The organism is Pantoea sp. B9002 (genome assembly GCF_013385945.1).
Taxonomy (GTDB): domain Bacteria; phylum Pseudomonadota; class Gammaproteobacteria; order Enterobacterales; family Enterobacteriaceae; genus Pantoea.
In genome coordinates, this window is the sequence record NZ_JACAPA010000052.1 from 1 (window position 1) to 88,212 (window position 88,212).

Annotated in this window: 85 protein-coding genes; 50 read left to right on the forward strand and 35 right to left on the reverse strand. The window is 55.5% G+C overall.

The genetic code is table 11. From position 1 onward, the window contains the following. Nucleotides 1-56 precede the first annotated feature (56 nt). Nucleotides 57-269 (reverse strand): hypothetical protein, encoded by a 213-nt coding sequence (locus HX773_RS21860; RefSeq protein ID WP_176973307.1) that lies wholly within the window; start codon nt 267-269, stop codon nt 57-59. Here HX773_RS21860 and mdtD point away from each other — a divergent pair. Beyond that, the gene (gene mdtD / locus HX773_RS21865; RefSeq protein WP_176973308.1) at nt 208-1,611 is read left to right on the forward strand and encodes a multidrug transporter subunit MdtD; all 1,404 of its coding nucleotides are present in this window, start codon (nt 208-210) and stop codon (nt 1,609-1,611) included. The genes HX773_RS21860 and mdtD overlap by 62 nt on opposite strands. Here the strand turns inward: mdtD and rbsR are convergent. From rbsR to HX773_RS21900, 7 genes are all read right to left on the reverse strand, one after another. Continuing rightward, nucleotides 1,608-2,591 (reverse strand): ribose operon transcriptional repressor RbsR, encoded by a 984-nt coding sequence (rbsR, locus tag HX773_RS21870; protein ID WP_176973361.1) that lies wholly within the window; start codon nt 2,589-2,591, stop codon nt 1,608-1,610. The genes mdtD and rbsR overlap by 4 nt on opposite strands. A 13-nt stretch (nt 2,592-2,604) precedes the next feature. After that, nucleotides 2,605-3,534, reverse strand: a complete 930-nt coding sequence (gene rbsK, locus HX773_RS21875; protein WP_176973309.1) for a ribokinase — start codon at nt 3,532-3,534, stop codon at nt 2,605-2,607. Nucleotides 3,535-3,598: 64 nt separating this feature from the next. Continuing rightward, nucleotides 3,599-4,474: a ribose ABC transporter substrate-binding protein RbsB gene (rbsB, locus tag HX773_RS21880; protein WP_008106759.1), complete on the reverse strand. Its 876-nt coding sequence runs from the start codon at nt 4,472-4,474 to the stop codon at nt 3,599-3,601. Nucleotides 4,475-4,500: 26 nt separating this feature from the next. Further along, nucleotides 4,501-5,472 carry a ribose ABC transporter permease gene (gene rbsC, locus HX773_RS21885; protein ID WP_176973310.1) on the reverse strand — a complete coding sequence of 324 codons (972 nt, stop codon included), beginning with the start codon at nt 5,470-5,472 and terminating at the stop codon, nt 4,501-4,503. Beyond that, the gene (gene rbsA, locus HX773_RS21890; protein WP_176973311.1) at nt 5,469-6,977 is read right to left on the reverse strand and encodes a ribose ABC transporter ATP-binding protein RbsA; all 1,509 of its coding nucleotides are present in this window, start codon (nt 6,975-6,977) and stop codon (nt 5,469-5,471) included. Before rbsA ends, rbsC begins: the two co-directional genes overlap by 4 nt. Before the next feature lie 7 nt (nt 6,978-6,984). Further along, nucleotides 6,985-7,404, reverse strand: coding sequence for a D-ribose pyranase (gene rbsD / locus HX773_RS21895; protein ID WP_176973312.1), 420 nt, complete (start codon nt 7,402-7,404; stop codon nt 6,985-6,987). Nucleotides 7,405-7,576: 172 nt separating this feature from the next. After that, nucleotides 7,577-7,972 carry a YgiW/YdeI family stress tolerance OB fold protein gene (locus tag HX773_RS21900; protein WP_176973313.1) on the reverse strand — a complete coding sequence of 132 codons (396 nt, stop codon included), beginning with the start codon at nt 7,970-7,972 and terminating at the stop codon, nt 7,577-7,579. Between the two features lie 180 nt (nt 7,973-8,152). Between HX773_RS21900 and qseB the strand changes: the two genes are divergently transcribed. Beyond that, a complete protein-coding gene (qseB, locus tag HX773_RS21905) occupies nt 8,153-8,815 on the forward strand; it encodes a quorum sensing response regulator transcription factor QseB (RefSeq protein ID WP_176973314.1) in 663 nt (220 codons plus the stop codon). Next, the gene (qseC, locus tag HX773_RS21910) at nt 8,812-10,143 is read left to right on the forward strand and encodes a quorum sensing histidine kinase QseC (protein ID WP_176973315.1); all 1,332 of its coding nucleotides are present in this window, start codon (nt 8,812-8,814) and stop codon (nt 10,141-10,143) included. Before qseB ends, qseC begins: the two co-directional genes overlap by 4 nt. 56 nt (nt 10,144-10,199) lie before the next feature. On the opposite strand, the gene kup is transcribed toward qseC, so the two are convergent. Then, entirely contained in the window at nt 10,200-12,068 is a 1,869-nt protein-coding gene (gene kup / locus HX773_RS21915) for a low affinity potassium transporter Kup (protein WP_176973316.1), read from the reverse strand. 297 nt (nt 12,069-12,365) lie between these two features. Here kup and ravA point away from each other — a divergent pair, with 297 nt between their 5' ends. From ravA to HX773_RS22035, 24 genes are all read left to right on the forward strand, one after another. Beyond that, nucleotides 12,366-13,862 carry an ATPase RavA gene (gene ravA, locus HX773_RS21920; protein WP_176973317.1) on the forward strand — a complete coding sequence of 499 codons (1,497 nt, stop codon included), beginning with the start codon at nt 12,366-12,368 and terminating at the stop codon, nt 13,860-13,862. Continuing rightward, entirely contained in the window at nt 13,859-15,319 is a 1,461-nt protein-coding gene (gene viaA / locus HX773_RS21925) for an ATPase RavA stimulator ViaA (protein ID WP_176973318.1), read from the forward strand. The genes ravA and viaA overlap by 4 nt, the downstream gene beginning before the upstream one ends. 66 nt (nt 15,320-15,385) lie before the next feature. Then, nucleotides 15,386-17,512: a 5-histidylcysteine sulfoxide synthase gene (ovoA, locus tag HX773_RS21930; RefSeq protein ID WP_176973319.1), complete on the forward strand. Its 2,127-nt coding sequence runs from the start codon at nt 15,386-15,388 to the stop codon at nt 17,510-17,512. Nucleotides 17,513-17,618: 106 nt separating this feature from the next. Next, nucleotides 17,619-18,080, forward strand: coding sequence for a transcriptional regulator AsnC (gene asnC, locus HX773_RS21935; protein WP_008106733.1), 462 nt, complete (start codon nt 17,619-17,621; stop codon nt 18,078-18,080). Nucleotides 18,081-18,234: 154 nt separating this feature from the next. Beyond that, nucleotides 18,235-18,675, forward strand: coding sequence for an FMN-binding protein MioC (gene mioC, locus HX773_RS21940; protein ID WP_064738315.1), 441 nt, complete (start codon nt 18,235-18,237; stop codon nt 18,673-18,675). Between the two features lie 442 nt (nt 18,676-19,117). Continuing rightward, nucleotides 19,118-21,007 (forward strand): tRNA uridine-5-carboxymethylaminomethyl(34) synthesis enzyme MnmG, encoded by a 1,890-nt coding sequence (mnmG, locus tag HX773_RS21945; protein WP_176973320.1) that lies wholly within the window; start codon nt 19,118-19,120, stop codon nt 21,005-21,007. Between the two features lie 47 nt (nt 21,008-21,054). Next, a complete protein-coding gene (gene rsmG / locus HX773_RS21950; protein WP_176973321.1) occupies nt 21,055-21,672 on the forward strand; it encodes a 16S rRNA (guanine(527)-N(7))-methyltransferase RsmG in 618 nt (205 codons plus the stop codon). A gap of 713 nt (nt 21,673-22,385) precedes the next feature. After that, nucleotides 22,386-22,766 (forward strand): F0F1 ATP synthase subunit I, encoded by a 381-nt coding sequence (gene atpI / locus HX773_RS21955; RefSeq protein ID WP_064738312.1) that lies wholly within the window; start codon nt 22,386-22,388, stop codon nt 22,764-22,766. A gap of 8 nt (nt 22,767-22,774) precedes the next feature. Further along, on the forward strand, nt 22,775-23,593 hold the full coding sequence (gene atpB / locus HX773_RS21960; protein WP_007893608.1) for a F0F1 ATP synthase subunit A: 819 nt from the start codon (nt 22,775-22,777) through the stop codon (nt 23,591-23,593). 49 nt (nt 23,594-23,642) lie between these two features. Further along, entirely contained in the window at nt 23,643-23,882 is a 240-nt protein-coding gene (gene atpE, locus HX773_RS21965; RefSeq protein ID WP_003849523.1) for a F0F1 ATP synthase subunit C, read from the forward strand. 107 nt (nt 23,883-23,989) lie between these two features. Then, the gene (atpF, locus tag HX773_RS21970; RefSeq protein ID WP_007893603.1) at nt 23,990-24,460 is read left to right on the forward strand and encodes a F0F1 ATP synthase subunit B; all 471 of its coding nucleotides are present in this window, start codon (nt 23,990-23,992) and stop codon (nt 24,458-24,460) included. Nucleotides 24,461-24,474: 14 nt separating this feature from the next. Then, nucleotides 24,475-25,008, forward strand: a complete 534-nt coding sequence (atpH, locus tag HX773_RS21975; protein ID WP_008106723.1) for a F0F1 ATP synthase subunit delta — start codon at nt 24,475-24,477, stop codon at nt 25,006-25,008. Nucleotides 25,009-25,022: 14 nt separating this feature from the next. After that, on the forward strand, nt 25,023-26,564 hold the full coding sequence (atpA, locus tag HX773_RS21980) for a F0F1 ATP synthase subunit alpha (RefSeq protein WP_008106721.1): 1,542 nt from the start codon (nt 25,023-25,025) through the stop codon (nt 26,562-26,564). Between the two features lie 52 nt (nt 26,565-26,616). Next, nucleotides 26,617-27,483, forward strand: coding sequence for a F0F1 ATP synthase subunit gamma (atpG, locus tag HX773_RS21985; protein WP_007893596.1), 867 nt, complete (start codon nt 26,617-26,619; stop codon nt 27,481-27,483). Between the two features lie 63 nt (nt 27,484-27,546). Continuing rightward, nucleotides 27,547-28,944 carry a F0F1 ATP synthase subunit beta gene (gene atpD / locus HX773_RS21990; RefSeq protein WP_008106718.1) on the forward strand — a complete coding sequence of 466 codons (1,398 nt, stop codon included), beginning with the start codon at nt 27,547-27,549 and terminating at the stop codon, nt 28,942-28,944. Nucleotides 28,945-28,968: 24 nt separating this feature from the next. Beyond that, nucleotides 28,969-29,388 (forward strand): F0F1 ATP synthase subunit epsilon, encoded by a 420-nt coding sequence (locus HX773_RS21995; protein WP_008106717.1) that lies wholly within the window; start codon nt 28,969-28,971, stop codon nt 29,386-29,388. A 209-nt stretch (nt 29,389-29,597) separates the two neighbouring features. After that, nucleotides 29,598-30,968, forward strand: coding sequence for a bifunctional UDP-N-acetylglucosamine diphosphorylase/glucosamine-1-phosphate N-acetyltransferase GlmU (gene glmU / locus HX773_RS22000; RefSeq protein WP_176973322.1), 1,371 nt, complete (start codon nt 29,598-29,600; stop codon nt 30,966-30,968). A gap of 130 nt (nt 30,969-31,098) precedes the next feature. Beyond that, nucleotides 31,099-32,928, forward strand: a complete 1,830-nt coding sequence (gene glmS / locus HX773_RS22005; protein WP_176973323.1) for a glutamine--fructose-6-phosphate transaminase (isomerizing) — start codon at nt 31,099-31,101, stop codon at nt 32,926-32,928. A gap of 177 nt (nt 32,929-33,105) precedes the next feature. Further along, nucleotides 33,106-34,149: a phosphate ABC transporter substrate-binding protein PstS gene (pstS, locus tag HX773_RS22010; protein WP_176973324.1), complete on the forward strand. Its 1,044-nt coding sequence runs from the start codon at nt 33,106-33,108 to the stop codon at nt 34,147-34,149. 89 nt (nt 34,150-34,238) lie between these two features. Continuing rightward, the gene (gene pstC, locus HX773_RS22015; protein ID WP_061719978.1) at nt 34,239-35,201 is read left to right on the forward strand and encodes a phosphate ABC transporter permease PstC; all 963 of its coding nucleotides are present in this window, start codon (nt 34,239-34,241) and stop codon (nt 35,199-35,201) included. Beyond that, nucleotides 35,198-36,085, forward strand: coding sequence for a phosphate ABC transporter permease PstA (gene pstA, locus HX773_RS22020; RefSeq protein ID WP_176973325.1), 888 nt, complete (start codon nt 35,198-35,200; stop codon nt 36,083-36,085). The genes pstC and pstA overlap by 4 nt, the downstream gene beginning before the upstream one ends. A 43-nt stretch (nt 36,086-36,128) precedes the next feature. Beyond that, nucleotides 36,129-36,902: a phosphate ABC transporter ATP-binding protein PstB gene (gene pstB, locus HX773_RS22025; protein WP_007893584.1), complete on the forward strand. Its 774-nt coding sequence runs from the start codon at nt 36,129-36,131 to the stop codon at nt 36,900-36,902. Between the two features lie 14 nt (nt 36,903-36,916). Further along, the gene (gene phoU, locus HX773_RS22030) at nt 36,917-37,651 is read left to right on the forward strand and encodes a phosphate signaling complex protein PhoU (protein WP_007893583.1); all 735 of its coding nucleotides are present in this window, start codon (nt 36,917-36,919) and stop codon (nt 37,649-37,651) included. A 119-nt stretch (nt 37,652-37,770) separates the two neighbouring features. Further along, nucleotides 37,771-39,009, forward strand: coding sequence for an MFS transporter (locus HX773_RS22035; RefSeq protein ID WP_176973326.1), 1,239 nt, complete (start codon nt 37,771-37,773; stop codon nt 39,007-39,009). A gap of 197 nt (nt 39,010-39,206) precedes the next feature. On the opposite strand, the gene yieH is transcribed toward HX773_RS22035, so the two are convergent. After that, entirely contained in the window at nt 39,207-39,869 is a 663-nt protein-coding gene (yieH, locus tag HX773_RS22040; RefSeq protein WP_176973327.1) for a 6-phosphogluconate phosphatase, read from the reverse strand. A gap of 151 nt (nt 39,870-40,020) precedes the next feature. Between yieH and HX773_RS22045 the strand changes: the two genes are divergently transcribed. Then, on the forward strand, nt 40,021-41,334 hold the full coding sequence (locus HX773_RS22045) for an NCS2 family permease (protein ID WP_101763902.1): 1,314 nt from the start codon (nt 40,021-40,023) through the stop codon (nt 41,332-41,334). Between the two features lie 28 nt (nt 41,335-41,362). On the opposite strand, the gene HX773_RS22050 is transcribed toward HX773_RS22045, so the two are convergent. Continuing rightward, entirely contained in the window at nt 41,363-42,109 is a 747-nt protein-coding gene (locus HX773_RS22050; RefSeq protein ID WP_176973328.1) for a 4'-phosphopantetheinyl transferase superfamily protein, read from the reverse strand. Between the two features lie 294 nt (nt 42,110-42,403). Here HX773_RS22050 and HX773_RS22055 point away from each other — a divergent pair, with 294 nt between their 5' ends. Beyond that, nucleotides 42,404-42,913, forward strand: coding sequence for a flavin reductase family protein (locus tag HX773_RS22055; RefSeq protein WP_176973329.1), 510 nt, complete (start codon nt 42,404-42,406; stop codon nt 42,911-42,913). 48 nt (nt 42,914-42,961) lie between these two features. Here HX773_RS22055 and HX773_RS22060 read toward each other — a convergent pair whose 3' ends face one another. From HX773_RS22060 to rpmH, 6 genes are all read right to left on the reverse strand, one after another. After that, nucleotides 42,962-43,552, reverse strand: a complete 591-nt coding sequence (locus HX773_RS22060) for a malonic semialdehyde reductase (protein ID WP_176973330.1) — start codon at nt 43,550-43,552, stop codon at nt 42,962-42,964. Between the two features lie 206 nt (nt 43,553-43,758). Further along, entirely contained in the window at nt 43,759-45,123 is a 1,365-nt protein-coding gene (gene mnmE / locus HX773_RS22065; RefSeq protein ID WP_008105304.1) for a tRNA uridine-5-carboxymethylaminomethyl(34) synthesis GTPase MnmE, read from the reverse strand. An 84-nt stretch (nt 45,124-45,207) separates the two neighbouring features. Continuing rightward, entirely contained in the window at nt 45,208-46,854 is a 1,647-nt protein-coding gene (gene yidC / locus HX773_RS22070; protein WP_176973331.1) for a membrane protein insertase YidC, read from the reverse strand. A 2-nt stretch (nt 46,855-46,856) separates the two neighbouring features. Then, complete coding sequence (gene yidD, locus HX773_RS22075) at nt 46,857-47,114, reverse strand: membrane protein insertion efficiency factor YidD (protein ID WP_007893564.1); 258 nt, start codon at nt 47,112-47,114, stop codon at nt 46,857-46,859. Next, nucleotides 47,078-47,437: a ribonuclease P protein component gene (gene rnpA, locus HX773_RS22080; protein WP_036648555.1), complete on the reverse strand. Its 360-nt coding sequence runs from the start codon at nt 47,435-47,437 to the stop codon at nt 47,078-47,080. Before rnpA ends, yidD begins: the two co-directional genes overlap by 37 nt. Before the next feature lie 14 nt (nt 47,438-47,451). Then, on the reverse strand, nt 47,452-47,592 hold the full coding sequence (gene rpmH / locus HX773_RS22085) for a 50S ribosomal protein L34 (protein WP_003849659.1): 141 nt from the start codon (nt 47,590-47,592) through the stop codon (nt 47,452-47,454). Between the two features lie 602 nt (nt 47,593-48,194). Between rpmH and dnaA the strand changes: the two genes are divergently transcribed. From dnaA to gyrB, 4 genes are all read left to right on the forward strand, one after another. Continuing rightward, on the forward strand, nt 48,195-49,601 hold the full coding sequence (gene dnaA / locus HX773_RS22090; protein WP_008105301.1) for a chromosomal replication initiator protein DnaA: 1,407 nt from the start codon (nt 48,195-48,197) through the stop codon (nt 49,599-49,601). A 5-nt stretch (nt 49,602-49,606) separates the two neighbouring features. Beyond that, nucleotides 49,607-50,707 carry a DNA polymerase III subunit beta gene (gene dnaN / locus HX773_RS22095; protein WP_176973332.1) on the forward strand — a complete coding sequence of 367 codons (1,101 nt, stop codon included), beginning with the start codon at nt 49,607-49,609 and terminating at the stop codon, nt 50,705-50,707. A gap of 138 nt (nt 50,708-50,845) precedes the next feature. After that, nucleotides 50,846-51,931 (forward strand): DNA replication/repair protein RecF, encoded by a 1,086-nt coding sequence (gene recF, locus HX773_RS22100; protein WP_176973333.1) that lies wholly within the window; start codon nt 50,846-50,848, stop codon nt 51,929-51,931. A gap of 17 nt (nt 51,932-51,948) precedes the next feature. Then, nucleotides 51,949-54,357 (forward strand): DNA topoisomerase (ATP-hydrolyzing) subunit B, encoded by a 2,409-nt coding sequence (gene gyrB / locus HX773_RS22105; protein WP_008105298.1) that lies wholly within the window; start codon nt 51,949-51,951, stop codon nt 54,355-54,357. Nucleotides 54,358-54,408: 51 nt separating this feature from the next. Here gyrB and HX773_RS22110 read toward each other — a convergent pair whose 3' ends face one another. Both HX773_RS22110 and HX773_RS22115 read right to left on the reverse strand, forming a co-directional pair. Continuing rightward, the gene (locus HX773_RS22110) at nt 54,409-55,881 is read right to left on the reverse strand and encodes a HAMP domain-containing sensor histidine kinase (RefSeq protein WP_176973334.1); all 1,473 of its coding nucleotides are present in this window, start codon (nt 55,879-55,881) and stop codon (nt 54,409-54,411) included. A 10-nt stretch (nt 55,882-55,891) separates the two neighbouring features. Beyond that, complete coding sequence (locus HX773_RS22115; protein ID WP_176973335.1) at nt 55,892-56,602, reverse strand: response regulator transcription factor; 711 nt, start codon at nt 56,600-56,602, stop codon at nt 55,892-55,894. A 326-nt stretch (nt 56,603-56,928) separates the two neighbouring features. Here HX773_RS22115 and HX773_RS22120 point away from each other — a divergent pair, with 326 nt between their 5' ends. From HX773_RS22120 to HX773_RS22165, 10 genes are all read left to right on the forward strand, one after another. Beyond that, nucleotides 56,929-57,540, forward strand: a complete 612-nt coding sequence (locus HX773_RS22120) for a cytochrome b/b6 domain-containing protein (protein ID WP_176973362.1) — start codon at nt 56,929-56,931, stop codon at nt 57,538-57,540. Between the two features lie 10 nt (nt 57,541-57,550). Beyond that, nucleotides 57,551-58,339 (forward strand): molybdopterin-dependent oxidoreductase, encoded by a 789-nt coding sequence (locus HX773_RS22125; RefSeq protein WP_176973336.1) that lies wholly within the window; start codon nt 57,551-57,553, stop codon nt 58,337-58,339. A 68-nt stretch (nt 58,340-58,407) separates the two neighbouring features. Further along, nucleotides 58,408-58,758 carry a hypothetical protein gene (locus HX773_RS22130; protein WP_176973337.1) on the forward strand — a complete coding sequence of 117 codons (351 nt, stop codon included), beginning with the start codon at nt 58,408-58,410 and terminating at the stop codon, nt 58,756-58,758. A 151-nt stretch (nt 58,759-58,909) separates the two neighbouring features. Further along, complete coding sequence (gene yidA / locus HX773_RS22135) at nt 58,910-59,719, forward strand: sugar-phosphatase (protein ID WP_176973338.1); 810 nt, start codon at nt 58,910-58,912, stop codon at nt 59,717-59,719. A 260-nt stretch (nt 59,720-59,979) separates the two neighbouring features. Then, a complete protein-coding gene (locus tag HX773_RS22140; protein WP_101763893.1) occupies nt 59,980-60,678 on the forward strand; it encodes a FadR/GntR family transcriptional regulator in 699 nt (232 codons plus the stop codon). Continuing rightward, a complete protein-coding gene (locus HX773_RS22145) occupies nt 60,675-61,553 on the forward strand; it encodes a 2-dehydro-3-deoxygalactonokinase (protein WP_176973339.1) in 879 nt (292 codons plus the stop codon). Before HX773_RS22140 ends, HX773_RS22145 begins: the two co-directional genes overlap by 4 nt. Continuing rightward, nucleotides 61,537-62,154 (forward strand): 2-dehydro-3-deoxy-6-phosphogalactonate aldolase, encoded by a 618-nt coding sequence (locus tag HX773_RS22150; RefSeq protein WP_061719996.1) that lies wholly within the window; start codon nt 61,537-61,539, stop codon nt 62,152-62,154. The genes HX773_RS22145 and HX773_RS22150 overlap by 17 nt, the downstream gene beginning before the upstream one ends. Further along, nucleotides 62,151-63,299, forward strand: a complete 1,149-nt coding sequence (gene dgoD, locus HX773_RS22155; protein ID WP_007893527.1) for a galactonate dehydratase — start codon at nt 62,151-62,153, stop codon at nt 63,297-63,299. The genes HX773_RS22150 and dgoD overlap by 4 nt, the downstream gene beginning before the upstream one ends. Nucleotides 63,300-63,606: 307 nt before the next feature. Next, the gene (locus HX773_RS22160; RefSeq protein ID WP_176973340.1) at nt 63,607-64,902 is read left to right on the forward strand and encodes an MFS transporter; all 1,296 of its coding nucleotides are present in this window, start codon (nt 63,607-63,609) and stop codon (nt 64,900-64,902) included. Between the two features lie 145 nt (nt 64,903-65,047). Continuing rightward, on the forward strand, nt 65,048-66,310 hold the full coding sequence (locus tag HX773_RS22165) for a DUF3748 domain-containing protein (RefSeq protein WP_176973341.1): 1,263 nt from the start codon (nt 65,048-65,050) through the stop codon (nt 66,308-66,310). On the opposite strand, the gene HX773_RS22170 is transcribed toward HX773_RS22165, so the two are convergent. After that, nucleotides 66,288-66,647 carry a YceK/YidQ family lipoprotein gene (locus HX773_RS22170; RefSeq protein ID WP_304623165.1) on the reverse strand — a complete coding sequence of 120 codons (360 nt, stop codon included), beginning with the start codon at nt 66,645-66,647 and terminating at the stop codon, nt 66,288-66,290. The genes HX773_RS22165 and HX773_RS22170 overlap by 23 nt on opposite strands. 286 nt (nt 66,648-66,933) lie before the next feature. On the opposite strand from HX773_RS22170, the gene ibpA reads away from it, so the two are divergent. Then, a complete protein-coding gene (ibpA, locus tag HX773_RS22175; RefSeq protein WP_176973343.1) occupies nt 66,934-67,347 on the forward strand; it encodes a small heat shock chaperone IbpA in 414 nt (137 codons plus the stop codon). A 47-nt stretch (nt 67,348-67,394) separates the two neighbouring features. On the opposite strand, the gene HX773_RS22180 is transcribed toward ibpA, so the two are convergent. Genes HX773_RS22180 through HX773_RS22205 form a run of 6 tightly spaced genes read right to left on the reverse strand, consistent with a single transcriptional unit; the run spans nt 67,395 to nt 73,112 of the window. Further along, nucleotides 67,395-68,300: an EamA family transporter gene (locus HX773_RS22180; RefSeq protein ID WP_176973344.1), complete on the reverse strand. Its 906-nt coding sequence runs from the start codon at nt 68,298-68,300 to the stop codon at nt 67,395-67,397. 21 nt (nt 68,301-68,321) lie between these two features. Then, on the reverse strand, nt 68,322-68,822 hold the full coding sequence (locus HX773_RS22185; protein ID WP_176973345.1) for a YbaK/EbsC family protein: 501 nt from the start codon (nt 68,820-68,822) through the stop codon (nt 68,322-68,324). 27 nt (nt 68,823-68,849) lie between these two features. Then, nucleotides 68,850-69,650: a hypothetical protein gene (locus HX773_RS22190; RefSeq protein ID WP_176973346.1), complete on the reverse strand. Its 801-nt coding sequence runs from the start codon at nt 69,648-69,650 to the stop codon at nt 68,850-68,852. 5 nt (nt 69,651-69,655) lie between these two features. Further along, on the reverse strand, nt 69,656-70,363 hold the full coding sequence (locus HX773_RS22195) for a class II glutamine amidotransferase (RefSeq protein ID WP_176973347.1): 708 nt from the start codon (nt 70,361-70,363) through the stop codon (nt 69,656-69,658). Next, entirely contained in the window at nt 70,351-71,628 is a 1,278-nt protein-coding gene (locus HX773_RS22200) for an acetyl-CoA carboxylase biotin carboxylase subunit family protein (RefSeq protein WP_176973348.1), read from the reverse strand. Before HX773_RS22200 ends, HX773_RS22195 begins: the two co-directional genes overlap by 13 nt. A 17-nt stretch (nt 71,629-71,645) precedes the next feature. Next, entirely contained in the window at nt 71,646-73,112 is a 1,467-nt protein-coding gene (locus tag HX773_RS22205; protein ID WP_176973349.1) for a hypothetical protein, read from the reverse strand. A 196-nt stretch (nt 73,113-73,308) separates the two neighbouring features. Between HX773_RS22205 and HX773_RS22210 the strand changes: the two genes are divergently transcribed. Then, entirely contained in the window at nt 73,309-74,742 is a 1,434-nt protein-coding gene (locus HX773_RS22210) for a PLP-dependent aminotransferase family protein (RefSeq protein ID WP_176973350.1), read from the forward strand. Nucleotides 74,743-74,776: 34 nt separating this feature from the next. Here HX773_RS22210 and HX773_RS22215 read toward each other — a convergent pair whose 3' ends face one another. The 9 genes from HX773_RS22215 to HX773_RS22255 form a co-directional block, all read right to left on the reverse strand. Further along, complete coding sequence (locus HX773_RS22215) at nt 74,777-76,024, reverse strand: valine--pyruvate transaminase (RefSeq protein WP_176973351.1); 1,248 nt, start codon at nt 76,022-76,024, stop codon at nt 74,777-74,779. Nucleotides 76,025-76,105: 81 nt separating this feature from the next. After that, nucleotides 76,106-77,080, reverse strand: a complete 975-nt coding sequence (ghrB, locus tag HX773_RS22220; protein WP_176973352.1) for a glyoxylate/hydroxypyruvate reductase GhrB — start codon at nt 77,078-77,080, stop codon at nt 76,106-76,108. 51 nt (nt 77,081-77,131) lie between these two features. Continuing rightward, complete coding sequence (locus tag HX773_RS22225; protein ID WP_176973353.1) at nt 77,132-78,415, reverse strand: MFS transporter; 1,284 nt, start codon at nt 78,413-78,415, stop codon at nt 77,132-77,134. A gap of 179 nt (nt 78,416-78,594) precedes the next feature. Then, nucleotides 78,595-79,539 (reverse strand): sugar kinase, encoded by a 945-nt coding sequence (locus HX773_RS22230; RefSeq protein ID WP_008105274.1) that lies wholly within the window; start codon nt 79,537-79,539, stop codon nt 78,595-78,597. A gap of 10 nt (nt 79,540-79,549) precedes the next feature. Next, nucleotides 79,550-80,296: a sugar phosphate isomerase/epimerase gene (locus HX773_RS22235; RefSeq protein ID WP_176973354.1), complete on the reverse strand. Its 747-nt coding sequence runs from the start codon at nt 80,294-80,296 to the stop codon at nt 79,550-79,552. A 125-nt stretch (nt 80,297-80,421) separates the two neighbouring features. Next, the gene (locus tag HX773_RS22240; RefSeq protein WP_176973355.1) at nt 80,422-81,447 is read right to left on the reverse strand and encodes a LacI family DNA-binding transcriptional regulator; all 1,026 of its coding nucleotides are present in this window, start codon (nt 81,445-81,447) and stop codon (nt 80,422-80,424) included. Between the two features lie 58 nt (nt 81,448-81,505). Continuing rightward, nucleotides 81,506-82,510 (reverse strand): LacI family DNA-binding transcriptional regulator, encoded by a 1,005-nt coding sequence (locus HX773_RS22245; protein WP_176973356.1) that lies wholly within the window; start codon nt 82,508-82,510, stop codon nt 81,506-81,508. Between the two features lie 159 nt (nt 82,511-82,669). Beyond that, the gene (locus HX773_RS22250; protein WP_101763875.1) at nt 82,670-83,332 is read right to left on the reverse strand and encodes an OmpA family lipoprotein; all 663 of its coding nucleotides are present in this window, start codon (nt 83,330-83,332) and stop codon (nt 82,670-82,672) included. Between the two features lie 109 nt (nt 83,333-83,441). Then, nucleotides 83,442-84,002 carry a DNA-3-methyladenine glycosylase I gene (locus HX773_RS22255; protein WP_176973357.1) on the reverse strand — a complete coding sequence of 187 codons (561 nt, stop codon included), beginning with the start codon at nt 84,000-84,002 and terminating at the stop codon, nt 83,442-83,444. A gap of 140 nt (nt 84,003-84,142) precedes the next feature. On the opposite strand from HX773_RS22255, the gene HX773_RS22260 reads away from it, so the two are divergent. The 5 genes from HX773_RS22260 to HX773_RS22280 all read left to right on the forward strand — a co-directional run bounded on the left by HX773_RS22260 (nt 84,143) and on the right by HX773_RS22280 (nt 88,116). Continuing rightward, a complete protein-coding gene (locus HX773_RS22260) occupies nt 84,143-84,838 on the forward strand; it encodes an autotransporter (RefSeq protein ID WP_176973358.1) in 696 nt (231 codons plus the stop codon). A 73-nt stretch (nt 84,839-84,911) separates the two neighbouring features. Next, nucleotides 84,912-85,589, forward strand: a complete 678-nt coding sequence (locus HX773_RS22265) for a hypothetical protein (RefSeq protein WP_176973359.1) — start codon at nt 84,912-84,914, stop codon at nt 85,587-85,589. Between the two features lie 111 nt (nt 85,590-85,700). Continuing rightward, nucleotides 85,701-86,237, forward strand: a complete 537-nt coding sequence (gene dnaT, locus HX773_RS22270; protein ID WP_101763871.1) for a primosomal protein DnaT — start codon at nt 85,701-85,703, stop codon at nt 86,235-86,237. Next, a complete protein-coding gene (gene dnaC / locus HX773_RS22275; protein ID WP_007893471.1) occupies nt 86,237-86,977 on the forward strand; it encodes a DNA replication protein DnaC in 741 nt (246 codons plus the stop codon). Before dnaT ends, dnaC begins: the two co-directional genes overlap by 1 nt. Nucleotides 86,978-86,985: 8 nt before the next feature. Continuing rightward, nucleotides 86,986-88,116 carry an ROK family protein gene (locus HX773_RS22280; protein WP_176973360.1) on the forward strand — a complete coding sequence of 377 codons (1,131 nt, stop codon included), beginning with the start codon at nt 86,986-86,988 and terminating at the stop codon, nt 88,114-88,116. The last annotated feature ends 96 nt before the right edge of the window (nt 88,117-88,212 follow it).

Consider the following 88,212-nt stretch of genomic DNA (forward strand, 5'->3'; position numbering starts at 1 on the left):
CTGACAAGGGTTAATTGCAAAAAAATGACTGAGCGCCTCTTTTTTAAACGAACGCGTTAAAAACGGACATTTTCCGGCGAAGAATCAGTCAAAATCGCCGCTTCATCGGCATAAATCAGCGCCATCACCTTAAACACCAATGCTATTCTCTTTAACCAAACGTAATTTCTTTGTCGCAGGCTGACAATTATTCGAGAAGGACTTTCAATGATTCGCTCCGCGCGCAGTATGGCCGGCTTGCCCTGGATTGCCGCCATGGCGTTTTTCATGCAAGCACTTGATGCCACCATCCTGAATACTGCGCTTCCTGCTATCGCCACCAGCCTTGAACGTTCTCCTTTAGCCATGCAATCCGCCATCATCAGTTACACGCTAACGGTAGCGATGCTGATTCCGGTGAGTGGCTGGTTGGCCGATCGCTACGGCACACGCAAAATCTTCATTCTTGCGGTATCGCTATTTACGCTGGGTTCGCTGGCCTGTGCCTTATCCGGCTCGCTGAGCATGTTGGTGGTCTCGCGCGTGGTGCAGGGGATTGGCGGGGCGATGATGATGCCCGTCGCGCGCCTGGCGCTGTTACGCGCTTATCCACGCAGTGAACTGCTGCCCGTGCTGAACTTCGTTACCATGCCGGGTTTAGTGGGTCCGATTCTGGGCCCGATGCTTGGCGGGTTGTTAGTGACCTACGCCAGCTGGCACTGGATATTCCTCATCAACATTCCCATCGGTATCGCAGGCATCTTCTACGCGCGCAAATATATGCCGGACTTCACTACCCCAAAACGCCGCTTCGACTTTTTAGGCTTCCTGCTGTTTGGTTTGGGTCTGGTGCTGATCTCGGTCGGTATCGAGTTGTTTGGCGAGCGCGTGGTGCTGCCGTGGCAAGCGTTGTTGGTGCTGTTTAGCGGCATTGCATTACTTCTTCTCTATATAGTGCATGCGCGACGTCATCCGGCACCGCTGATTAATCTGCCGATGTTTAAAACCCGCACCTTTTCGGTTGGCATCATTGGCAACATTGCTTCGCGTCTGGGAACCGGCTGCATTCCGTTCCTGATGCCGCTGATGTTGCAGGTGGGCTTTGGTTATCCCGCGCTGATTGCCGGTTGCATGATGGGACCAACGGCGATTGGCGCGCTGCTGGCGAAATCCACGGTGACGCAAGTGCTACGCCGCTTTGGTTATCGCCATACGCTGGTTGGTATCACCATTATTATTGGCATATTGATCGCCACCTTCTCACTGCAATCGCCAGGTGGCAGCGTGGTGATGTTGCTGGCGGCACTGTTGATTCTGGGGATGGCGATGTCAACGCAGTTCACCGCGATGAACACCATCACGCTGGCGGATTTAAATGATGAGAATGCCAGCGGCGGGAACAGTGTGCTGGCAGTAACTCAGCAGCTGTCGATCAGCTTTGGTGTGGCGGTGAGCGCCGCAGTGCTGCGTTTCTATCAGGATGTCGAGGCCACAACCGTCGCGCAATTCCACGCCACCTTCCTGACGATGGGCGTCGTTACGGTGTTGTCTGCCTTTACCTTTATGATGTTACGTCCGGGCGACGGCCGTAATCTGATCGCCAACCGCGAGAAAAAGAAGAAAGCGGCTTAGACCGAACCGCGCTCCACCAGCTCCGGCGTCAGCACCAGCGTTTGCTGACTGGCGTCGGGATCGCTCATACGATGAATCAAGGTATCAATCGCCAGTTCGCCTAACTCATCTTTCGGCTGATGGATGGTGCTGAGCGGCGGCGTCAGGTAACGCGCCAGCTCAATGTTGTCATAGCCCATCACCGCAATATCCTGCGGCACGCGCAATCCGGCCTGGAACAAGGCGTGATAGACGCCAACCGCCATCGCATCGTTGCTGGTAAAGATCGCTTCGGGCAGCGTATCCAGCGTCAGCAGCTGATTCATGGCGTTGAAGCCGCCCTGAAACTCGAAATCGCCATCAACCACATAACCCGGCGGCACCGATAATCCGCTGTTGGCCATCGCCTTATGGAACCCCTCAAGACGCAAACGCGCGGGCGTTTTATCCTGCGGCCCGGCAATACAGGCAATGCGCCTGTAGCCGCGATCGATCAGATGCTGGGTTGCCAGCTCGCCGCCGAGCAGCGCGTTATCCTGAATAATGTCGCCGCGCCCTTCAAATGGCGCCCAGTCCATCATTACCATCGGTACCGACGGATAACGATTGAGGATCTCCGCCGACGGCAGATGGGTTTCGGTGCACATCATCAGTAAACCATCGACGCGCTTTTGCATCAGCGTTTCAAGGCTGCGATTCATGCGCTCTTCATCGCCTTCGGTATTACACAGAATCAGGCTGTAGCCGCGTTCGTAGCAGCTGTTTTCTACGCCACGCACCACTTCGGAATAGAACGGGTTACTGCTGGCGGTCAGCAGCATGCCGATGGTGCGGGTCTGTTTGATCTTCAGGCTGCGCGCCAGCGCGGACGGCGCATAGTTCAGCTCACGAATCGCCTGATCCACCTTTTCACGCACCAGCTCGCTGACAAAGCGATTGTTATTGATGACGTGTGAAACGGTGGAGGTAGAGACGCCCGCCAGGCGGGCGACATCTTTCATGGTAGCCAAGCGCTTAGTCCTGTTGTTGCAGGAAGGCGTCAATCTCAGTGCGCCACGGCACTGAGGGCTGTGCGCCCGGACGCGTCACCGCAATCGCGGCGGCGGCATGGGCGAAACGTACGGCGTCGTGCATCGCCACACCTTCCAGACGTGCGGTAATAAATGCCCCGTTGAAGGTATCGCCCGCCGCGATAGTATCAATGGCCTGCACGCTGAAGCCCGGAATGCGCACGCCGTTGCCTTGCTCACTCAGCCACACACCGCGACGGCCTAGCGTGATCAACACGGTAGCAATACCTTTCGCATGCAATGCCGCAGCAGCACGCGCGGCATCTTCATCGCTCTTCACCGCAATGCCGGTGAGAATTTCAGCTTCGGTTTCATTTGGCGTGATGATGTCGATAAGCGCGAGCAGCTCATCAGAGAGCGCAGTGGCCGGTGCGGGATTGAGGATCACTTGCGTCTGCTGCGCACGCGCAATCTTCGCGGCGGCCAGAACGCTTTCCAGCGGAGATTCCAACTGCATCAGCAACGCATCGGCATCGGCAATCACCTGCTGATGCTGCGCAACGCGAGCTGGCGTCAGCGCGGCATTGGCACCGGAATAGATGCCGATATTATTTTCGCCTTCGCCATTCACGAAGATCATTGCCACGCCGGTCGCTTCATCAGCGACGGTTTCAACGGGTGCGGTATTAATGCGGTCTTGCTGCAACTGCTGACGAATGCGCTCGCCAATATCATCAGCGCCTACGCAGGCAATAAAAGCAATGTCTGCACCGGCACGGCCCGCAGCCACCGCCTGATTGGCCCCTTTGCCGCCAAAGGCAATTTGATACTGTTTCCCGATCACCGTTTCGCCCGGACGCGGAAAATGGGCGAGGTTGAGAATGTGATCGGCATTAATGCTGCCGAGAACGGCCAGTTTTGCGCTTGTGGTCATTGGGATTCATCCAGAAAGTTGCGCCACCGGGAAGGTGGCGCGTTGCCCTGCTTTTCTTTACTTATTATTTGGTCACTAACTTCAGGTCAACAGGATTAACCGCCTGCACCTTCTCGCCTTTCAATACTTTATCGGCAGTCTGCACGCCAATCACACCAATCTTGTCTGGCATCTGCGCCACAGTGGCGGTCAGTTTACCCGATTCTACCGCTTTCACACCGTCAGCGGTGCCGTCAAAGCCCACCACCAGCACGTCGGTTTTACCGGCGGTTTGCAGCGCACGCAGCGCGCCCAGCGCCATTTCGTCGTTCTGAGCAAATACCGCCTGCACATCCGGATGTCCCTGCAGCAGGTTCTGCATCACGTTCAGACCTTTAGTACGGTCAAAGTCAGCAGGCTGGCTCGCCAGGATGTTGAATTTGTGCGCATCAGCCGCTTGTTTGAAACCTTCGCCACGCTCGCGCGCCGCAGACGTACCGGCAATGCCTTGCAGTTCAATGATCTTCGCGCCATCGCCGAGTTTTTTGGCAATGAAGTCACCGGCCATTTTGCCACCGAAGCGGTTGTCAGAAGCGACGTGGCTCACCACGGTGCCTTGTGCTGCCACGCGGTCCAGCGTAATCACCGGAATATTGGCCTGGTTCGCCATCTTCACGGCATTGCCCACCGCATCAGAATCGGTTGGGTTGATCAGCAGCAGCTTGGTGCCGCGTACTGTCAGATCCTGCACGTTGGCCAACTCTTTCGCTGGGTTGTTCTGCGAATCCAGCACCACGAGGTTATAACCCAGTTGGTCAGCTTCTTTCTGTGCGCCATCTTTCAGAGAGACAAAGAACGGATTATTCAGGGTTGAAACCACCAGAGCAATGGTGTCCTTTGCCATCGCGCCAGCACTGAGGGTGGCGCCAAGAATGACGGCCAATGCAGTTAACTTTTTCATTTTTAAATCCTGTGTGAAGGTCAGAGTTATTTACTGCTTTTGTTATCCACCAGCACCGCCAGCAGAATGACAACGGCTTTAACAATCATCTGGTAATAGGAAGAGACACCCATCAGATTCAAACCGTTGTTGAGGAAACCGAGAATCAGCGCACCAATCAGCGTGCCCATGATGCGACCTTTACCGCCCGCCAGGCTGGTACCGCCCAGCACCACCGCAGCAATCGCATCCAGTTCATAACCGGTTCCCGCCGTAGGTTGTGCGGAAGAGAGGCGCGCCACTTCAATGGTGCCTGCTAACGCTGCCAACAAACCGCACAGCGAATAGACGATGATTTTGACGCGACTAACGTTGATGCCAGATAAACGCGTGGCCGCTTCGTTGCCGCCCAGTGCATAGATGTAACGACCAAGGCGGGTGTGATGCAGCATGTACCACGCCAGCGCGAACACGATCACCATCAACCAGACCGGCGTTGGGATACCCAGCGGACGACCGATGCCGAACCAGCCAAACAGATCGGCGTTGTCATTAAAGCCGGTGTTGATTGGGCTGCCGTTGGTGTAAACCATGGTGACGCCGCGCAGCAGCAACATCATTACCAGCGTGGCGATAAATGCCTGTACCTTGCCGCGCGCCACAATCACGCCGGTGATACCGCCAATTGCGGCACCCAGCGCCAGCGAAGCCGCAACGGCCACCAGTGCATTCACTTCTAATCCGACGATAGACGCCGCGACTGCGCCGGTTAGCGCCAACAGCGATCCCACCGATAAATCAATGCCCGAGGTCAGAATCACCAGCGTCATACCCACCGCCATGATGGCGTTGACTGATGTCTGCTGCAGAATGTTGAACATGTTAGGCAGCGTGAAGAAGTTCGGGCTCTGGCTGGCGACCACGGCGATCAGCACGATCAGCGCGATCAGGGATTTCTGCTCAAGCAGCCAGGTTTTGCTGAACCAACGACGGCTGGCGGGTAAGGTTTGGGTGCTCATACAACTAACTCCTCGCTGTGTTGCTTACCGACTGCCGCCGCCATCAGGGATTCCTGGGTAGCTTGCTCACGGGAAAATTCGCCACTCAGATGGCCTTCATGCATCACCACGATGCGGTCGCTCATGCCCAACACTTCCGGCATTTCTGACGACACCAAAATGATGCTCAGCCCTTCGGCTTTAAACTGGTTAATTAACTGATAAATCTCTTTTTTCGCCCCAACATCGACGCCGCGCGTCGGTTCATCGAGGATCAGCACATCCGGACGCGTCATCAAACCGCGCGCGATCGCCACTTTTTGCTGATTACCGCCAGACAGCAGACCAATCGGCTGCTCCATTGACGGGGTTTTAACGTTGAACAGGCGGATAAAATCGCCCACCGCCAGCTGCTCATCACTGTGTCGCAGGTTGCCCGCGCCGGTGCTGAAATAGCGCAGCGCGGTCAGCGACATGTTCTCTTTCACCGACATGCCGAGCACCAGGCCATCGCGCTTGCGGTCTTCCGAGATATACACGATGCCGTTGGCGAGACCATCCTGCGGAGAGCGCGTCACGATCTCGCGGCCGTTCAGCGTCACTCTGCCTTTGCTGCGCGGCATTGCGCCGTACAGCACTTTCATCAGTTCAGTACGTCCCGCGCCCATCAGGCCCGACACGCCAAGGATTTCCCCTTTGCGCAGCGTAAAGCTGACGTTATCAACGCCCGGACCGCTGAGGTTTTCGACTTTTAAGCGGATCTCACCCGGCTGTTGATCGATACGCGGATATTGATCTTCCAATTTGCGGCCGACCATCATCTCGATCAGGCTCTCTTCGCTGAGATCGCACACCGCGCGTTCGGCAATAAACTGCCCATCGCGGAACACGGTGACGTCATCGCAAATCTCGAAGATCTCTTTCATGCGGTGCGAGATATAGACGATGCCGCAGCCCTGCGCTTTCAGTTCATTGATGACGCGGAACAGCGACAGCGTTTCGGTATCGGTCAGCGCATCGGTCGGTTCATCCATAATGATGACTTTCGACTCGAAGCTGAGCACTTTGGCGATCTCGACCATCTGCTGATCGCCAATCGATAAATCGCCCACCAGCTTGTGGCTGTTGAAACGCAGATTGAGGCGCTTTAATAGCGCATCCGCCTCGGCATACATCTTTTTCCATTCGATGCGGCCAAAGCGGTTAACAAATTCGCGGCCAAGGAAGATATTCTCGGCGACGGTCAGTTGCGGAATCAGGTTCAGTTCCTGATGGATAATGCCAATGCCGGCTTCCTGCGACGCTTTCGGGCCAGAGAACGCCACATCCTTACCGAGCCACTGCAGGGAACCGGCATCCATGCTGTAAATGCCGGTCAGCACTTTCATCATGGTGGATTTGCCCGCGCCGTTTTCACCCACCAGCGCCATAACTCGTCCCGGATAAACGGCGAGCGATGCGCCATTCAGCGCCTTGACGCCAGGAAACGACTTTTCAATCCCTTTGAGTTGCAATAACGGTTGCATAGCGGCCTCAGAAGGTCACGCCGGCGCTCAGAATGACATTCGCATACGGAGAACACTCTCCGCTGCGAATGACCGCCTGACTACGCTGCGTTTGTTGTTTGAATTGTTCATGGCTGGTGTAACGTATGGTGATGACATTCCCCTGGTGCTGTTGCAAGGCTTCGAGCACGGCGAGCAGTGCGCTGTGGAGTTGCGGATTGTGCTGCTTAATCTCGTCCGCCATCAGGGCGCTTTCGACCTGCATCTCCTGCGTGACAACCTCAACCACCTGTAGAAATTCGGGCGTACCCGGCGTTAACGCCAGATCGATGCGCTGTGGACTAGCCGGAATCGGCAAGCCTGCATCTGCAATCGTCAGCGTATCGGTGTGCCCCAGGCGAGCAATCACATGAGAGACTTCAGCGTTTAACAAGCGACCTTTTTTCATTTATTCCACTCCACAGCGAAACGTTTCGCTGATCGGGAGTGTATAAAATGCGCACGGCAACTCAATGGCGGCATCACGGAAATGTGATCGCCATCGAAACGTTTCGCTTGTGCCAGAGAGAATTTGAGTTTGGTGGGATTTTGGAGCCGCTGCTGCGGCCCCGAAGATGGGATTATGGCAGTTTACGTACCTGTTTCACGTCCAGTTCGATGGAGTTGAAATCCTTATCCAGTTCGCCGGTCAGTTCTACCTGATCCTTCGGCGTGATGGTCAAACCGTTCCAGCGTTTGTGATCGATTTCGACCTTCATGGTGCCGGTTGCATCACGGAATTGATAATCCTCATCACCGATTTGCTTCTCAAGCGTACCGCGCACGGTAATCCAGCTGTCGTCTTTCATCTCTTCGGCCTGTTTCACCGTGACAACGCTGGTGTTATCGGCTTTGAACCCACCGGACTTCACCTGCGCGGATGGCGCATTCGGATCAACAAAACCACCTTGCTGAGCGGCAAGAACCGGCGTGGCGGCCAGGGCGACAATCGCTAACAGAGCTGCAGACTTTTTCATAATTCACCTCTTTTCCATGAATGTGTCGGTTTACGGAAGCTATTTCACCATAAGGTTCTTAACAGGATCTTAAGAGAATCCGTTTGGCTAACATTCATGAAAAATAGCCTATTTGCCGGGATTTTCGCTGTACAAGAGCGATTGTGCTTCGTATAACTCCGCTTAACAGAAGGAGAGTTGATGCGCATTTTACTGATTGAAGATGACACGCTGATTGGCGACGGTTTGAAAGTCGGGTTGACCAAACTTGGTTTCAGCGTGGATTGGTTTGTCTCCGGCGAAGCCGGATTTCAGGCGTTGACGGCCGCGCCCTGGGACGCGGTGGTGCTGGATCTGTCGCTGCCAGAACGCGATGGTCTGGATATCCTGCGTCAGTGGCGCCAGCAAGGACACGATGTGCCGGTGCTGATTCTCACCGCGCGCGATGCGCTCGATCAGCGCGTACAGGGATTGCAACTCGGCGCCGACGATTACCTGTGCAAGCCGTTTGCATTAACAGAAGTGGCGGCACGCTTGCAGGCGTTGATCCGTCGCCGTCATGGGCAACTGCAGCCGGAACTTAAACACGGCAAAGTGGTAATGGCACCCGGCAGCCACAGCGTGCTGTGCGATGGCGAAGCCGTCAGCCTGAAGAGCCGCGAACTGGCGCTGCTGGAACTGTTTCTGCGTAATCCTGGCCGCGTGCTGACGCGCAGTCAGCTGGAAGAAAAGCTCTACAGCTGGGATGAAGATGTCTCCAGCAATGCGGTGGAAGTGCACATTCATCATCTGCGCAAGAAACTCGGCAGCCAGTTTATTCGTACCGTACACGGCGTCGGTTATACGCTGGGAGCGGCGGAATGAGTCTGTTTCTACGTCTCGCCATCGGCTTTGTGCTGCTGATTATACTGTGCGGCGGCCTGGCCGGCCTCAGCGCCTGGCATCAAACCCGCGATACGGTGAACGAACTGTTTGATACTCAGCAAATGCTGTTCGCCAAACGGCTGATAGCGCTCGATCCCACCTCGCTGCAGGACGTGACGCTGCCGAAAACCAAAGCGATCCTGCGCCATCATCGTGGCGATCAGGATGATGATGCGCTGGCGTTTGCCATTTTCAGCGCGGAAGGAAAACCGCTGTTGAACGACGGCGAAAACGGCCGCGATCTGCAGTTCGACCATCAGCGCGATGGCTTTGTTGATGGCCGGCTGCGCGGCGATAAAGACAGCTGGCGCTTAGTGTGGCTCACCTCCGAGGATAAGCGTTATCGCGTGGTGGTCGGGCAAGAGTGGGAATACCGCGAAGATATGACGCGCGATCTGGCGCTCAGCAGCCTGTTGCCGTGGCTGATCGCCATGCCCTTTATGTTGCTGTTGCTGCTGGCGCTGGTGTGGTTCGAGCTGCGCCCGTTGAAACGCCTCACGCTTTCCCTGCATCAGCGTGCGCCGGATGATGCCACGCCATTGCCGGACACGCGCTTGCCTAAAGAGGTGAAGCCGCTGGTGGTGGCGCTTAACGGCTTGTTCAGTCGTATGGCGCATCTGGTACAGCGCGAACGTCGCTTTACCTCTGATGCCGCCCATGAACTGCGCAGCCCGCTGGCGGCGCTGCGCGTGCAGAGTGAAGTGATTCAGCTGGCCGATGATGATGAGGCGATGCGCAAACGGGCGATTCAACAACTGGATAGCGGCATCGTGCGTGCCACGCGTCTGGTGGATCAGCTCTTAACGCTGTCACGCGTGGAAGCAGACGACCTGCGCAGCGAGTTTCAACCGGTGGCGCTGGCGCCGCTGCTGCAAAACCTGCTGGCGGAGCACTTCCCGCAGGCGGAACAACAGAACACCGCTTTGCAGTTCACCAGCCACGCCGAACCGGTGATGAACGGTCATCCGCTGCTGCTGGGTTTGATGGTGCGGAATTTGCTGGATAACGCGCTGCGCTATTCGCCGTCGGGCAGCACAATTGATGTGCAGCTCAATGCTCGCGCCATTACCGTTGATGACAACGGGCCTGGCGTCAGCGATGAGCAGCTGGCAAGGTTGGGTGAACGCTTCTGGCGACCGCCGGGACAGGCGCAAACCGGCAGCGGATTAGGGCTTTCCATCGTGAAGAATATTGCTCAGCTGCACGGCGTTCGATTGCAGTTCAGCCAGCGCGCCAGCGGAGGATTGCGCGTCACCTTAAGTTGGTGATGCAATGGCAATGTCCAGGTTTCGTAGGGTCGCCATTTATGGCGACCGCAAACAACTTATATCTCGACCTGGGTTCCCAGCTCGATCACGCGGTTCGGTGGGATTTCAAACTGATCCGGCGCGCGTAGCGCATTGCGTTGCAGCGCGAGGAACAGCTTGCCGCGCAGGCGCAGATACCACGGACGATCGCCGATAATCAGCGATTCATGCGACATAAAGAAGGAGGTTTCCATCATGCGGCAGTTCAGGCCTTCAAGACCGCAACGGTGGAAAATCTCTTCGACGTTTGGCGTTTCGCGCCAGCCGTAACTCGCCACCACACGCCAGAAGGTCGGCGACAGCTGTTCGATGGTCACACGACGGACGTTGTGCACGTAAGGCGCATCTTCCGTACGCAGCGTCAGCAGCACCACGCGCTCGTGCAACACTTTGTTGTGCTTGAGGTTATGCAGCATGGCAAATGGAATCACATTCAGCGCACGCGACATATACACCGCAGTGCCCGGCACGCGTACCGGCGGCGATTTCTCCAGCGACGCAATCATCGCTTCCAGTGAATTGCCGTGCTCATGCATACGACGCAGCAGACGGAAACGCTCGCTTTTCCAGGTGGTCATGATGATGAACATCATCAGCGCCAGCGTCAGCGGCAGCCAACCGCCGGAGAACACCTTGATCAGGTTGGCGGAGAACAGCGACACGTCGATGATCAGCATGGCAATCAGAATCAGCACCACCAGATAGCGGTTCCAGTGCCAGTTTTGAATCGCCACGGTAGAACAGAGAATGGCGGTCAGCACCATGGTGCCGGTGACCGCGATGCCGTAAGCCGCCGCCAGATTGCTGGAGTGCTCAAAGCCGACAATCACAATCACCACCGAGAAGTAGAGCAGCCAGTTAATCACTGGAATGTAGATCTGCCCGGACTCCTCTTCTGAGGTGTGCACAATGCGCATCGGCGGCAAATAGCCGAGACGCACCGCCTGACGCGTTAATGAGAACACGCCGGAAATTACCGCCTGCGAGGCAATCACCGTGGCTAAGGTTGCCAGAATCAACATCGGGATCAGCATCCAATCCGGCGCAAGCAGGAAGAACGGGTTTTTGATCGCTTCAGGATGTTTGAGCAGCAGCGCGCCCTGACCAAAGTAGTTGAGCACCAGCGAAGGCAGCACCACGATAAACCAGGCGAGACGAATCGGGAATTTACCGAAGTGGCCCATATCGGCATACAGCGCTTCCACGCCGGTAATGGCCAGCACCACCGCGCCCAGCGCGAAGAAGGAGACACTTTTGTACTGGATAAAGAAGTGCAGCGCCCAGTAAGGGTTCATGGCGTGCAGCACGTCAGGATTATTGATAATGCTACGCGCACCCAATACGGCGAGGATGATAAACCACAGCAGCATCACTGGCGCGAACAGCTTACCGACAATGCCGGTGCCGTGCTTCTGGATGACAAACAGCAAGGTCAGCACCGCAATCGCCAACGGCACGATGTAGGTATCGAGGCTCGGCGCGGCAATTTCCAGACCTTCTATCGCCGATAGCACCGACACCGCCGGCGTGATCACCACTTCCCCATAGAAGAAGCTGCCGCCGATCAGGCCCATGATCACCAGAATCGCGGTGGCTCTGGCGCCGGTATGGCGTCCGGCCAGCGACATCAGCGTTAGAATCCCGCCTTCACCGGCGTTATCTGCACGCATCACGTAGCTGATGTATTTCAGCGACACCACCAGAATCAGCAGCCAGAAGATCAGCGACAGGAAGCCAAAAACCGCTTCGCGCTCTACGCCAAATCCAAACTGACCAGAGAGACATTCACGCAATGTATAGAGTGGGCTGGTACCGATATCGCCATACACCACGCCAATTGCCGCCAGCGTGACTGCCCCAAGGGACTGTTTCTTATCCGAGCTCATAAGTTGTCTTTTGTTGGAGCCGGAGGCGCTTGCCTTCCGCTCAAGCCATCAAAAAGCGCACAGTATGCACATATTCCCAAAAAAACCTACTCTTACAAAGTGTCACCATCGCGTCGGTGACGCGGTTTTTCGCCGAAAATAGCGCCAAAAAACCGTTGGAAGCGGCGAGTTCTCTCGCATCAACCTTCTGAAACAAAAAAGCTGACGGCTATCAACGCAATCGCGCATGATAATCAGTAGAGTATTGCGCTTGCCAGAATATGACGGCACCAGGATCAAAAGGATAATGATGTGATTATGGCTCAACCCCATCTTTTGGCAGAAAGAATTTCTCGCCTGAGCAACGCTCTGGAAAAAGGGCTGTATGAACGCCATCACGCGATCCGCCTCTGTTTGCTGGCTGCCTTAAGTGGCGAAAGCGTGTTTCTGCTCGGGCCGCCGGGCATCGCCAAGAGTCTGATTGCCCGCCGATTAAAATACGCCTTCCAGCACGCCCGCGCTTTTGAATACCTGATGACCCGTTTTTCCACCCCTGAAGAGGTGTTTGGTCCGCTGTCGATTCAGGCACTGAAAGATGAAGGGCGTTATCAGCGTCTGACCAAAGGCTATCTGCCGGATGCCGAAATTGTCTTCCTCGACGAAATCTGGAAAGCCGGCCCGGCGATTCTGAATACCTTGCTGACCGCCATCAACGAACGCCGCTTCCGTAATGGCGACAGCGAAGAAAAAATCCCGATGCGCCTGCTGGTTACCGCTTCCAACGAACTGCCGGAAGCCGATAGCGGCCTGGAAGCGCTGTATGACCGCATGTTGATTCGCCTGTGGCTGGATAACGTGCATGAGAAGCAGAACTTCCGCAGCATGCTCACCCACCAGCAGGATGAAAACGACAATCCGGTGGCGGAATCGTTGCGCATCAGCGACGAAGAGTATGAGCAGTGGCAGAAAGGCATCAGCCAGGTCAGTTTGCCGGATCACGTGTTTGAACTGATCTATCAGCTTCGTCAGCAGTTAGAAACGCTGCCGGACGCGCCTTACATTTCCGATCGTCGCTGGAAAAAAGCCATTCACCTGTTGCAGGCCAGCGCCTTTTACAGTGGTCGCGTGACCATCGCGCCCATCGACTTAGTGCTGCTGAAAGATTGTCTGTGGCATGACGTGGCGTCGATGAAAATGCTGGATCGCGAAATCGATACGCTGATGTCGCAACATGCGTGGCAGCAACAGGCGCTGCTACACAAGCTGCAGCAGATCAAAGGCCGCCGTCTGGCGCTGCAACAGCAGCAAAGCGTGGCGCAAGCGCTGACGCTGGAGAAACACAGCGGCATGTTCAGCCGCAAACCGCATTACGAATTACCCGCCGCCATCACCGATGATCAGCTGACGCTGATGCTGCAACAGCCGTTGATGCTGCACGACATGCAGGTGACGCACATCCTGATTGGCCGCGAAGCACTGGATCAGTGGCTGCTAAAAGGCGGTGAAATCCGCGGCAAGCTGAACGGCATTGGCTTTGGTCAGACGCTGGATATGCTGGTGGATACGCATCACTGTTTGACGCTGCGCGATGTTAGCCTGCAATCCACGCGTCTGACGCTGCCGGGCGCCAGCAGCAGCAGCGAGATGCCGCAGGAGATCGCCGATGAGTATGACGCGCTGGAAACCCAGCTGCGCGCGCAGCGCACGCTGTTCAGCCAGCATCAGCGCTGCCTGTTCATTAGCGATGACTGGCTGGCACGCATTGAAACCAGCCTGCAGGATGTCGCGGAACAGCTGAAACAGGCGAGAAAATGATCTCACTGGAGACGCTGAGTGCGCTGCTGTCGATTGGCGAAACCGAGTTAATCGAAGAGCTGATTATCGCGCTGCTCGCCTCGCCGCAACTGGCGCTGTTTTTTGAGAAGTTTCCCCGCCTGAAGCAAGCCATGATGCGCGATCTGCCGCGCTGGCGATCGGAGATCGCCGAGCAGATCAAAGTCACGCCGGTGCCACAAGCGCTGGCGCAGGAGTTTCAGCTGTTTCAGCAGATGCAGCTGCTCAGCACGCAACATTTCACCCAGCAGTTACCCAACATAATGACGCAGTTGAAAAGCTTGCCGTCGCCGTTCATCGAAGAAGCCAGCAAACTGCTGCTCAATGCCGAAAGCGACCAGCTCAGCAATGCGCAACACACCTTGTTCCTGCAACGCTGGCGTCTCAGCCTGACGCTGCAAACGCTGACGCTGAATGAAACCATTCTGGAAGAGCAGCGAGAACGCCTGATGGCCGAGCTGCAGCAGCGCATGGCGATCAGCGGTCAGCTGGCGCCGATTCTTACCGATGATGATGAAGCCGCCGCCGGACGCCTGTGGGATTTGAGCAAAGCGCCGCTGCAGCACGGCGATTATGAACTGATCGTGCAGTACGGCGATTTCCTCGCCCAGCAGCCGGAGCTGATGAAGCTGGCGCAGCAGCTAGGTCGCAGCCGCGAGGCCAAATCGGTGCCGTCGCAGGATGCGCCGCTGGAGGCGTTTCACCAGCTGGTGCGCGAACCGGATAACGTGCCGGAAGAAGTCAGCGGCATTCATCAAAGCGATGATGTGCTGCGTCTGTTGCCACCTGAGCTGGCGGCATTGAGCATTAGCGAGTTAGAGCTGGAGTTTTATCGGCGTTTAGTCGAAAAACGCTTGCTGACCTATCGTCTGCAGGGCGATGCGTGGCACGAAAAAGTCACCTTGAGCCCGGTCAGCCACCAGCAGCATGAAGAGCAACCGCGCGGCCCGTTCATCGTCTGCGTTGATACGTCCGGTTCGATGGGCGGTTTCAATGAACGCTGCGCCAAAGCCTTTTGCCTGGCGCTGCTGAAAGTGGCGCTGGCGGATAAGCGCCGCTGCTACATCATGCTGTTTGCTCATGAAGTGATCGGTTATGAACTCACCGCCGATAACGGCATTGAGCAGGCGATCCGTTTCCTCAGCCAGCGTTTTCGCGGCGGCACCGATCTCGCTGCCTGCCTTGCGGCGGTGGTGAAACGCATGGAAGGCAGCGCGTGGCAGGAAGCGGATGCGGTGATCGTCTCTGATTTTATTGCCCAGCGTTTGCCGGACGACATCGTCAGCACCATTAAGCAGCGTCAGCGCCAACATCAACAACGCTTCCACGCGGTGGCGATGTCGCTGCATGGCAAACCCGGCATTCTGCGCATCTTCGATCACATCTGGCGCTTCGATACCGGCCTGAAAAGCCGTCTGCTGCGCCGCTGGCAGCGCTAATTCATCTGGCGGAAATGCTAATTTGCTATATTGATAAGTTCGAGCACTTAGCAACTGGAGCACCTTGTGACAACCGCCCAACTTCCCGCACCGACCCGCACGCTGAAACTTTCCGGCCAAAACTCCGAACAAAAACGGGCCGAGCTGCTGGCGTACTTCACCCAAACCTGGGAACTGTATGAAAGCCTGTTTGATTGTCTGGCGGACGAGCGCGCCTGGTTTAACAAAGCCATTTCGCTGCGCCATCCGCTGATCTTCTATTTTGGCCACACCGCGACCTTCTACATTAATAAGCTGATGGCGGGCCGCTATCTCGATCAACGCGTTGACGATCATATCGAAGCGATGATGGCGATTGGCGTGGATGAGATGAGCTGGGACGATCTCAACGACAGCCATTACGACTGGCCGACCATCGCAGAAGTACGCGACTATCGCGGCAAAGTGAAAAGCCTGGTGAGTGAGTTTATTCGCACCATGCCGCTGGAACTGCCGATCTACTGGGACAGTCCGGCGTGGGTGGTTTTGATGGGCATCGAGCACGAACGTATTCATCTGGAAACCTCCAGCGTGCTGATGCGCCAGCTGCCGATTGAATGGGTTAAGCCGCAGCCGCACTGGCCGGTTTGCCCGCAGGCGCGTCACGATCGTCAATCGGTACCGGAAAATTCTCTGATCGCGATGCCCGGCGGCCGCGTGCAGCAGGGCAAAACCGACGACACTTATGGCTGGGATAACGAATATGGCAGCCAGCAGACCGAACTTAAGCCGTTTAAGGCCAGCAAAATGCTGGTCAGCAATGCCGAGTTTTATCGCTTCATGGCGGCGGACGGTTATAACGATCGCCGCTGGTGGGATGACGAAGGTTGGAGCTGGCGTGAATTCTCCGGTGCGCAGATGCCGACATTCTGGGTCGGTGACGAAAAGCGGCCCGATCAGCTAAAACTGCGCGTGCTGGCCGAGGAAGTGCCGATGCCGTGGGATTGGCCAGCCGAAGTGAATCAACTGGAAGCCGCCGCGTTCTGTCGCTGGCTGGCCGAAGAGACCGGTAAATCTGTTCAGCTTCCCTGCGAGGCCGAATGGGCGCAGCTGCGCGAGCAGGTTGGCGGCGATCAGCCGGATTGGACTGAAGCGCCGGGCAATATCAATCTGGCATATTGGGCTTCCTCCAGCCCGGTCGATCGCTTCGCGCAGGGTGAATTTTACGACATCGTCGGCAACGTCTGGCAGTGGACCACGACGCCAACCAACGGTTTCGAAGGCTTTAAGGTGCATCCGCTGTACGACGATTTTTCTACACCGACCTTTGATGGCAAACATGCGCTGATCAAAGGTGGCAGCTGGATTTCCACCGGCAACGAAGCGCTGAAATCTGCACGCTACGCTTTCCGTCGTCACTTCTTCCAGCACGCCGGTTTCCGCTATGTGGTTTCTTCCCATGAAGAGAGCATGGCGCTCAATCCTTATGAAACTGACAGCATGGTGTCGCAGTATCTCGATTTCCAGTACGGCCCGAGCTACTACAACGTGCCTAACTACGCGGCTGCGCTGGTGGAAAAACTGCTGCCGCACTGTACTGCGCGAGGTCAGGCGCTGGACATCGGCTGTGCTACCGGGCGAGCCAGCTTTGAACTGGCGCGACACTTCGAGGCGGTAACCGGCATGGATTACTCGGCGCGCTTTATTGATGTCGCGCTGCAGCTGACCTCCGGTGAGGATTTCCGCTACGTGGTGCCTGAAGAGGGCGAGCTGGTGGAGTATCGTCAGGTGCGGCTGAAAGAGTTTGGTCTGGAAGCTGAGCAGGCGCAGCGCATTCAGTTTGTTCAGGGCGATGCCTGTAACCTGAAGCCGCAGCCGGATCGTTACGATCTGGTGCTGGCGTCTAACCTGATTGATCGTCTGCGTCAGCCGAAGCGCTTCCTGCAGGACATTACTCCGATGATCCGCGCCGGTGGTTTGCTGGTGCTGTCATCGCCGTACACCTGGCTGGAAGATTTCACGCCGAAAGAGAACTGGCTGGGCGGTGTCCGCGAAAATGGCGAAGCGCTGACGACCTATCAGGCACTGCAGCGTCTGTTGCGGGATGCCTTTGACGAAGTGGCACCGCCGCAGGATGTGCCCTTTGTGATCCGCGAAACGGCGCGTAAATTCCAGCACACGCAGGCGCAAGTGACCTTCTGGCGTAAGCGCTAAAAAGCAGGCAGACAACGGCAAGGCTGTTGTCTGCACCTTGCCTGTACCGCTAATTTGCTGCACATTCTCCTCTATTCATAGAAGAAGAACTCAACGAGGATGGACAATGGCGGAACACCTTCAGCTGGATAACCTGGATCGCGGCATTCTGAATGCGCTGCTACAGAATGCGCGCACCGCCTATGCCGAGCTCGCCAAGCAGTTCAACGTTAGCCCCGGTACCATTCATGTGCGGGTGGAGAAGATGCGTCAGGCGGGCATTATTTTGGGCACGCGCGTAGAGATCGATCCGCGTCAGCTCGGCTTCGATGTGTGCTGCTTTATCGGCATTATCCTCAAAAGCGCGCGCGATTATCCGGCGGCTCTGAGCAAACTCGACGCGCTGGATGAAGTGGTGGAAGCCTGGTACACCACCGGCCACTACAGCATCTTTATCAAAGTGATGTGCCGATCGATCGATGCCTTGCAACAGGTATTGATCAACAAGATCCAGACCATCGACGAAATTCAATCCACCGAAACCCTGATATCACTGCAAAACCCGATCATGCGCACCATTAAGCCGTGATCCCTCTCTTAGCTGTGCACAAACTTATCCCCGGCAGATCGCGCGTATGGCGCGACTTGCCGCCTGATGCTTTCTACTATTAACCCTGTTTTCCACAGGTGGATCACGGCTTGATCACAGCGTACAATGCTCGCCTTTAGTGCGGGAGAGCATCATGGCCGATATTACGTTAATCAGTGGAAGTACCCTTGGCAGCGCCGAATATGTTGCTGAACATCTGGAAGAAAAACTGCAGGAAGCGGGCTTCTCAACCGAGGTGCTGCATGGCCCAGAGCTGGATGAGCTGCAACCGGAAGGGATTTGGCTGATCGTTACCTCCACGCACGGTGCCGGTGAACTGCCTGATAATTTGCTTCCTTTATATGAAGCACTGCAAGAGACAAAACCGGACCTCTCTGGCTTACGTTATGGCGCAGTCGGCATCGGTAACCATGAATACGATCTTTTCTGCGGCGCGATCAAGCTGCTGGAAGAGCAGTTGAACCAGTTGGGCGCCAAACGCATTGGCGATCGCCTGGAGATCGACGTGCTGGAGCATGAGATCCCGGAAGACGCGGCCGAAGTGTGGGTCGCCACATGGAAAACGCAGATTTAAAACGATCTTTAGTGGCTGGGGATCGGGAAAATAGAATGATCCCCAGTTGATTGAGCTGTTTTTTTGCGTTAAACCCGCGATCGACTGTGGATAACATGGCCTGTTTCATGCGTATAACCAGTAGTTATCCAAAGAACAACTGCTGTTTCTTTTTTAGGCTGTGTATAAGTAGCCATTTTGATCCCAGCTTATACGGATCAGGATCACCGATCATTCACAGCTAATGATCCTCGCTAATCTGCTGTTAAGCCTGCGTTTTTCGGGGTTATCAACAGCTAGGAGCGATCCTAATAGTAGATCTAACAGAGAGATCATATAAAAGACTTAAGATCCTTTCTTTTAAACCTCAGGATCCCGCGACTTTCGCCGCCGACATTATTTCAGTAGAATCCACCGCCCAGGGCAACGATCCCTGTCCGAAACACTAACGAGGACCCACTTCATGTTTTATCCAGATCCTTTTGACGTCATCGTAATCGGTGGTGGTCATGCGGGCACAGAGGCCGCGATGGCCGCAGCCCGAATGGGTCAGCAAACCCTGTTACTCACCCATAACATTGATACGCTTGGACAAATGTCCTGTAACCCGGCGATCGGTGGCATCGGGAAAGGACATCTGGTGAAGGAAGTGGATGCCTTAGGCGGTTTGATGGCCACGGCGATTGACCAGGCAGGTATCCAGTTTAGGATACTAAACGCGAGTAAAGGCCCCGCTGTTCGCGCCACTCGTGCTCAGGCTGACCGTGTACTGTATCGCCAGGCGGTACGCACCGCATTGGAGAACCAGCCGAACCTGATGATCTTCCAGCAGGCGGTTGACGATCTGATTGTGGAAAACGATCGTGTCGTCGGTGCTGTGACGCAAATGGGCTTGAAGTTCCGCGCCAAAACCGTGGTGCTGACCGTCGGGACCTTCCTTGATGGCAAAATCCACATTGGCCTGGATAACTACAGCGGTGGCCGTGCAGGCGATCCGCCATCAATCCCATTGGCAAAACGCCTGCGTGCACTGCCGCTGCGCGTAAACCGTCTGAAAACCGGTACGCCGCCACGTATCGACGCACGCTCGATTGATTTTTCGGTGCTGACACCGCAGCACGGTGATAATCCGATGCCGGTGTTCTCGTTCATGGGCAAGGTTTCACAGCATCCACAACAAGTGCCATGCTGGATCACCTACACCAACGAACAGACACATGACGTGATCCGCAATAACCTCGATCGCAGCCCGATGTATGCCGGGATCATCGAAGGTATTGGTCCACGTTACTGCCCGTCGATCGAAGACAAAGTGATGCGCTTTGCCGATCGTAATGCGCACCAGATCTTCCTGGAGCCGGAAGGCCTGACCAGCAACGAGATCTACCCGAATGGTATCTCCACCAGCCTGCCATTTGACGTACAGATGCAGATCGTACGTTCGATGAAAGGGCTGGAAAACGCGAAGATCATCCGTCCGGGTTACGCCATCGAGTATGATTTCTTCGATCCACGCGATCTTAAACCGACGCTGGAAAGCAAATTTATCCATGGCCTGTTCTTTGCCGGCCAGATCAACGGCACTACCGGTTACGAAGAAGCGGCCGCGCAAGGTTTGCTGGCAGGACTGAACGCAGCACGCGCTTCCGCCGACAAAGAGGGCTGGGCGCCACGTCGCGATCAGGCTTACCTTGGTGTGCTGGTTGACGATCTCTGCACGTTGGGCACGAAAGAGCCGTACCGCATGTTTACATCGCGCGCGGAGTACCGCTTGATGCTGCGCGAAGATAACGCCGATCTGCGTTTGACCGAAGCCGGTCGCGAACTCGGTCTGGTTGATGATGCTCGCTGGGCGCGCTACAACCAGAAACTGGAGGCGATTGAGCAGGAGCGTCAACGTCTGCGCGATCTGTGGGTGCATCCGAAATCGGATAACGTGGCAGAAGTGAACGCTGTGATCAGCGCGCCGCTTACCAAAGAAGCCAGCGGTGAAGATCTGCTGCGTCGTCCAGAGATGACCTATCCACTGCTGACGTCACTCGCCAGCTACGGTCCGGCGCTGCCAGATGAGCAAGCCGCTGAGCAGGTGGAGATTCAGGTGAAATACGAAGGGTACATTGCGCGTCAGCAGGAAGAGATTGATCGCCAGCTGCGCAATGAAAACACCTTGTTGCCTGTCGAGCTCGACTATCGTCAGGTGAATGGCTTGTCGAATGAAGTGATCGCCAAACTCAACGATCACAAACCGACCTCCATCGGCCAGGCGTCACGTATTTCGGGTATCACGCCTGCGGCAATCTCAATTCTGCTGATTTACCTGAAAAAACAGGGCCTGCTGCGTAAAAGCGCCTGATAGACTTTGGGGCGAGGCAACTCGCCCCCGTTAATGGAATTCTCGTTGTGATCAACAAACTCTCCTCGCTGCTGAAAGCGGCAAACATTTCCCTTACCGATCAACAAAAACAGCAGTTGGTTGGCTATGTTGAGTTGCTGCATAAGTGGAATAAGGCCTATAACCTGACATCAGTGCGCGACCCGCAGCAGATGCTGGTACGCCATATTCTCGACAGCGTGGTGGTTGAGCCACATTTGCAGGGCGAACGCTTTATTGATGTGGGCACTGGTCCGGGCTTACCAGGCATTCCGCTGGCCATTGTGCGCCCGCAATCGCATTTCACCTTGCTGGACAGCCTCGGCAAACGCGTGCGTTTCCTGCGTCAGGTGCAGCATGAGTTAGGACTTACTAACATCACGCCGGTGCAGAGCCGCGTTGAAGCGTTCCCGTCTGAGCCACCATTTGATGGTGTTATCAGCCGTGCGTTTGCTTCACTCGAAGACATGCTGACCTGGTGTCATCATCTGCCGGGTCCTGAAGGTCGCTTTTATGCCTTGAAAGGTGTGCGTCCGAATGATGAGATTGCTGCATTACCCGCTGGCTTTATGGTGGAAAAAATTCAACCGCTGCAGGTACCCGAACTGGATGGTGAACGTCATCTGGTAGTGATTACTCGCCAATAGCCTTTTAAACGGTATGGATTTGAGCCAGTTCATGCCGTTTGCCTTAGTTATTTCCCTGAACGAAAAAGCAGCGATTGAACACTTTTAGGTAAAGGCTTTTATTTAGCAGGGCAGGGCGCGCGAGTTAACATCCCCGGCGGAAATTATCCGAAAAGCTCTGTTACATTTAACGAATAATTCACATTTTATTATCACTTAGATCACTTTATAGCGTGTATTTACCCAACCAAATAATCACTGGGGAAAATATAACTTTGCAATAAATTGGCGTGCGTATTATCAGTTTTGCGTTTTTATTGCAGCGCATGATGTCAATAGAGTGTTTTTCTCGAAAATCGTAGCGCAACAGTTAATAAATAAATTTAACACGCTGATTTATAGGTTCTTTAGGCGATTTTGAAATCGTATAAATCTTGTCTGAAACAAATTCAGTCAGGCATTCCTTGTTTATTATGTGATCTAAAGCACGCTTTAAAAGCAAGTCGGTCGGGCATTTTCAGACTTAAAGTCAGCCATTGCCTGAAGACGATGTTTTGAAAAATAGCCCTTCAGAAAGAAATTTAAATAATTGTTCACCTTTTCGCTACTTACCGATTGAAATCGCAGGTGGCGCCCGTATAATTTGCACGGCTTTTGCTGCTTGACTCAAATGAGTAAAGGCAGTCTTATACGACACGCGACATACCCCGTTCGGGGCAGGAGAGTTCAGCGTCATGTCAGTGTCTCTTTACAGTGTGAAATTAGCCCGGGCCGTGCTGATCATTCAGCTGGTGACCTTTGTCATCATCGGTGCGCTCTTTACCCTGAAAGAGGTTACCTGGGGCGCCTCCGCCATCGCGGGTGGCGTGGCAGCCTGGCTGCCGAACGTGTTGTTTATGTTTTTGGCCTGGCGCCTGCAGGATCAAACGCCTGCGAAAGGACGTGTTGCCTGGAGCTTCGCCCTCGGTGAAGTGTTGAAGGTGTTCACAACCGTCATTTTCCTTGCGGTGGCGTTGGGTGTGTTTGGAGCGGTCTTCTGGCCACTCGCAATCACGTGGTTATCGGTGCTGGTGGTGCAGATCGTCGCTCCGGCTGTAATTAACAACAAAGGGTAAGAGGCATCATGGCTGCTGGAGAAATCTCTACTCCGCAAGAATACATAGGTCACCACCTGAATAACCTTCAGTTGGACCTGCGTACTTTCGAGTTGGTGAATCCGCACGACGCTCCCGCGACGTTCTGGGTATTAAATATCGATTCCATGTTTTTCTCTGTGGTGCTGGGACTTATTTTCCTGGTGTTGTTCCGCAAAGTGGCGAAAAGCGCTACCAGCGGTGTTCCAGGGAAATTACAAGCGGCTATCGAACTGGTTGTCGGCTTCGTTGATAACAACGTGCGCGACATGTACCACGGTAAAAGCAAACTTATCGCCCCGCTGGCTCTGACGATTTTCGTCTGGGTCTTCCTGATGAACTTCATGGATCTGCTGCCTATCGATTTGCTGCCGTTTATCGGCGAGCACTATTTAGGCCTGCCGGCGCTGCGCGTCGTGCCGTCTGCAGACGTGAACATCACGCTGTCTATGGCGCTGGGCGTATTTATTTTGATTCTGTTCTACAGCATCAAAATGAAAGGCATTGGCGGCTTCACCAAAGAGTTGACGCTGCAGCCTTTTAATCACCCGATCTTCATCCCCATTAACCTGATTCTTGAAGGTGTTAGCCTGCTGTCCAAGCCTGTTTCACTGGGTCTGCGACTGTTCGGCAACATGTATGCGGGTGAGTTGATCTTTATCCTGATTGCCGGCTTGCTGCCGTGGTGGTCGCAGTGGTTGTTGAATGTGCCTTGGGCCATTTTCCACATCCTGATCATTTCGCTGCAGGCTTTCATTTTCATGGTCCTCACGATCGTCTATCTGTCGATGGCATCTGAAGAACATTGATTTTTATCTCAACACTTAAGCTTTTAACTGAAACAAACTGGAGACTGTCATGGAAAACCTGAATATGGATCTGCTGTACATGGCTGCCGCTGTGATGATGGGCCTGGCGGCAATCGGTGCTGCGATCGGTATCGGCATCCTCGGAGGTAAATTCCTGGAAGGCGCCGCGCGTCAACCGGATCTGATCCCTCTGCTGCGTACGCAGTTCTTTGTTGTAATGGGTCTGGTGGATGCAATCCCGATGATCGCTGTAGGTCTGGGTCTCTACGTGATGTTTGCTGTCGCTTAAACCTGGTAGCCTTGTTCACTCATGGCACCTGGTGTGATGAGGGACGGATTCTGCCGTTTATCTCTGATAGCGGCAGAGCAAGTTAACTTAATAAGAGGCATTGTGCTGTGAACATTAATGCAACAATCCTCGGCCAGGCCATCGCGTTCATTCTGTTTGTCGCGTTCTGCATGAAGTACGTATGGCCGCCGATTATGGCTGCCATCGAAAAGCGCCAGAAAGAAATTGCTGAAGGCCTTGCTTCTGCTGAGCGCGCGAAGAAAGATTTAGATCTCGCGCAGGCCAATGCGACCGACCAGCTGAAAAAAGCGAAAGAAGACGCTCAGGTCATTATCGAGCAGGCGAACAAACGCCGTGCCCAGATTCTGGACGAAGCGAAAACCGAAGCTGAGACTGAACGTAACCGCATCGTGGCGCAGGCGCAGGCAGAAATTGATGCCGAGCGTTCGCGTGCCCGTGAAGAGCTGCGTAAGCAAGTCGCGTTGCTGGCATTAGCTGGCGCCGAGAAAATCATCGAACGTTCCGTGGATGAAGCTGCTAACAGCGACATCGTTGATAAACTGGTCGCTGAACTGTAAGGAGGGAGGGGCTGATGTCTGATCTGATTACTGTAGCTCGCCCCTACGCCAAAGCAGCTTTTGACTTTGCTGTTGAGCATCAAAGCATCGATCGCTGGCAATCAATGCTGGCGTTTGCCGCAGAAGTGGCTCGCAACGAACAGATCGCAGATCTTCTTTCCGGTGCGCTCGCACCGGAAGCTTTGTCTGCTTCTTTCATTGCAGTTTGTGGCGATCAACTTGATGAAAACGCCCAGAACCTGATTAAGGTAATGGCCGAAAACGGACGTTTGACAGCGCTTCCAGCCGTACTGGCTCAGTACATTCAACTGCGTGACGCTTATGAAGCGACAGCCGAAGTTGATGTGATTTCTGCCAGCACGCTGAGTGACAGTCAGCTGACTAAAATCAGCGCCGCGATGGAAAAACGTCTGTCACGTAAAGTTAAGCTGAATTGCAAAATTGATAAGTCTGTAATGGCAGGTGTGGTTATCCGTGCGGGTGACCTGGTCATTGATGGCAGCGTACGCGGCCGTCTTGATCGTCTGGCAGACGTCTTGCAGTCTTAAGGGGACTGGAGCATATGCAACTGAATTCCACCGAAATCAGCGAACTGATCAAGCAGCGCATTGCTCAGTTCAATGTCGTGAGTGAAGCTCACAACGAAGGTACTATTGTTTCTGTAAGTGACGGTATCATCCGCGTACACGGCCTGGCCGATGTCATGCAGGGTGAGATGATTGCCCTGCCGGGCAACCGTTACGCTATCGCACTGAACCTCGAGCGTGACTCGGTTGGTGCAGTTGTGATGGGCCCGTATGCTGACCTCGCGGAAGGCATGAAAGTAAAATGTACGGGTCGTATTTTAGAAGTTCCAGTTGGCCGTGGCCTGCTGGGCCGTGTGGTGAACACCCTGGGTGCACCGATCGACGGTAAAGGCGCAATCGAAAACGACGGCTTCTCGCCTGTTGAAGTGATTGCACCGGGCGTTATCGACCGTCAGTCAGTAGACCAGCCTGTTCAGACCGGTTACAAATCTGTCGATGCGATGATTCCAATCGGCCGTGGCCAGCGTGAGCTGATCATCGGTGACCGTCAGACCGGTAAAACTGCAATGGCAATCGACGCCATCATCAACCAGCGCGATTCAGGCATCAAGTGTGTCTACGTTGCGATTGGTCAGAAAGCGTCAACCATTTCTAACGTAGTTCGCAAACTGGAAGAGCACGGCGCGCTGGCTAACACCATCGTGGTTGTCGCTTCTGCTTCTGAATCTGCAGCACTGCAGTACCTGTCACCGTACGCCGGTTGTGCGATGGGTGAGTACTTCCGTGACCGCGGTGAAGATGCGCTGATCGTGTACGATGACCTGTCTAAGCAGGCTGTTGCTTACCGTCAGATTTCTCTGCTGCTGCGCCGTCCACCAGGTCGTGAAGCATTCCCTGGCGACGTGTTCTATCTCCACTCTCGTCTGCTGGAGCGTGCATCACGCGTTAGCGCTGACTACGTTGAGCGCTTCACCAACGGTGAAGTGAAAGGCCAGACCGGTTCTCTGACCGCACTGCCAATCATCGAAACTCAGGCGGGTGACGTTTCTGCGTTCGTTCCGACCAACGTAATCTCGATTACTGATGGTCAGATCTTCCTGGAATCTAACCTGTTCAACTCCGGTATTCGTCCAGCCGTTAACCCGGGTATTTCGGTATCCCGTGTTGGTGGTGCTGCACAGACCAAGATCATCAAGAAACTGTCCGGTGGTATTCGTACCGCGCTGGCACAGTATCGTGAACTGGCTGCGTTCTCTCAATTCGCTTCCGATCTGGACGATGCAACGCGTAAACAGCTGAGCCATGGTCAGAAAGTGACCGAGCTGCTGAAACAGAAACAGTATGCGCCGATGTCAGTCGCGCAACAGGGTCTGGTGCTGTTTGCTGCTGAGCGCGGCTATCTGAACGATGTTGAACTGGCGAAAGTCGGCAGCTTCGAAGCCGCTCTGCTTGCGTTCGCGGATCGCGATCACGCTGAGCTGATGGCTGAAATCAACCAAGCGGGTAACTTCAATAACGAAATCGAAGAGAAGCTGAAAGGCCTCCTCGAAACGTTTAAAGCAACCCAGTCCTGGTAATGTCTGGCGGCTTGTCTGAAAAGGCAGGCCGCAAGGCTTTGAGGAGAAGCTAATGGCCGGCGCAAAAGAAATACGTAGTAAGATCGGAAGCGTAAAAAATACGCAGAAGATCACCAAAGCGATGGAAATGGTCGCCGCCTCCAAAATGCGTAAAACGCAGGAACGCATGGCGGCCAGCCGTCCGTATGCAGATACTATGCGCAAAGTGATTGGTCACCTTGCCTTGGGTAATCTGGAATACAAGCACCCTTACCTGGATGAGCGTGACGTTAAGCGCGTCGGCTACCTGGTCGTTTCGACTGACCGCGGGCTTTGTGGTGGTTTGAACATTAACCTGTTCAAAAAATTGCTGGCAGATATGAAAGGCTGGGCGGATAAAGGCGTACAGAGCGATCTGGCCGTTATCGGTTCGAAAGGCAATTCATTCTTCGGCTCTGTAGGTGGCAACATCGTGGCACAGGTCACCGGTATGGGCGATAAGCCTGCACTGTCTGATTTGATTGGCCCGGTAAAAGTGATGTTGCAGGCCTATGATGAAGGTCGCATCGACAAGCTGTATATCGTTGCCAACAAGTTTAATAACACCATGTCTCAGACTCCGACCATTACCCAACTGCTGCCGTTACCGCCAGCGGAAGGTGAAGAAGAGATGAAGGCGAAGACCTGGGATTACCTGTACGAACCCGATCCGAAAGCGCTGCTGGATACCCTGCTGCGCCGTTACGTCGAATCGCAGGTTTATCAGGGTGTGGTGGAAAACCTGGCCAGTGAGCAGGCCGCACGTATGGTTGCGATGAAAGCTGCAACCGATAACGGCGGAAACCTGATCAAAGAGCTGCAGTTGGTTTACAACAAAGCTCGTCAGGCCAGCATCACCCAGGAACTTACCGAGATCGTCTCGGGAGCCTCCGCGGTTTAACCAGGCATATATCCTGTCGCGCGAGCGCGGCTGGGTATTTTCGTATTAGGTAGAGGATTCAAGATGGCAGCTGGAAAGATTGTCCAGATTATCGGCGCCGTAGTTGACGTCGAATTCCCTCAGGACGCGGTACCGCAGGTATACAGCGCTCTCGAGGTGAAAAATGGTGATGCTCGTCTGGTGCTGGAAGTTCAGCAGCAGCTGGGTGGTGGCGTGGTTCGTACCATCGCCATGGGTACTTCTGACGGCCTGAAGCGCGGTCTGGAAGTTACCGACCTGAAAAAACCTATCCAGGTTCCGGTTGGTAAAGCAACCCTCGGCCGTATCATGAACGTATTGGGTGAGCCAATCGACATGAAAGGCGACCTGCAGAATGACGACGGCACTGTAGTAGAGGTTTCCTCTATTCACCGTGCAGCACCTTCGTATGAAGATCAGTCTAACTCGCAGGAACTGCTGGAAACCGGCATCAAGGTTATCGACCTGATGTGTCCGTTCGCTAAGGGCGGTAAAGTCGGTCTGTTCGGTGGTGCGGGTGTAGGTAAAACCGTAAACATGATGGAGCTGATCCGTAACATCGCGGCTGAGCACTCAGGTTATTCGGTATTTGCTGGCGTGGGTGAGCGTACTCGTGAGGGTAACGACTTCTACCACGAAATGACTGACTCCAACGTTATCGATAAAGTAGCGCTGGTGTATGGCCAGATGAACGAGCCGCCGGGTAACCGTCTGCGCGTAGCACTGACCGGCTTGACCATGGCGGAAAAATTCCGTGATGAAGGCCGTGACGTTCTGCTGTTCATCGACAACATCTATCGTTATACCCTGGCCGGTACTGAAGTATCAGCACTGCTGGGTCGTATGCCATCTGCGGTAGGCTATCAGCCAACGCTGGCAGAAGAGATGGGTGTGTTGCAGGAGCGTATTACCTCCACTAAGACCGGTTCAATCACCTCTGTACAGGCCGTTTACGTTCCTGCGGATGACTTGACTGACCCGTCACCAGCAACCACCTTTGCTCACTTAGACTCAACCGTTACGCTGAGCCGTCAGATCGCCTCTCTGGGTATCTACCCAGCCGTTGACCCGCTGGATTCTACCAGCCGTCAGCTGGATCCACTGATCGTGGGTCAGGAGCACTATGACGTTGCGCGTGGCGTGCAGTCTCTGCTGCAGCGTTACCAGGAACTGAAAGACATCATCGCCATCCTTGGTATGGACGAGCTGTCTGAAGAAGACAAACTGTTGGTGGCACGTGCGCGTAAGATTCAGCGCTTCCTGTCTCAGCCGTTCTTCGTTGCTGAAGTCTTCACCGGTTCTCCAGGTAAGTACGTGACCCTGAAAGACACCATCCGTGGCTTCAAAGGCATCATGGAAGGCGAATTCGACCACCTGCCAGAGCAGGCGTTCTACATGGTCGGCGCTATCGAAGAAGCCGTAGAAAAAGCGAAGAAACTGTAATTTAGGTTTCCCAGGAGGAATGGTATGGCTATGACTTATCATCTGGACGTGGTCAGCGCGGAGCAACAAATGTTCTCCGGTCTGGTCGAGCGTATCCAGGTGTCAGGTAGCGAAGGTGAGCTAGGGATTCGTCCTGGCCACGCCCCGCTGCTGACAGCCATCAAGCCTGGTATGATTCACATCGTGAAACAGCACGGCGAAGAGGAGTTTATTTACCTCTCTGGCGGCGTGCTGGAAGTTCAGCCTGGCAGCACCACCGTTCTGGCCGACACCGCGATTCGCGGTGAAGACCTCGACGAAGCGCGCGCGCTGGAAGCGAAACGTAAAGCAGAAGAGCACATGAACAGCAGCCACGGCGACGTGGACTATGCTCAGGCTTCTGCGGAACTGGCGAAAGCCATCGCGAAACTGCGTGTCATCGAGCTGACCAAAAAAGCGATGTAATCAGGCTTTATGCGTCACGAAATGCCAGCCCTTTGGGTTGGCATTTTTTTTGCCCAAAACCCATCATCTTGTAGGGTCGCCATTCATGGCGACCACCAACTGACCTCAATCCGCTTTCACAGACATACGCTAATTTTGACCCGAGAAAAATGTAGTAATCTCAGGGCTAAACCTTACACTTTCGAAAGTTGAAGAGAATCAGGATAGTTATGTCTACGAACGCGATGAGTGTGGTGATCTTAGCCGCTGGCAAAGGCACCCGAATGTATTCCGACCTGCCCAAAGTTCTGCATACTCTTGCAGGTAAACCAATGGTTCAGCACGTTATTGATGCCGCAACCGGTTTGGGCGCCCAGCAGATCCATCTGGTTTACGGCCACGGCGGAGATTTACTGCAGTCAACGTTAGCGCATAACGCACTCAACTGGGTGCTGCAGGCCGAACAACTCGGTACCGGCCACGCGATGCAGCAGGCCGCGCCCTTCTTTGCCGATGACGAAGATATTCTGATGCTGTACGGCGACGTGCCGCTGATCTCACAGGCCAGCTTGCAACGTCTGCGCGACGCGAAACCCGTTGGCGGCATTGGCTTACTCACCGTAGTTCTGGATAACCCAACCGGCTACGGTCGTATCGTGCGTGAAAACGGCACGGTGACCGGCATCATCGAGCAGAAAGATGCCTCGCCAGAACAGCTAAAGATTCAGGAAATTAACACCGGCATATTGGTGGCCAACGGTGGCGACCTCAAGCGCTGGCTGGCACAGCTTAACAACAACAATGCGCAGGGCGAATTCTACATCACCGATATCATCGCCATGGCGCACCACGAAGGCCGCGTGATCAATGCGGTGCATCCGGCGCGCATCAGCGAAACCGACGGCGTCAACAACCGCCTGCAGCTGGCAACGCTGGAGCGTGTCTACCAAAGCGAGCAGGCAGAAAAGTTGCTGCTGGCGGGAGTGATGCTGCGCGATCCGGCGCGTTTCGATCTGCGCGGTTCGTTGCAACACGGCCGTGATGTGGAGATCGACACTAACGTGATCATTGAAGGCAAAGTCACGCTCGGCAACCGCGTCAAAATCGGTGCCGGCTGCATCATTAAAAACAGCGTGATTGCTGACGACTGTGAAATCAGTCCTTATTCGGTGATCGAAGATGCCACGTTAGCCGCTGCCTGTACGGTTGGGCCGTTTGCGCGTCTGCGTCCAGGCAGCGAATTGGCGGAAGAAGCGCACGTTGGCAACTTCGTAGAGATGAAGAAAGCCACGCTCGGCAAAGGCTCCAAAGCCGGTCATCTCTCTTATCTTGGCGATGCGGAAATTGGTGCGGGCGTGAATATCGGCGCGGGCACCATTACCTGTAACTATGATGGCGCCAACAAATCCAAAACCATCATTGGCGACAACGTGTTTATCGGTTCGGATACCCAGCTGGTGGCGCCGGTCAGCGTGGCGAGCGGTGCGACCATCGCCGCAGGCACTACGATAATGAAAGATGTGTTAGCTGCGGATCTGGTCTACAACCGTAAAGAGCAGAATCAAAAATCGGGCTGGCAGCGTCCGGCGAAGAAGAAATAAATTTTAAAGGCCGACAACGATCGGCCTGTTAGCAGTGCCATAAAAAAATATCCCCACTCTCTACAAGGCTCGGGGAAATCAGGTCAGATGACAACGCAATGGCCGAAAGCCATGAAGTCAGGAAATTACTATGTGTGGAATTGTTGGTGCAGTAGCGCAGCGTGACATCGCAGAAATTCTGCTGGAAGGTTTGCGTCGTCTTGAGTATCGCGGTTATGACTCTGCAGGACTGGCGGTGGTCGATCGTCAGGGCCATATGACGCGCCTGCGTCGTCTGGGTAAAGTGCAGAACCTGGCGGAAGCCGCAGAGCAGCAGCCGCTGATTGGCGGCACCGGTATCGCACACACGCGCTGGGCGACACACGGTGAACCGTCGGAGGCCAATGCGCATCCGCACGTTTCCGAGCACATCATCATCGTGCACAACGGCATCATTGAGAACCATGAGCCGCTGCGCGCGCAGTTGCTTGAGCGCGGCTATCACTTTGCCTCAGAAACCGACACCGAAGTGGTGGCGCATCTGGTGCATTGGGAGCAGAAGCAGGGCGGCACGCTGCGTGAAGTGGTGCTGCGCGTCATTCCGCAGCTGCGCGGTGCATATGGCATGGTGATCATGGACAGCCGCGACCCTTCGCTGCTGGTGGCGGCGCGTTCCGGTAGTCCGCTGGTGATTGGCCGTGGCGTGGGTGAAAACTTTATTGCTTCCGATCAGCTGGCTCTGCTGCCAGTGACGCGTCGCTTCATCTATCTGGAAGAGGGCGATATTGCTGAGATCACCCGCCGCGAAGTCACCATTATCGATCGTGACGGTAAAACGGCTAAGCGCGCCGAAATCGAATCGACCGCGCAATACGATGCCGGCGACAAAGGCATCTATCGTCACTACATGCAGAAAGAGATTTACGAGCAGCCGAATGCGATCAAAAACACCTTAACCGGGCGTTTTAATCACGGCGAAGTCGATCTCAGCGAGCTGGGCCCGGATGCTGAGAAGCTGCTGAGCCAGGTTGAACATATTCAGATCATCGCCTGCGGTACCTCATACAACTCCGGCATGGTTTCGCGTTACTGGTTTGAGTCGCTGGCCAACCTGCCTTGTGATGTGGAGATTGCTTCAGAATTCCGGTATCGCAAATCTGCAGTACGTAAAAATAGCCTGCTGATCACGCTGTCACAATCGGGTGAAACCGCCGATACGCTGGCGGCGCTGCGCCTGTCGAAAGAGCTGGGTTATCTCGGTTCGCTGGCGATCTGTAACGTAGCCGGTTCATCGCTGGTACGTGAGTCAGATTTGGCGCTGATGACCAAAGCCGGTACCGAAATTGGCGTGGCTTCGACCAAAGCCTTCACCACGCAGTTGGCGGTATTGCTGATGCTGGTGGCGAAACTGGGTCGTCTGCACGGCATGAAAGCCGAAACCGAGCATGAGATTGTGCACGCGCTGCAGGCCTTGCCGAGCCGCATTGAACAGATGCTGGCGCAGGATAAAGTGATCGAAAACCTGGCGGAAGGTTTCTCGGATAAACATCATGCGCTGTTCCTTGGCCGTGGCGATCAGTATCCAATCGCTATGGAAGGCGCGCTGAAGCTGAAAGAGATCTCCTACATCCACGCCGAAGCCTATGCGGCGGGCGAGCTGAAGCACGGCCCGCTGGCGCTGATTGATGCCGATATGCCGGTGATCGTGGTTGCGCCTAACAACGAACTGCTGGAGAAGCTGAAATCCAACATTGAAGAGGTACGCGCGCGCGGCGGTTTGCTGTATGTGTTTGCCGATCAGGATGCCGGTTTTAGCGACAGCGATGGCATGAAAATCATCTCTCTGCCGCACGTAGAAGAGGTGATTGCACCGATCTTCTACACCGTGCCGTTACAGCTGCTCTCGTACCACGTGGCGCTGATTAAAGGCACCGACGTTGACCAGCCGCGTAACCTGGCGAAATCGGTTACCGTTGAATAATCAGTAACAAGAGTGGGCCCGCAACGGGCCCGCTTCATTTCTGCACGCTGTCATATAACTGTCATATTTCGTACATTTCACTGTCATCAAACTGTCCTATTTTCCCTCCAGCAGCAATCACTGACTTCTACTAAAAAAGGCATTGAGCCTGATTTTTTTGAATCCCCTGGAGGGAACATGACACTGATGCGTAGCACCGTAGCCCGAATCATTGCCGCCACCGTCGCAGTAAGCGCGGTATCTGCTTTTGCAGCAACCGATCTGACGGGCGCAGGCGGGACATTCCCGGCGCCGGTTTATGCCAAGTGGGCAGCAGAGTACCAGCAAGCCACCGGAAGCAAAGTTAACTATCAGGGTATTGGTTCTTCAGGCGGCGTGAAGCAAATCATCGCGAAAACCGTCGATTTCGGTGCGTCTGATGCGCCAATGAAAGAAGAAGATCTGCAGAAAAACGGCCTGTTCCAGTTCCCTACCGTCATCGGTGGCGTGGTGCTGGCGGTTAACATCCCAGGTGTGAAATCAGGTGAACTGACTCTCGACGGTAAAACCGTGGGCGACATCTACCTCGGTACCATCAAAAAGTGGAACGACCCGGCGATCACTAAACTGAACCCAGGCGTGAAACTGCCAGATTCCAACATCAACGTGGTTCGCCGCGCTGACGGTTCCGGTACTTCATTCGTCTTCACCAGCTACCTGGCGAAAGTGAACGAAGAGTGGAACAGCAAAATCGGTAAAGGTAACACCGTTAACTGGCCGACCGGTCTGGGCGGTAAAGGTAACGACGGCGTGGCCGCATTCGTACAGCGTCTGCCGGGTTCAATTGGCTATGTGGAATACGCTTACGCCAAGCAGAACAACCTGACCTACACCAAACTGGTTGATGCCGACGGTAAAGCGGTCGCACCAAGCGAAGAGAGCTTTGCCAACGCCGCGAAAGGCGCTGACTGGAGCAAAACCTTTGCTCAGGATCTGACCTTCCAGAAAGGCAACGCAGCATGGCCGATCACCTCAACCACCTTCATCCTGATTTACAAAGATCAGGCGAATGCGGAGAAAGGTAGCGAAGTGCTGAAGTTCTTCGACTGGGCTTACAAAGGTGGCAGCAAAACCGCAACCGATTTGGATTACGCCGCGCTGCCAGAAAGCGTAGCTAACCAGATTCGTGCAGCCTGGAAAGCCAACATCAAAGATAGCTCCGGTAAAGCGCTGTACCAGTAACAGATTTACCCGGCCAGCCGAGACGGTTGGCCAACCCCAATGGGCGGCCTGCGTGCCGCCCTGACATCCCCCTGAGAACAGAGAATTCTATGGCTGCCACTAAGCCGACGTTCAAAGCCCCCGGTAAACAAGGCGACATGATTTTCGGCGCGCTGGTGAAGCTATCCGCGCTTATCGTGTTGCTGTTGATGGGCGGCATTATCGTCTCCCTGATTTTCTCCTCCTGGCCAAGCATCCAAAAATTTGGTTTCTCTTTCCTGTGGAACAAAACCTGGGATGCGCCAAACGAACAATTTGGTGCGCTGGTACCGATTTACGGCACCCTCGTCACCTCGATTATTGCCTTGATCATTGCCGTGCCGGTGAGCTTCGGCATCGCGCTGTTCCTGACCGAACTGGCGCCAGGCTGGCTGCGTCGCCCGCTGGGCACCGCCATTGAACTGCTGGCGGCGATCCCCAGCATCGTCTACGGCATGTGGGGCCTGTTTGTTTTCGCGCCGCTGTTCGCCGAATATTTCCAGACGCCGGTTGGCAACGTGATGTCGAATATCCCGATTGTCGGCACGCTGTTCTCTGGCCCGGCATTCGGTATCGGTATTCTGGCGGCGGGCGTGATTCTCGCCATCATGATCATTCCGTACATCGCCTCGGTGATGCGCGACGTGTTTGAACAAACGCCGGTGATGATGAAAGAGTCTGCTTACGGCATCGGCTGCACCACATGGGAAGTGATCTGGCGCATCGTGCTGCCGTTCACCAAAAACGGTGTGATCGGCGGCGTGATGCTCGGCCTGGGCCGCGCGTTGGGTGAAACCATGGCGGTGACCTTTATCATCGGTAACACCTACCAGCTCGACAGCGCCTCGCTGTTTATGCCGGGCAACAGCATCACCTCCGCGCTGGCCAACGAATTCGCCGAAGCGGAATCCGGTGTCCACGTTGCTGCTCTGATGGAGCTGGGTCTGATTCTGTTCGTGATTACCTTTATCGTACTGGCGATCTCCAAACTGATGATCCTGCGTCTGGCGAAGAGTGAAGGAGCCCGTTCATGACCGCTATTGAAGTTCAGGCTCGCGCTGAGCTGGAAGCCTCGCGCCGCAAAATGCAGGCGTGGCGCAGTACCAAAAACAAAATTGCCCTGACGCTGTCGCTGATGACCATGGCATTCGGTCTGTTCTGGCTGGTGTGGATTCTGTTCACCACCATTACGCGCGGCGTTGATGGGTTGAGCTGGGAGCTGTTTACCGAATCGACGCCGCCGCCCAACACCGCAGGCGGTGGTTTGGCCAACGCCTTACTCGGCAGCGGATTACTGATTTTCTGGTCGACGATCATCGGAACGCCGCTCGGCATCATGGCTGGGATTTATCTGGCGGAATATGGCCGTAAACACTGGCTGGCGGAAGTGATTCGCTTCATCAACGACATTCTGCTGTCAGCACCGTCGATTGTGGTGGGCCTGTTCGTTTACACCATCGTGGTGGCGCAGATGCAGCACTTCTCCGGTTGGGCTGGCGTGGTAGCGCTGGCGCTGCTGCAAATCCCGATTGTGATCCGCACCTCCGAAAACATGCTGCGTCTGGTACCCGACAGCATGCGTGAAGCGGCTTATGCGCTGGGTACGCCGAAGTGGAAGATGATTTCGGCGATTACGCTGAAAGCCTCGGTTTCCGGCATCATCACCGGTGTATTGTTGGCCGTGGCGCGTATTGCCGGTGAAACCGCACCGCTGCTGTTTACTGCGCTGTCGAACCAGTTCTGGAGCACCGACATGATGCAGCCGATCGCTAACCTGCCGGTCACCATCTTTAAATTCGCCATGAGCCCGTTTGCCGAGTGGCAAAGCCTGGCGTGGGCGGGTGTACTGATTATTACCGTGTGCGTGCTGCTGCTGAACATTGTGGCGCGTGTGGTTTTCGCCAAGGGCAAACACTAATTTCCCGGCGCGGCTTCGGCGGCGCTGCTTATGAGAGACGAGAATGAGTAACGTGACTTCATCAGCCGGTAAAATTCAGGTCCGTAATCTGAACTTCTATTACGGTAAGTTTCACGCGCTGAAAAACATCAATCTGGATATCACCAAAAATCAGGTGACCGCGTTTATCGGCCCATCAGGCTGCGGTAAATCCACTTTGCTGCGCACCTTCAACAAAATGTACTCGCTCTATCCGGAGCAGCGTGCCGAAGGTGACATCCTGCTGGATGGCGATAACATTCTGGCTTCCAATCAGGATATCGCCCTGCTGCGCGCACGCGTCGGCATGGTGTTCCAGAAGCCAACGCCGTTCCCGATGTCGATTTATGACAACATCGCCTTCGGCGTACGTCTGTTTGAGAAGCTGTCGCGTGCCGATATGGATGAGCGCGTGCAGTGGGCGCTGACCAAAGCCGCGCTGTGGAATGAAACCAAAGACAAGCTGCATCAGAGCGGTTACAGTCTTTCCGGCGGCCAGCAGCAGCGTCTGTGCATCGCCCGCGGCATCGCGATTCGCCCGGAAGTGCTGTTGCTGGATGAGCCTTGCTCCGCACTGGATCCGATCTCCACCGGTCGTATTGAAGAGCTGATCACCGAACTGAAGCAGGATTACACTGTGGTGATCGTGACGCACAACATGCAGCAGGCTGCGCGTTGTTCTGACCACACCGCTTTTATGTATCTGGGCGAGCTGATTGAGTTCAGCGATACCGATACCTTGTTCACTAAGCCCGCACAGAAGCAGACCGAAGATTACATCACCGGTCGTTACGGCTGATTCAGGAGACGCACATGGATAATTTAAATCTGAACAAACACATCTCCGGTCAGTTCAACGCGGAGCTGGAGCACATTCGCACGCAAGTGATGATCATGGGCGGCATGGTTGAGAAGCAGCTGATGGACGCCATCACCGCGATGCACAACCAGGATGGCGAGCTGGCGCGTCACGTCATCGACGGCGACCAGAAGGTCAACATGATGGAAGTGGAGATTGATGAAGCCTGCGTGCGCATCATCGCCAAACGCCAGCCTACCGCCAGCGATTTGCGTTTGGTAATGGCGATCATCAAGACCATTTCTGAGCTGGAACGCATTGGCGACGTGGCGGAAAAAATCAGCCGCACCGCGCTGGAGAAATTCAGCCAGCAGCACCTGCCGCTGCTGGTCAGCCTCGAAGCGCTGGGTCATCACACCGTGCAGATGCTGCATGACGTGCTGGATGCGTTCGCGCGCATGGATCTCAACGAAGCCATCAAAATCTACCGCGAAGATAAGAAGGTGGATAAAGAGTACGAAGGCATCGTGCGTCAGCTGATGACCTACATGATGGAAGATCCGCGCACCATCCCAAGCGTGCTGACCGCGCTGTTCTGCGCGCGCGCCATCGAGCGTATCGGCGATCGCTGCCAGAACATCTGCGAAATTATCTTCTATTTCGTCAAAGGTCAGGATTTCCGTCATGTGGGCGGCGACAAGCTGGATGAACTGCTGTCGGGCGACGACGGCAGCAATAAACCCTCTTGATTGATGCTTCGGCGGCCCGTTGCCACTGTGGCTAACGGGTCGCCTGCTTAAATTCTGTCTGTTCTCGGCGATTCCCTCTCTTTATACTTGGCGCACTTTTTTCTGCCAGGTGCTGTTACATGTCTTCCCCAACTCCTAAAAAACAAGCCATAACACCGGCGAAAGCCATGGTGGCTGCCATCAGCGGCTACGCGATGGACGGATTTGATCTGCTGATTCTTGGCTTTATGCTGCCGGCGATCAGTGTCTCGCTGGCGCTCGATCCTTCTCAGGCCGGTTCGCTGGTCACCTGGACGCTGATCGGCGCGGTGATCGGCGGCATTGTGTTTGGTCATCTGAGCGATCGCTATGGTCGCATCCGTATTCTCACCGTCACTATTCTGGTGTTCTCAGTATTCACCGGCTTGTGCGCCGTGGCGCAGGGTTATTGGGATCTGCTGGTGTACCGCACGCTGGCGGGCGTGGGATTGGGCGGCGAGTTCGGTATCGGCATGGCGCTGATTGCCGAAGCCTGGCCGAAAGAGAAGCGCAACCGCGCCTCGGCGTGGGTGGGAATTGGCTGGCAGCTTGGTGTGCTGCTGGCGGCCTTTATCACGCCGCCGCTGCTGAGCGTGATTGGCTGGCGCGGCATGTTCCTCGTCGGTTTGCTGCCGGCGCTGGTGTCGTTTGTGATTCGCCGCAGCATGGGCGAGCCGGAGAGCTTTACCCGCCACGTGGAGAAAACGCCGCAGCTCTCGTTTGGCGCACGTCTTAAATTGCTGTTCGCCGATCGTACCACCAGCAAAGCCAGCCTGGGGATTTTGATTCTTTGTTCAGTGCAGAACTTTGGTTACTACGGATTGATGATCTGGATGCCGAGCTATCTGTCGTCCAACTTCGGTTTCAGCCTGACCAAATCTGGCCTGTGGACCGCCGTGACGGTGGTGGGCATGACGTTCGGCATCTGGCTGTTTGGTGTGCTGGCCGATCGCTTCGCGCGCTGGAAAATCTTCCTGCTGTATCAGTTCGGCGCGGTGGTGATGGTGGTGGTGTATGCGCAGCTGCGCGATCCTACGGTGATGCTGTTTACCGGCGCGCTGATGGGGATGTTTGTGAACGGCATGATTGGCGGCTACGGCGCACTGATTTCCGACACTTTCCCGCCGCAGGCACGCGCGACAGCGCAGAACGTGTTGTTTAATTTGGGGCGTGGCGTGGGCGGCTTTGGTCCATTGGTGATTGGCCTGCTGGCGACCAATATCTCCTTCACCGCAGCGATTACGCTGCTGGCCCTGATTTATCTGCTGGATATCGCCGCCACGCTGTTCCTGCTGCCGAAGAAGCAGAGTAATGAGGATTCGTTAGGGGCGATTGGCTGATTTGGATTGTGCTGGCTGTCCCCCATCCCGGCCTTCCCCCATAAATGGGGGAAGGAGATGCTGCCACATGCAACTCCCAACTCATATATTGCAGCATCTTCCTCCCCCATTCATGGGGGAGGACCGAGGAGGGGGATAGCCAGCACGGACCGAGGAGGGGGACAGCCAGCACGAACCGAAGAGGGGGAAAGCGAGCACTACCCCACCAAATCCCAGCCACGCGCGCGCCACAGATCTGGCAACTGCGCCATATCATCAAAGCGCGTCACCAGCGGATGATCTAACTCGGGATTGTGCGCATCGGCGCAGTAGTAAAACACCGGAATCCCGGCTGCGATCCCTGCACGCGCGCCCGCCTCGGAATCATCCACCAGAATGCACTTCTCAATCGGCACCTGCATCTGCTCGGCGGCGTGATACATCAATTCCGGATCCGGCTTCCAGTGGTTAATGTCATATCCGCTATACAGCTTGCCCTCGAGATGCGGCAGCATGCCGGTCAATCCCAGCGAATGCTGCATCTTCTTCACCGTGCCATTTGAAACCACGCACATCGGCACTTTGACACTTTCCACCAGCGCTTTGGCACCGGCAATCGGCTTTAAATCGAGATCAAACAATCTAGCCACTTCGGCGCGATAGGCGGTTTCCACCTTGTCGAGCGGCAACTCAACCTGATGTTCGGCCGCCACATCGCGGATGATGTCGTAGAGCTTTACCCCTTTATACTGCTCAAACATCTGCTGCAGAGAGCGTTCAATACCGTAGCGGGCAAAGGTGTTGACGTAAGCTTGCGTACAGATCACTTCGCTGTCGACCAGCGTGCCGTCGCAATCAAAAAAAATACATTCAACCGACATCGCACATCATCCTTTTGTTAAACAATAAGCTGACACTCTAGCGCACTGAGCGCAGAAAGCGACCCTGAGCAACCGGTTGCGAATAATCAGTGTTTTGCCGCGCTAAACTCTATAGGATACGCGGCGATAAATTTTTTAGCGGAACAGTGGAATGACTAATCAGGGCCTTTTGCAGCGCATCTTCAAATTGCAGGAACACGGAACCACCGTGCGTACCGAAGTGATTGCCGGTTGCACGACTTTCCTGACGATGGTGTACATCGTTTTCGTTAACCCGCAAATTCTCGGTGTGGCGGGCATGGATACGCAGGCGGTGTTTGTTACTACCTGCTTGATTGCCGCGTTCGGCAGCATTCTGATGGGGCTGGTGGCGAATCTGCCGGTAGCACTGGCACCGGCGATGGGCCTGAACGCCTTCTTCGCCTTTGTGGTGGTCGGTGCCATGGGTTATTCGTGGCAGATTGGCATGGGCGCGATTTTCTGGGGCGCATTAGGCTTGCTGATCCTGACGCTGCTGCGCGTGCGTTACTGGATGATTGCCAACATTCCGCTCAGCCTGCGCGTTGGCATCACCGCCGGTATCGGCCTGTTTATCGCCATGATGGGGCTGAAAAACGCCGGCATCATCGTGCCAAATGCTGACACCATCGTTGCCGTTGGCAATCTGACCTCACACAGCGTGCTGCTTGGGGCGCTCGGTTTCTTCATCATCGCGATTCTGGCTTCACGCAACATCCATGCGGCGGTGCTGGTATCGATTGTGGTGACGACCGCGCTGGGCCTGATTATTGGCGATGTGAAATTCAGCGGCGTGTTCGCGGCTCCGCCAGCGATCACATCCGTTGTGGGTCAGGTTGATATCAAAGGCGCGTTCAACATCGGCATGGCCGGGGTGATCTTCTCCTTTATGCTGGTGAATCTGTTCGACTCATCCGGCACGCTGATTGGCGTGACCGATAAAGCCGGGCTGACCGACGAGAAAGGCACTTTCCCGCGCATGAAGCAGGCGCTGTACGTTGATAGCATCAGTTCGGTGACCGGTTCGCTGATTGGTACCTCATCGGTGACCGCCTACATTGAAAGTTCGTCCGGCGTGGCGATCGGCGGTCGTACCGGCCTGATGGCGGTGATCACCGGGATTCTGTTCCTGCTGGTGATGTTCCTGTCACCGCTGGCGGCGATGGTGCCGTCTTATGCGGCGGCGGGCGCGCTGATTTACGTTGGCGTATTGATGACGGCGTCGCTGTCACGCGTGCAGTGGGACGATCTCACCGAAGCGGTGCCAGCATTCGTTACTGCGGCGATGATGCCATTCAGCTTCTCGATCACCGAAGGTATCGCGCTGGGCTTTATCTCTTACTGCGTGATGAAGTTGGGAACCGGCCGCTGGCGTGAAATCAGCCCGTGCGTGGTGGTGGTTGCGCTACTGTTCGTGCTGAAAATCGTCTTTATCGACGCCCACTAAACAGTAAAGGCCGCTAATGCGGCCTTTTTTACGGGTGTCCCATCTCATGCGGCGTGACCAAACTGGTCAGGCGCAGGGTTCGAGGCCCGATATTGGGTTTGCTGATCTCGACATCGCGCAGTGCTTGCCACTGCTGCGCGCCATCAATCTCCCACAAATGTAAGCGTTCAGTGCCGGGCGACAGCGCGCACGACCACACCAGCGTGGGCTCAGCATCACACACCGCCTGAATATCGGGGAACACGGTGGAACGCAGCCGACCGGCCGCAGGATGCAAACGCAGTGAATCAATACCGCTATCGGTTTCGCCGGTGAGCTTGAGAATGCTTTGGCGCAGCGTCCAGATTTGCGTCAGCGCTTCCATGAAATCCTGCTGCGCGTTGATCCAGGCTTTTTCGCCGGAAGAGAGATCCTGCGTCAGCATGTCCTGCGTTTGACGACTGTGCGCGCGCACAATTTCCATATCCAGTCCGGCGCGACCGCCTTCTTCGGCCAGCAGCACACCGATGGTGTTTCCGGCGTAGGAAATGCTGAAATCGGGCAGGTTGGCATCGGCAAAGCAGGGACGTCCGCTGCTGGTGGTCATCAGTGCGGGGAGTTCGCGAATGCCGTAGACGCGCAGCATCAGCTGAGCCAGCAGTTCGCGTGCGGCGAGAAAGCGTCCGCGACGCTTGTCAGCAAAGCGCTGAGCGCTGTTTATCACTTCCTGTGGCACCCGCATGTTCTCGGAAGAAAAGGGCGGATTACCTATCCAACGTACAAAATGACTAGCCATCTGTCGCTCCGTGAAAATGGTCGAATAATCATCAGTGCTATTGTAAGAATTTTCTCATGGGTTTGCATCCGGCTTAAGATGGAATAGGCGATATTTCAGATAAGGACGAAGCCGTACGGCAATCCCATTTGGCAACTTTGCATAGAACGCTTTTGCAGAAACATGCCGGATTGAGTGCCTAACTGTGTGATGTGGTGTAGGATTTGGGCAGTAAAACAGCACATCAAAGTGCGCTAACTCTTCATTCATCTGCCCATTGTGCGCATTGTAAAACAGGCACGTCGGAGTTTTTTTATGTCAGATACTGCTATTTCTCGCCAGGAATCGATCTCGCTTGATGAGTTTCGTCACGGCATGCGTCGCTTAACCGCGGGTGTTTCTCTGGTTACCACCGAATTTCAGGGCGAAAAGCTGGGGCTGATTGCGACGTCGGTCAGTTCGCTGGCGGCTGAGCCACCCAGTCTGCTGGTGTGCGTTAATCGCAGCGCATCCAGTCATGATGCCTTTATCGAAGCCGGCCATTTTGCCGTTAACGTGCTGCGTGAACAGCATGACGACTTGTGCGCCCAGTTCAGCCAATCCTCACGCCGCGCCGAGCGTTTTCAAAACGGTGCGTGGCAGACGCTGAATACCGGCTCGCCGATTCTGGCTGATGCGCTGGTGAGCTTTGATTGCCAGCTGGAGAAGGTGGTGGAGTGGAACACGCACAGCGTGCTGCTGGCGCGTATCGTGGGCATCGCTCTGCCAGGTGAAGCAGCAGAGCCGATGATCTACTTCAATAGCGGCTTCCATTCACTGGGATAACCGCGCAGAAAAGGGGCGTCGTGGGCTAAGCCCGACGCCTTTTCTCAATCAGGCAAAGGTGCTGGCTTCATCAAAGCCGAGACGCGGCAGACGCGCGTGCAGTTTGCTGGCTTCGCCATAGCCGAGATTGATCAGTAAGTTCACCTGCCATTTGCTCTCGCTAAAGAACGCGTCGTTCACTTTTGACGGATCGAAACCGGACATCGGGCCGGCATCCAGACCCAGCGAACGCGCGGCCAGAATCAAATAACCTGCCTGCAAGCTGCTGTTACGGAACGCGGTCTCTTTTGCCAGATCCGGGCTGCTGGTAAACCAGCTGCGCGCATCACCGTGCGGGAACAGCTTCGGCAGCGCTTCGTAGAATTCAGGATCCCACGCCACGATCACCGTTACCGGTGCGGCCATGGTTTTATCGACGTTGCCGGAGGAGAGCGCGGGTTTCAGCTTCTCTTTGCCTTCCTGCGAGGTCACAAACACAAAACGGCCCGGTGAGCAGTTAGCCGAGGTTGGGCCCAGCGCGGTCAGGTGATAGAGCTGCTTCAGCACGTCCTGAGAAACCGGTTTGTCCTGCCAATAGCTGTGGGTGCGGGCTTCATTGAACAGCGCGTTCAGCGCCACGCTGTCGAGCGTTGTACTCATGTTTCTCTCCTGTTCAGGCAGCAACTTGCGCCCAATATTTAGCATGAATAATGAATGTACCCAGCAGGACCTGTTCGCCGGGCAGTGATCGTTATACTGCAAAGGCGTTGGGGAGCCAAATAACAAAGACGCATGAATAACGGGATTGCGCACCCTACATTAGAACGCCGTAGGGTCGCCATTCATGGCGACCACGTAACATGCCATTACTTACCAATACAGAAACTGGAGAAGATTCTGCCCAGCAGATCGTCGGAGGTGAATTCACCGGTGATTTCGCTCAGCGCCTGTTGCGCTAACCGTAACTCTTCTGCCAGCAATTCGCCGGCCCACGCGCCTAACAGCTGATGCTTGCCCTGCTGCAAGTGCGTTGCGGCTAACTCCAGTGCTTGCAGATGGCGGCGGCGGGCGAGGAATCCGCCTTCCATATTGCCGGCAAATCCCATGCTCTGTTTCAGGTGATCGCGTAGCGCTTCCACACCTTCACCGGTGCGCGCCGAGAGACGAATCAGTGAGTGGCCGTTCACTTCGGTTAGGCCCAGCACTTCGCCGGTCATATCCGCTTTGTTACGCACCACGGTAATCGGTAGCGCTTCCGGCAAGCGGGCAACAAAATCTGGCCAAATCGCGGCGGCTTCGGTCGCGTCAGTGGTGGTACCATCGACCATAAACAGCACGCGATCGGCCTGCTCGATCTCCTGCCACGCGCGTTCAATACCTATGCGCTCGACCTCGTCGCTGGCTTCACGTAAACCGGCGGTATCGATGATGTGCAGCGGCATGCCGTCGATATGGATGTGCTCGCGCAGGACGTCGCGCGTGGTGCCAGCGATATCGGTGACAATCGCCGCCTCGCGCCCGGCTAAGGCATTCAGCAGGCTCGATTTTCCGGCATTCGGACGACCGGCAATCACCACTTTCATCCCTTCGCGCAGCAGGCTGCCCTGACGTGCTTCGGCACGCACGCCGTCGAGGTCACCGATCACCACATTGAGCTGGGCTTCGATTTTGCCGTCGGAAAGGAAATCGATCTCTTCATCTGGGAAGTCGATGGCCGCTTCCACATAGATGCGCAGGTGAGTAAGTGCTTCCACAAGCGCATTGATGCGCAGGGAAAACGCGCCTTGCAGCGAGTTCACCGCCGAGCGGGCGGCTTGCTCTGAACTGGCATCGATCAGATCGGCAATCGCTTCGGCTTGCGCTAAATCGAGCTTGTCGTTAAGGAAGGCGCGTTCCGAGAATTCACCTGGCTGGGCAATGCGCAGGCCGGGCAGCGCCACGATGCGCTTGAGCAGCAGGTCGAGAATCACCGGGCCGCCGTGGCCTTGCAGCTCCAGCACATCTTCACCGGTAAAGGAGTTCGGGCCAGGAAACCACAGCGCAATGCCCTGATCGAGCACGCTGCCATCGGCGTCGGTAAAGGGCAGATAGTCGGCATAGCGCGGTTTTGGCAGCTTGCCGAGCACGGCTTGCGCCACCTCAGCGGCTTTGGCGCCGGAGATACGCAGAATGCCGACGCCGCCGCGGCCGGGAGGCGTCGCCTGGGCAACGATAGTGTCGCTGTGGCTCATGATTCACCTTTTCTCAAAACAAAAAAACAGGGCGACATAAATGCCGCCCCTTAATTATACGCTGCTGCTGATTGCAGTCAGACGTTACGCTTTCTTCTTGTCGCGGCTATGCAGACCACGTTTTTCCAGGCCGCGATAAATCAGCTGCTGCTGGAGAATGGTCACCAGGTTGCTGACGATGTAGTACAGCACCAGACCTGATGGGAACCACAGGAAGAACACGGTGAAGATAACCGGCATGTAGGTCATGATCTTCTGCTGCATCGGATCGGTCACGGTGGTCGGTGACATCTTCTGAATGAAGAACATGGTGATACCCATGATGATCGGCAGAATGTAGTACGGATCCTGCGCTGACAGGTCATGAATCCATAGAATAAACGGCGCATGACGCAGTTCAACCGAGCCTGACAGCATGTAGTACAAGGCCAGGAAGATTGGCATCTGGATAACCAGTGGCAGACAGCCGCCCAGCGGGTTCACTTTCTCCGCCTTATACAGCGCCATCATTTCCTGACTCTGCTTCTGCTTATCATCACCCAGACGTTCACGCATCGCCTGAATCTTCGGCTGCAGCATACGCATCTTCGCCATGGAGGTGTACTGCGCTTTAGTCAGCGGGTACATGATGCCACGCACGATGAAGGTGATAACGATAATGGAGAAGCCCCAGTTACCGATAAAGCTGTGGATGAACTTCAGCAGCTTAAACAGCGGCTGAGAGATGAACCACAACCAGCCGTAATCGACGGTCAGATCCAGGTGAGGCGCGATGGCTGCCATCTGATCCTGAATTTCCGGGCCTACCCACAACGTTGCGCCGAGATCTTGCTGTGCGCCTGCGCCAACGGTAACCGGTGCAGATTTGTAGCCAATTGCTGCTACGCCATTGCCGAGGTTAGTGGTGTACAGCGTGTTGTTACCCTGCGTGCGCGGCACCCAGGCGGTAGCAAAGTACTGTTGCAGCATCGCCACCCAACCATTGCTGGTGGTGGTGTTCAGGTTCTCGTTATCCGCGATGGTGTCGAATTTATATTTTTCGTATTTCGCATCGCTGGTTGAGTACGCTGCGCCACGGAAGGTGTGCAGAGCAAAGTTGTTGCTGCCGGTATCGCGGTGCTTAGGCACGTCGATGGTCTGCTTCAGCTGACCAAACATCGACACTTCCAGCGGCTGCTGAGTGGTGTTGTTGATGTTGTAGTCAACGTTTACCGCATATTCACCGCGCTTGAAGACGAAAGTCTTGGTGTAAACCACGCCGTTTTCACCGGTCCAGGTCAACGGTACGCGCAGTTCGCTCTGGCCATCCGCCATCACGAAGCTATCTTGCGAAGTGGTATACAGCGGACGTGCGCCATTGTTCGGGTTATCCGGACCGTTACGGCCCGTTAAGCCGCTCTGCGCCTGATAAACGAAGGCGGGTGTGGTTTCAAGCAGCTGGAACGGTGCATCTGAACCCAGTTTGTCCGGGTAAGTCAGCAGCTGAGCCTGCTCAATATCGCCACCACGCGTATTGATGTTGAGTGACAGGACATCTGTCTTAACGGTGATCGTTTTGCCCTGTCCGCTAGCCGGCACGCCGGAAGTGGCGGCATCACCCGCTGCGCTGCTTGTGTTTTGCGTGGTCTGGGTTTGCTGTGGCTGCGGAGCGTGGTCCGTCTGCCAGGCTTGCCAGATCATAAAAGACACGAACAGAAAAGCGATGAGAAAGAGATTGCGTTGCGAATCCATCGTTAATGTTCTCTGGTATCAAAGGTTTTTGGCGGCACAGGATCGTCACCACCCGGGTTCAAAGGGTGGCATTTTAATACGCGTTTTATCGTCAACCAACTGCCTTTTACAACGCCAAAGCGGCGTAAGGCCTCAATCCCATACTGCGAACAGGTGGGATGGAACCGGCAATGAGGTCCCAGCAGTGGGCTGATGGCGCGTTGATAAACGCGTATCAGGGCAATCAGGAGCCGCGAGCCAGGCGACAGTGACGACGCCATAGTTTCTCCAACGCTTCCGTCAGCGCACGGTTATCCAGGTCAGCAATCCCTTTTTTAGCCACGATCACAAAATCCATTGCAGGGAGCTCATGTTGACGCAGACGAAAGCTTTCGCGGGTCAATCGCTTGATCCGGTTGCGTTCATGGGCACGTTTTACATGTTTTTTTGCGACGGTGAGACCGATGCGGGGATGCCCCAGCGCGTTAAGTCGGCCGAGTATGGTGATTTGCGGCGTACCGGCTCGTTGTGGCTGCTGGAAGACGAAAGTGAAATGAGTGGGAGTTAACAAACGTAACTCCCTGGGAAATGCGAGCTTAACCACGAGGGTTAGCTTTATTACTTAGAAACGGTCAGACGAGAACGGCCTTTAGCACGACGACGTGCCAGAACCTGACGACCATTTTTTGTTGCCATACGAGCACGGAAACCGTGTGAACGGTTGCGCTTCAGTACGGACGGTTGAAAAGTGCGTTTCATGGCGATTTCTACCTAAACTTGAAAATTTTCACTGGGTGACGCGTTTTCGGGCCAGTAAATCGACCAACGCCTCAATGTGTCTTTAATAAAGAGGCGGGATTGTAATAATTGTACAGTCCAGAGTCAATTTACTTCGCTGGTCGCGGCACCTGGAAACCCAGATACAGCCCGCTGATTCCGGGCATCAAGGCTTCACGCAATAATGCCGGGTGGGGAATTATACGGGCTGTGGGTTAAAGCGCAAGGATCGCGCAGGATCTTCTTGCGATCAATTTGCAGATTTGTTGCGCAGAAACGAGAGCTCGCCAGAAAAATTACCGCTTTCAGCCACATTAACGCTGGCTTTTTTCGCAGAAAGCGTAAACTCATTATCGCTTCAGCAGCCTGTGGATAAATTGGATCAAAACTGTGTAGAAAGGGAAGATCTCTGTGCGGCTTTACGTTATGATCCGCCCTTCCGCTGACGATCCTCACTGCGATCGCCGGGGAAGACTACCGCGAATAGCGGTCGCAGGCGCTTTCCAACCGTCTGTGTCTAAAAATTACGTTTCTATTTATTAGCGCCTAAAATTCTTATCGATTTTGTACGAGTGGAGTCCGCCGTGTCACTTACGCTTTGGCAACAGTGTCTTGCCCGTTTGCAGGATGAGCTTCCTGCCACCGAATTCAGCATGTGGATTCGTCCGCTGCAAGCTGAATTGAACGACAATACGCTGACCTTGTATGCACCAAATCGGTTTGTACTCGACTGGGTTAGAGATAAATATCTCAATAGTATCAATGGGCTGCTGAATGAATTCTGCGGTGCAAATGTGCCGTTACTGCGTTTCGAAGTCGGCACGCGTCCTGCCGCTCAGGTAACAACCAGCCAACCGGCGATGGCCACTTCCAGTTACAGCGCGCCTGCACCGATTGAAAATCGTCCCGCGCCGACGCAAATCCTGCGCCCAAGCTGGGATTCGGTGCCTGCGCCGGCGGATGTTACTTACCGCTCCAATGTGAATAACCGTCACAACTTCGACAACTTCGTTGAAGGTAAATCGAACCAGCTGGCGCGCGCGGCGGCACGTCAGGTGGCGGATAATCCTGGCGGCGCGTATAACCCACTGTTCCTTTATGGCGGCACCGGCCTGGGTAAAACTCACCTGTTGCACGCGGTGGGTAACGGCATTATTGCGCGCAAGCCTAATGCCAAAGTGGTGTACATGCACTCTGAGCGTTTTGTGCAGGACATGGTTAAAGCCTTGCAGAACAACGCTATTGAAGAGTTTAAGCGTTACTATCGCTCGGTTGATGCGCTGCTGATCGATGACATTCAATTCTTTGCCAATAAAGAGCGCTCGCAAGAAGAGTTCTTCCATACCTTCAATGCGCTGCTGGAAGGCAACCAACAGATCATCCTGACCTCGGATCGCTATCCAAAAGAGATCAACGGCGTAGAAGATCGCCTTAAATCCCGTTTTGGCTGGGGATTAACCGTGGCGATCGAGCCGCCTGAACTGGAAACGCGCGTCGCGATCCTGATGAAGAAAGCCGATGAAAACGATATTCGCCTGCCGGGTGAAGTCGCCTTCTTTATTGCTAAGCGTTTACGTTCCAATGTCCGCGAGCTGGAAGGCGCGCTGAACCGCGTGATTGCCAACGCGAACTTTACCGGTCGCGCTATTACCATCGATTTCGTGCGCGAAGCGTTGCGCGATCTGCTGGCGCTGCAGGAAAAGCTGGTCACCATTGATAATATTCAGAAAACGGTGGCCGAGTATTACAAAATTAAAGTGGCGGATTTGCTGTCGAAACGCCGTTCGCGTTCGGTAGCGCGTCCGCGCCAGATGGCGATGGCGATGGCGAAAGAGCTCACCAACCACAGCTTGCCGGAGATTGGCGATGCGTTTGGTGGCCGCGACCATACCACCGTGCTTCACGCTTGCCGTAAAATCGAGCAGCTGCGTGAAGAGAGCCACGACATCAAAGAAGATTTCTCTAACCTCATTCGAACACTATCTTCCTGACGCATATGAAATTTATTGTAGAACGTGAGCAGTTACTGAAGCCACTGCAACAGGTTAGCGGTCCACTTGGCGGACGCCCGACGCTGCCGATCCTCGGAAATTTACTGCTGCAGGTTAGCGAAGGCTCGCTGCGCTTGACCGGTACCGATCTGGAAATGGAAATGGTAGCCCGTGTTGCGCTGACGCAGCCACACGAGCCGGGCGCCACCACGGTTCCCGCGCGTAAATTCCTCGATATTTGCCGCGGTTTGCCGGAAGGCGCTGAGATCAGCCTGACGCTGGAAGGCGACAGAATGCTGGTGCGTTCTGGCCGCAGCCGTTTCTCGCTGTCAACGCTGCCCGCCAGCGACTTCCCGAATCTGGATGACTGGCAGAGCGAGGTGGAATTCACCTTGTCGCAGGCGACGCTGAAACGCCTGATTGAAGCCACGCAGTTCTCAATGGCGCATCAGGATGTGCGTTATTACCTCAACGGTATGCTGTTCGAAACTGAAGGCGAAGAGTTGCGTACCGTCGCCACCGATGGTCACCGCCTTGCAGTGTGCTCTATGCCGATTGGTCAGGCGCTGCCGAACCATTCGGTGATCGTGCCGCGTAAAGGTGTGATTGAGTTGATGCGTTTGCTCGACGGTGGCGAAACGCCGCTGCAGGTGCAAATCGGCAGCAGCAACATCCGCGCACACGTTGGCGACTTTATCTTTACTTCGAAGCTGGTTGATGGCCGTTTCCCGGATTATCGCCGCGTATTGCCGAAGAATCCCGACAAAGCGCTGGAAGCCGGCTGTGATATTTTAAAACAGGCGTTTGCGCGTGCGGCGATTCTCTCGAATGAGAAATTCCGCGGCGTTCGCATCTATATCACCGAAAATCAGCTCAAGATCACGGCGAATAACCCAGAACAGGAAGAAGCGGAAGAGATGCTGGATGTCTCTTACAACGGCACCGATCTGGAGATTGGCTTCAACGTCAGCTACGTGCTGGATGTGTTGAATGCGCTGAAGTGCGAGAACGTGCGTTTGCTGCTGACCGATGGCGTATCGAGCGTGCAGATTGAGGATGTCGCCAGTCCAGCCGCAGCCTATGTCGTGATGCCAATGCGCTTGTGATCATGCCATTCCCCCTCCCACTTGTGGGAGGGGGCTAGGGGGAGGGACAGCGAGCAGTTACGCGATTTTGCTGTCTTTCCCCCACCCAGCCTCCCCCGCAAGCGGGGGAGGTGAAAACCACTTCGACCCGGACTTTTCATGGCTTTAACCCGCCTCCTGATTAAAGATTTTCGCAACATCGAGCAAGCCGATCTGGCTTTAGCGCCGGGGTTTAATTTCCTTGTTGGTGCCAACGGCAGCGGCAAAACCAGCGTGCTGGAGGCGATTTACACGCTGGGGCACGGTCGCGCATTTCGCAGTTTGCAAGCGGGCCGCGTGATTCGTCACGATCAGGACGCCTTTGTGTTGCACGGCCGCATTGAAGGCAGCGAACGTGAAATGTCGGTTGGCCTGACAAAAAATCGTGCTGGCGACAGCAAAGTGCGTATTGATGGCAGCGATGGTCACAAAGTCGCCGAGTTAGCGCAGCTGCTGCCGATGCAGTTGATTACGCCGGAAGGATTTACCCTGCTCAATGGCGGTCCAAAATACCGTCGTGCCTACATCGATTGGGGCTGCTTTCACGCCTCGCCCGGTTTTTTCCATGCCTGGAGCAATTTGCGTCGCCTGCTGAAACAGCGCAATGCGGCGCTGCGTCAGGTTTCGCGCTATAGCCAGATTCGTCCGTGGGATCAGGAACTGGTGCCGCTGGCCGAGCAAATCAGCGCCTGGCGCGCCGAATACAGCGCGGCGATTTCCCGCGAGATCATCGCCACCTGCGGCCAATTTTTACCGGAGTTTGAGTTGGCATTCTCTTTCCAGCGCGGCTGGGATAAAGAGAGCGATTACGCCGACCTGCTGGAACGCAATTTCGAGCGCGACCGCGCGCTCACCTACACCGCCAGCGGCCCGCACAAAGCCGATTTTCGTATTCGTGCAGAAGGCACGCCGGTGGAAGATTTACTCTCACGCGGTCAATTAAAACTGCTGATGTGTGCGTTGCGCTTAGCGCAGGGCGAATATCTGACGCGCAGCAGCGGACGTCGCTGTTTGTATTTGATTGATGACTTTGCCTCAGAGCTGGATGACACCCGTCGTCGGCTGTTAGCTGAACGCCTAAAAGCCACGCAGGCTCAAGTATTTGTCAGCGCCATTGGTGTCGAGCATGTAATCGACATGAGTGATGAAAAGGGCAAGATGTTCCGCGTGGAACAGGGTAAAATAGTGGTTCAACCTGAAGATTAAATGAGCGAGAAACGTTGATGTCGAATTCTTATGACTCCTCAAGTATCAAAGTCCTTAAAGGGCTTGATGCGGTACGCAAACGCCCGGGTATGTACATCGGCGATACGGATGACGGCACCGGTCTGCATCACATGGTATTCGAAGTCGTGGATAACGCAATCGACGAAGCGCTCGCCGGTCACTGTAGTGATATTACCGTTACTATTCATGCAGATAACTCTGTCTCAGTGCAAGATGATGGCCGTGGTATTCCTACCGGCATTCACCCGGAAGAGGGCGTCTCTGCTGCTGAAGTGATCATGACCGTCCTGCACGCAGGAGGTAAATTTGATGATAACTCGTATAAAGTTTCCGGTGGTCTGCACGGCGTTGGCGTTTCAGTCGTAAATGCCCTGTCGCAGAAGCTGGAGCTGACCATTCGCCGTGAAGGCAAAGTGCATCAGCAGGTTTATCAGCACGGCGTGCCGCAGGCACCGCTGGCGGTTTCCGGTGATACCGATGCAACCGGTACTCGCGTGCGTTTCTGGCCGAGCTATGAAACCTTCACCAATGTGATTGAGTTTGAATACGAAATCCTGGCGAAACGCCTGCGTGAACTGTCGTTCCTGAACTCTGGCGTCTCGATTCGTCTTGAAGACAAACGCGACGGCAAGAACGATCACTTCCACTACGAAGGCGGCATCAAGGCGTTCGTTGAGTATCTCAACAAGAACAAAACCCCGATTCACCCAACGGTGTTCTACTTCTCGACTGAGAAAGATGGCATTGGCGTGGAAGTGGCGCTGCAGTGGAACGATGGTTTCCAGGAAAACATCTACTGCTTCACCAACAACATTCCACAGCGCGACGGCGGTACGCACCTGGCCGGCTTCCGTGCCGCAATGACGCGTACGCTGAATGCCTACATGGATAAAGAAGGCTACAGCAAAAAAGCTAAAGTCAGCGCGACCGGTGACGATGCGCGTGAAGGCCTGATTGCTGTAGTTTCCGTGAAAGTGCCGGATCCGAAATTCTCTTCTCAGACCAAAGATAAGCTGGTCTCTTCTGAAGTGAAATCGGCGGTTGAGCAGCAGATGAACGAACTGCTGGCAGAATACCTGCTGGAAAACCCGTCTGACGCGAAAATCGTGGTCGGCAAAATCATCGATGCGGCGCGTGCGCGTGAAGCTGCACGTCGTGCACGTGAAATGACTCGCCGTAAAGGCGCGCTGGATTTGGCCGGTCTGCCGGGCAAACTGGCCGACTGTCAGGAGCGCGATCCGGCGCTGTCTGAAATCTACCTGGTGGAGGGTGACTCTGCAGGCGGATCAGCTAAACAGGGTCGTAACCGTAAGAATCAGGCGATTCTGCCGCTGAAGGGTAAAATCCTGAACGTGGAGAAAGCGCGTTTCGACAAGATGCTCGCTTCGCAGGAAGTTGCCACGCTGATCACCGCGCTGGGCTGTGGTATCGGCCGTGATGAATACAATCCGGACAAACTGCGTTATCACAGCATCATCATCATGACCGATGCGGACGTCGACGGCTCGCACATTCGTACGCTGCTGTTGACCTTCTTCTACCGTCAGATGCCAGAAATCGTCGAACGTGGTCACGTCTATATTGCGCAGCCGCCACTGTACAAAGTGAAGAAAGGCAAGCAAGAACAGTACATTAAAGACGACGAAGCGATGGATCAATATCAGATTTCCATCGCGCTTGACGGCGCAACGCTGCACACCAACGCCAGCGCACCGGCATTGGGCGGTCAGCCGCTGGAAACGCTGGTGGCTGATTTCAACGGCACGCAGCGCATGATCAAACGTATGGAGCGCCGTTTCCCTACGGCTCTGCTGCGCGGCCTGATCTACCATCCGACCTTAAGCGACCTCAGCAATGAAGCCGACGTGAAGGGCTGGATCGACGGTTTAGTGGCGTATCTGACCGAGCGTGAAGCGCACGGCAGCAGCTATCTGGCCCATGTTCGCGCCAACCATGAGCAGAACCTGTTTGAACCGGTGCTGCGTGTGCGTACGCACGGCGTTGATACCGATTATCCGCTGGATAGCGAGTTCATCGATGGACCGGAATACCGCAAAATCTGTGCGCTGGGCGAGCAGCTGCGTGGCCTGATCGAAGAAGATGCCTATATCGAACGTGGCGAACGTCGTCAGCCGGTCACCAGTTTCGAGCAGGCGATTGAGTGGCTGGTGAAAGAGTCGCGTCGCGGTCTGTCAGTACAGCGTTATAAAGGTTTGGGTGAGATGAACCCAGAGCAGCTGTGGGAAACCACTATGGATCCCGATAGCCGTCGCATGTTGCGCGTGACCATCAAGGATGCGATTGCTGCCGATCAGCTGTTCACCACCTTGATGGGCGATGCGGTAGAACCACGTCGCGCCTTCATCGAAGAGAATGCGCTGAAAGCCGCCAACATCGATATCTAATCGACACGGCAAAACGTAAAAACCCTTCCCCGGTGGAAGGGTTTTTTGTTTTCAGCGTGGGACGGAGAAACGGAAGCAGGCGCCCGATGTTTGATCATCCAGTCGGATATCACGCTCATGCAGCTGCAGGATGCGGCGCACCACCATCAATCCCAAACCTCCGCTGTTTTTGCGCGTGCTAGCATGCGTCAACGCCGATGGACGTTCAAACAAGGTGGCACGTAACGTTTCCGGAATGCCCGGCCCGGAATCTTTCAGGCTGACTTCTACCTCTTGTGCAGCGCTGCGCAGTTTCACCTCAATGGTTCCCGCTTCTGGCGTATGTTTGATGGCATTGTCCAAGAGGTTAGTCAGCACGCGATCGATCATCGAAACATCCGCATTTACCTGAGGTAGCTGATCGGGCATATCCACCACAAAACGGATGTTGCGCGTGCTGGCCATCAACTCAAACTTCTGCACCACATCGTAAGTCAGCTCTGAGAGGCTAAACATTTCGCGGTTGGGCTTGATCACGCCATATTCCAGCTGCGCCAGCTCAAAAAGCTGCTGCGCCAGCATGCTGACTTTCTGGCTTTGCGATAGCGCGATATGAAGATAACGCTGGCTCTCAGCCGATTTCAGGCTGTCTGATTTATACAGCAAAGTTTCGAGATAGCCGTGCAAGGTGGTCAACGGCGTACGCAAGTCGTGCGAGATATTAGCGACAAAATCGCGGCGCAGCTGGTCCTGATAAGCCAGCTTTTCCCACTGGAAGGCGACGCGGCGCGCCATGCCAACAAAGGCACCTTGCAACAAACTGACTTCGTCTTTTTCGTGTGGTTTTGGCAACGGAAGTTCAGCGAGTTGTTTAATCTCGGTCATATCGTCGCGGTTAAGTTGACGTACGCGCTGCGTTAACTGCCGCATCGGTCGCGTGATTAAACTAAACGCCACCGCGCCCGCCGTCAGACCAAATAACACCACCAGCAAAGAAGACCACAATGACGTGCGCATAAGAATGTCGATCTGCGCTTCCTTCGCCAGTTGGTGATAATTCTCGCCCTGTAAAATCACATAGAGATAACCGGCTGGCTGGCCATTTAGAGCCAGCGGAGCGACGCTAAACACCTTATTTTCCTGCAGATTACGCGGATCATCACCGTAAACCGGCGACGTAGCGTCATTAAGCTGCGCCTTGATCGGCGCCAGGCTCACGCTGGTACGTTTGATATGATCAGGCGGTGCCGCATCGGCGAGAATATTGCCCTGCAAATCCAGCAAATAGACTTCCACACTGGGATTGAGCACCATCAAATCACTAAACAACGCCTTCATCAGCGGCAGATTCACACCTTGCTCACCAATCATATTGGGATTGAGGCTGGCGATACTGCGCGCTAATCCATCGGATAAACGCTGCACCACCGCGCTGCCATATTGCGCGTTGACGCGGATCTGCATCCAGCCTGACAGCAGTGTGCAAAGTAACAGCAAGGAAGCAAAAACCAGCGCCAGGCGCTGGCTGAGTGTCAGGCGTTTCATCATCTATAACCTAGTTCGCTGGCAGCGAAAATTTATAGCCTTTTCCCCACACCGTCAGGATGTAGAGAGGTTCGGCGGGATTATCTTCAATTTTCAACCGTAAACGGTTGATGTGTGTGTTCACGGTATGTTCATAACCATCGTGCTGGTAACCCCAAACCTGATTGAGCAGATTGAGGCGGGAAAACACTTTTCCGGGATGCTTAGCGAAGTGGTAAAGCAGGTCAAATTCACGCGGTGTCAATGTGACGGGTTTATTATGCAGCCAGACTTCACGCGCCACCGGATCAATCATCAACGCATTGAGGTGTAAGGTGCCGGCTTCCATGCGTGAATTTAAGTTCATCGCTTCCTGACGACGAAACAGCGCTTTAAGTCGCGCCACCAACTCCAGCACCGAAAAAGGCTTCGGCAGATAATCATCTGCACCCAACTCAAGCCCCAATACGCGATGCACTTCACTGGATCGCGCGCTGATCATAATGATTGGCGTATAGCGCTTCATGGCGCGTGCCCGGCGGCAGATTTCCAGCCCATCAATACCGGGCAACATCAAATCGAGAATCAAGGCGTCCCAATGCTGGGATTCCAGTAACTGTACGGCGAGGTTACCGTCGGCCGCATGCGTCACATCATAACCTTCATCCTGAAAGTTTAAGCGGAGAACGTCGGCGATTCCGCTGTCATCTTCGACGATAAGTACTTTTTTTGCGTCGTTCATCATCCCTTCCTGCTTCGCTAATTTAATCAATATTACCGCTTAAAGCCCCTCGGAGTTTTCACATTTTGTTTAACTCGACGTGAGGCTTTGGTGAACAACAATTGGCCACAATAGCATTCAGATTTTGGCCTCTCCGTTCAGACATGGATGGAAATTAAGAGAAATGACGGCGCCTAATCCAGGGGAAATGGCTGACGTTGATAAGCCAAATGGAAAGTAAACAGAGAATGAGCTCATTACCGTATTGAGACATTTCTTGTCATCGGGTTTGGTGTGCTGAAGGCAGAATGCGGCCTGACTTAACAGAAGGGACCGGTTAAATGGATATGCAGATGGATGAAAAACCAGGATGTTCAGCGGTGATCCATCCTTGGTGGCTGCGGGTTTGTCACTGGATGAATGCCGCAGCCATCGTGATCATGACGTTGAGTGGATGGCGCATTTACAACGCGTCGCCACTGTTTGATTTTCGCTTTCCGGGTGAAATCACCCTCGGCGGCTGGTTGGGTGGCGCTTTGCAATGGCACTTCGCTGCCATGTGGATTTTTGCCGCGAATGGCGTGATTTATCTGGCGATGAATGTGGTAACCGGACGCTTTGCTAAGAAATTTCTGCCGCTGAGCGTAAGCGGAATCCTGCGGGATGCGATGAACGCGCTGAAAGGCAAGTTGGCTCACGCGGATTTACGCCAATACAACAATGTGCAGCGCGCCGCGTACCTGTTTGTGATGGTGGATTGCCTGTTGCTGGTGCTGTCGGGTTTAGTGCTGTGGAAATCAGTGCAGTTTGGATTACTACGTGATCTGCTGGGCGGCTATGAAGCGGCACGTTACATCCATTTTTATGCGATGACAGCGCTGGTGGGATTTGTCGCGGTGCATATTGTGATGGTCGCGCTGGTACCAAAAACCCTACTTGCCATGTTGCGCGGACGCTAAGGAGAGCGAAATGAAAAAAATAAATGTCGATCTTTCGCCTGGCGATGCAGATGCGTTGGTTAAAGAAGCGCAGCAGTTACTGGCGCGCAAACTGGACTCCTCATCGCGTCGCCGCTTTTTACGTCAGGGCTTAACGCTCGGCGGCGTAGTGATGCTAACCGGCTGCGATCTCAGTGATAAACCGGACGTTGAAGGCGTGCTAAATAGCTTTTCCCGCTTCAACGATCGCGTGCAGAGCTGGCTGTTTAATCCGGCGAATTTGTCACCGGAATACAGCGCCGATCGTATCTCGCAATCCTTCCCGTTCAATGCTTTTTACGGTGAAGAGGACATTCCACAGATCAACGGCGATCGGTGGCGTCTGGAGATTGCCGGACTAGTAAATGATAAACGCAGCTGGTCGCTGCCTGAGCTCTACAACATGCAGCAGATTGATCAAATCACACGGCATATCTGCGTGGAAGGCTGGAGTGAGATTGGTCGCTGGGGCGGCGTGCGTTTTGCTGATTTCCTGAAACTGATTGGCGCCGATACCAACGCCAAATATGTCAGCTTCAAGTGTGCGGATGATTACTACACCAGCATCGATATGGCATCGGCGCTGCATCCGCAAACCATCATGGCGTTGAGCTGGGATGGACGAATTCTACCGCCTGAATATGGTTATCCGATGAAAATCCGTATTCCCACCAAACTGGGATACAAAAATCCGAAACATATTCAGGTGATTGAAATAACCAATCGTTATACCGGTGGTTACTGGGAAGACGAAGGCTACAACTGGTTCGGCGGAAGCTGATCCTTTAATCCGGTGCCTTATTGCGCCAACACCTTTTATAAACCTAAAAAACTGTAAGGAAACACCCTATGAAAAACGTAATCGTAGCAACCTTTATCGCTTCAATGATGACCATGTCTGTAGCTTATGCTGCTGATACAATGGGCAAAGATGCCATGAAGAAAGATGAGATGGGCATGAAGAAAGACGCCATGCACAAAGACGAAATGGGCATGAAGAAAGACGCCATGCACAAAGACGCAATGGGCATGAAGAAAGACGCCATGAAGAAAGACGAAATGGGCATGAAGAAAGATGCCATGCACAAAGATGAAATGGGCATGAAGAAAGATGCCATGAAGAAAGACGAGATGGGCATGAAGAAAGATGCCATGAAGAAAGATGAAATGGGCATGAAAAAAGACGCAATGAGCCACTAAGATCATCCTCTTACTCCATGAATGCCGGGCCATCACGATAGTGATGGCCTTTTTCTTTACGGAGGAAAAAATCTGAAGTCAGGCGCGAAACTGGTCAATGTGAGCTGAATCGCGCTAGCATTGATCAAAACCCTGACTCAACGAGGACGTTATGGCTATAAAACTGGTTGCAATCGATATGGACGGCACGCTACTCAATCCGCAGCACGAGATCACGCCTGCAGTTAAATCGGCCATTGAACGCGCACATAAAAAAGGTGTGATGGTGGTGCTCACCACCGGCCGTCCGTTCGTCGGCATTCAGCGCTATCTGATGGAGCTGAATCTGGTTGATGAAGGCCAATATTGCATCAGCTACAACGGTGCGCTGGTGCATCGCGCTAATGATGGCGAGTGCGTCGCGGAAATCACCTTGGGTTTTGACGACTATCTGTATATCGAACAGCTGGCGCGCGATCTTGGTGTCCACTTCCAGGCCTTCGATAAATCTTTCCTCTATACGCCGAACAAAGACATCAGCGAGTTCACTATCCACGAAGCGAGCCTGACCGGCATTCCGGTGCGCTATCGTTCCGTAGAAGAGATGGATCGCGCCACGCGTTTTCCTAAGCTGATGATGATCGATAAACCCGATCTGCTGGATTCTGCCATTCAGCGCTTGCCGCAGCAGGCACGCGACAACTACACCATTCTCAAAAGCGCACCTTATTACCTCGAAATCCTCGATGCCCGCGTGAATAAAGGTCAAGGCGTGAAGATGCTGGCTGAAAAGCTCGGCCTGGCGCGTGAAGAGGTGATGGCGATTGGCGATCAGGAAAACGATCTGGCGATGATTGAGTATGCCGGAACCGGCGTAGCAATGGGCAATGCGATTGATTCCGTGAAGAAAATCGCGCAGTTCATTACCAAAACCAACATGGAAGACGGCGTAGCGCACGCCATTGAAGAGCTGGTGCTGTAAACCCTTCTTATTCTGCCTCCCGCTGTGATTGGGTCACCATAAATGGTGACCCTACAAATCTCACCAAGCCTTCGTAGGGTCGCCATTTATGGCGACCTTATCGCGTTATGACACACAAGTTGTCTATTTTGTGATCCACATTGTAGTACAACTTATCACTATGGTACTACAATCGACGGCGCAGGTCAGGGCGGCCGTTAGGCTTCGCCAGGCGAAAGCAGTAATCTGATGCGTACCTGCCTTTCATTGAATGGAACATCATGACGCAAGAACAACTAAGCAAAACAGAGCGCATCATCCTGACGCTGGGTGAAGAGATTGTGGCCGGTAAGTTTGTGCCCGGCGCGGCGTTACCCGCGGAAGCGGAGCTGTGTGAACGCTTCGGCACCTCGCGCAACATCATCCGCGAAGTGTTTCGCTCGCTGATGGCGAAACGTCTGATGGAGATGAAACGCTATCGCGGCGCGTTCGTCACGCCGCGCAATCACTGGAACTATCTGGATAGCGACGTATTGCAGTGGGCGCTGGCGCACGATCAGGACCCGCGTCTGATTGCCGCCATGAACGAAGTGCGTGTGCTGGTCGAGCCGCAGATTGCGCGCTGGTCTGCCGAACGCGCCACCTCAAGCGATCTGGCTGCGATTGAACTGGCGTACAACGACATGGTTGCCAACCACCTCAATCGTGATGCCTTTAATGAAGCGGACATCCGCTACCACGAAGCGGTGCTGAATTCGGTACACAATCCGGTGCTGCAGCAGCTCAACGTGGCGATCAGCCAGCTGCAAAAAGCGGTGTTCGCGCAAACCTACATGGCGGACGAAGGCAACATGCCGCGCACGCTCGCCGAACACAAAGCGCTGTTCGATGCCATTCGTCATCAGGATGGCGATGCTGCCGAGCAGGCGGCGAAAGCGATGATTGCCAGCTCAACGGCGCGACTCAAGGAGATTATGTGACCAGCTATATCGCGATTGATTGGGGCTCAACCAACCTGCGCGCCTGGCATTATCAAGCCGGTGTTTGCATCGATGAGCGTCGTTCGGAAGCTGGCGTCACGCGCCTGGGCGATCGCACACCAGCCGAGGTGTTTGCCAGCGTCACCGCAGGTTGGCCAGTCAACGACGTGCCGGTGGTGATGGCGGGCATGGTAGGCAGCAATGCCGGCTGGCGGTCGGTGCCGTATCTCTCCTGTCCGGTGGCGCTGAGTGAAATCGCTAGCCGCCTTACGCGCGTTGAGGATAAAGCGTGGATCGTGCCGGGATTGAGCGTCGAACGTGCCGACAACTACAACGTTATGCGCGGTGAAGAGACGCAGCTGCTTGGCGCGCTGGAACTGCAGCCTGCGCCGCTCTATGTGATGCCAGGAACGCACGCCAAATGGGTGCAGATGGAACAGGATCGCGTGCTGGATTTCCGCACCGTGATGACCGGTGAACTGCATCATCTGCTGCTCAAACAGTCGCTGATTGGCGCAGGTTTACCCGAGCAGCAAGAGAACGCGGCGGCTTTCCGCGCAGGTGTGCAAGTCGGCAGCAACGATGTCTCGATTTTGTCGCGCCTGTTTGAAGTTCGCGCTTCACACGTGCTCGGCGCGCGCGATCGCCGCCATATCAGCGACTTTCTTTCAGGCTTGCTGATTGGTCACGAAGTGGCGTTGATGACGCAACGGGCCGACGCCACCAGCCAACCGATCACCATTATTGCCGGTAGCGCGCTGGCGCAACGTTATCAGCAGGCGCTGCAGTTTATCGGTGTGGATTCAGTCACGCTGGAAGGCGATCGTGCTTTCCAGCACGGAATAAGGAGTATTGCGAATGTCCTGGCAAACTAAAGTCCCGCTGATCGCCATTCTGCGCGGCATCACGCCGGATGAAGCCGAAGCGCACGTCGGCGCGCTGATTGAAGCGGGTTTCGATGCGATTGAAATCCCGCTCAACTCGCCGGAGTGGGCGAAAAGCATCGGCGCGATGGTGAAAACCTTCGGCGATAAAGCGCTGATTGGCGCCGGTACGGTGCTGAATCCGGCGCAGGTCGATGAGCTGGCGACGCTGAACAGCAAATTAGTCGTCACGCCGAACACCGATGCTGCGGTGATCCGCCAGGCGGTCGCCAAAGGGATGATCGTTGCTGCCGGTTGCGCCACCGCGACCGAAGCGTTCACCGCCTTACAGGCCGGTGCGCAGGCGCTGAAAATTTTCCCGTCGTCAGCCTTTGGTCCGGGCTACATCAAAGCGCTGAAAGCGGTACTGCCGCCAGAAGTGCCGGTGTTTGCCGTGGGCGGCGTGACGCCGGAAAACCTGCATGAATTTATGGCCGCAGGCTGCATTGGCGCGGGTCTGGGCAGCGATCTCTATCGCGCCGGTCAACCGCTGTCGCGCACTGTGGAACAGGCTCGCGCATTTATTGCTGCATATAAGGACGCTGTACGATGAAAATTACCAAACTGACTACTTACCGCCTGCCGCCGCGCTGGATGTTCCTGAAAATCGAAACTGACGAAGGCATCGTTGGCTGGGGCGAACCGGTGATTGAAGGCCGCGCGCGCAGCGTGGAAGCGGCGGTGCATGAGCTGTCGGAATACCTGATTGGTCAGGATCCGGCGCGCATCAACGATTTATGGCAAGTGATGTATCGCGGCGGTTTCTATCGCGGCGGCCCGATTCTGATGAGCGCCATCGCCGGTATCGATCAGGCGTTGTGGGATATCAAAGGCAAAGCGCTCGGCGTGCCGGTTTATCAACTGCTCGGCGGATTAGTGCGTGACAGCATTAAAGCCTACAGCTGGGTGGGCGGCGATCGTCCGGCCGATGTGATTGATGGCATCAAGAAACTGCGCACCATCGGTTTTGATACCTTCAAACTCAACGGCTGCGAAGAGATGGGCATTATCGATAACGCGCGCAAAGTCGATGACGCGGTGAATACCGTGGCGCAGATCCGTGAAGCCTTCGGTAAAGAGATTGAATTTGGCCTCGATTTCCACGGCCGCGTCAGCGCGCCAATGGCAAAAGTGCTGATCAAAGAGCTGGAGCCGTATCGCCCGCTGTTTATCGAAGAGCCGGTGCTGGCGGAGCAGGCGGAATATTATCCGCGTCTGGCGGCGCAGACTCATATTCCGATCGCCGCTGGCGAGCGCATGTTCTCGCGCTTCGAGTTCAAACGCGTGCTGGAAGCGGGTGGACTGGCGATTCTGCAACCGGATCTGTCACACGCGGGCGGCATCACCGAGTGCTACAAAATTGCCGCGATGGCCGAATCTTACGATGTGGCGCTGGCTCCACACTGTCCGCTGGGCCCGATCGCGCTGGCTGCGTGCCTGCACGTTGACTTCGTCTCGCGCAATGCGGTGTTCCAGGAGCAGAGCATGGGGATTCACTATAATCAGGGCGCTGAACTGCTCGATTACGTGATCAATAAAGACGATTTTAAAATGGATGACGGTCATTTCTATCCGTTAAATAAACCGGGTCTCGGCGTGGAAATCAACGAAGAGCTGGTGATTGAACGCAGTAAAAATGCACCTGACTGGAGAAACCCACTTTGGAGATTCCCCGATGGTTCCGTTGCTGAATGGTAAATACCCGTCATAATTCAAGCTGCAGAGGCGTTGGCTGCGCTCATTCACCCCAGTCACTTACTAGTGTAAGCTCCGGGGGATTCATTCGCTTGCCGCCTTTCTGCAACTCGAATTCTTTAGGGTATTAAATTTTATTAAATCTCGATAATTATATGCCGGTGAAATAAGGCATAGGGCTTCGCTCAGCCTGTTTCCCGGCACAGCTTATTTACCGCTTACGCGGTTTTACCTTTTATATCGCTACCCTACATTTGCCGGGGCGTGCTCTGTCGCGCCTAAACGGCAAAACCGATTACGGAGAAACACCATGGATCTCTCTGCTGTTCAGGCCAAACCGACGCGCCGTCGTTATATCACGCTGCTGATGATATTTATTACGGTGGTCATTTGTTATGTCGATCGCGCTAATTTAGCCGTCGCTTCCGCGCATATTCAGGAAGAGTTCGGTATTACCAAAGCGCAAATGGGTTATGTATTCTCGGCCTTTGCCTGGTTATATACGTTGTGCCAGATTCCCGGCGGCTGGTTCCTCGATCGCGTGGGCTCACGCTTAACCTATTTTATTGCCATCTTTGGCTGGTCGGTGGCGACGTTACTGCAGGGTTTTGCCACCGGCTTATTATCGTTAATTGGTCTGCGTGCGATAACCGGCATATTTGAAGCGCCGGCTTTCCCGACCAATAACCGGCTGGTGACCAGCTGGTTCCCGGAGCAGGAGCGCGCTTCCGCCGTCGGCTTCTACACGTCCGGTCAGTTTGTTGGCCTGGCGTTCCTCACGCCATTACTGATCTGGATTCAGGAACTGCTGAGCTGGCATTGGGTGTTCATTATTACCGGCGGCATTGGCATCATCTGGTCGTTCATCTGGATCAAGTTCTATCAAGCGCCGAGCCAGAGCAAAGGCATCAATAAAGCCGAGCTGGAATACATCCGCGAAGGCGGCGCGATGGTGGATGGCGACGCACCAAGCGAAAAGAAAACCCGCACCAAACTCACCGCCGCCGACTGGAAACTGGTGTTCCACCGCAAGCTGTGCGGCGTCTATCTCGGCCAGTTCGCCGTCACATCCACACTGTGGTTCTTCCTCACCTGGTTCCCGAACTATCTAACGCAGGAAAAACACATCGCGGCGCTCACCGCGGGCTTCATGACCACCGTGCCATTCCTCGCGGCATTCGTTGGCGTGATTCTGTCGGGTATCGTCGCTGATCGTCTGGTGCGCAGCGGCCGTTCGCTAGGCTTTGCGCGCAAAACGCCGATCATCTGCGGTCTGCTGATCTCCACCTGCATCATGGGCGCGAACTATACCAACGATCCAATATGGATTATGACGCTGATGGCGATCGCCTTCTTCGGCAACGGCTTCGCCTCAATTACCTGGTCGCTGGTCTCCTCGCTGGCACCGGTGCGCCTGATTGGTTTGACCGGCGGCATGTTCAACTTTGTTGGCGGCCTGGGCGGCATCACCGTGCCGCTGGTGGTGGGCTATCTGGCGCAGGATTACGGCTTTGCACCGGCGCTGGTGTATATCTCGGCGGTAGCGCTGATCGGCGCGCTGTCCTACATCCTGCTGGTCGGTGATGTAAAACGCGTAGGTGAATAAATTCGCGCGATGAATCGCGCCGCTACAAATACGTGCACAATCCGTAGCGGCGCAATTCATTGCGCAATCAACAGCGGCGAAATTGCTGCTTCTCACTCCATAATCACGTAATTTATCCGGCAACTGTTAGATGGAAGGTTGCCTCATGTCAGAAAAACAAATCACCTTTGCCGCGCGTCATCATCAACTCACCAACATCAACGTCTGGACCGGCGACAGCCAATGGCTGGCATTTGATGTGCGACCTTCCGGCGCCTCTTTTACCAGCCTGACTATCGAGCGCGTCAACGTGGCGAGCGGTGCCGTTGAAGTGCTGTATCAGGCGCGCGATGGCGCGCACGTTGGCGTGGTCACCGTCAGTCCGGATCTGCCGCCGCGTTACGTCTGCATTCATGGCCCGGAACATCCGGATGCGCACTGGCGCTACGATTTTCATCACCGTCGCGGCGTGATCGTGCAGCAAGGCATCGCCGAGAATCTCGACGCCTGCGACATCACCGCGCCTTACACGCCCGGCGCGCTGCGCGGTGGCTCGCATGTTCACGTCTTCAGCCCGGATGGTTCGCGCCTGAGTTTTACCTACAACGATCATGTGATGCATGAAATGGATGCCGGCGACGACCTGCGCAATGTCGGTGTGGCCGTGCCGCTGCATCCGGTGTGTCCGCCCAAACAGCATCCGCGTGAATATGAGGGCAGTCATTATTGCGTGCTGGTCAGCCAGACGCAGCGCGATCCACAGCCGGGCAGCGACCAGATCGACCGCGCCTATGAAGAGTGCTGGATCGGTCATCAGGGCTATCAGAAAGCGGATGGCAGATGGCAGCGCTGGGCCATCGCCTTTATCGGCGATACGCGCGCCGCGAACGGCGACAAAGTGCCGGAAGTGTTCGTGGTGGATCTGCCCGCAGCGTTAGCCGATTACGCCAAAGCAGGCGCATCGCCCTTACAAGGCACGGCGGATAAATTGCCTGCGCCGCCGGCTGGCGTGCAGCAGCGACGCATCACGCACACCAACGGCCTGGCGCTGCAACCGCGTCACTGGCTGCGCGCCTCAGCGGATGGCAGCGCCATCGCCTTTTTGCTGGCGGACGAACATGGCGTGATTCAGCTGTGGACGGTTTCACCCAATGGCGGCCAGCCACGTCAGGTGACGCGGTTGGCGAGCAGCATTCAGTCGGCGTTTAGCTGGCATCCACAAGGCAGCGCGATAAGCTTTATCTGCGATAACAGTGTGATGCGCTGTGAGATGGCGACGGGGAAATGTACGCGCTTAACCCAACGGAGCGATCAGGCGCCATCCGGTGATGCGGTGGTCTGGTCGCCGGATGGAGAGAAGATCGCTTATATGCGGGAAGTGGACGGCTGGCGGCAGCTGTTTTGCGTCAGTGCGGCTGCGCGGGCATAGACGCCGCGGTCGCCAGGCTGGATTGCGTGCCAGCCATTTTTTCGCTCTGCATCACGCGCTCGTGGATGGAATCCTTACTTTTATCGTCGTCAGAACGGAAGTAATCCCACGGCAGCAGCACGGTATCCATCACCGCTGAGAAAGGGAGATCGATCAGCGCCAGCGGCTTGATCGCCCAGCTGGTGTTGTCGTCAGTGATCATCTCTGCGCTGGCGCGCGTGCCGGGATAGTAGCCCTGACTGGCGCCGGTGTGAGACATAACGCTGGAGCAGCCTGAAGTAACAAAGGTACTGCAAACCAGCACAGCTGTGAGCGGAAAGCGTTTCATCATATTCATCATCATCATCCCTTCAGTCATGGCATGGCCCTGGCTGGAGTGTGTCACCTGACGTTAAGCAAAGCTCTATGGCTGCGTCTTGATTCTCAGGCGATTAGTCCCCTGAGTGTATGTCATATCGTCAGAATTGCTGTAAAAAAATACGCATCAGCCCTTGAAAGCGACCAGGCTGCACCCACTTTTAAGGAACGGTCTTGTTGCTGTTGCCGGAAGGGACAACAACGGACTACACAACCTGTCCATGGTGGAAGGTTGCCTAAACTTGCTGAATATCAGGAGTCTTATTATGCGTAATTTTGATCTCACCCCACTTTATCGTTCTGCCATTGGTTTCGACCGCCTGTTTAACCTGCTTGAGTCCAACCAAAACCAGGCCAATGGTGGCTATCCTCCGTATAACGTTGAGCTGGTGGATGAGAATTTCTACCGTATCACCATTGCCGTGGCGGGCTTCGCCCAGAGCGAGTTAGATATCACCTCGCATGACAACGTGCTGGTGGTGCGCGGCGCACATCCTGAAGAGCAGCCGGAGCGTAAGTACCTGTATCAGGGCATCGCCGAGCGCAACTTCGAGCGCAAATTCCAGCTGGCCGATCACATCACCGTGCGCGATGCGCGTCTGGAAAATGGGCTGTTGAGCATCGATCTGGTACGCATCGTCCCGGAAGAGGCGAAACCGCGTCGTATCGAAATCCTGTAATCAGGATGTGAGTTGAAAAAAACGCCGCTGAAAAGCGGCGTTTTTGTTTAGGTGCGCACCAATAATCGCTGACTCACCATGCCGCCAAACACATTCACCAGCAGGCCGAGGATGATCACTGAAACCCCGATCATCTGCTGAATCGACAAGGTTTCACCGAGAACCAGCGCCGCGCTGAGAATCCCCACCACCGGCACCAGCAGCGACAACGGTGCCACGCGCCAGGTTTCATAGCGACTCAGCAAATTACCCCAAATCGCGTAGCCGACAATGGTGGCGATAAAGGCGAGATAGATCAGCGCCAACACCGTTTGCAGCGAGATGTGCAGCAGGCTGGTGACAATTGCCGCTTCGCCATCGAACAGCCATGAGCAGGCAAAGAACGGCACGATCGGCACCAGCGCACTCCACACCACCAGCGACATCACCGGCACTTTGCGGTTACGCAAAATGATTTTGTTGGTGATATTGCCGAGCCCCCACGACAGCGCCGCAGCCAGCGTCAGCATCATGGTCGTGAGCGTAATGCCCGCCGTGGTTTGGCCTGCCATGCCAGCGGTCGCCAGCATAAACATGCCGAGCGTCGCCACTAAAATGCCGACGATGTGATTCCAGCGCAGCTTCTCCGCCAGGAACAGCGCACCGAGCAGCAAGGTGAAAAAGGCCTGCGCCTGTAACACCAGCGACGCCAATCCTGCCGGCATGCCCAGTTTGATGGCGAGGAACAGAAAGGCGAACTGGCCAAAGCTGATGGTCATGCCGTAGACGATCAGCCAACGCAGCGGAATCGCCGGACGCTTCACAAACAAGATCGCCGGAAACGCCACCAGGCTAAACCGCAGTCCCGCCAGTAAAAACGGCGGCATGTCCTGCAGACCCAGCTTAATCACCACAAAATTCACGCCCCACGCCACCACAACCAGCAAGGCTAACAACATATCTTTAACTGACATACAGAGTCCTTACTGCCGCGATCAGGCGGTTGCCGTCACCGGTGTTGCGATCTCGGCACAACATTCATCACCGACAACTTTAAAGAAATCATCCACCTGTAAAGCCACGGAGCGATCCAGTGCCCCGGCGTTGAACCACAGCGTGCCGACGTCGCGCAGGCGCGCATCGACGCGCAGCGCCAGCCGGTCATCAAAACTAAACGGCGGCACCGCACCCATTACGCACTGGGTTAACTCCTGCGCTTTTTCTGGCGCCGCAAAGCTCGACTTCTTGCCGCCAATGGCACGTGCGGCGCTCTTGAAGTTGATCTTGCAGTCGCCCGGCACAATCGCCAGCAGATAGCGCGCATCCGCGCCATCCGGCATGGTCACTTCCAGCACCATCGCTTTGGCCGCCTGATTGAGATCGTTACCGCGAATCTCGCTAATCAGGTCGGTCTGGCCGATGGCTTCATGCTCCACCACGCGATAACGCGCCTGATGTTGATCCAGCAGGGCCGCTACTTTTTCATAGGTATTCATGCTCGTCTCCTCGTCGAAAACCTGGCGTTAGCTCCAGGCGATGGCGTGTTTCATTTTTTTGTCGGTCAGGCCAAAGAAGAAGCCCATGGTGATGCGCGTGTCGCCTTCCACGCGATCAATTTCGTGATAAAACGCGGGGTTAAACAGATAGATATCGCCGCTGCGCGGTGAAAACTCGCACACCTCGCTGTGCTCGATGACGCCGCTTTGATAACCGAGCTCGCCCGGTGTTTTGTAGTGCTCATCCATCGGTTGCCATTTTTTGTTGAAGATGCGCAGCGCGCCGCCCGCGTTGCACTCCTGCAAACAGACCACGCAGCTCAACTGATGCAGAATGTGGGTCACCGCCAATCCGCTGCCGGCGGCATCGCGCACGATGTTGTCGTTATGCAGTGGATTGGCGACGCCGTTGGCGTGGAAGCGCACAATCGAACCGGCGTAATCGCCCAACTCGGGTTCGTTGGCGGTTTGCAGGCTTTCCAGGCGCAGCGCGTGCTTCACCCAGTTGTAGATCTGATCGCGCAGGCAGTGCAGCGACGGCGGCAGCGCGGGCTGGATATCACGCAGTTCGGTAAAGTAGTTTTCCGGTGCAGCGGTGTGCTTCGCCAGATAAGGGCCAAGCGTGGTCAGCGCGCCGTTCGGATAGTGCGACACCCGCACCTGTTCGCGGCACTGCTGCAAATCGTCCACCACCGCTGCGCGCACTTCCGGCGTGAGGAAGTTACGTAACACCAGCAGCGGCACGCGTGCCGTCACGATGTCATCCAGCCAGGTGCTCTCCACAAACATGTTTGGATGAATAACGCGGATCTGATTGAAAATCGCCATGTTGATCACTCCCCAATTGGAAATTCATGAAGTTCATGGTTGTTCATACGACGCCATTCAGACGCCGTGCCCAGTGCTGAAATAGGTTCAGAAGAGATGAAGGTGGTGTCGTTTCTCTGTAAGCGGTGCAGCGTGAAATAGTGGGGATAGGGCGTGTCGTCGGGATGCCATTGCCACGCCCAGGCTTTATCGCGGGTGACAAAAATGGCGTTGGCTGAACTGCCGCCCGGCGCGACCTGCGCCATCTTGTCGCGCAGATAATCGCGGGTGAAATCGGCGGGCGTGGCGCGATCGACCATATATTCGAGATACTCCGCGGAATCGAAACGCGACTCCGCCATGCCCAATTGCTGATAAACGGTGGGTAAAAAACCGTTATGCATCATGTACCACTGCGTTGCGCCGCTGGTGCGCCACAGCGGATGAGAAAATTCGATACCGTGATTTTTGCTCAGCGTGGCGTGGCGCACATGCACCGCCAGAAAGCGGCCGCGCAGGCGATCAACATCAATGGTCGGCAGCGCATCGGCGAAAGTGCCGGTGCCGTGCAGCGTGCGAATGTGCCCTTGCTCCAGCCATAAACAGCCCCAGCCGTTGGGATGCTGTTTAATCGGACCTTCGTGCGTGGCGGTTTCGCCGCAGCTCATGGCACGCGCGGCGTCCAGCACCGCGGCGGCATCAAATTGGCCGTGCGCCACAATCATTCTGCACATAGTAAATCTCTCCGTGTGGTGAGCGATGAGACCTCAAGGATCTGGTGGAACACCGCCAGAATTTCGTCGCGGCTGGTGGCTGCGAGGCGCAAGGTGGCGAGAATACCGGCGTGGCGGGTTAAATCGGCGTACAGCGAAGAGCGCGGCGAAACCGCCAGCGCGGGCAGATTGAGCGGCGGCAACAGCTGACCGCGTTGATGCTGTGCGATCCAGCGCTCGGCCGCGTCATACTGCAGGCGCTGACGCAAACGCACGCGGCCCACCGCCTGCGGCTGCGCCGGAAAATGCAGCGGCGGCATGCCGTGACCGGCTTCGATGTGGAACGCCACTTCCGCCCAGTTGATGCCGGTGACTTCCTGCACCAGATTCACCACGCCCATGCCGGAAAGGCGGAAGCCCATTTCAAGGAAATGCGGTTCGCCGTTGACCATAATAAAGTCGATGTGAAACGCGCCCTGACGATAGCCGAAGGTTTCGCAGCAGAAGCTCATCAGGCTGCTAAAGCTGGCGGGCAGCTGCTGCGCTGCGACTGCCACATGACCAGATTCGTAAAAACTGACGCAGCCGTCGGCATCGCTATGGTGTTCGATCACCTTTTGGCAGCAGGTCAGCGCCACCGCATGGCCGTCCGCCACCACGCCTTGCAGCGAATACTCATCGCCCGCCAGCCAGCTCTCCACGATAAAACCGCTGAAGCCGCGCCCGCCGTAATTCATGGTATCCACCAGCTTACCGATCACCGCATCAAGCTGGCTGGCCTGTTTCACCAGCCAGATGCCAAGGCCGCCGCCGCCGTCAACCGGCTTGATCACGCAGGGATAAAGCAACGCGTCTCGCGCATCGCGAATGCTGAGCGGCGAGGCAAAAAAGCGAAACTCCGGCTGCGGAAAGCGCTGCCAGGCTTTACGCAAGGCCATACGCTGCGCGTACTTATCCGGCGGAATAAAGCTGGCACCGGCGTCAGGCCCCGCCAGCAGTTCGCGTACGCGACCGGCGCTGGCGTTGTAGGCTTCAAAGCCGGCCAACACCACGTGAGGATGTTCCATCAACCCGGCATGCAAACAGGCTTGCAGCACATCCCACGGATTTTCCGGGCGATCGAGCCGCACAATCAGATCGAACGGCAACGGGATGCTCAGCGATTGGTAATCGACGAAATCGCCCATCTCCGCCAGCACGGTAAAGTAGCCGTCGCGCTTGGCCACCGCGCAATAAGGATTTTGTCCGTCGCGGGTGGCGCCAATCTGCAGGAAAATCTTTCTCATCGCGTTGCCTTACCGGGTTAACGCCCGGAGATCACTTCAGTGACGACGTCTTGCATGACACCGTTATTCACCTGAATCACTGCTTTGTGCGGGTCAAAACGCAGCACGCGCGAAAGCGCATCGCCGCGCTGATCGTCCAGCAGTGAACTCACCTGCGCGCTGCGCCAGCAGTGACGCATCTGCGCCACGGTCAAACCAGAAAGTTGCTCCAGCTGCTGCGCCAGCCATAGATCGTCGCTTTCGCCGCGCAGCAACGCGCGCACCGCCGCTTCGTCCGGCGCATCGACTAACTGCTGCAGCCAGCTTTTCAGCTGATTACCTTCGGCGATAAACGGCGAATAGATCATGCAAACCAGTTGGGTTTCATTGAGGCCAAATGCCTGCTCGGCGAACTGCGCGGCGCGCTGGCGGGCGCGCTTAATCGCCGCATCGTCCTGATAACGTGCCGCCATCTCATCAATCAGCTGCGGCGGGAAATCCTTTTTCACCATCAGCCCGAGCGCAAAGCGCACATATTCGCGAATGCCTTCGGCGTAGCTGCGCTGCAACAGCGTCTCCGCGCGCAGACCGCGAATATGTGCCATTAACGTCGGGTTACCGCAGTCCGATTCGGAGAAGCTGAACATCAGTTCATCGAAGCGGAAATGCATAAATTCAGTCAGCAGCGCCCAGTGCGCGCCCGCTTCATACGCGGTGTCCTGATAGATATTGAAGAACAGCGGATCGCGTTCCAGCTGCCAGGTAATGCGGTGCGCGGGCGTCACCTGATCGGCACCGTAGATATCGGCGAAGTAGCGTTCGGCCACGCCATCCAGCGTCTGTAGGAAGCCGCTAAAGCCGCGCGATTTATCCGCCACCGGCGCAGCAAACAGCCGCGAAAGATGGCGCGCCCACGCCAGATAAGCGGTTTGTTCCTGCGGCGAATCGCCGGTGATGATCACATCAACGCCGCCGTCGTAATGCGCCGCCAGGCCAAACGAGTTCACCATGCTGAGATTGCAGGCGTTACAAAACGTGGAGCGCGCATCGGCGCGGAAGCGGTGGCCATTCATCAGCACATCGTTGCGATTCTGCTGGCGCACGCTGTCTGGCATCGGTAAATGGCGATCGAAGTGGCGGATTTGCAAGCCGTCGGTCACCAGACATTCGGTAAAGTCATCATCGAGAATGTGCAGCGCGCGATACACGCGATCGATATTCTCCATCACGCTGTCGTTCATTGCCGCATGGCGATTGGTGCTGATGCGCAGCTGAAAGGTGCTGCCGTGTTGCTGCCAGATCAGCCCCTGAATGTAGCGCACGTACGCCACCATATAGCTGCTGTCTTTGCCGCCGCCGTAGGCCAGCAGCACGCGGTTATTCTCCGGGTGCGCAGCATCCGGGAGCGCGGCAAGTAAACGGCGTGAACAGTGTTGCGCGGAATCGATAATCGTCGGGGTGAGATATCCACTAATCTCTCGCATCAGGGTGGACAGATTATTCATTTTTCACTTCATCCTTTGGCTAAAAAGTCGCTGCTGCCGTGCTGGCGGCAACAGACGGGAAATGGGCCACGAAGGTGCTACGGAATGAATGCCTTAAAGACTATTGCGCGGGTTATCAATTAACTAATGCAGCCTAAAGTACTTTGAATGTAATCTGGTGAAAACGCACAGATCCGGACGAAATAGGGTGGAACAGATGGCGGGTGAAACGGAACAGGGCAGTCGTTACCGTCAAATCGCAGAGCAGATAAAACAAGCCATTCACAGCGGCTCGCTGCCGCCCGACAGCCGTTTACCGTCGGTGCGCACGCTGGCAACGCAGTACAGCGTCAGCATGACCACCGCGCTGAAAACATTACGTACGCTTGAGGATGAGCACTACGCGGTTGCGCGTCCCAAGTCCGGTTTTTTTGTCGCACCGCGGCCTGCTAATAAAACCTTTCCCACGGTCATCAACGAGCAAGCGCGCGAAGTGGCGCCGCTCGACGAGCAGACCGAGCTGCATCTGGCGATGCTCGGTTCAGACTGCCGCGTGCGGCTGGATCTGGCCAACGGCGACATCTCACTCTATCCGGTGAAGAAGATTGGTTTGCTGATGCGCCAGATGGGCTACAGCAAACCGGCGCTGCTGGGCAATACCGTCAAAGGCACCGGCTATACGCCGCTGAAAAATGAAATTGCGCGCCGCGCGGTGGATTATGGCTGCAATATCAACGCTGATGACATCCTGATCACCAATGGCTGCATCGAAGCGATTTCGCTGGCGCTGCGCGCCACCACGCGGCCTGGCGATATCGTCGCGGTGGAATCGCCGTGCTATTTCGTGCTGCTGCAGATGCTGCATAACCTTAATCTGCGGGTGATTGAGGTGGAAGCCGGGCCGGAAGGCTACGTCAATGTGGAGAAACTCACTTCGCTGTTCCAGCGCCAAGCGGTGCAGGCCTATCTCACCATCAACAACATCAATAATCCGCTGGGCAAAAGCATTCCTAACGAGCAGAAAGCCTATATCGCGCGTCAGGCCGACGAGAACGATGTGGTGATCATTGAGGATGATATCTTCGGCGATACCGCATTCGGCGAGCGTCGTCCGTTCCCGATGCGCGCCTTCAGCCCGAACGCTATTTTGTGCAGCGGCTTCTCGAAAACCGTCGCGCCGGGCATTCGCATTGGCTGGGTGCACAGCAGCAACTACATGCGCAAAATCGCCTCGCTGAAATACACCACCAGCATGGGCACGTCGGTGTTGTCGCAAGCGGCGATTGCCGAACTGCTGCGCAGCGGCGGTTATGATGCGCATCTGCGTAAGCTACGGCGCGAGTTGAAGAACCAAATTCAGCATATGCGTCAGGCGGTGCTGCGCTACTTCCCGCCGGGCACACGGGTGTCTGATCCTGAAGGCGGCTATGTGTTGTGGGTGGAAATGCCGATTGGCGCGCTGAATGTGCGCGCGCTGTTTCTCAAGGCGCGCAATGCGGGCATCGGCATCGCGCCGGGGCATATTTTCGCCACCGATCACCGCTACGATCACTGTTTCCGACTCAACGCCGGTTTTGGCTGGAATGCCGAAGTGGAGCAGGCGATTCAGCAGCTGGCGCAGTGGTGCCAGTTGTCGTTGCCGGCGGAATGAGTTGTAGGGTCGCCATTTATGGCGACCTGGCCGATTAATCCCTAAATGCGGCTTCCAGCTCTTCCGCCAATATCTGCACCGCGCGCTCAATCTTCTCCGCATCCGGCACATAGTTCATGCGCATACATTGATGGGTATGAGGCCATTCGTGTTCCAGGCCGGGGAAGAAGAAGTGGCCGGGCACCATCAGCACGCCGCGCGCTTTCAGGCGCTGATACAGCGTTTCGGTGCTGATCGGCAGATCGCGGAACCACAGCCAGAGGAAAATCGCGCCTTCGGGTTTATGAATCAGGCAGCGATCTTCGGGCAGATAGCGGCGCAGAATCGCAATCGTCTCGCCTACTTTGGTCTCATAGAACGGCTTAATCACCTCTTCCGACAGACGTAGCAAATCCCCGCGCACGATCATCTCATTGGCAATTGCTGGACCGATGCTGCCCGGCGCCAGGCTGATGATGCCGTTCATGTTGCCAATAGCGGTGATGGTGCTCTCATCGGCGACGATAATGCCGCAACGTGCGCCGGGCAGGCCGAGTTTCGACAGGCTCATGCACAGAATGGTATTGGGATTCCACAGCGGGCGCGCTTCGCTAAAGATGATGCCGGGGAACGGCACGCCGTACGCGTTATCGATCAGCAGCGGTACGCCGTGCTGCTGCGCCAGCGCATCCAGTTGCAGCAGTTCATCATCGGTGATCACGTTGCCGGTTGGGTTGGTCGGGCGCGATACGCAGATCAGGCCGACATCGTCATTCAGCGGCAGATGATCGAAATCGACGTGATATTTGAACTGGCCTTCCGGCAGCAGCTCAATGTTTGGCTTGGCGGAGACAAACAGATCCTCTTCCAGACCGGCATCGGCGTAGCCGAGATATTCCGGTGCCAGCGGGAACAGCACGCGCTTTTTGCTGCCGTCGGCGCGACGTCCGGCGAACAGATTGAAGAGATAGAAGAACGCGCTCTGGCTGCCGTTGGTCAGCGCGATGTTTTGCGCGGTTAATGGCCAGCCAAGTTCCTCACGCAGCATCTTCGCCAGCGCATCCAGCAGCAGCGCTTTGCCGCGCGGACCATCGTAGTTGCACAGCGCTTCGCTCAGCTTGCCGTCCTGATGCATCTGCATCAGCAACTGGTTGAAATAGTCATTCATCGCCGGGATCTGCGCCGGATTACCGCCGCCAAGCATGATGGTGCCGGGCGTGCGCAGGCCTTCACCCATGTCTTCCATCAGACGTGAGATGCCGGAGTGTTGAGTAAATTTGTCGCCGAACTGAGAAAAGGACATAGGAAGTTAAAACGTTGTGAAATCGAATGGGGAACCACCATAGCGCCCGCCGCTGGCAGGCGCAATGGGTAAAGCGGCCGCTTAGCCTTGGATCTGCGGGTTAACGCAGTTTTTCTCGACTTTGCCGCTCAGAGCGGCGATCAGGTTATCTACCGCGTCGCGCGCCATGCCGTAACGGGTTTCATGGGTGGCGGAACCGATGTGCGGCAGCGCTACCACGTTCGGCAGCGTCAAAATTTCGGCATCGGCAGGCACTGGCTCAACTTCGAACACATCCAGACCGGCGGCGTGGATAGTGCCGTCTTTCAGCGCCGCAGTCAGCGCCTGCTCATCCACCACCGGACCGCGACCCGCGTTGATCAGAATTGCGCTTGGCTTCATCAGCTTGAGCTGCGCCGCGCCAATCATATGGTGCGTCTGTTCGGTGAGCGGCAGGCTGATGCAGACAAAATCACTCTCTTTCAGCAAGGTTTCCAGATCGCAGGCACGCGCACCAAAGCGGGTTTCCGCCTCTTCATGCTGACGACGTGCGTTATAAAGAATGTTCATGCCGAAGCCAAAGTGCGCACGCTGTGCCAGCGCGAGGCCGATGCGGCCCATGCCGAGAATGCCGAGGGTTTTGTGGTGCACATCAATGCCGAAATGATCCGGTCCAATGCTCTTTTTCCACTCGCCGTCTTTGACCCACTTATCCAGCTCGGTCACGCGACGCGCGGTGCTCAAAACCAACGCCATCATGGTGTCGGCGACGGTTTCGGTTAGCACGGTTGGTGTGTGCATCAGCAACACCTTGCGTTGATTCAGCGCATCAACGTTGAAGTTATCGTAACCCACCGACACGGTGGAGCAGGCGCGCAGCGCGGGCATTTTAGCCAGCAACTCGCCATCCACTTTGCCGCCAGAGCCGAGCAAACCTTGTGCCTGTTCGAACTGCGACGCGTGTTTTTCGATTGTTTCCGGGGAAATATCATGCACTTCAGTGACGGAGAAATGGGCATCCAGTTTGGTGCGCAGGTCATCTGGCAGGCTCTTATAAAGAATCACAGCAGGTTTCATCTTTTGCTCCCTTTAAAATGTAGGGGGAGGCTTTAAGGCCTCCCGAATCGATTACGCGTGCTTCGCCCCGTGTACGGGCGGCGGCGTTTTGTTCTGTGCTGGTTTGACGATCAACGTCAGCCAAACCGAAGCCAGCAGCGCAGCACCCATGAAAATGTAGGAGGCGGCAGGCGAACCGGTCGCGCCATTAAGATAGCCTACAATCCATGATCCGACGAAGGAACCGAGTGCGCCCATGCTGTTGATTAATGCCATCGCACCACCGGCGACGTTGCGCGGCAACATCTCCGGAATGATGGCGAAGAACGGACCATACGGCGCATACATCGCACCACCAGCAATCACCAGCAGCGTATACGACAGCCAGAAATTGCTTGAACCTACCAGGTAAGAACCGAGGAACGCCAGCGCGCCAATCAGCAGCAGCGGCCAGACAAACAGTTTACGGTTCTGGGTTTTATCCGACGCCCACGACACCACAATCATCGCAATGGTCGCCACCAGATACGGCACCGCAGAGAGCCAACCGGCTTCGACCATGCCCATCTGCGAACCGTTACGCAGAATGGATGGCAGCCACAGCACGAAACCGTACACGCCGATGCTCCAGGCAAAATATTGCAGGCACAACAGGATCACGTTGCGATTGCGGAACGCTTCACCGTAGTTACGTACCGCTTTAATGCCTTCCTGCTCTTTTTGCAGTTGCGCCTGCAGCGCGGCTTTCTCGCTTTCGCTCATCCATTTCGCCTGGTCAGGTTTGTCCTGCACCAGGAACCACCAGGCAACCGCCCAGATCACTGCCGGGATGCCTTCAATGATAAACATCTCGCGCCAGCCAAAGGATTCAATCAGATAACCGGAAACCACCGACATCCACAGCACCGTCACCGGATTACCGAGGATCAGGAAGGTATTGGCGCGCGAACGTTCGGATTTGGTAAACCAGTTGCTGATATAGATCAGCATCGCCGGCATCACCGCCGCTTCCACCACGCCAAGCACAAAGCGGATCGCCGCCAGCATCGGGATGTTGCTGACCACGCCGGTCAGCGAGGCGCAGCCGCCCCATAAAATCAGGCACCAGAAAATCAGCTTCTTCACGCTGCGACGTTCGGCATACAGCGCGCCGGGGATCTGGAAGAAGAAGTAGCCGAGGAAGAACAGGGCGCCCAGCAGCGATGACATGCCTTTGGTGATGCCGAGATCTTCATTTATCCCTGCGGCAGAGGCGAAGCTGAAGTTCGCCCGGTCCAGATACGCCAGACTGTAGGTGATAAACACGATGGGCATGATAAACCACCAGCGTTTTGGCGCGATTGTCTGCGATTTCATGGGTGACTCCTCTGGTTGAGGTGGACGCATTCAGTGGATGCGTCTCGCAATATTAGTATTGTAGGTACAACTATTCGGCTTCGTACGGACCCGTAGCGGCGCAATTTATTGCGCTTCTGGCAGCGAAGCCGCTGCAGAAAGCGCGCGATGAATCGCGCCGCTACGGGATTGTGCAGTTATCAATAATCGCCCAACGCCGCGCGCGTCGGCAGGCCTTCGCTGTCGCCAGCGACCTGAATCGCCAGCGAACCGATCTTGTTGCCGCGCAGAATCGCCTGCGGCAGGGATTTGCCTTCCAGCAAAGCGCTGATCAGCCCAACGGCAAAGCCGTCGCCAGCACCCACGGTATCGACCACGTTCTCGACGCGAATCGGTGCGACCTGGCCTTGCTGGCCGTCGGCGGTTTTGTACCAGGCGCCGTCGCCACCGGTTTTGATCACCACCGCTTTCACCCCTTTATCGAGGTAGAAATCGGCGATGGCTTCCGGCTGGCGATAGCCGGTGAGAATCAAACCCTCTTTCTCGCCGGGCAGCACCCAATCGGCGTATTCCGCCAGATGATTGAGCTGCTTGCGCATCTCCTCTTCGCTGCGCCATAACACCGGACGCAGATTGGGATCGAAGGAGATGGTTTTGCCCCGCGCGCGCATCTCTTTTGCCGCGTGCTGTGCCAGTGCAAGGGAGCTGTCAGAGATCGCTGCCGCCACGCCGCTCAGGTGTAGATGGCGCGCGCTGCCAAAGTAGTCATCGTTGAAATCGTCGGGTGACAGATGGCTGGCGGCTGAGCCTTTGCGGAAGTATTCCACTTCCGGATCGGAGCCGTCATCGACGCGGGATTTGAGCTGGAAGCCGGTGCGATAGCGCGCGTCCGTGGTGACGCAGCGGTGATCGACGCCCTCTTTTTCCAGCTGTTGCAGCGTGAAGCGACCAAAGCTGTCGTCACCGACCCGGCTCACCCAACCGACCTGCAAACCGAGACGCGCCAGGCCAATTGCCACGTTGAGTTCGGCACCGGCAATACGTTTAACGAAGCCTTCCGCTGCGGCGAGATCGCCGGTTTGCTGGGCGATAAACATCGCCATCGCTTCGCCAATCGTCACCACATCCAGCGTTTTTTGCGTCATCATCGGCTCCTTACGCTGCACGCAGCAGGTCAACGTAATGGCGAGTGACCGCCAGCAAATCCGCGCCTTCCAGCGGGAATTCGATGCCGCGCGGTGCGTCGGTTGGCAGCGCGTTCAGCAGCGTGCGCCAGCTGTCGTCGGCCTGATCCAGCGCTATCGCGCGGAAAGTAGCGCCGTGCGGCACCGCGGTTTTAACGTGGATGTAGCTAACGTAGCGGCTGAGTTGCGCGGCGGCCTGCAAACCGTCTTCGCCGGTCCACTGCCAGTTGCCCATATCGAAGGTCATATCCAGCGGCAAGGCGGCATCGCAAGCCTGATGGAAGAAGCGCAGCATCGGCGCCAGTTTGCTGTCTGGCGTTTGATCGTTCTCGACCACCAGCGTCACCGTTGATGCTTTAAGTACGTCCAGCAGCGCGCGCGCATCAAGTTCAACAAAATGGCCGAGCGCCACTTTCAGGCGCTGAGCGCCGATTTGTTCGGCTTCCTGTAGGAACTGCGCCAGACGCGGATTCAGCGAACCATCATCCAGCCACAACGCTTCCGGCACGGAATAGCTGGCGCTCAGCTGATGCTGAGCAATCGCATTGCCGAGCGCGTGCAGCAGGCAGAGTTCATTTTCGTTGAACAGCTCGCGACGGATTTCGACGCCATCCGCGCCAGCCTGTTTGATCAGCGGCAACAGCGCGGCCTGGCCACCCAATTCCGCTACTTTCTGCGCGCCGTATGCGGCAGTTACAACAATAATTTCTGGTTTCATCACGTTTCTCCGGGCATGACCACATCCCATTCGTTATAAAAAACCTAAATGGAACCGGTTCCAAAGGAAAGGCGCAGACCGTGAAATTATGATCATGCTCACGAAGTGAGCCATAAAAGGGGAGGTTAGCGCAGCGGCTGGCTGGAGCCGCGCACGATCAGTTCGCCGGAGAAGAGCTGTTCGCTGACCGATTGCTCGCTGCCTTCAATGCGCGCGATAACCTGCTCCAGCGCGGCGTAACCAATCTGCCAGGTGGGCTGTTTTAAGGTGGTGATGCCGACGCCCGCCAGCGCTGCCCATTCCAGTTCATCAAAGCCCAGCAGGCCAATCGCTTCGCCCCAGCGCAGCTCAAGGCGCTGCAGCGCGCGCGCCACTTGCAAGGTCAGCGCGCCGTTGGCGGCGATCACCGCACAGCGTTTATCAGCATAGCGCTGGTGGAATTCGCGTAGCTGTTTTTCCAGCGCGTCGGGCTGATGCAGCGCCACTTCGGCATTCTCTGCCGCAATCTGTGGCGCGCTGTTCACCGTGTCGTAGAAGGCGCGCAGACGTTCACGGCGCGTGTTAACGCTGCCGAGGGGCTCGCTAAGGAAAAGCAGGGCTTGATAGCCGTTATCCAGCAAATGTTGGGTCGCGATAGTGGAGGCTTCACCATTGTTGAGTCCCACCATATCGCAGGCGAAATCGGGAATTTTACGGTCGATCAACACCATCGGCAGCATCGACTGTTGCAGGCGATTGAGCACTTCTTCATGCATGCCCACGGCATTGACCACAATGCCTTCAACCTGATAGCTGCTCAGCAGTTGCAGGTAATGCTGTTCGAGATCGACTTCGTTGTTGGTGTTACACATCAGCAGGGTAAAGCCCTGCGCTCGACACGCCGCTTCGATGCCGCTCAGCACGTCAACCGAGTAAGGATTGGTGATGTCGGCAATGATCAGGCCAATCAAACGCGTGCGGCCGCGTTTCAATCCACGTGCCATCTGGCTGGGACGATAGTTGAGTTCGGCGATGGCCTGTTCGATACGGGCTTTGAGATCGGGCGAGAGCAGATTCACTTCGCCATTCAGATAGCGGGAAACGCTGGTTTTACCGGTTTTTGCCGTACGGGCAACGTCACTGATTGTGGCTCGTGGCGGCCTGGTTTTCATTGCTTACACCTGCTGAAAAGAAACAGGCGAAGACTAACACAGCTCGCGCCTGGCGCAATCATTGCGCGTCAGAAGTGAGTCGCAGCACCGGTTGCCAGAGCGTTTGCAGCTCGCTCGGCGGCACATCATCGAGCAGTTGCAGCACCATTTCGGCGATGCGCTCGCCAATCTGCTGCTGCGATGATTGCAGAATGGTGTTCACCGGCTGATCGACAATCGAATCGGGCGGTAATCCATCATACACATACAGCGGAATTGCCTGCGCGCCCTTCAGGCGAGCCGCCTGCTGCAGCGCAATCGCGGCACCTTCACCCAGCGTGCTGCAATCGGTAATGATCGCCTGCGGCGCATCGCCTTGCGCCAGCCATATGTTGGTTTGCTGATAGCCGGAGCGGCGCGTGGCGGGCAACGCGGCCATCAGGGATTGATCGACCGGCGCCTGATGCTGAATCAGCGCATCAATAAATCCCTGACGGCGATCGAGGATGTAAGTCGCCGTTTCGTTACTACCGAGATAGGCCAGACGCGGCCATCCTTGCTGCAGGCAGTGTTCTGCCGCCAAAAAGGTGCCGGCGTGATTATCGTAATCAATCCACGCGTACGGCTGCGGCAGCTCGCTGCGGCCAAGCGTCAGGAAGCGGAAACCCTTCTGCTGCAAGCGTTGCAGTCGCGCATCCTGCGGCATGGTGTGGGTTAAAATCAGGGCATCGATGGCGCCGCTGCGCAGCATGCGGATCAGCTTACGCTGTTGCTCTTGCGGTTTGTCAGGCAGCAACAGCAAATCAATATCGTGTTGCGCGAGGCGTTGATCGAGCGTCAGCAGCATTTGGCTGTAATAGCTGTCATTGAGCGAGGCGTGGCTAATGGGGAAGAGCAGACCGACCGCATTGGCGCGCCCGGTTTTCAGACGGCGGGCCGCATCGTTGGGACGATAGCCGCGCGCATTGGCTTCGTCTTCAATGCGTTTGCGCGTGACGGCCGCTACATCGTCATAGCCATTTAGCGCCCGGCTCACGGTAGTAACAGAGAGGCCAAGGGTAGCGGCGATGGCTTTCAGTGACATGATAGCGTCCCATTGATCAATTTTTGATCACGCTAGCATAAAGGAAAAGGCGGCTCTATCGGTTACGAATTTTTTAGCTTTTTCTAACAAAGATGGCGTCAAAAGAGGCGGAAAAATGTGACAAAAGCCGATCTGTTCGTGCAGATCGGCTCTTTACTTTTAGCCCAGCGGGCTGAGGGTGATTTCAACGCGACGGTTCTGTGCTTTACCGTCTTCCGTGCTGTTGCTGGCAACCGGATTATCCGGGCCTAAACCCTGCGTGCGCAGGCGGTTTTGCGCCACGCCTTGCAGAATCAGACCGCTGGCCACGCTGTCGGCACGCTGCTGCGACAGACGCATATTCAGCGCGCGCGTGCCGGTGCTGTCGGTGTAGCCCACCACATTCACGGCGGTTTTTGGATACTCTTTCAGCACCATCGCGACGCCGGTCAGGGTGTTAGCGCCCGCCGGTTTCAGGTTGCTGCTGTTGGAATCAAAGGTGACGTTATTTGGCATGTTGAGCACGATGTTGTCGCCCTGACGCGTCACGCTGACGCCGGTGCCGCGCATTTTGTCGCGCAGTTTCGCTTCCTGCACATCCATGTAATAACCCGCGCCGCCGCCCAGTGCTGCACCGGATGCCGCGCCAATCAGCGCACCTTTACCGCGATCTTTCTTCGACGACGACAGCACGCCCACGCCCGCACCCAGCACCGCACCTAAACCAGCGCCGATACCCGATTTTCCCGCCTGCGATTCGCCGGTATATGGATTGGTGGTACAACCCGACAGCGCGAGGCTGCCGCTCAGTAACAAGGTCAGCGCCAAAATACGCTTATTCATGAAAAATCCCTCACAGATTTAAACGGGGAAAAGCCCCAAAACGGCACTATTATGCCGTTCAAATATGGGGAAATGCGTGAGGGTCAGTCTTAATTTGTAAACTTTTGCTTTAAAGATTATCAGGATGGCAGAAACAGCTGGTTTGATGATCGTTAATTAAGCCGCAGGCCTGTAGAAATGAGTGGCAGGTTGTGGGACCGACGAATTTAAAACCACGCTTCTTGAGTGCTTTCGACAGCGCAATGGCGGGCTCGGAGGTGGTTGGCGCGTCTTTGTAATTCGCGTAACGGTGCAAAATCGGCGTATGGTCGACAAAAGACCAGATAAAGCGTGAAAACTCCTCTCCGGTGGCTTCCAGCGCCAGCAATGCGCGCGCATTGTTGATGATCGCTTCCAGCTTGCCGCGATGGCGAATCAGTCCCGCATTTTGCATCAACCGTTCCATGTCGCTTTCATCCATCAACGCCACGGCAGCGGGATCAAATTCATGGAAGGCGCGGCGGTAGTTTTCGCGTTTTTTCAGTACGGTAATCCATGAAAGTCCCGCCTGTTGGCCTTCAAGACAGACCATTTCAAATAAGACTCGCTTATCGGTTTGCGGCACGCCCCACTCTTTATCGTGGTACGCCAGATACAGCGGATCCTCAGTTACCCAGCCACAACGTTGCATTGCATCACTCCCTTAGCATATGAAATAGCGATAGTTCCCTTGACGTATTGCAAAAGCGATTAATAGTTATACAGGGGGCGCCGATATAGATCTTATAAAACCTAAACGCCCATCTCTTCCCGGCTCGTCAGGAGTCTTTCATGTTGCAGAAAAGTCAGCGGACAGGCCAGCATAAAATTGCGCTGGCTTTTGGCGGTTGGTGGCTATGTTTTCTGGCCGGGAATGCCTTTGCCTTTGATCAGTCGAGCCAGAATAGCGCGCCCGATTACAACGCTATACTTGCCGAAAAAATTTCCAGTAATCAGCTGATGTTGACAGAAAACCCCGACGCCAACCTGTTTGACGCTGCGCTTAATTCGCCGAATGACTATGCGATGGTGATGCACAGTGAAACCGCCAGCGTCGGCGCCACGCCATTCGTTAATCGCTACTCTGCCGGTTGGTCGATGCCGATGAGTAAAGTGGTGAGCACCGGGCCGGTAGCGCAGTTTGCGGTGGATGATTCGACCTTGAGCTGTCCGAAGTGTGCAGGAGTGGATAGCAACAACGCCGAGCACATTGCCTCCCTCGGCTGGCGCGTGGATTCTAGCCTTGGCTGGATATCGCCGTGGGCGCAGGTGAGTTATAGCCATCTGGTAAATGAAGAGTTGCCATCGCCTACGCGTGAACGAGCCGAGGATATTAACGGCCGGGAAAACAACTGGGTGGATGTCAGCGTCGGCGCGAATATGCCGTTGGGGCAAAATATGGCGGCCTTTGCTTCTTTCGCGCAAACCGGCGCGGTCACCAGCGGCGAGCAGTTTATTTATAGCCTGGGCGTCAGCGCCAGCTTCTAATCGGCATAAAAAGAGAAGTGACAAAACCTGAGGTCCATATACTAAGCGCGCTAATCATTACTTTGGTCACAATATGCGCAACAATATTATTCTTATTAGCCGTGAAGTTACGGCCTTTATCATCAGTGGATTGGTGCTGGTTTTCTGTATGGCGATGGTCTATATCGACGTCAACTGGATGAACGATGCCCTGCACGAAACCTCCTTCACCGAAATCACCCAAGAGCTGATGCTCTTGCTCATCGCCACCTTCTATTTCCTCTCGGCCTGGCAGCGACCATCACAACGCAGCGTGCTGATCCTGATCGGCGGTTTTTACAGCTGCATGCTGATTCGTGAGATGGACTTCCTGTTCGATTTCATCAAGCACGGCGCCTGGCTGTGGTTTGCGCTGGCGACGACGGCGGCCTGTCTGGCGATGGCCTTACGTCAGCCGCGCCAGATTTTGCCCGGCCTGGTGTCGCTGGTTCAGCATCGCAGCTGGCAGATGATGGCCGCAGGCTTACTGGCTATTTTGGTGTTTTCGCGCCTGTTTGGCATGCATCAGCTGTGGGAACATCTGATGCTTGATGGTTATAACCGCGTGGTTAAAAACATGGCGGAAGAGGGCAGCGAGATGTTCGGCTACAGCCTGTGCCTGATCGCATCGGCTCGCTATCTTTGGCAAACCCGGCCGCAGCCTGTCGCTGTTCGGGTGCCGCACGCGTCACGCAATGTGGATCGCGCTGAACCGCTGACGATGCCACGCTAATCGCTGCGACCTTTTTGACGATCACTTGTCCTAAAACAGGTACACTTACCGCATAACGCCGGGCTGAATTTGCCGCCCGGCGCACCATGCTGGTTAACGTCAGGTTTCTTCATGTCAGTCAAAATCTTATCTTCAACGTTGGTGGGGCTGGATGGCTTTTGCCATGACCCGCTCGCCGTGCTGCAGCAGGCCGATAACGGCACGCTGGCGGTGCTGCATAACAATACGCCGGCGTTTTATGCGCTCACGCCGCAGCGTCTGGCGCAGCTGCTGGCGCTGGAAGCCGCCGCGCAGCAGCCCAATGATGTCACGCTGGATGAGAGTCTGTTTCAGACCGAAAGCGCGCCCATCGCCACGCCGGTTGGCAAGTTCGCGATGTATGAAGGCTGGCAACCGGACAGCGATTTTCAGCGTCAGGCCGCCATCTGGGGCGTGGCGTTGAGTGAACCGGTTACCGCCGCCGAGCTGGCCACGTTTGTGGCGTACTGGCAGGCGGAAGGCCGTTTGTTCCATCATGTGCAGTGGCAGCAGAAGTTAGCGCGCAGCGTGCAGATGAATCGCGCCGCCAATGGCGGACAGCCAAAGCGCGATCTCACGCAAATCAGCAATACTGATTACGATATTCCCGATGGATTCCGAGGTGAGTAATGAAAACGCCGAACGATCTTTTTAGCCGCCTGAAAAAGATGATGCCGTCCGAAGTGCAGCCGAAATTCAAAAACGGCGCGGAGCTGCTGGCCTGGAATCAGGAGCAGGGCCGCTTGCGCTCGGAAGCGATTGTGCGGGAAAACCGCGCGATGAAAATGCAGCGCATCATGGGGCGCTCGGGCATCCGCGAGCTGCACATGAACTGCTCGTTCGACAACTATCGCGTGGAAAATGATGGGCAGCGCAAAGCGCTGGCCATGGCGCGCGAATACGCCGCCGGATTTGAAAATAGCATCTCCAGTTTTGTTTTCTCCGGTCGTCCCGGCACCGGTAAAAACCACCTTGCAGCAGCGATTGGTAACGATTTGATTATTCGCGGTAAAAGCGTGCTGATTGTGACCGTGGCCGACTTGATGTCGAGCATGAAGGGCACCTTCAGCGGCGGCAGCGATTTAACCGAAGAGCGCCTGCTGCACGATCTCAGCCATGTGGATCTGCTGGTGATCGATGAGATCGGCATGCAAAGTGAATCGCGCTATGAAAAAGTGATCATCAATCAGATTGTTGATCGCCGCTCATCGTCGAAACGCCCAACGGGCATGTTATCGAACCTCGATCCCGCCGGCATGAATTCGCTGCTGGGTGAACGCGTGATGGACCGTATGCGCCTCGGCAACAGCTTGTGGGTGCGCTTTGACTGGGAAAGTTATCGCAGCCGTGTGCGCGGTGATGAGTATTAAGGAGTGCTATGAAAGCAGCCGGTAAAGGTCCAGCACTACTTCGCCTGAACAACCTGAAGCGGGTGATGACGCAACTGCGTACCACCCGCATCACCTCCCGCCAGGATCTGGCATTAGCGCTCGAGCTGAGCAAAAACACCGTTTCACTGATTGTCGATGATTTGCTGGAAGCCGGGCTGATCAATGAGCTCGGCCCGGTTAGCGTGGCTTCAGCGGGCCGACCGAAAATCGAAATCTCGCTGCGCGCGGAAAAGCTGAAAAGCGCGGGCATCATGGTGGAGCGCCAGGCGATTCACTGGCGCGTGTGCGACTATTTCTCGCAGGTCATTGCCGAGCAAACCTGGCGCACCGAAACCAGCGATCCCGAGCAGTTGCTGCATGAGCTGGTGGAAGTGTGCCAGACCTTGCACGCGGCGCATCCTGAGCTGCTCGGCGTGGCGATTGGTTTCCCTGGCATCATCGATCCCCATCGCGGCTGGGTGCATTTTTCCGCTCATCTGGGCTGGCAGGATGTGGATGTGATGACCATCCTCAGCCACGAGATGCCGCTGCCGCTGCGCATTATGAATAACGTCAAAGCCGCCGCGCTGCTTTCGGTGCAGCAGCTCGAACTGAATAAGTCGCAGAGCCATTTCTATCTGCGTATTTCCGAAGGGCTGGGCGGCGCGCTGGTGGAACAAGGTGAAGTGTTCACCGGCAGCAGCTGGACGGCGGGCGAGATCGGCCATCTTACCGTGCAACCCAAAGGCGAACGCTGTAGCTGCGGCCGCTTAGGTTGCCTGGAAACGCTGGTGAGCAAACCGGCCATTCAGCAGCAGCTGGCAAAACGTAAACCGGGCCTGCGCTGGCAGAATGGTGATAGCGAACCGGAAATCCTGAAAGAGGTGATGACGCAGGCGGGCACCCATTTGGGCAACGCGTTGAGTCAGGTGATGCAGCTGGTGAATCCGGCGAGCATCATTATTGATGGACCGTGGAATGCGCAGCCAGCGTTTGTGCAGGCGGTGCAGCAGGCGGCGCAGGCCGGTACGCTGGCCTTTACCTTCGCCCATACCGCGCTGCATTTCCTGCCGATGCGTATCGATCCTGCCAACGGTTTAGCGTTGGCGGTGATTGAGCAGTACGAACGCCTGAGTTAAAAAATGGCGCCATCAATGGCGTAACGCCGAAATCCCGTAGATACCGTCTTGCCAGTTACCTGGCAAGACATATTTCGGCATCGAACGGACGGCCTG

What these genes read in the sequence shown, in the direction of transcription:
- mdtD (WP_176973308.1), top strand. Translation starts at nt 208, where the DNA reads ATGATTCGCTCCGCGCGCAGTATGGCCGGCTTGCCCTGGATTGCCGCC.
- HX773_RS21860 (WP_176973307.1), bottom strand. Translation starts at nt 269, where the DNA reads ATGAAAAACGCCATGGCGGCAATCCAGGGCAAGCCGGCCATACTGCGC.
- rbsR (WP_176973361.1), bottom strand. Translation starts at nt 2,591, where the DNA reads ATGAAAGATGTCGCCCGCCTGGCGGGCGTCTCTACCTCCACCGTTTCA.
- rbsK (WP_176973309.1), bottom strand. Translation starts at nt 3,534, where the DNA reads ATGACCACAAGCGCAAAACTGGCCGTTCTCGGCAGCATTAATGCCGAT.
- rbsB (WP_008106759.1), bottom strand. Translation starts at nt 4,474, where the DNA reads ATGAAAAAGTTAACTGCATTGGCCGTCATTCTTGGCGCCACCCTCAGT.
- rbsC (WP_176973310.1), bottom strand. Translation starts at nt 5,472, where the DNA reads ATGAGCACCCAAACCTTACCCGCCAGCCGTCGTTGGTTCAGCAAAACC.
- rbsA (WP_176973311.1), bottom strand. Translation starts at nt 6,977, where the DNA reads ATGCAACCGTTATTGCAACTCAAAGGGATTGAAAAGTCGTTTCCTGGC.
- rbsD (WP_176973312.1), bottom strand. Translation starts at nt 7,404, where the DNA reads ATGAAAAAAGGTCGCTTGTTAAACGCTGAAGTCTCTCATGTGATTGCT.
- HX773_RS21900 (WP_176973313.1), bottom strand. Translation starts at nt 7,972, where the DNA reads ATGAAAAAGTCTGCAGCTCTGTTAGCGATTGTCGCCCTGGCCGCCACG.
- qseB (WP_176973314.1), top strand. Translation starts at nt 8,153, where the DNA reads ATGCGCATTTTACTGATTGAAGATGACACGCTGATTGGCGACGGTTTG.
- qseC (WP_176973315.1), top strand. Translation starts at nt 8,812, where the DNA reads ATGAGTCTGTTTCTACGTCTCGCCATCGGCTTTGTGCTGCTGATTATA.
- kup (WP_176973316.1), bottom strand. Translation starts at nt 12,068, where the DNA reads ATGAGCTCGGATAAGAAACAGTCCCTTGGGGCAGTCACGCTGGCGGCA.
- ravA (WP_176973317.1), top strand. Translation starts at nt 12,366, where the DNA reads ATGGCTCAACCCCATCTTTTGGCAGAAAGAATTTCTCGCCTGAGCAAC.
- viaA (WP_176973318.1), top strand. Translation starts at nt 13,859, where the DNA reads ATGATCTCACTGGAGACGCTGAGTGCGCTGCTGTCGATTGGCGAAACC.
- asnC (WP_008106733.1), top strand. Translation starts at nt 17,619, where the DNA reads ATGGCGGAACACCTTCAGCTGGATAACCTGGATCGCGGCATTCTGAAT.
- mioC (WP_064738315.1), top strand. Translation starts at nt 18,235, where the DNA reads ATGGCCGATATTACGTTAATCAGTGGAAGTACCCTTGGCAGCGCCGAA.
- mnmG (WP_176973320.1), top strand. Translation starts at nt 19,118, where the DNA reads ATGTTTTATCCAGATCCTTTTGACGTCATCGTAATCGGTGGTGGTCAT.
- atpI (WP_064738312.1), top strand. Translation starts at nt 22,386, where the DNA reads ATGTCAGTGTCTCTTTACAGTGTGAAATTAGCCCGGGCCGTGCTGATC.
- atpB (WP_007893608.1), top strand. Translation starts at nt 22,775, where the DNA reads ATGGCTGCTGGAGAAATCTCTACTCCGCAAGAATACATAGGTCACCAC.
- atpE (WP_003849523.1), top strand. Translation starts at nt 23,643, where the DNA reads ATGGAAAACCTGAATATGGATCTGCTGTACATGGCTGCCGCTGTGATG.
- atpH (WP_008106723.1), top strand. Translation starts at nt 24,475, where the DNA reads ATGTCTGATCTGATTACTGTAGCTCGCCCCTACGCCAAAGCAGCTTTT.
- atpA (WP_008106721.1), top strand. Translation starts at nt 25,023, where the DNA reads ATGCAACTGAATTCCACCGAAATCAGCGAACTGATCAAGCAGCGCATT.
- atpG (WP_007893596.1), top strand. Translation starts at nt 26,617, where the DNA reads ATGGCCGGCGCAAAAGAAATACGTAGTAAGATCGGAAGCGTAAAAAAT.
- atpD (WP_008106718.1), top strand. Translation starts at nt 27,547, where the DNA reads ATGGCAGCTGGAAAGATTGTCCAGATTATCGGCGCCGTAGTTGACGTC.
- HX773_RS21995 (WP_008106717.1), top strand. Translation starts at nt 28,969, where the DNA reads ATGGCTATGACTTATCATCTGGACGTGGTCAGCGCGGAGCAACAAATG.
- glmU (WP_176973322.1), top strand. Translation starts at nt 29,598, where the DNA reads ATGTCTACGAACGCGATGAGTGTGGTGATCTTAGCCGCTGGCAAAGGC.
- glmS (WP_176973323.1), top strand. Translation starts at nt 31,099, where the DNA reads ATGTGTGGAATTGTTGGTGCAGTAGCGCAGCGTGACATCGCAGAAATT.
- pstS (WP_176973324.1), top strand. Translation starts at nt 33,106, where the DNA reads ATGACACTGATGCGTAGCACCGTAGCCCGAATCATTGCCGCCACCGTC.
- pstC (WP_061719978.1), top strand. Translation starts at nt 34,239, where the DNA reads ATGGCTGCCACTAAGCCGACGTTCAAAGCCCCCGGTAAACAAGGCGAC.
- pstA (WP_176973325.1), top strand. Translation starts at nt 35,198, where the DNA reads ATGACCGCTATTGAAGTTCAGGCTCGCGCTGAGCTGGAAGCCTCGCGC.
- pstB (WP_007893584.1), top strand. Translation starts at nt 36,129, where the DNA reads ATGAGTAACGTGACTTCATCAGCCGGTAAAATTCAGGTCCGTAATCTG.
- phoU (WP_007893583.1), top strand. Translation starts at nt 36,917, where the DNA reads ATGGATAATTTAAATCTGAACAAACACATCTCCGGTCAGTTCAACGCG.
- HX773_RS22035 (WP_176973326.1), top strand. Translation starts at nt 37,771, where the DNA reads ATGTCTTCCCCAACTCCTAAAAAACAAGCCATAACACCGGCGAAAGCC.
- yieH (WP_176973327.1), bottom strand. Translation starts at nt 39,869, where the DNA reads ATGTCGGTTGAATGTATTTTTTTTGATTGCGACGGCACGCTGGTCGAC.
- HX773_RS22045 (WP_101763902.1), top strand. Translation starts at nt 40,021, where the DNA reads ATGACTAATCAGGGCCTTTTGCAGCGCATCTTCAAATTGCAGGAACAC.
- HX773_RS22050 (WP_176973328.1), bottom strand. Translation starts at nt 42,109, where the DNA reads ATGGCTAGTCATTTTGTACGTTGGATAGGTAATCCGCCCTTTTCTTCC.
- HX773_RS22055 (WP_176973329.1), top strand. Translation starts at nt 42,404, where the DNA reads ATGTCAGATACTGCTATTTCTCGCCAGGAATCGATCTCGCTTGATGAG.
- HX773_RS22060 (WP_176973330.1), bottom strand. Translation starts at nt 43,552, where the DNA reads ATGAGTACAACGCTCGACAGCGTGGCGCTGAACGCGCTGTTCAATGAA.
- mnmE (WP_008105304.1), bottom strand. Translation starts at nt 45,123, where the DNA reads ATGAGCCACAGCGACACTATCGTTGCCCAGGCGACGCCTCCCGGCCGC.
- yidC (WP_176973331.1), bottom strand. Translation starts at nt 46,854, where the DNA reads ATGGATTCGCAACGCAATCTCTTTCTCATCGCTTTTCTGTTCGTGTCT.
- yidD (WP_007893564.1), bottom strand. Translation starts at nt 47,114, where the DNA reads ATGGCGTCGTCACTGTCGCCTGGCTCGCGGCTCCTGATTGCCCTGATA.
- rpmH (WP_003849659.1), bottom strand. Translation starts at nt 47,592, where the DNA reads ATGAAACGCACTTTTCAACCGTCCGTACTGAAGCGCAACCGTTCACAC.
- dnaN (WP_176973332.1), top strand. Translation starts at nt 49,607, where the DNA reads ATGAAATTTATTGTAGAACGTGAGCAGTTACTGAAGCCACTGCAACAG.
- recF (WP_176973333.1), top strand. Translation starts at nt 50,846, where the DNA reads ATGGCTTTAACCCGCCTCCTGATTAAAGATTTTCGCAACATCGAGCAA.
- gyrB (WP_008105298.1), top strand. Translation starts at nt 51,949, where the DNA reads ATGTCGAATTCTTATGACTCCTCAAGTATCAAAGTCCTTAAAGGGCTT.
- HX773_RS22110 (WP_176973334.1), bottom strand. Translation starts at nt 55,881, where the DNA reads ATGAAACGCCTGACACTCAGCCAGCGCCTGGCGCTGGTTTTTGCTTCC.
- HX773_RS22115 (WP_176973335.1), bottom strand. Translation starts at nt 56,602, where the DNA reads ATGAACGACGCAAAAAAAGTACTTATCGTCGAAGATGACAGCGGAATC.
- HX773_RS22120 (WP_176973362.1), top strand. Translation starts at nt 56,929, where the DNA reads ATGCAGATGGATGAAAAACCAGGATGTTCAGCGGTGATCCATCCTTGG.
- HX773_RS22125 (WP_176973336.1), top strand. Translation starts at nt 57,551, where the DNA reads ATGAAAAAAATAAATGTCGATCTTTCGCCTGGCGATGCAGATGCGTTG.
- HX773_RS22130 (WP_176973337.1), top strand. Translation starts at nt 58,408, where the DNA reads ATGAAAAACGTAATCGTAGCAACCTTTATCGCTTCAATGATGACCATG.
- yidA (WP_176973338.1), top strand. Translation starts at nt 58,910, where the DNA reads ATGGCTATAAAACTGGTTGCAATCGATATGGACGGCACGCTACTCAAT.
- HX773_RS22140 (WP_101763893.1), top strand. Translation starts at nt 59,980, where the DNA reads ATGACGCAAGAACAACTAAGCAAAACAGAGCGCATCATCCTGACGCTG.
- HX773_RS22150 (WP_061719996.1), top strand. Translation starts at nt 61,537, where the DNA reads ATGTCCTGGCAAACTAAAGTCCCGCTGATCGCCATTCTGCGCGGCATC.
- dgoD (WP_007893527.1), top strand. Translation starts at nt 62,151, where the DNA reads ATGAAAATTACCAAACTGACTACTTACCGCCTGCCGCCGCGCTGGATG.
- HX773_RS22160 (WP_176973340.1), top strand. Translation starts at nt 63,607, where the DNA reads ATGGATCTCTCTGCTGTTCAGGCCAAACCGACGCGCCGTCGTTATATC.
- HX773_RS22165 (WP_176973341.1), top strand. Translation starts at nt 65,048, where the DNA reads ATGTCAGAAAAACAAATCACCTTTGCCGCGCGTCATCATCAACTCACC.
- HX773_RS22170 (WP_304623165.1), bottom strand. Translation starts at nt 66,647, where the DNA reads ATGAATATGATGAAACGCTTTCCGCTCACAGCTGTGCTGGTTTGCAGT.
- ibpA (WP_176973343.1), top strand. Translation starts at nt 66,934, where the DNA reads ATGCGTAATTTTGATCTCACCCCACTTTATCGTTCTGCCATTGGTTTC.
- HX773_RS22180 (WP_176973344.1), bottom strand. Translation starts at nt 68,300, where the DNA reads ATGTCAGTTAAAGATATGTTGTTAGCCTTGCTGGTTGTGGTGGCGTGG.
- HX773_RS22185 (WP_176973345.1), bottom strand. Translation starts at nt 68,822, where the DNA reads ATGAATACCTATGAAAAAGTAGCGGCCCTGCTGGATCAACATCAGGCG.
- HX773_RS22190 (WP_176973346.1), bottom strand. Translation starts at nt 69,650, where the DNA reads ATGGCGATTTTCAATCAGATCCGCGTTATTCATCCAAACATGTTTGTG.
- HX773_RS22195 (WP_176973347.1), bottom strand. Translation starts at nt 70,363, where the DNA reads ATGTGCAGAATGATTGTGGCGCACGGCCAATTTGATGCCGCCGCGGTG.
- HX773_RS22200 (WP_176973348.1), bottom strand. Translation starts at nt 71,628, where the DNA reads ATGAGAAAGATTTTCCTGCAGATTGGCGCCACCCGCGACGGACAAAAT.
- HX773_RS22205 (WP_176973349.1), bottom strand. Translation starts at nt 73,112, where the DNA reads ATGAATAATCTGTCCACCCTGATGCGAGAGATTAGTGGATATCTCACC.
- HX773_RS22210 (WP_176973350.1), top strand. Translation starts at nt 73,309, where the DNA reads ATGGCGGGTGAAACGGAACAGGGCAGTCGTTACCGTCAAATCGCAGAG.
- HX773_RS22215 (WP_176973351.1), bottom strand. Translation starts at nt 76,024, where the DNA reads ATGTCCTTTTCTCAGTTCGGCGACAAATTTACTCAACACTCCGGCATC.
- ghrB (WP_176973352.1), bottom strand. Translation starts at nt 77,080, where the DNA reads ATGAAACCTGCTGTGATTCTTTATAAGAGCCTGCCAGATGACCTGCGC.
- HX773_RS22225 (WP_176973353.1), bottom strand. Translation starts at nt 78,415, where the DNA reads ATGAAATCGCAGACAATCGCGCCAAAACGCTGGTGGTTTATCATGCCC.
- HX773_RS22230 (WP_008105274.1), bottom strand. Translation starts at nt 79,539, where the DNA reads ATGACGCAAAAAACGCTGGATGTGGTGACGATTGGCGAAGCGATGGCG.
- HX773_RS22235 (WP_176973354.1), bottom strand. Translation starts at nt 80,296, where the DNA reads ATGAAACCAGAAATTATTGTTGTAACTGCCGCATACGGCGCGCAGAAA.
- HX773_RS22240 (WP_176973355.1), bottom strand. Translation starts at nt 81,447, where the DNA reads ATGAAAACCAGGCCGCCACGAGCCACAATCAGTGACGTTGCCCGTACG.
- HX773_RS22245 (WP_176973356.1), bottom strand. Translation starts at nt 82,510, where the DNA reads ATGTCACTGAAAGCCATCGCCGCTACCCTTGGCCTCTCTGTTACTACC.
- HX773_RS22250 (WP_101763875.1), bottom strand. Translation starts at nt 83,332, where the DNA reads ATGAATAAGCGTATTTTGGCGCTGACCTTGTTACTGAGCGGCAGCCTC.
- HX773_RS22255 (WP_176973357.1), bottom strand. Translation starts at nt 84,002, where the DNA reads ATGCAACGTTGTGGCTGGGTAACTGAGGATCCGCTGTATCTGGCGTAC.
- HX773_RS22260 (WP_176973358.1), top strand. Translation starts at nt 84,143, where the DNA reads ATGTTGCAGAAAAGTCAGCGGACAGGCCAGCATAAAATTGCGCTGGCT.
- HX773_RS22265 (WP_176973359.1), top strand. Translation starts at nt 84,912, where the DNA reads ATGCGCAACAATATTATTCTTATTAGCCGTGAAGTTACGGCCTTTATC.
- dnaT (WP_101763871.1), top strand. Translation starts at nt 85,701, where the DNA reads ATGTCAGTCAAAATCTTATCTTCAACGTTGGTGGGGCTGGATGGCTTT.
- dnaC (WP_007893471.1), top strand. Translation starts at nt 86,237, where the DNA reads ATGAAAACGCCGAACGATCTTTTTAGCCGCCTGAAAAAGATGATGCCG.
- HX773_RS22280 (WP_176973360.1), top strand. Translation starts at nt 86,986, where the DNA reads ATGAAAGCAGCCGGTAAAGGTCCAGCACTACTTCGCCTGAACAACCTG.